This window comes from Pseudoalteromonas sp. 3D05 (genome assembly GCF_002723455.1).
In the GTDB taxonomy this organism is placed as follows: Bacteria; Pseudomonadota; Gammaproteobacteria; order Enterobacterales; family Alteromonadaceae; genus Pseudoalteromonas.
Window position 1 is genome coordinate 1 of the sequence record NZ_PDUS01000015.1, and the last position, 104798, is coordinate 104798.

The following is a 104798-nucleotide window of genomic DNA, read 5'->3' on the forward strand; positions in this document are numbered from 1 at the left end:
ACGTTTTCTTGCAGTAGCCACATTTCAACCTGTTCAATTTTCACACTAGTTAAACGTTAGTAAAAAATTGCCGAAATACAAACTTTATAATGGGTGTCTTTGTTTGTTATTTTATCTTTGTTTGTTATTTTCTGAATTTACAGCTCGTAGGTGAAGGTATTGAAGAACAAGCACATTTAGATATGCTGATTAAGTTTGGCTGCCAGGAAGGTCAAGGGTATTTATTTAGTAGACCTTTACCGGAGGCTGAATTTGAAGCGTTATATGTATTTACTCAATAATATAGTTATTTAAACACCGTTCACATTTACAGTGTTTAAATAACTACTAATAAATAATGAATTAAAAGGTGAATTTAATATCTTTTATTTCTCTTACTTGATAGGCGCTAATAAAACTTGAGTCTGCAAGTTCTTTTGATATTGTGCCTTCTCTGTATCTATTTACGACAACATCTACCTCACAGTTTTTGTAACTGTTTTGCGCATTCGCATCTAAAATGTCTTTTTCACTTAAATTAAAGTCAAAGCTGGCAATATTTGCAATTGTGGTACTTGCAGATCCTGTAAACGTGCCGCCATTTGAATCATCACACCCGTAGTTTAAAACAAGCTCTGTTTTACTGGCCGGATCTAAGCCATCTAATTGAACAGTTACACGTTGATTGTACTTAATTGATATACCATTACTCGGTGCTAGGATGATAAAATTAAGTGGCAACTCAACCTCAGACTCCGCATTTTTCTCATCTTTTCTAACCAAATCGATACTAAATTTTGTATTCCCTTGCGTTATATCAAACTTCCCTTCGTAATCAATATCTAATAAGTCGGTGTCTTCTGTAAGCGTAATGCGTTTACCTGCCGCTTCAGCATATAACTTATCACCATTTGACAAGCGGATATTAGACCCAAATGAGTTACCTGTATTTAGCTCCGCGTTTATTTTAGTGTGCTCACCATCAGAGCTAATTCGATACTCAGCCTGAATTGCCTTTGTTTTCAAAAGATCAGATTCAGTTTCGCTTGTACAACCACTTACTAACAACCCTAAAAAAATTAAACTTACATTAAATTTCATCATTATAAATATACCAACAGTTAACAATTTTGCAGAGTTTACATTTAAACTTACCTTTAACAAGAACAAAAAAGTAAAAAAGTGTAATAATTATGTTTAAGATCAATTTTCATAATTAAACCAATAAAAAAGATTAAAAAAACCGTGAGCTTTATCGTTTTTATTAATTTTATGAACAAAAATCACCACTTATTTAAGCGGTGACTTGCCATTTTAAATTATTAAGAATATTAAAAGTCAAACCTATAACCTATTAAAATTTTATCTTCAGCTTCATAGACCTTTTCAGCTTCATCTCCCCATATACTATATTCAATATAAAAACTCCCCGCTTTATGATTATATATCACATCAAAGATGGCTTGATTTGTATCGACTGTTAAACCACTAACAGAGTCCATTGCTACATCGGCATACGTTGCTTGAAGCTGAAAATCCCCTAATTTATAACCCGAATATACTTCTATCACTTTTTCGTTAACAATTTCACCCGTTGCTTTTAAACCAGCGTAAAAACGAACATCACTGGAGTCCTGATAGCGGGCAGCTAGGCTCAACGACCCACAGTTGTAAGCAACTTGAACTGCATCTACTTTATTATCTCCTACCATACCTGTTAGGTCATAACGCGATGCTGAAACAGTGAAATCGCCTATAATATATTTAGCTGCTAAATTGTAACCAACGATACTTTCATCTTTATCACCTGCAAGGTTTGCCTTTACGTCACCATTATTAGTAACCACCATGAGTGCTGCTTGAAAGCCATCCATATCAGGTGTCATGTACGTAACAGCACGATCAGGGCGCAAATATTCGATATAATGCCCATTTCCAGCGGCATCTACGGCCCACAAACCATAGCGATGAGTATGACAAATAACGCCTGTTGATTCGTTTGTGCATCCTGCTGATTCGTCAATATCTGCAAAAACATCAATGGCATTATCTGTAAAATTCCAATGCGGTGAATATTGCTTACCTATTAAAATAGAACCAAACTTACCTTCTAAACCCACGTTAGCAAGACGAGCACGTGTATCATTTCCAGCAAATGAACCATCATCTGTAAACAGCCTAAATTCAAAGTTGTACGTAGCCTTTATACCATCCATAATTTCAGCGCTACCAAACGCACCTAAACGAGAATAATTGTCTTTATATTCTACATTGCCTTTATTAGTGTCTTGTATTTGTACACGAATACTACCGTACCAATTGAATAGGTCACTATTTGCCTTTGCTACTGCGGGTGTTACAAGTGTTGCTACTAATAGAAGTTGTGTTACTAATTTCATAATATTTCCCCAGTGTTAAAATTATTTTCCAAACAAGACTTAGTCAAGCTGGTTTCAACCATTCATTTTTATTATTAATTACGTTGATTATAATAAGAACAACAAGACAAATAGTGAAATCAATAAATTTAATAAATTAATAAGTAATCCTTATTAATAAAACCAGAAATATAATATATTAGATTCAATTAAATAATTTACATTTAAATAAAAATAATTAGTTTTATTTTATTTTCCCCTCTACATGGCTAATCAGAAGATCAAAGTCAAAAATGGTTTAAATAGCAGCACATGTTTGGAATTTATACTGCGTTACCGCCTATTTATGGGGAGCAACCGCACACCATAGGCGCTGCCTTGGGTAAATACTGCAAATAAGAATACTCACAGCCCCTAATGCAACACATCCGGCAAACATACGAATGTGTCCCACACGGCGAATTAAATTAGTGCTTTAAATAGCGACCACTAACAACCCAACAAAATAAAGCGACAGCACCATACCAATTGTGTCTAAATCAACACCATCAAGCCCCATTCGAACAGGCAATAGCACATTGATCAAACCATTCCCTAATAACAAGATAAAGCAGCTAGTAAACAAAGCGAGAAAGATATAAACGTGGTTCGCATGCATTATCCTTTTAAAAAAGTTGCTGATTGAGCAAGTAAGACGGGGGAATACTGTACTTTGAAGTTCTGTAGGTATTAGGCCTGTATGGGCAGGCCTAATTATGCGTTTTAAGGAACAGCTGCGTAGGCAACAATTTCACATAACATTTCTTCACGCGCTAAACCTGCCACAATCATTGCGGCGCGGTTTGGGTATGGCGCTTGGAAATACTCAGTGTAAACCGCATTAAACGCTGGCAGTTGTGAACGGTCAGTAACATAAATAAGTACTTGCGTTACATCATTCATCGTCAACTCTGCGGCTTCAATTGTATGCTTAAAGTTCTCCATTGTTTGGCGGGCTTGAGCTGTAATACCGCCATCGACAACGTTGCCTTGTGAATCAATCGGGATTTGCGCCGTCGATAATGTGCCATTTGCAATAATAGCCCACTCTAACGGCGCCTTTGATGCAAATAAATTAGTTTTAACAGGTGTTTTCATTTTAATTTCTGCTCTGGTTATTTAAGTAAGTAATTAACATTACAGTTGGTTGTGGTTGGTTATTTGCCCATGCTGTTGGGACAACATAGGACTTTGTAATTATTTAATTAATAAAAGAGGCCGTTATATTTGCCTCTTTTATTTGAGTTTATAAGCCTTGTTCATCTGCCATTTTTTTAGCAATTTGTGGCGCTGTCCAAAGTGACGGTAATAGTACAAACGACACTGGCACCGCCGTGACCACAATAAAAGACTGCAATGCAGAAATACCGCCTGAGCCAATTGAAATTAATAAGGCTGCCATTACCCCCATCATAATTCCCCAAAATACGCGAATTGAGGTTTGCGGGTGATCTGTGCCTGTCATAACCATTGACACCGAATACGTCATCGAATCGCCCGTTGTGGCAACAAAGATAGTGGTGAGTATTAAAAATAATACCGAGATAACAAAGCCCATGGGTAGCTGCTCTGTGATTGCTAATAAGGCGGCAGGTAGATTAAAACCAGTAAACGGCACAGAAATAACACCAGGGTTAGTCAGCTCAAAAAACAAGCCTGAACCACCCACTATAGTAAACCAAAAACACGTGATCACAGGGGCTACAACAGAAATCAATAAGATCATTTCACGAATCGTTCGGCCACGAGAGATCCGTGCAACAAACATCGCCATTAAAGGGCCATACCCTAAAAACCAACCCCAAAAGAACACTGTCCACCAGTCTAACCAGCCTTTATCAGCACGAAAGGTCGCCATAGGGATAAATTCATTTAGATACAGACCAAAAGAATGCAAGTAACTATCAACAATAAAAGCGGTTGGTCCCATCACAAGAATAAACACCATTAGCGCCACAGCTAGAATCACATTAAAACGGCTCAATAATTGAATACCTTTAGTAACACCACTGACTGCCGATAAAGTGTAAATACCGATTAAGCTAAATAAAATAGCAACTTGCGTTGTATAAGTGTTAGGTATTCCAAATAACTTTTCTAAACCAAAGCTCACCTGTAGACCAAGAAAGCCAATCGGCCCAACAGTGCCCGCAACAACCGCTAACACACAGCACGAATCAACAATAGCGCCAAAAGGACCTGTCATTACGCGATCACCAAACACCGGGTATAATAAAGTGCGTGGCTTTAGCGGTAAGCCTTTCTCATAATGTAAATGCATATAAACTATACCAGTCAAACTCCCTAGAATTGCCCACGCTAAAAACCCCCAATGCATAAAGCTTTGCGCTAACGCATTATAAGCAGCTTCTTTGGTGCCTGTTTCACCGCCAAAATGTGGTGGCGGCGAAGTAAAATGTGCCATGGGTTCGGCGGCAGCCCAAAATACACCGCCACCAGCCAAAAGTGTGCACATAATGATGCAAATCCATTTAAAAGTAGAAATTTCAGGCGCTTTTAATCCCCCTAAAACAACTGATCCCGTTCGACCTACGGCTAAGAAAATACCAATCACAAAAGTTAAAAGTAAAAGTACTTGCCAAAAAGCACCAAAGGTCTGAGTAGAAAAAGTAAAAGCCGCGTTGATCCAACCCGACATAAGCTGAATATCGTAAAGTGCTAACGCTGCAAACAGCACCAACACCCCGCCGCTAATTAAAAACACGGGCATATCGACACCCGCCAAAAACTTAATTTTGGTTTTATCTTCCTCACTCTGTTCTATTGCTGTTTTAGAGGTATTCATTATCGTCTCCTGATGGATCTCTTTTAGTTATAATTTATCAAGATGTTACGTTGATACTATGCTATTGCTCCTTACACCAAATCCGTTTTATACCTTTTGTGCCTGTAGCCCTTGGTCAAGGAAATTCAACCAATTCAAGCCCATTATTTTTGCTACTTCTTCATCATGAAAGCCACGCGCCAGTAAACCTTGAGTGATATTAGGAAAGTCGCGACTATCTTTAAACCAAGACAAAGGTTTTGGCCAATCAGCATCTGATTTAGACCCTTCCCCATAATCCATTTCTTTTGACCAGCGACCGTTGCGCATCCACTGCAAAATCGAGATCGGTTGTTCTTGGCATAAATCGGTGCCAATTCCAATATGATCAATCCCCATTAGATCAGCGGTATTAGCCACCATGTCGCAAAACTCATCGAGAGTGCAATCTGGGCCATTTTTTAAATGAAACGGATACAAACTAAAGCCCAGTAACCCACCAGACTCTCCCAATGCTTTTAATACCTCGTCTGATTTATTACGCTTTGCAGCATGAAAACTACTGGGGTTTGCATGCGAAATAACAATTGGTCGCTGCGATATTTCAATCGCATCAAGCGTACTACGCTCACCGCTGTGGCTCATATCAACAATCATCCCTACGCGGTTCATCTCTTTAATAACCTGCCGGCCAAAGCGCGTAACACCACTATCAACGGCTTCGTAACAACCACAAGCTAATAAACTTTGATTGTTGTAAGTTAACTGCATAATCATCAAGTTTAGCTCACGCATGATCTCAATCATTGCAATATCGTCTTCAATCGCAGAGCAGTTTTGTGCACCAAACATAATGCCTACTTTGCCTAGCTTTTTTGCTAAGTAGATATCAGCCGTGCTTTTAACCGGCATAATTAAATCGTGGTGCAGCTCAAAAAGACGGTTCCACTGCCCTATTCGAAGCAATGTTTCGCGAATTTGCTCGTGGTAAACAATGGTCACGTGGACCATTGTTACACCGCCACTTTTTAACTGTTCAAAGATAGCCCTATTCCAATTAGAATATTGCAAGCCATCAATAACTATTAGGTTGTCATGCATAGCACTTTCCTTGGTTATGAACGGATATAAGTGGTTTTAACCACAGTGTAAAATTCTTTAGCGTACGTGCCTTGCTCGCGTGCCCCAAAGCTAGATTCTTTACGGCCACCAAAGGGCACATGGTAATCAGTACCCGCAGTGGGTAAATTGATCATTACACATCCTGTTTGTGCGCGACGCTTAAAATCGGTCGCATATTTAAGAGACTGAGTGCAAATTCCACCGGTTAAGCCGTAGTTTGTATCGTTTAAGGTCGCAAGCGCTTCTTCATAGTCTTTAACCTTGATCACACAAGCAATAGGCGCAAATGCTTCTTCACGGTTGATGGTCATATCATTTGTAGTATTAATAAATAATGCCGGTTTTAGGTAGTAACCTTCGGTATCCTCTGTCACAACTTCACCGCCAATAGCCAAGGTAGCACCTTCATTTTTAGCAATGTCTAAATAGCGAAGGTTCTGCTCCATTTGGCGGGCATCGGCTACCGCGCCAATATGCACGCCCTCTTTAAGTGGGTGGCCAACAACCAACTGTTCCATTCTTTTGATAACAGCCGCTACAAAGCGGTCATGGATCCCTTCAGTTACAATTAATCGTGAAGACGCGGTGCACTTTTGCCCTGTACCAAAGAAAGCGCCGCCAACTGCACATTCCACAGCATTGTCTAAATCTGCATCATCCAATATTACTAATGCATTTTTACTGCCCATTTCGAGCTGACACTTGACTAAGTTGACTGCGGTTGCCGCTGCTACTTTTCGGCCAGTTTCCAAAGAGCCGGTAAATGTTAAAGCATTAATTTTTTTGGAATGAATAAGTAAATCACCCACCTCAGCACCTGGGCCCATTACTAAATTAAATGTACCTGATGGTAAACCTTGGCGAGAAATAATCTCAGTTAGCGCCCAGGCACTTGCAGGCACTTGATTTGCAGGTTTAAATATAATCGCATTACCAAATGCTAATGCAGGCGCAATTTTCCATGCTCCGGTTGCCGTTGGAAAGTTCCATGGTGTAATAATACCCACAACGCCCACGGGTTCACGGTGCGTTTGAATTTCAACACCAGGGCGAACCGAGTCAGCAGTTTCGCCCATTTGACGCAACACTTCTGCTGCATAATAATGAAAAAACTGCCCTGAACGATAGGTTTCACCAACACCTTCAGCCAATGTTTTACCTTCTTCTCGTGCTAGTAACTTACCTAATTCATCTTTACGAGCGATTAACTCATCACCAATTGCCATTAATACGCGGTAGCGTTCTTCAAGGCCACTTTCTTGCCATTTAGGCTGAGCAGCGACTGCAGCATCAAGGGCAGCCTCGGTTTGGGCTTTATCGGCTTGGGCATAATGTCCAATCGTGTCGCTTAAATCTGCTGGGCTAACATTAGCAATAGAGCTTGCACCTTCAACCCATTGACCTGCGATGTAATTACAAAAAACTGAAACTGATGACATAAATACCTCCATTAATTAATTGGATTCAGTATAAGAAGCATGCTTTAATAACTAAAATTAATAATTAATATCTTTTGATAAGGAAAACTTATCGTGTTACCTGAATTTAAGATTGCTCAACTTCGTCACTTCGTCTGGGTTGCTGAATTAAAAGGGTTTCATTATGCTGCGCAAAAGGCGTGTCGTACGCAGCCTGCTATCTCCTTATCAATACGCGACCTTGAAAATAAATTAGGCGCCGACGTTTTTGAAAAGCGTAGCACTAAAAGTACGATGACGGAGTTAACCCCTTTTGGTAAACATTTTTTACCTAAAGCAAAGGAGCTAATTGCTCATCACGACAGCATTTCGCAAGACATGATGTTAATGCGAAACAATAAATCAGGGCATTTACGGCTCGCCTCTGTACCTTCTATTGCATGTCGGCTCTTGCCTAATTTATTGTCTAAATTTGTTGCTGATTCACCGGATCTTCATATCAGTTTTTACGATGACAACTCAGAAGCAGTACTAAGAAAAATTGAAAAGCAACAAGTGGATATTGGTATTGCCAGCCTCCCTCATGGTCACGAACATAATAATATTTTATTTACTCCAATTTGGCAGGACGAGATTGGCGTGGTATGCCACAACGAAAACCCACTTGCGAATAATAGCGAGCTGCACTGGCAGGATTTACATGATCAACGCTTAATTAGTAATGGCACATCGCGCTTGTTAGAAGAAACCGAAGCAGCTCCTTTACTTGACGGTTCACAATTTTATATTTCCAATATGCTCTCGTTAATCGCCATGATCGAAGCAGGTATTGGTATTACAACATTGCCACGCTTTGCGTTTCCAGAGCACAATAAAACACTGTGTTTTATTCCCTTAAAAACACCTCATGTGATACGTCAAATTGGTATCGTGCAACTTAAAAACTCATCACTTTCACCAGCAGCTCAAGCATTCGCTGATTTCATTTTAAAACAGGGGGCGGCGCAACAATAAAGCAGGCCTATCAAATTCCATTTTATAGGCTATATGCTAGGGCGTGTTGACCTTTGTGGATTGAAATTTGTTCAATCTAGGGGCGATTTAATCGCGGCGCGAGGTTTGTAACCTAGCGGGCTAAGTAAAAATCGAGCAAAGCTTCCGCGTCCTGCTCACGCCCCTTACCTACATCCGTGTAGGTAACAAAGAGTCAATCGCCCCTAGGAAGAACCCTTTGGGCAGCGCATGTTTGGCATTTATACTGCGTTATCGCCTATTTATGGGAACAACCACACTACATAAGCTATACCTTGCCTAAATACCAAACATACTGCTGCAAAATTAATCACGAAAGATCAACACGCCCTAATGTGTTTTAGCAAGACTTGAATTCAAGCAATAAGTTTTACTTATCAACAGATAGACTTTTTTGACTTGTAACAATGTAAATTTTGGTTCAAAAATGAAGAACCATTTATATAAAAACCAGTTTTGAACACACATTGCCTAAACATTTTAATAAATAAAAACGAAGGTGGTTAACAGCCATAACTGAGTTGCTATTATAAAAAGATTTTAGGTATTAAAACTGTATAAAAGAGATCATTAACATGACTAAACATGCAGATATCCGCGCCTCACTTTGGGGTGATAACGCACTACCACTTCGCCCCCCAAGCCAAGTAATGAACCTTGAACGATTAGGTTCTTTGCACCAAAGCCGGTTAAGTTTTATGCGTACTTTAGTACGTAGAATTTTTCGTGAACGGTGGAAGATTGAATTGGCCACTTTTGAGCTTAACAACGACGGGTTTGGTACTGTTGTTTATGAAGTGAACGCGTCTGATGGGCTGTTTAGTTTTGTATTATTCTCAGACTTATTATTACCTGAAGAGCGCAACGACCGCGTAATTGCAACGAAGTGGGATTTAACCATGGCGTTAGTTGAAGGCCGTGTTAATCCTGAGTACATTGCAAAGTTAAAAGAAAATGTACCAAAACAAGAGGCTGGACGCGTAGACTCCCGTGTATTTGTATTATCACGTGCAAACCGCAGCGCTCGCAATTTTGATTACGTAGTAAATCAATTGGCCACAGGACAACAACCCGATGTAAGTAAAATTGCCGAAGTGGGTTATCTCTATCGTACTACAGCCGTATACGGTAGTGGTAAGCTAGGTATGGCTGATTGGGAAAAAGTACAACAAAAACATCGCGATTTTGCACGTCCATTTGCCAGTGAAATGTTTGTTTGCTTTATGCTACGTAACTTTAGTTTGCTACAAGTGGAGCATATTGCACGTCACCGTAACGAACAAACATTCACACCAATGCGCGCCGATATTAAACGTTACTTTGGCATAGGTAACTCAACTGGCCTTGGCATGGCACCCTACTTAGTTAATCATCCTGTGTTAATTAACCAATGGATTGAAATGCGCGAATTAGCACTCGCCCGTATTCGCTCACTCGGTGCTATTACATCACAAATCAAAACAACACTGCTTGAACTACTAAAACGTTGTGCGCAACATACACATGAAACAATCACCGAAGATAAGCAGCAAACTCAACACAACATCATACTCGCCCAAGAAATGAATAAGCTAACTGAGCAGGTAGTCACTAATTTTACTAGCTGGAATGAATTAATTGCCTTTAGTGAGCAGCACTGCTCGCTGCAAAGCCAAGAAATCCTTGTCTCAGTTATGCTCGAACTTTACCCTGAACTGGTTGATGATCTAGAAGATTTTCACTGCGCTGATGAAAACCTTGATTTAGATCCACTGATGCCACTACACCAATTAAAAGCGGTAATTGAACGCCGTTATGACTGGGCGTTGGCGATTGACTTTGACGCAGAAGGCGCGCGCGAAACCTACTGGTATCGATCAGAAGAAAAAATGGAGCCGCGCCTAGGCAGTATTGCTGACGTAGAAGGTAAAAAGAAAGCCATGGCATTAGCCGTCGGTTACGCTGTACGAAAATGCTATAACATCTTGGTTGACTACATGACAGCAAACCCAAGTCAGATAACCGCCCGCTTCATGGTTGCTCACCCAAAATTACGCGGAATTGTTAGACGCATTCAAGGTATGGACCGTTGTGTGTATGGTGATATCCAGGCAAATTTACTTGATAAAAACGTACTGCCAATGCATTTACTGCGCTGCAAACTCGCTTTTTTTGGTGTAAGTAAGTTTGACCCTCGTTCACGATTATGGGTTAGAAACACTATGTTTCAAGGTGCACCATTACTTGAAGACATCGGTAAACCATTTAGTGATGATTGGTTTATGCCATTGATCCCAAAGCAATGAGGAAAATACTGTGAATATTTCAATGAATGAATTTAAAGCCTCTTTACGCAGGTGCTTTGAAGCAAGCGGCTATTTTGTTGGCAATTACGAAGACGCTGCAAACATGGTGCTATGGCTAGAAAAACATGGTTTAAATGGTTTAACTGAACTTAAACATGCGCTCCCCTACATTTGTAATGATTTTGACAAACCATTAAGCAATGTAATTTACGAAGATAGTACCTCAGCCATCATCGATGCTCATCACCGCAGTGCACTCAATTGCATTGCCGCCGCCGTTGATCTTGCTCATGCAAAAGCACTTGAGGTAGGAATTGCAACAGTCACAGTACATAACTGCCATAACCGGATGTTTGTTCTCAAAGCACTAACAGACCGAGGTCGTAGAGGGATCAGCGCAGCCGCTTATTGGAAAAATGGCAGCGATACCGTCACCGAGCACACCGCAGCTATTTGCTCAGGCAAACGCTACCCAAGTTATAGTCAAGCAGTTACTAATCTCATAACCAATGGTGAAGATAAGCAAGCACTCACCATTATATGCAGCTCACGTGTTGACCTAACCTCGTCGTTGCAAAGCAGTGATAGCTTGATTATTACACCTAAGCAAATTGAAAAAAACAAAGAAAAATCAGTCGATTTTGGTATTGAGATAGATGAAAGTACATGGCAAAAAATAAATAAACTAGGGGCTGGTGTTTTAGTAGAAAATACCGAACGCTCAAGGTTAGATGCCGGCGGGCGCTAATTTAATAATACAAACCTCTCAGCCTAATTTCAGGTTAAGAGGTTTGCTTACCTGTGGAGTAAAAATATAAAAACTCACCCAACTCCCCCCCCACACCTACTTAGGCCTTTTTTAAATCTAAATACTGCTTTTCTTTTAAATATAAATACAAAGGAAAGCCAAAAGACACGCCAATAGATAACGTTCCAAGAATTGCCAACCAGCAGTATTTAACTTTGTTTCTTTTACCATCTACAGCGATAAATATTAATAATGCCAAAGCAGCAACTAACACATCTAACCAAGCAAAAATGCTAATTGGGTTAATGACTGCAGCATAAAATAAAGCCGTAAAATCTAACCCATTATTTACCAACCAAGGAATAAATGCACCAAAAGGAATAGCAATGCCAAGCACCGTTAAAAATAAATATAATTTAGACAAAACTTGCTCCTACCTATGGAGTCTAATAATTACTATTGACTTAGACTACGCAGAGCCATTTTTTGTCGCTATAAAAAGTAGCATGAGATTTGGGCTTACGAACCCGAAAGCCCGAAGTACCAACTCCTTAAAAAACAAGGAGTATCATATACCCAAGCCGCCTCAAGATACAGACTTCAGCGTTTCACAGGTGTTTAATATCAAGGCGTTACTTTGCAACAATGGTCATCCCTTTTAAAAAGTAACAACGCTGAGAGTAAGCGCCTGTGAAACGCCCAACGGGTTGGTTTAAAAGCGATTTATACAGCGTTATTGATTTTAACAAGGGAACAACCATTATTTGCAATCAATGCCTTGCCTAAATCGCTTTTAACTCCAACTGAAACTGCATCTTGAGGTGGCTTGGGTATATTACTGAGTGACGACTAATCACCACCTCCCCCGCCGCCATCTGTACCGCCATCTCCGCCTCCAAAACTCCCCGAAGAACTTAACGCTGAATTTGATGATTCGGCTAAAAGTGTGGCGAATGAAAAATCAGATACTCCGTTAAATAAAGTATCAGATACATCACTACGCATAGCAATATAATCGCAAGACTCGCCAGCACTATCATAAATATTTTTAAATTCTGCTGGGGAACAATACATTGCATATGCATAGCAGTTATCGATCACATCCGTACTACTGTGATTACCAATTCTCTTTCGTTTGATAACACTATCTACCTGCGCTTGAGTATAATATTTTTTATATCCGTATTGTGCCTTCAAGACTAAAGGCAGGCTTCTAGCATATTTTTTGATTTTACGTCTTTTGAAAAAACCTTGAAACATAGTCAACCTTCCTTGAGTTATTTAACGAGCCTACAGAGTTACTCATTTAAAATTTATTTTTATTGATGTATCAACCATAACTGATCACCAATTTTGACTCAATCTCTTAATGACGCCATTAATTGGAAATCACTGTAATAAATTAATCATCAGATGTGACGTTGAGTTAATGCTTTTATTTACTCTAACAAGACGGTACTCCGCCATTTTGAATACTTGCCAAAGTAATCAAAATCCCCCTCGCTTGTGTAATAGTATTTGACTCACATTGAGTTAAGGCAACAACTATTTTATGCTATTTCTACACGGTTTCTTCCATATGCTTTGGCTAAATATAATGCTTTATCCGCACGCTCAATAAAAGCCGGTGTAGTATTACCCTCCTCGAACAATGCAATGCCAAAACTGACTGATATAGCTCGCTGTTTTTTATCACTTTTCTTACTTTTAACACAGAGCTTTGCAATTGATTTACGAAGTCTTTCCGCAAAGTTTAATGCATATGAAATACCTGAAAAATCACCTAAAATGCAAAATTCCTCACCACCATATCGATATCCTTTAAACGAATCACCGCATGCATTAAGTACTTTATTAGCAACGACTTTGAGTACATCGTCACCTTTTTGATGTCCAAAATCATCATTAAATTTTTTAAAGTGATCAATATCTATAAACATCAATGCATGGTTCATTCCTAATGGCGCTTCCTTATTACAAAAATGAGCGATATCAAGGTCAAATCGACCTCGGTTATACAACCCCGTTAACGAGTCAGTATTAGCAGCCTCTTGAGTACTTAAAAGTGTTTGTTTTAAATTTGATATCTCTGCGTAGGCACTTTCTAACTTTTTCTGAAATGAATACGCATTTTGTTGCATAAGCACTGATTCTTCCGTGAGTTGATCGACAATACCAAGCACTTCATCATATGACTCAACACTATTATTCTTAATGCTTTGATTTAATATTATACTTGAAAAGATCTATTCGACTACCAAGAACGCCTGCCTCTTGCCATTTATCAATAATGTTTTCCAGATCAAAAGGCCGCTCAGCTAAGGCCCACAAATTCAACCGTTCTATTTCTTCGAGAAGGGAGTCAATACTCTGTGCATCACGCGCTTCACAGTAACTTTTTATTCTGTCACTATCTAGCGGCTTTAACATCATCACGGTTAACGCACTAAGATCATTTTCCGTCTCTGCACCATCATGGACTGAACACTCTTTCGTTCCATGGCACTGAGGTAGATATAATTTATCATCTACAATGCTTCTATCTTCTTTTGGCCTCCATGCGTAGGGTCGACTCGAAATAAATATGTGCGCTCGGTGTTTAGCGTTTGAGATGGATGTGGCGAATCTATTAATAGCTTTTTTGAAAGCATTTGGATTTGCTAGTCGAGCTTCATCAACTGAGTCTAAAAAAAACCAAGCTTCGCCACTACCATCTAACCACTCGCTAAACTCCTGCTGGGAACCTATTTCAAACGCATCATCAAAGTCGCTATCAATATCTTCGATACGAATAAAAAACGATGTGATACCTCGCTTCATCAAATTGAAAGCCTGTTGCCTAAACTCTTCTGTTTTGCCTGCTCCAGCCTCTGCAAGTATGACGCAACGGTATTTTTTTAGTACATCGCTCCAACCTTTCTCCTTAGAGCTACCAAGAAAAGAGCCCCACTCATCTTGGTATTCCCTTTCCTGACTTTCAGGTATCAAAGCAAAAGCTCTGTTTAAGTTTATGTAGTTTTCCATAAGCTCCTTGCAGCTTTGATATATGAAATCCAAACTAACTCATGAGTTCAAAGCTATTGATTTTTAATGTTATCTTATTTAGGTAAGTTAAAGTCAAACATTTGCGTTTTGACGTCAGTACAATTCACTTCCTCAACAACTGACTAATAGGCATTCGGTCAGTAAACTTAGTCGCTATAAACGGGTCTTCATCTTGGGCGCTTTCAGGTTTATAAAGTGAATAGCGCTCGACTTCACTTGCTGTAATTTCTGCAACGGGCAAGGTAAATAGGTTTGATACATCAGGAAACAGTACTTCAAATGCTTTGACCAAATGCTTGGTTGTGAGGGTTTTCGCGTTATCCATTAATGCGTACAGTACGGCATCATCTAAAAAGTATTTGAGCGTTCTAAAGCAATCTTTTGATAATGAGAACAAAGCAAATACTGTAGCTTGATCACTTAAGTTTGGCTTTTCAGTAAATGGCATTCGGTTGGCTAGGCCAATTATTAACTGCACAAAGTGCTTTGGGTTTTCTGATAACTTAAAATAAGGCAGCTGCCGCCTCACTAATAAACGCGATGACCATTGCGGCTCGTCTGCTATTTTTCTGCCCACGGCATACCTACCAATACGATTGATACACCCGCTTCGTCGTTAATATATTTTAATCGATTAGCAATCTCGCGGCGATTTTTACCTTGGTTATGCTCAATTAACTCTTGAAACTCATCAATAATTATAAGCTCTGTGCCACACGTTTTGAGGCATTTTATTAATGATGTCGTTAATCGAGTACCATTTACTCGAAGTTTACGCTCTGTACTGCCTACTTGACCTAAGTCTTTAAGAAGCTCGGCTAAAGTAGATTCTAGTGTCGGGTTGCTGGGTATGCGGCTTACTAATACAGGGTGATTCGTCACTCCATTAATAAATTGCGGTAAATGTCGTTCTTTATATTGCTTGAGCAGTGCTGTTTTACCTGTGCCTGTATCGCCATTTAAAAGCATACAGGGCTTTTCCCCCGCTAACCCTTTTCCAAGTCTTAATCTGTCAAAGTCGTTAAATACAGTAGTTATTATTGGGTATTCAATAAATACATCGCGAAATTCATTAAGCTTTTCTTTTTGTTTGTCAGTCAGCATAATTAAAATCCATCTAGGTCTGAAATAAAGTCATCCCAGCTATCAGTTGGCTGCTCTTTAGGTGTAACCTTTTTGTGTTCTACTGGCTCGCTCTGAGCTATTGATTTCTGCGAGTCGCTACTAACATTTTGATGCTTAGCTAACGCTTTACCCCCTTTTACCTTTGAGTTTTTTGGCGCATTTTTTATCGCTTCAAACTCGCTCTGAATTTTGTTATGAATAAACATGCGCGCTTTTGCTAAGCCTACATTATCGATAGAGCTCGAAATAAAATCGCGATGAATGCGCATATTTATTTTATGCTGATTCAAACTCAAACCTTGGGTATAGTCTTGATCTTTACATGGCACTTTAATGTAGTGCTCTAGCTTATCGAGGTACACATATATATAAGAGATATCATCGGGGTTTAATTTAATTAAAACTTCTTGAGATACTTTGTGGCTAAATTGCTTTCTATAGTTTGCTAGTTCAGTACTGTCGTAGCTTGAATTTTCTAACTGTATACCACCTTTTCGAAGTACCCGATGATATGAAATACTGAGCACAACATCTAATTTTTGAAGATCGTCATTACTCAGCATTGTTGGTGGTAACGTATTAAAGCCTTGATCCCATAATTGGCTAGGTATGTACTTAAAGCGGCTGTCGGCATCCTGATGGTAAACGTCTACTACCCATTTATGAAATAACTGCATAAATGTCGTAAAACGCATAATTGCATCTTTTTTTGGATTGTATTCATGCTTTTGTAAAATGTTAGAAAAGGTTTTACCAGGAACAGGGTCTAATAATTCAGTATTTATTGTGCCGAACATACATTCTACAAATGGTTTTAACCACGGCTTTGCAACAGGATTATATTGAGTATTAATGCCTATTTCTTCACAAGCAAGTTCAAGGCTGTTACTCCAAAACTCTCTTCCATTATCAGTAACGAGTGTTTCAATTTTACCAGCACACTTCCACTCATTAATCGTATCGGGGTATAGTTTTGCTACTTCACTTTTAGGTTTCATTGCATTTAGCATTGCTCGTCTTACTGCATCGTAGCTGGGTTCGCTGAAGCTAAAGTAATAGCCAACAATACAATGGCTATACACATCTACTAACATGGTAAGTGTTGGCCGACCAAGCGGGATATGCAGCTCATCATCTAATAAAATAAGATCAAGTGGTGTATGGTCAATTTCAACTTTTTCGAGTATTCGGGTAGGCCGTTTATGCCCTTCTACTTTATTAAACGCAATATCAGCAAGGCGCTTGCCATAACGCGCAACCATCACCTCGTATTGTGGTAAGTTATCTACTCTGTTTTTAAATGCTTTATATGTTAAAGGTTTTAAATCACTGCCCACAACACTGTCGTTTTCAATAATAACTAAATCTGCATAATACTTATAAGCCGAAGCCACTGATGGTTTTTCTTTTACTAAGTAACGCTCAAGTGCTTTTTCAAAAAACTTATCGGTGGCTGTATCACGCTCTCTGTTACCTTTTTTTTGATGGCTTGGTATTAGCGCCATTATATTTTTATCGGCACTTATATAAGCGCTATACCATCGTGCTGCTGTTCTCCAACTGGGCTTTTTTTCTCCCTCAACTTCAGGCATTAATTTTAATAAAGGCTCAAGGTTTTTTGTGTCCAACCGCCTTGAATATTAGCCTCAAGCCATTGAATATATTTAAGCTTAGCAAATGTTGTAGTTTTAATTTTTTCAGGAAGGGCTTGTAAATCTTTGGCGTAATTTTGAGGTAGTTTGGTTTCTACTTTTGGTAATGGCTGGTTAAATTCATCTTCAAACAGCCCGTCATTAAACATTGTTAGACCAAATTGCTGTTTCTATTGATATTTCATTTGTAGTTAAGTCGGCAAATAACTGCCCTAGTGATAATAAGCGTAGCACCGTAGCAAGTAGCTCACCGGCAGTTACTTTTAGAAAGCTAACTAACTGGCCCACTATAATAGAGCCGTATTGCTTAACAAGTTCTAGCACCGATGCTTGCAGCTCTGTTAAAGACTGAAAACCAGAGTAGCGATGCAAAAGCTTTAAGTTATTGAGTGTTGGGTATACACGGATTTGTTTATCTGTAACCAGTATTAAATCACGTCCATCTTGTTTTGCTATGGTTTGCTTTTCAATAAAACGTGCACGAAAGTCTTCGTCGGCAATTTTGCTTTGTGGTTTTACCTCGATAAATTTTTGCGTGCCGTCTGTGTGGGTAAGTAAAAAGTCAGGTGTGTAACGGCAAGTACGGTTATCAAACTCATATTCGTAACCGAGTGGTTGTGCTTCAAATGCGGCTATTGATGGTGAAAATTCAAAATGGAAACAAGCATCAAACTCTAAAGAGGATTCAACTAAACAGGTAGATTTATTTTTTTGACTAGCAAATTTATGTAGGTTTTTTACACGGGAGTGTTTGAGTTTTCTTTTGTACATGTGAGTCAACCATCTAACCATTTGGTTAAATACTAGACTATGCCACCTTATACTTCCAATTTATGCCATCTTTTAGTACAAATATGTCAACTTATACTTCAAACAACACCAAATGAGGAATTTGGGTGGCAGTCTTACCAGCCACATCTCGGCACACACGTCACAAACTGTGGCTGCTCCCTTCCGGGCCTGACCAGGTTCGCCTGCTAGTGTTGCGAGAGGACCAATAAGACTACCATTGAGGGCCTTGTTTGGCGCGGGAAGGATTATCTCTACTTTTGAACTGTTATTCAAGGGGAAATCAAAAAAGAAAGTGCGATTGAATGTTAAACACACAATCACACTATTTTTTATACAAAATTACTTCGCTAGCTCTTTCTGAACATTACGTAATACGGCTTTTACCTTTTTCATATTTTCTGGGCCCATGCGTAATAGCTGTTTTTGCGCTGGAGGTAAACGCTCCCACTCTGAATATGCATATTGATAAGTAACCGAATCTCTAAGTAAGGGCATATCCCCTTTTGGCTCAGGTGTATCAAGTAATAGTTCAATCGCCTCATCGAGTGTTTGTGTAAACTCATCACCTTGATAGCCAATTTCACTATAAGCATCACTTATAAGTGGCTTATATTCGTCATAAAAACGTACAATTTGCGCAGCACTCATGCTTGTGAAAATTTTTACATAAGGGGTGTAGCGTTCATAGCTATTAGGGTCAATCGTAAGAATATCGCCTTCAATAACACTAAAGCTCTCTTGCGGGCGTTCAACAGGTGCATGTTTTACTGCCACTTTGCCTTTTGCTAAGTTATCGATAAATACCACACCACGGCGAATAACATCATCAGTGATCATTAAACCCATCACTTGATCGCTAAGATACTCGTCAATATTTGCAACCACAACTTCATCACTGTCATTAAGACTCGGTAATGGCTTTACTTCAGGTGTTGGCTCTACATCTCTACTTGGTGGGCGGTTAACAACCTCAGGCTCTGGTAAAGCTTCAGGCTCAGGCTCTGTCACTTTTGGCTCTGGGGCTTTATATTCTTGGATTGGTTGCTCTACAGGAGCTTGCTCAACCACAGGCTCTGGCTGCTCTTCTGAGCTAAGTAATACAAATGCAGCCGCACATGCAATAACAATAAGTATCACAATTGCAAACAGCAAATTGTTATTGGGTGGACGTTTTTCGACATCTGGTTGCGATGATTGATCTGACATACGAACTCCATAAAAATTAAAATGCATAATTCAAACACTTAGAGTCTCCTAAGTGCGTGAAATTCCAAACCAAGCGATAAAAAAGTTATCTTACTCAGGTATCCTTTGATTGTTCTAGCTTAAAGACTTACAGTTAATAAATAAAGTAAAGACGGTCAACAGTTTAATTGCAACTATGAGAATAAAACAAGTCGATAAAAATAAACCCAAAATAGCCTTACTTTTAACAGGGGGCGGAGCACGCGCAGCTTACCAAGTTGGTGTATTGAAAGCACTTGCTCATAGTATGCCGCGAACAGCCCCCCTGCCTTTTACTATTATTAATGGTACCTCTGCAGGCGCGATAAATTCAGCCGCCTTGGCATGTTACGCTTCGTGTGCGCACCTTGCTGTACGCAAATTAGAATATGTTTGGAAAAACTTTTCAACTTCAACAGTCTATAAGAGCGACTTTTTAAGTGTGTTTGGTCATATAACCCGTAACATGCTTACAAGTTTTCAATCTGAGCATATTAATCACCCACCAGCGAGCCTATTAAATAATCGACCTTTGCGAGACTTGCTGAGTGAGGTACTGGACCTCTCAAGTATCGAACGCAATTTGCATCGAAACTATTTGGATGCGCTATCAATTACGGCGTCAAGTTATACTACGGGTGATTCTGTTGCATTTTTTCAATCCAAGACTCAATCACCATGGCAACGTGCTAAGCGAGTGGGACAAGCTACACGCATAAACGTGGATCATTTAATGGCCTCAAGTGCGATCCCAATGGTTTTTCCAAGTGTGAATGTGCATAACCATTACTTTGGCGATGGCTCAATTCATCAACTATCTCCGTTGAGCCCATGTGTACACCTTGGCGCAAAGAAAATTTTTATAATTGGTGTAGATCAACCAAAAGAATCACACCCTCCTGGGTATTTACCTCATTTCCCAGGTTTATCATCTATTGCAGGGCATTTACTTGATAGCGTATTTACGGATACTTTGCAGTCAGATTTAGAACGCCTTGAGCGTATTAACAGAACACTTGGACTAATGCCTGGGCGAGAAAAACACCAAGAACTCAAGCAAATTGATACCTGTGTGATAAACCCATCTGAAAATTTTAACGCAATTGCTGCGCAATATTATGATGATATGCCGTTACCTATTAAAATACTGTTGCGTATGATTGGTGTTAAAAAGCGCTCTCAATCAAGCTTAACCAGCTACTTATTATTCGAAAAACGCTACACCCAACATTTAATCGGTATTGGCTATAAAGATGGCCTTGAAAAGTTACCTCAGATCCGCGAGTTTTTAGAGTTAGATTAGGGGCAAGTGTGGGCTCTCAGTAAATGTCATCACTATTCACTGCCATCAATTAAGTAACGTTCAACGCGCTCTACTCGCCTTGGTTTGCCTTGTAATACAAGAATATCGCCGCTGAGTAAGGTGGTTTGTTGTGAAGGCATTTCAATTTCTCGATCTTGACGACGCAACGCTCTGACTGATACTCGTCGTTTTTCGAGGTTTAACTCCCCGATACTTTTAGCTACAGCGTATGCCTCCTGTGGCAATGCAATTACATGCAAATACTCCAAACGCTCTGCGTTTATATCATCATTGGTAAATTTATCGCCGGCAAAAAAACCGTGTAAAAACTTGTATCTGTTACGCCTTTCTTTGCTCACACGCCGTACTATACGTGTCATAGGAACACCTGACATATATAAAACATGCGAAACCAACATCAGACTGGCCTCAAGTGTTTCTGGGACAACTTCTGTCACCCCTAAGTCTTGTAATAACTCGAGCTGGGAGTCATCCCGCATACGCACCAAGATTTTAACCTCTGGGGCTATTTGCTTAATTGCATCTACAACAATTTGCGTCTGCTCAAAATCAGTAAAGGTAATTATAACCAGTCGCGCACGCTCGACTCCCGCTGAACGTAAAATGTCTTTTTGCTTAACATGGCCAAAAATAACAGGCTCACCTACTGCTTTGGTTTCTTGAACCAATACAGGGTTACATTCAACCGCAACGTACTCGATGGCTTCTGGTTTTAAAAACCGCGCAATAGTTTGTCCCACACGAGAAAATCCACAAATGACCACATGATTACTGTATAACGTGCTGCTAGAAGGTTGGTTTGCTGCATAACTTTGAGCATTTTTTAAGTAGCCAAGCTTTGCCAACATCCAAGGTGTTCGCTCTATTAAATAAGGTGTTAATGCCATCGACATCACAGCCAATGCAATTAAAAAGGATGCTTGTTCAACCTGTAATAACTGGTGTTTGGTAGCCAAAGCAATGAGAACAAAACCAAATTCGCCCATTTGCCAAAGCATAACAGCTGCAGCAATGGAGTCCTGTTTTCGCTCTCCCATGAACTGTGCTAAAACAGCAATAACGCCAATTTTCAACACAAACATCAGCGTCAGCGCGGCTAAAATCCAAAACCATACATCTACAACAAAAAGAATATCTAACTGCATCCCTACAGTAACAAAGAACAAACCCATTAATATGTCACGAAACGGCCGTATATCTGCCTCTAGCTGATGACGGTACTGACTTTCCCCAAGCATCATACCAGCTAAAAATGCCCCTAATGCCATTGATAAACCAAATAAATAGGTAAGTCCTGCGGCAAATAATGCGACAAGTAAGGTAGTTAAAACAAACAGTTCTTCTGTGCGCATCAGCGCCACTTCGCTAAACACAGCGGGCAGCACCCACTTTCCTATCGCCCATAAAAGCACACAAACAAAAGCACCTTTTGTTAAGGCTAATGCCAAAGCCCATGCTATTCCTTCTGAGCCACTACTTTGAGCTAATAAAGGTAAAATGATGAGTAGTGGTACGACAGCTATATCTTGGAACAGCAAAATACCTATACCAAGCTGCCCACGCCGATGCTTTAAATCGCCAGACTCTTTGAGTAACTTAACCACAACGGCCGTCGACGATAGTGCCATTAGGGTCGCAATAGTAAAACTGGTCAACAAGGTAAATTCCAGTAGCTGTAGAATTAGCATAATGACAAGACTAGTCACCACTACTTGCAACGTGCCCAAGCCAAAAACAATGCTGCGCATTGCCATCAAACGACCAATTGAAAATTCTAACCCCAAACTAAATAGCAGAAAAACAATACCAAGCTCAGCAACAAAGTGCATTTCGTTACTTTGTGCTATCCAGCCAACACCGTGCCCACCTGCAAGCACACCCGTTGCTAAATAAGCCAATATCGGTGGCAAACCAACACGCTTGAACAGCCACACTAAAATGACGGCAGCAAATAGCAAACCAAATATTTGAGCTAGAACACTTTGCAAATAGACCTCCCGATAATCTGTGACCGAAAATACTGCGTCAAAGTTTTACCACTTAATAATTTTAACTATAGCAACTATCTGTTTTTCAGCCACTTTGAAATTGTGGCATAGAAATCGCTTTAACTAACCAACATCACACTCCGAGGGGGGAGATTTAGTGGAAAACGTCCATATTTTGACACAAAGGGTTTCTGCACGTGGCGAGTTTCTGCCGTTTTCGGCAGAGCATTACCGTAATAATGAGCCTGCAGCAATTCATAGTTTAGTTGCTAAGTTACAAACAACTTTAAATATCGATGAAATACTCAATATTTATGCCGACTACGCTAAGCAGATTATTAACTTTTCCGGTATACAGTTTCACTCCACTCAGGGTGTGACACAGGTTGCACAAAGTGATAATTCAACCCCACCGTACTCGTTTGATTTAGATATCAACAACGAGCACTTAGGGCAGCTAGTTTACTTTAGCCAGTACCCACTTACGGGAAATATTAGTAATAAGCTCACTGGGTTACACAATGCACTCGTGTACCCGCTTAGAAATGCAATTATGTACAGCCGAGTACTGAGATTAGCAACTAAAGACACTTTAACAGGGTTAAACAATCGCAGTCAGTTTAACGATATATTATTTGAAAAACTCGAACGCTGCCGCCGCCAACATCGTTCATTTAGTCTAATGTTGTTGGATTTAGACAACTTCAAGCAGGTGAATGATAACTTCGGTCACAAAGTAGGTGATGATGTATTAAAAGAATTTTCAGCTGTTTTACAATCAAGCATTCGTGGTACTGATTGTGTTTTCAGGTTTGGTGGTGATGAATTTGCAATTCTTATAGATGACCCTGAATTTATTACTAATAAAGTCATCGCACAGCGTATTATGCGTTTAGTGGAAGAGTCTAACATTATGTCTAAATATCAAGTAACTACGAGTATTGGTTACACATTGGTAAATAGCCATGATTGTGAAGACGAAGTTTTCTCTCGTGCAGATAAAGGGCTCTATAAAGCAAAAGCGTCAGGACGTAACTGCGCTAGAGCTTACTAAAGCAAGTGTTGCGCCTCCCCTTACGGCGCAACTTGCTTTTGCTTACTAAACAACTTATAAATCAGTAGCGATAAACAAAAACCAAAGAAAAAGCCACTAACCAAATAAAGTAAAGCGGCCATAGTAGCCAGTGGGGTGACCACAATTAAAACCAGCGGAATACTCACACCAACAATAAAAAAGGCTCCGCCCTTTCCTAACCAGTAAGCAATCAAAACAATTGCGCAGACCAAACCACCCACAAGTGAATAGAGTAAAGTCATTACATCTAGTTCAAATACTAAGTGCGCAACCACTGCTATTAATATCGTAATTAAAAGGCCAAGTGGTGCTTTATTAACAAGTGATAAGCCAACGTGGGGCTGATTGTTCATGCATGGTACTCCCAAATAATTCCTTCATCGCTCACATGATTCGCACTAATGAAGTATCCGACAACTTGGACTAACTCGTCGTTGTAAAAAATAAGTGGCGCACTGGCCCGTAACCAAGGAGCTACTTTTGCATCTTTAAACCAGTGCTTTAATGTATTACGGCCAGGTTTATTTAAGGGTTTTATTTTTGCCTGAAGATAATCAAATCTCATTGTTACGTGCTCATCAACTCGGGGGGGTCTTATCCCCTTTGCGTGTATTGGGCTAATACGAGCACCGTTATTAAGTATAAATGTGTTTCCAGATTGCGCAGTTACAACCAATGGCTCTTGTGTTTGGTGAATTACAAAATACAAAAAACCTTGATGACGGCGAATATGGCCATCTTTTAATTGTATTTTTAATTGCGCGTCAACCTGTGCATTAATACCTTGCTCTAAGATTTGCTCAGTTTGCTTTTGTGATGGCATGAGCGCGGTAAATTGCTCAAGCCAGCAACGCAAAACATTTGCTTGGCGTGCAGCACTGAACATCGCAAGTTCGGCGCAGCTTAAGCCTTGGGTGTCATTTTGACACTTGGCTAAATCTTGCTGGATATACTCATTAAGTAAATCTTGCTGCTGCTGTAGTAGCGTAATGCTGCGTGAAGCGCTTTTTTCAAAACCTATAAATTTATCCGATAAAACAGGCACCACTTTTTGCCGGATAAAGTTACGATCAAAACGTTCATCAGTATTCGAATCATCAGTAATATGTTCAAGCGAAAACGTTTTTGCGAATGACTCGATGGCTGAGCGTGTAATATTTAAAAGCGGCCTAAAGCAAGTACGACCACTTTTGAGTATGCGAGTTTGGCGCATAGACGCTAAACCTTTCAACCCTGAGCCGCGTTTAAGGCGCAATAAAAACGTTTCTAGCTGATCGTTCAAATGCTGACCCAATAAAATGACACTGCCCTCAGCACTGTATTTATCTAATGCCAAATAGCGCGCATCTCGGGCTTGCTCTTCTAGACTCGTGCGCGTTCGCTGCTCAATAGTTACTGACGCAGCTGTAAATACGACACTTAATTGTCGGCATAAATCAGCACAAAACCTTTGCCAGTCATCAGCATAGTTACTCAAGCCATGGTTAACGTAAACCGCACTGAGTTGCAGCGTTGGTATTTCACGTTTCAGTTCATTCATTACATGCAATAACACCACAGAGTCAACACCTCCTGAGAGCGCAATTGTAAATGACGTTTGATTATCATCGACAAACGGTGCAATGGCGTTTTTTACTTGTTGATACAATGGTGTTGAATGCATGAATTTAACCGAAAATAATAAATGATTAGCTCCTAGCTCCTAGCTCNNAGCCGCTAAAGCGGCTTTTTTCTGCATTCGAGTTATTTTTTAGCAATAACCAAATGACATTAATCGTTTGTAACGTTGATCTAGCATCTCATCAAGCGATAACGCTTGTAAGTCTGCAAGGTCACGCTTAAGCTGATTTTTAAGGTTTCTCGCCATTGCATCGTAGTTACGATGTGCGCCGCCTAAAGGCTCTTCAACTAGGTTGTTGATCAAATCAAGCTCTTTTACGCGTGCCGCGGTTACACCCATAGCTTCTGCAGCAAGTGGGGCTTTATCAGCGCTTTTCCAAAGAATTGAAGCACAACCCTCTGGCGAAATTACTGAGTAAGTGCTGTATTGCAACATGTTAACGCGATCGCCAACACCAATTGCCAAAGCACCACCTGAACCACCTTCACCAATAACCGTACAAATGGTTGGCACTTTTAGTGCAGCCATTACTTTTAAGTTACGTGCGATAGCTTCAGATTGACCACGCTCTTCTGCGCCAACACCTGGGTATGCACCCGGCGTGTCGATGAAAGTCATTATTGGCATTTTAAAACGTTCAGCCATTTCCATTAAGCGTAATGCTTTACGGTAACCTTCTGGCTTTGGCATACCAAAGTTGCGTTTAATTTTTTCAGCTGTATCACGTCCTTTTTGTTGACCGATCACCATTACTGGTTGACCTTCAAAACGTGCTACACCACCTAAAATAGCCGGATCATTTGCAAAAGTACGATCACCCGCTAACTCGTCAAACTCCGTAAAAATGCGCTCGATATAATCTCGAGTATAAGGACGCAACGGATGACGGGCTAACTGAGAAACCTGCCAAGCACCTAATTTAGAGAATATTTCCTCTTTTTGTTGGGCACTTTTTTCTTTTAATCGGCTGACTTCCTCTTCTAACTCAAGGTCTAATTCGCCAGCGCGGCTTATATTTTGTAACTCTTCAATTTTTGCTTCTAATTCTGCGATTGGAAGCTCAAAATCAAGATAATTGAGGCTCATGCTCTAAACTACCTAATTAGTTAAATTCTAGTTCTACATCTTGCGCCGCCATCAGTGAAAGCTTATGAATTAAGTCATCACTAGGCGTAACACACCATTCTGTACCTAAGGTTAACTCGGCCAACGCATCTGGACGTTGATAGAAAACCCTAATAGGACAAGTACCAAACTTATAAGGTTCAAGTACTTTTTGTAAATTATCGAAGAAGTTTGCCTCGATTTGTACCATGTTCAGCGTCATTTTAATCGCTTTTATACGTTTTTCGCGCGCTTGAGCAATGGTACATATGTCTCTGGCGGTCATTGTAATGCCACCGGAGAAGTTATCAAAGCTGACCTGTCCAGATATTACCAAGATATTGTTGATTTGCAGCATATCTTGGTACATTTCAAACTGTTCTGGGAATAAGCGTACATCAATACGGGCACTCTTGTCATCTAAAGTTATAAGCCCCCAGCGATTTCCCTTCTTATTTATGAGTGTTCGCGCTGCAATGACAAGCCCTGCAGCGGTAGATTGCACATCTCGATTAGTTGGCTGCAAGTCCACTAAACGGCCTGTGGTGTAATGTTTAAGCTCTTTACGGTATTGATTGATTGGGTGGCCGGTTAAATAAAGGCCGAGTGTTTCTTTTTCGCCATCTAACCATTGATTATCGGTCAACGGCGTCGCTTTTATAAAGGCTTGTTCAACTTCATCAGGCTCTGTGGCCAGTAAACCAAACAAATCGGTTTGACCAAGAGACTCTGCTTTGTTGTGTTGATCAGCGGCGCGCATAGCATCTTTAAGGCTCGCTAATAAGGTTGCTCGCCCAGGTTGAGTTTTATCTGGGCCAAGTTGATCAAGTGCACCGGCGTAAATCAATTTCTCCGTGACACGTTTATTTAACCGCTTCAAGTCAACTCGAGCGCAAAAATCAAACAAGTCTTTAAACGGGCCGCCTTCACTGCGCGCCTCTAAAATTGCTTCAACAGGTGCTTCACCTACCCCTTTAATGGCGCCGATACCGTATACAATTTCGCCTTGCTGATTTACAGTAAATTTAAACTCACCTGCGTTTACATCCGGCGGTAATAAGGTGAGTTTCATGTTTTCACACTCATCCACCAAAATTACAATTTTATCGGTATTATCCATATCAGCCGACATTACCGCAGCCATGAACTCGGCTGGGTAGTGCGTTTTCATCCACAACGTCTGGTACGAAACTAACGCGTAAGCTGCTGAGTGAGATTTGTTAAAACCATAACCCGCAAACTTCTCTACCAAGTCGAAGATTTTAATTGCAAGTTCGCCGTCAATGCCGTTATTTCTTGCACCATCTTCAAAGGTTGAACGTTGCTTTGCCATTTCTTCGGGCTTTTTCTTACCCATTGCACGGCGCAGCATATCTGCGCCACCGAGCGTATAACCCGCCAACACCTGCGCAATTTGCATTACTTGCTCTTGATACAGGATGATACCGTAAGTAGGCTCAAGAATAGGCTGTAAGCTTTCGTGCTGATATTGTGCGTCGGGGTAAGAGATGTCTTCTCGACCTAATTTACGGTCAATAAAGTTATCTACCATGCCCGATTGCAGTGGCCCTGGTCTAAACAAGGCCACTAAGGCTATCATATCTTCAAAGCAGTCAGGTTTAAGACGTCTGATCAGATCTTTCATGCCTCGTGATTCGAGCTGGAAGACCGCGGTCGTTTCGGCGCGTAATAATAGCTCTATACTCTTTTTATCATCCAGTGGGATTGCGTTGATATCAACAGGCTTCTTGCCTTCACGCTCAAGGCGCTCGTTGGTCATATCAATTGCCCACTGCAAGATTGTCAGCGTTCTTAGACCTAAGAAGTCAAATTTAACTAAGCCGGCTGTTTCTACATCATTTTTATCAAACTGAGTAACCGGAAACTTCCCTTCATCATCACAATAAAGCGCGGCAAAATCGGTGATGGTGGTGGGTGATATAACTACACCACCCGCATGCTTACCGGCATTACGTGTACACCCTTCGAGGATGCGGCACATATCAATTAAGTCTTTGACCTCAGAATCGCCATCGTAAGCCTCTTGCAAACGCGGCTCAACGTCAAACGCTTTTGCTAGGGTCATACCCGGATCGCCCGGTATCAATTTTGAGATACGGTCAACAAAACCATAAGGGTGCCCAAGCACACGACCAACGTCACGAATAACCGCTTTTGCTGCCATCGTACCAAAGGTGATGATCTGCGATACCGCATCCCGTCCATATAGCGCTGATACGTGATCGATTACTTCATCACGTCTATCCATACAGAAATCGACGTCGAAATCCGGCATGGAAATACGCTCAGGGTTTAAGAAGCGTTCGAAAAGTAAATCAAATTCTAATGGGTCAAGATCGGTTATCTTAAGTGCATAAGCCACCAACGAGCCCGCACCAGAACCACGCCCCGGCCCAACTGGAATATTATTATCCTTACTCCATTGGATGAATTCCATTACGATTAAGAAATAACCTGGAAAACCCATTTGGTTGATGACGTCGAGTTCTATTTTTAGTCGCTCATCATATTCGACTCGTTTTTCTTTACGGTCGTTTTCATCTGGGAATAAAAACTGTAAACGTTCTTCAAGGCCATCTTCTGAAACTTTAACTAAGAAGTCTTCAATATTTAATGAGCCAGTTGGGTAATCAGGTAGAAAGTAAGTACCCAGTTGCACCGTTACATTGCAGCGCTTAGCTATTTCGACACTGTTTTGTAGTGCTTCTGGAATATCACTGAACAGCTCAGCCATTTGCTCTGGCGTTTTAAGGTATTGCTCCTCAGAAAAACGTTTGGGGCGACGTTTGTCATCCAGAGTGTAACCATCAAAAATGGCGACGCGGATCTCATGCGCTTCAAAGTTTTCAGGCTTTAGAAAGACCACTTCATTTGTTGCGACCACTGGTAGTTGCTCAACGTCGGCAAGCTCTACCGCTAAGTGCAAGTATTCTTCTTCTTGAGTTCGTAGAGTACGAATAAGCTCGATGTAATAATGGTCGCTAAAATGCTGTTTATAAAAGCTGACCACTGATTCAATAATACCAGCGTTGCCTTTTAACAGTGCTTTACCTAAATCACCGTCTTTAGCGCCAGAGAGTAAAATAAGGCCCTCTTTGTGCTCCACCAGCCACTCTCGTTCAATAACAGGGCGATGAAATAAATGCCCGCGCTGATACGCTTTTGAGATCAATAATGTAATATTTTTATAGCCAATGTTATCTTTAGCCAAAATAACAAGTCTACATGGCCCTTCTGGAAACTCAGGACTGTGGAGCCAAAAATCAGCCCCTACAATTGGCTTTATACCTGCGTTGTGGGCTGTATCGTAAAAACGCACTAAACCACACAAGTTCATTTGATCGGTAATTGCTAAGGCTGGTAATTCTAGCTCTTGTGCTTTGGCAACAATCGGTTTGGTTTTAGCCAAACCATCGACCATCGAAAAGTCAGAGTGAACACGTAAATGTACAAAATCAGGAGCCGCCATTATTGCTCCTGCATTGCTAGTACGCGTTGCACTGGTTTAAAACTTTTACGGTGCTCATCAATTGCACCATATTGCTCAAGTGCTGCAAAATGCGCTTTCGTTGGGTAACCTTTGTGCCCTGCAAAACCGTATTGCGGGTAGCGTTTATCCAGTTCAATCATTTCATCATCACGAGCAACTTTCGCTAAAATAGAAGCTGCTGAAATTTCAGCCACTAAGCTATCGCCTTTTACCACTGCTTGTGCTGGCATTTCTAAAGATGGCAGTCGATTTCCGTCAACAAACACAAACTCTGGTGTAGTCGTTAATCCTTCTACCGCGCGAGTCATGGCAAGCATCGTGGCGTGTAAAATATTTAATTCATCTATTTCTATTGGGCTACAACGGCCAATTGACCAACAAAGTGCTTTTTCTTTGATTTCGAGGGCCAGTGCTTGACGTTTTTTATCAGTTAATTTTTTTGAATCAGCAAGGCCTGCAATCGGCTTTGTTGGGTCAAGTATCACCGCAGCAGTAACTACGTCACCAACAAGTGGGCCACGGCCTACTTCGTCAACACCGGCGATAAAAGTTAGATTTGGTCTTTCAATTTGCATTTAATAACTCCGCTACTGCCGCCGCGGCTTGCTCGCTAGCATTTAAGCGTATTTGTTGGTGAATCGCTAAAAAGCGTGATTTTAACGCACTATTATTACCCTCTAGCATAGGCTTTAGGGCATGTGTTAAGTTTTCAACATTGCAGTCTGCTTGTAAAAACTCAGGCACTAACTCTTCATCTGCTAATAAATTAGGTAATGAGAAATATTTAATATTAAAGGTAAACAAGGTTTTAAATATCCAGTAACTCATCGGTTTAATTTTATAACCCACCACCATAGGTTTTTTATATAACATGCCTTCTAATGTCGCCGTACCAGAGGCGATTAAAATGGCATCTGCTGCTTGCATTGCAATATCAGATTGCCCATCCAGCAATTGTATTTTTAACGACGGTGCTGTGGTGGCTAAAATTTCACTGAACTGAGCTTTTCGCTTGTCATTAACTAACGGCACCACAATTTTTAAATCTGGGTTTTTAGCTTGTAACTCAGCCGCTGTTTGAATGTAGGTCTCACTTAATAAACCGACTTCTGAACCACGACTACCGGGTAACAATGCCAATACTTTGTCATTGTCATTCAAACCCAGTTCTATACGGGCTGCACTGCTATCATGTTCCAAGGCAATATCATCAGCAAGCGTATGACCTACAAATGTGCAAGGTACGTTGTGCTTATCATAGAACGCTTTTTCAAATGGCAAAAGAGCAAGCACCATATTGGTTGCGGCACTAATTTTATGAATACGCTTTTCACGCCACGCCCACACAGACGGGCTAACATACTGTACCGTCTTAATACCCGCATCTTTTAATGGTTTTTCAATACGCAGGTTAAAGTCAGGCGCATCTATGCCAATATAGATGTCAGGAGGGTTATCAAGGAAGTGCTGAATGAGTTGCTTACGAATTTTTAATAACCGAGGTAAACGCCCTAACACTTCAACCAAGCCCATAACGGCAAGATCTTCCATATCAAATAAACTTTTACATCCCTGTGCCTGCATTTTAGGGCCTGCAATGCCTTCAAAAATGGCATTTGGGTAGCGTATTTTTAGTGCTTTTATAAGACCTTCGCCTAATATATCACCGGATAGTTCACCCACTACAATTGCTATGCGTAATGGTTTGCTCTGATTATTCATTGATTCTTTTCGCAATTAACTCTGCATTTAATAGCAGCAGTTTAACGTGTTTTCAATGCAGTATAAATGTTGGGAGGTAATATTAATTTATTCCTTAGCGCATAAACAACAAACTCAACTTTGTAAATAAGGTGCATTGAGGCGCCAAATTGCTGAAAAATCATTGGTTGCATTGGGTCTTAAGTGAAATAAGTCTAGATTTATCCAATATTTTATATTTCTGTCACATTGATTAATGCTCTATACATAAGCTATTTTTTACACTCTTGGGTTGACTAAAATCAATAAAGGCATAGAATTAGCGAAGTTTCAGTAATTTCTGAAAGATAATACAGCCGCGCCGTCAACTTTAAAGGAGCACACTATGATAGATGAAGCGTTTGTCGATCTATCGCGATTGCAATTTGCGATCACTGCACTGTTTCACTTCCTCTTTGTCCCGCTAACATTAGGCATGACATGGATTTTGGTTATTATAGAATCTGTTTATGTTATGACTGGTAGAGAAATCTACCGTGACATGACTAAATTTTGGGGTAAATTATTTGGGATTAACTTTGCGGTTGGTGTGGCTACTGGCTTAACCATGGAGTTCGAGTTTGGAACAAATTGGTCGTACTATTCACACTATGTAGGCGATGTGTTTGGAGCTCCACTGGCGATTGAAGGTTTAATGGCATTCTTTTTAGAGTCCACCTTTGTAGGCATGTTCTTTCTCGGCTGGCAAAGACTAACAAAGCGACAGCATTTAGGTGTTACTTTTTTGATGGCTATTGGCACGAACTTGTCTGCCCTTTGGATTTTGGTAGCCAATGGTTGGATGCAAAATCCAGTTGGTGCTGAGTTTAATTACCAGACAATGCGCATGGAAATGACCAGTTTTGCTGAATTAGTATTTAACCCCGTTGCACAAGTTAAATTTATTCACACCGTGTCGGCAGGTTATGTCGCTGCATCAATGTTCGTCCTTGGTATTAGTAGCTGGTATATCTTAAAAGGTCGCGATTTGGCTTTTGCTAAGCGCTCATTTTCAGTTGCCTCTGGTTTTGGTTTAGCATCAATTTTATGTGTCATCTTACTGGGTGATGAATCTGGCTACGAAGTTGGCGAAGTGCAAAAAGTAAAATTAGCCACTATTGAAGCAGAATGGCATACCGAAGAAGCTCCAGCTGCTTTCACAGCAATTGGTATTCCTGATTCAGATGAACAAGTGACGCATGCTGCCGTTAAAATCCCTTACGCATTAGGCTTAATTGCAACGCGTTCGCTTGATGAGCAAGTAACTGGTATTAGTGATTTAGAGAAAAAACACGAAGTACGTATTAGAAACGGCATGATAGCGTATGAGTACCTTGAAAAGCTCAGAAATGGCGAAGACACCCCTGCAAATATAGCCAAATTTGACACCTTAAAAGATGACCTTGGGTACGGTTTGTTACTTAAACGCTATACACCGAATGTAGTCGATGCAACAGAGGAACAGATACAAAAAGCAGTGAAAGACTCTTTCCCACGGGTTGGCCCTATGTTTTGGTCGTTCCGAATCATGGTCGGCTGCGGCATGATCATGCTTGTGGTATTCGCCCTGTCGTTTTACTACAACGCGCATCGTGTTATTGAACAAAAACGCTGGTTGTTAAAAGCGGCTGTATGGAGTATTCCCCTGCCTTGGATTGCTATAGAGTTTGGTTGGATTGTTGCTGAATATGGTCGCCAACCTTGGGCTATATCAGAAGTGTTACCTACATTTTTAGCCACATCGTCGTTAACTGTCAATGACTTACTTTTCACCATTACTGCGTTTGTTATTTTTTATATTTGCTTAGCCGTCATAGAAGGCTGGTTGATGCTCAAATTTGTAAAACTCGGACCAAGCTCATTGCACACAGGTAAGTATCACTTTGAACTTGAAAAAGCTGATAAACAACTAAACCAAGGAGCACAGTCATGATTTTTGATTACGAAACCTTAAAGTTCCTTTGGTGGCTGTTAATAGGCGTATTACTCATAGGCTTTGCTATTACTGATGGCATGGACATGGGGGTAGCAATTTTGTTACGCCTAGTGGGTAAAACAGATTTAGAGCGCCGTACTGTGATCAATACCATTGGTGCACATTGGGATGGCAATCAAGTGTGGTTTATAACCGCTGGCGGAGCATTATTTGCAGCTTGGCCAATGGTTTACGCCGCTGCGTTCTCTGGCTTCTACTTTGCGATGATGTTGGTGTTGTTTGCGCTGTTTTTACGACCACTTGCCTTTGACTATCGCTCAAAACTCGAATCGGCAAAATGGCGTAATAATTGGGATTGGGCGCTGCTCGTTGGGAGCTTTGTGCCCGCTTTGGTGTTTGGTGTCGCGTTTGGAAATATACTTCAAGGGGTGCCTTTTGATATTGATAATTTATTACGCACGACCTATCAAGGCTCCTTTTTTGCTTTGCTTAACCCATTTGCATTAATCGCTGGTTTGCTAAGCGTCACTATGCTGGTTGGTCATGCTGGCATGTGGTTACAATTGAGAACTGACGCTGAAGTATCAGTTCGATCAGCCCAATACGGTCGCTATGCTTTAATGCTATTTATCGCTCTTTTTGCTATTGCAGGATTCTGGGTGGCAAAAATGGACGGCTATCAAATTATCTCGATGCCAGATACTCAAAGCTATGCGAATCCACTTGGCAAGGTAGTTACAACAGCGCCCGGTGCGTGGCTTGATAATTATAGTAAAATGCCACTCACAATAGCGTTCCCTATATTGGCTTTTGTATCAGCAATCTTTGCCATTATATTATCTAAGCTAAACAAACCTGCATTAGCGTTAGCTACAACCAGCACCATGTTAATAGGGGTTATTATGACTGCAGGCAGTGCGATGTTTCCATTTATTATGCCTTCAAGTAATAATCCAAATATAAGCTTAACAATGTGGGACGCTGTTTCTAGTCATATGACATTAAATGTAATGTTTATTGCTGCTATCATTTTTGTTCCTTTAATTTTATGTTACACAACTTGGTGCTACGTAAAAATGTGGCGTAAAGTCACCCAAACTGAAATTACGAACAACACTCACGGCAGCTATTAAGGAGACTTATTATGTGGTATTTCGCATGGATACTGGGTGTTTTATTAGCTTGTACTTTAGGCGTGATTAATGTCATGTGGTACGAGTTTCAGCAAAATAAAGACAGCATTGCTGATGATGAATTAGAACTACACGAAAGGCTTAAACGCCAAGATGACAACTAAAAAACGGCCCGTTCGCGCGCAGCAAACCAAACTGCGTGCATTCTTAAAACACCACAGTCAAAGTGGTGCACGCTTATTAAAAATGAGCATTGTACTTGGTACACTCAACGCGTTGTTAATGATAGCGTCCTGTTACTTACTGGCAAATGCAGCACATCTTGTCATGTTTGAAAGCAAAAATATCAACGAAGTGAGCTATCTGCTTTGGCCTTTAGCTGGACTCATATTATTACGGGCTTTATTTTTAGCGCTAAGCGAAAGACTTAGCCATTATGCTGCGCAAAAGATTAAATCTTCCATGCGCAAAACATTACTCGCAAAGTTAAACCGCTTAGGGCCTACATACATTGAACAAAAAGGCCAAGGTGCAACGTTAAATACACTGCATGACGGTGTTGAAGCACTGCACCAATATTACGCTAATTATTTGCCCAGTATTGCATACAGCGCACTCATCCCTGTGGCGATTCTTGTAGTGATTTTTCCAACAGATTATAAAGCAGGGTTAATATTTTTGTTCACTGCTCCCTTAATCCCGTTTTTTATGATTTTAGTAGGTCATAAGGCAGAAGAGATAAATCAACAACGTTGGCAGCAACTCTCAATTTTAGGGAATTATTTTTTAGATCGGATCCAAGGGTTGACGCAATTAAAATTGTTCAACGCAACTCGCTCTGAGCTGACTCACATTGCAAGAATTTCTGATGACTTTAGATCCTCAACAATGAGTGTACTTAAAGTCGCATTTTTGTCTGCATTTACGTTAGAGTTTTTTGCCACTATTAGCGTCGCCTTAGTCGCTGTAATCATCGGCTTTAGGTTGTTTTTTGGCACCCTTGATTTTGCTACCGGCTTTGTTGTTTTACTCCTAGCCCCAGAATTTTATTTACCCTTACGCCAAATGGGCAGCCATTATCATGCACGATTAGAAGGCATTAGCGCCGCTGCAGATATGATTGATATCATCAATGCGCAAGAGCAGCTACCGCTACAACAAACTCAAACTGTACCATTACCCATAAAAAATATTAGCGCCAAGCAGTTAAGTTTTTTATACCCTGATAGTAAAGAAGGAATATCCGATATAAATATCAGCCTTCCTGAGCAGGGGTTGTTCGCATTTGTAGGCGACAGTGGCGCAGGTAAAAGTACCTTGTTTGATTGTTTACTTGGCTTTCATCATCAAGCAAATTCACACATTTTCATCAACGGCAATGCCCTTTCTCGCTATGAAAACCAGAGCTGGTTACAAAACATAGCGTGGATACCTCAAAACCCGACCTTATTTTATATGAGTGTTGCTGATAACTTACGTATAGCCAATGCTCAAGCTACACAAACACAACTAGAACGCGCTGCCGCTAAAGCAGGCGCTCTTGAGTTTATTCTCGCATTGCCTCATGGGTTTGATACACTGCTTGGTGAGCAAGGAGAAGGCCTCTCTGGCGGCCAAAAACAACGTATCGCTTTAGCACGTGCTTTTTTAAAAAATGCGCCAATCTTGATGCTAGATGAACCTAGCGCTCACCTTGATAGCCAAACAGAACAATTAATTAATACGGCGATTACTGACTACGCAAAACACCACCTAGTCCTTGTTATAGCTCACAGATTAAATACCGTTAGTAAAGCAGACAAAATTTATGTGATGCAACAAGGAAAAATTATCGAGCAAGGCAGCTATCTACAGCTAAATGAGAAAGAAGGCAGATTCTGGCAACTTGTTAACGCAGGTGTTCAACATGACTAACTTTATTCGTTTATTAAAACTATGTAGACCCCACGCAGGGATGTTACTGCTTGGTGCCCTTTTATCAACCTTGACCGTTTTAGCTAACATTGGTTTGCTTGCAATTTCAGGCTGGTTTTTGGCTGCAATGGCAGCTGCGGGTATTGCATCTGTGCATATGAATTACTTTACGCCTGCCGGTGTCATTCGATTTTTAGCGATTGTAAGAACAGCTTCTCGCTACGGCGAGCGGCTCATCACTCACAATGCGACGTTTTTGCTACTGAGTGAAATTCGAGTACGGGCATTTAAAACATTAAGCCAGTTGAACAACGTAGACTTAGCCATGAGCCGCAGTGCTGATTTAGTCAATCGAATGCAAAATGATGTTGACGCACTAGATGCTTTTTACTTAAATGTTTTATTGCCTCTTGTCGTTGCCGTGTTTGGTATACCTATTATCATGCTATTTATGAGTGCATATAACCCTAATGTAGCCTTGGTATGCTTTACTGCTCTTATGATCGTCGGCGTTATTGTACCTTCGTATTTAGGTGCTAAATTTAGTAAAACAGCCACACACGAGCGAGAACAATCTGCACTTTTAAGAGCACAGTTATCAGAGACCCTAAAAGGCTCGCGAGAATTAATGCTTTATCAAGCCTCAGCTAAATTGCTGGCAACATGCGATGCCTCAAGTGAGTTATATAATCAGCAGTTACATAAACGACACAGTGCAATAGCTAATAGTAATGGACTTACTTTATTAATCACACAGTTGACTATGCTAAGTAGTATTGTGATCTTGATCCCACTTATAAGCAGCAATCAAGTCGCGAATGTCGAATTAGCAATGATGAGCTTATTTGTTTTAGCAAGTTTTGAAACCGTGCTTAATCTTCCTAATGCGTTTATTCAACTTCCCAATACTTTAAGCGCTGCAGCACGTATCTTTGAATTGGAAGACAAATTGACATCACCTCCTTTAACCGCAGCGGTAACTGTTAATAAGCAACCTCTAGGTCTTTCTTTTTCTAATATTGATTATCGCTATAATGACCAAACTCACGCACTGAAAAAAGTTAATTTAACGATTTCAGCGAAGCAAAAAGTCGCATTAGTGGGTCCTAGTGGCAGTGGAAAGACTACACTAATCAATTTATTAACAGGGCTATGGCCAACGCAAAATGGGCAGGTCAAACTGCACACACTTGAAGACTCTATTGATATTGACACTCTATCAATAGATAACCGCTTTGATTTACTGACTATCCTTGCACAACATCACTATATATTTGATGGCTCTTTGGCTGAAAACTTACGCTACGCACAGCCAAATGCCACTGACGATATGCTTATGAAAGTGTGTGAACAAGCACAATTAGGTTCATGGCTATCACAACTGCCTTCTGGCTTAAATACACGCTTAGGGACAGCAGGACGAGCCGTATCACAAGGCCAAGCAAGGCGAATTGCTATTGCACAAGCCTTACTTCGCGATAGCCCTATCATGGTTTTAGATGAACCAACTGAAAGTTTAGATAACCATACTAAACACCAAGTGATCAATACGATAATGGATGTCATGGCAGATAAAACAATTATCACCATTACACATGACCCCGCATTGTTGGATTCAATGGATAAAGTGATATGGCTAGAGGAAGGAGCTATAAGAGCTATTGATAGTCACAGTGCTTTACTTGCAAATGAAGTGGATTACATGTCTTTGGTAACACGATTTTAAGCATAAAAAAACCACCGATTATTACTAAGCGGTGGTTTTTATTAAGCGATGTAATTAACGAATAATTCCACGTTCAGAATTTTTTACAAATTCAACCATTAGCTGAACTGCTGGATACTTAGCGGCATCTTCACTCAATGCGGCGATTGCCTCATCAACACCTAAGCTCTTTCGATAAAGTGTTTTATAAGCACGGCGTGTCGCCATTACTTCATCACTTTCAAAACCACGGCGTTTCATACCTTCGGTATTAATAGCAACGGGACTAGCGGGTGTACCAATCGTCGTTACAAAGGGTGGCACGTCTTTGTTTACACCAGAGTACATCCCCACAAAAGCATGTGCTCCGATTTTACAAAATTGGTGAATCCCCGAATTACCAGCAAGGATAACCCAATCACCAACATGAACATGGCCAGCAACTGAAGCATTGTTTGCAAAAATAACGTTATCCCCAATTACCGCATCATGTGCAACATGGGTATACGCCATAAATAAGTTATTACTACCAATTTTGGTAACACCTTGGTCTTGAATTGTACCACGATGAATTGTCGCACATTCACGAATAACATTATTATCACCGATAATAAGCGTTGTTGGCTCGTTGTTATATTTTTTGTCTTGGCAGGCTTCGCCTACTGACGCAAATTGAAAAATATGATTGCCAGAGCCAATAGTAGAAGGCCCTTTCACAACAACATGAGATTCAATAATACAATCATCACCTATCACCACATCGTTGCCAATGTAGCTATAAGGACCAACTGATACATTATTACCTAATTTCGCACCTGATTCGATTATCGCTGTAGGATGGATCACAATTAAAGCTCTCTTCTCGCACACATGATTTCAGCAGTACACACTACCTTACCATCAACTTTCGCTTCTGCTGCAAATTTCCATATATTGCGGCGCTCTTTTAAAAACTGTACATGCAAATGCATAGTATCGCCAGGAACAACCGGTTGTTTAAATCGCGCATTGTCGATTGCAGCAAATAAGTAAAGCTCATTTTCACTGCGATTTTCAACCGTTTTAAACCCAAGCAGGCCTGTGGCTTGTGCCATCGCCTCTAAAATAAGAACACCCGGGAAAATTGGCTGATTTGGAAAATGACCAGTAAAAATAGGTTCATTCACGCTAACGTTTTTAATGGCGTGAAGTGACTCGCCTGGCGTGTGGTCAAGCACTCTGTCCACTAATAACATAGGGTAACGGTGCGGCAGTAAGCTCAATATTTCTTGTATATCCAAGCTATTTAATTCGTTTGCCAAAATAGCATCCTTATTGATTATCAACATTTAATGACTGAGTCAAAGTCTCTAGTGCTTTAAGACGGTCTTTCATCTCTGGTAAATTACGCAAATGAGCGATATTACGACGCCACTCTTTATTTGTAGAGTGCGGCATACCAGAAGAGTAGATACCAGGCTCTTTAATTGACTTAGTTACCATACTCATGCCGGTAAGTATAACACCATCACATATATCAATGTGACCATTTATACCTACAAGCCCAGCAAATTGGCAATTTTTACCTACTGTAGTACTACCAGCGATTACTGTGCAACCTGCAATAGCAGTACCCGACCCAATCTCTACGTTGTGTGCTAAATGGACCTGATTGTCGATAATCACATTATTAGAGATTATTGTATTATCAATTGCACCGCGATCAATCGTTGCCCCTGCACCAATTTCAACGTTATCACCAATAATGACAGCACCGATTTGCGGTATTTTTATCCACTGGCCTTTATCATTAGCGTAACCAAAACCATCGCTACCTATGATTGAGTTTGCTTGAAATAGACAGTTTTCGCCAATTTCAACATCATGATAAATAGATACATTCGACCACAGTTTGGTGTTACTGCCTATTTTAGCCATCGCACCGATAAAACAATTAGCACCTATTTGCACATTGTCAGCAATCTGTGCTCCTGCTTCAATCACAACATTGGCGCCAATAGAAGCCGAACTAGCAACCTGTGCGTCCGGATGAACAACTGCACTGGAGTGAATGCCTTTTACTGCTGATGTAGGCGTTGTATCCATTATCTGAGCAAGCTGTGCATAGCTGTTATAAGGATTAGCAGCAATAAGCTTATTACCCTGAAAATAAGGAGCATCTGCTGCAGATAATATCACTGCACTGGCACGTGTATTGTCCAATTGTGGGCGATATTTCTTATTCGCTAAAAATGCAATATGCCCAGACTGGGCATTTGCAAGTGTCGCTATTTTTGAGATTTCTAAAGCGCCGTCCCCATCGAGTTCAGCGCCAAGAAGTTCCGCAATCTGCGAAAGCGTATAATTTTGCATATTTCTTCTATTGTTTACTTACTTTTTCAACAACTTTTTCTGATAAATCAGAAACTGTCTTTGGGTTAAAGTAAACAGTAGTGTCTTTTACTTTAACTTCATCATACTTGCCATCTTTAGCAACTGTTTGGATTGCATCAATAATAAGCTTTTGTACTTTAGCTAATTCTTGATTTTGACGCATTTTAATTTCTTGCTCTAAAGGACGACCTTTTTCTGCAAGATTTTTTTGCATACCTTCAACTTTTTCGCGTAGTGCATCTTTTTGCGCTTGGCTCATTGTTGTGCTTTCACGTTTAAATTTTTCAGCTTCAAAACGGATATCGCCTTGAAGTTTCTCAATTTCTTGGCGACGTTCAGCAAATTCAGCTTGTAAAGTTTGCTCTACTTTAGCCATTTGAGGAATTTGCTTGTAGATTTCTTGCATATCTACAATGCCTACTTTATGAGCAAATGCGCTCGCTGAAGTACCCATCATAAGTGTGGCTAATAAGGCAATTGCCGATGATTTAAATGATTTCTTCACAAAAAACTCCTTTAGAATGTATTACTAATATTAAAACTGATGGTCTTCGTATCGTCATCTTCTTCTTGTTGCAATGGATACGCAAAACTAATCAGCATTGGGCCCATAGGTGAAACCCACTGTAATGATAAACCTGTTGATACTCTAAAACGTGCTGGATCTGAGTAGTCCTCTAATTTAGCACGCTCATCCGGCCCTAAATTCTGATAACGATCAACGCTAAACTCTGTATCCCACACGTTCGCAGCATCAACAAAGAAACTAGTACGCACAGAACTCGTGTTCTCTTCATCTAAGAATGGCGTCGGTACAATTAACTCCATACCCGCAACCGCTTTCGCATTACCACCAATTCGACCTTGTGTATTTAGTACGTCAAACTCTGATGCGCCGCCTATACTGCCAGTCGGTGTACCATCTGGCAATGGGGTGCCCGGAATTAATTTTGGCGTTCTAGATACTGCACGCGGTAGAATTGTATTACGGTCAAAGCCACGTAATTCCATTTCTGTAATACGGAAGTACTCTTGGAATGGTAACGTTTGGTCGTAACCATTGGTTTCACCATAACCATTTCCGTAGCCAAGTGCTGCACGCGTTGAGAATACCCAACGATGATCATCACTGATCGGCCAATAAAAACGCGAATCATAATTTAGCTTAAAGTAAGTTAAATCAGAATTCGGCGTTGTGCCTGTTAGATTAAGTGTTTGACGTGAACCAGCAGTTGGAAATAAACCGCGGTTTACTGTTATACGAGACCACCCAACACTCAACTCATACTTGGTAAAGTCAAAGCCAGCATCTGGGTTCTCTGGGTCCAAGAAGGTCTCACGCAGTACACGTGTTTGCTCATACTCAGCAATTTCAGAAAGCTCTTCTTGAATCCATTTAATACCAAAGTTTACACGGTTAACCGCATCAATTGGAAAACCTATATTGGTACCAATACCGTAGCTCTTCGATTTATAATCGATAAGGCTAAACTTACTTGCATCATAATTACTGTAAAATATGCTGCTACCTTGTGATACACCATCCGGCGTAAAATAAGGGTCTGTGTAAGATAGGCTTACGCGCTCAGAACCACGTGACGTATTAATATTAAAACCAATTTGGTTACCCGTTCCTAAGAAGTTTGACTCAGTTACACCAATATTAAACTGTAAACCTAGGTATGAACCATACGCAAGACCCGCATTGAAACTACCTGCTGATTGCTCTTTGACATTAAAGTCAACATCAACTTGGTCATCAACACCAGGCACAGGCACGACGTTAAAATCAACAGTTTCCATATAAGGTAAACGTTGAATTTGTAATTTTGAACGCTCTAAGTTTTGGTTTGAAAGCCACGCGCCTTCTAACTGCGTCATTTCACGGCGAAGCACTTCATCTGAGGTATTTTGGTTACCACCAACAATGATACGACGCACATAAACTCGCTTACCTGGTTTGACCGATAATGTTAATTGTACTTCTTTGTTCTCATCATCAATTTCAGGAATGGTGCGTACTTCGGCATTCGCATAACCAAAGCGCGCTAAGTAGCTTTTAATAAACTCTTCAGATGATGTTACCACTGAGCCATTGTAAAGCTCGCCGGCACGCAGTGGAATAACGCTCTTAATTAATTCTTCACGCCCAAGTAAGTCACCGATGAAATCAAAGCCTTTAACTTTGTATTTCACGCCTTCTGTAATGTTAGCCGTAACATAAACAGATTCACGCTCTGGACTTACAGATACTTGAGTTGAATCGATATTAAAACGAAGATAGCCGCGGTCTAAGTAATAGCTGCGAATATTTTCAAGGTCGCCTTCGATGGTTTGCTTTTGGTAGCGATCGCTTCCCATAAACTCCCACCAAGCTAAATCTTGCTGTGATTCAGCGAGTGCTAATAGCTCTTCGTCAGGGAAAAGCTCATTACCCACAAGGTTAATTTGGCGGATTGAGGCAGCATCACCTTCGTCAAATTCTAATTTCAATTTAACGCGGTTTCGTGGCAACTTTGTGATACTAATATCGATTTTTGCATTGTACTTACCAATACTATGAAAAAACTCAATTAATCCTTTTTCAATATTATCAACCACTGTTTTATCTAGCGGTTCACCTTGACGAATATCTTGCTGCTCAAGAGACTGAGTTAACTGCTCGTCTTTAATATCTTTATTGCCATCAAATTCTATAAAACTGATCGTTGGGCGCTCTGTTACTTTAAAAATAACATTGTTGCCATCACGTAATGCTTTTATGTTGTCAAAGTGACCTGAGCTATACAATGACTTAATTGTTTTTGAAATTGTATAGTCATCTACACTGTCACCGACATTGATTGGAATATGCGTTAAGGCAGCACCGAGTGCTACACGCTGTAAACCTTCAACTTTTAAATCGTCAACAATAAAGGAGTTTTGGCCAAGGGCTGCAAAGCTTGCCCCTAATAAACTTGTTACTGCCAAATGTTTTTTTATAGCCATTTTATTATCTTTATCCTTTACAACTGTATTACCGCTCAACACCACATTAAAGCAATGTTTTACAATCGTGTTTTTTAATTCGAGACTGTCGCCATTCTATAATCGCGATACATCATTGAACAAAGCGAAACATGTTAGAAAAATTAGGAGCAAGGCTCCCACTTTAAAACCAAATTCTTGTGTCTTTTCAGAGACTGGCTTTTTACGGAAAAGTTCAATTATGTAATACATTAAGTGCCCACCATCAAGTACTGGTAAGGGTAATAAATTAAATACACCCAAGTTAACACTTATTAATGCTAAAAAGCTTAAAAAGGCAACAAAACCATAACTTACGCTGGTTCCTGCACCTACAGCTATCCCTACAGGACCACTTAAATTTTTAACGGATACTTGACCTGTAATTAAATTACCGATCATATCAAAACTTAAACTTATTAAACGCCACGTTTCCTTTACGCCGAGCACAATACTATCCAGTGGACCATAATGTCTAGTCTCGATGTAACCTTCTGGCCACTGTTCTACAACTGGCGCAACACCTAAAAACCCTTGTTGTACGCCATTGCCGACCGTTCTACCTTGCGGAGTAACCGTTAGCAACACCATACTATCTTGTCTTTTTACACTAAATTGTAATGATTTGTTAGCTGATTGCTGAATAAGATTAACTAATTGCTGCCAACTGGTTATTGTTTCGCCATCTACCATCACAATTTCATCGCCAACTCTTAAGTTACCCATAGAAGCAGCTGAGTTTTTGGTAATTGCTGCAACTTCTAACGTTGCATCAGGCCGAAACGGAACGATCCCTAGTGACGCTAATGGAGGCACATCTTGTTGGTCTAACTTCCAACCATCAATATTAATCGTTTTAACTTGCTCTTGGTAATCATTAGAGCGAACAGTCACATCAACACGTTCATCACCAAGACTTGCCATTAACGCAAATGTCGCATCTTGCCAGGTGGCAATATCATCATTACCAATTTTAATAATTTGTTGATTAGGCGCGATACCTGCAAGTTCGGCTCTGCTGCCCTCTTGTACCACACCAACAACCGGCTTTATTGACTGCACACCCACTAAATACATTACTGCTAAAGCGAATATGGCGAAAATAAAATTAGCCATTGGTCCCGCCGCAACAATCGCAATACGAGCCTGAACTGACTTGGCATTAAATGAAAGGTGACGTTCAGCTTCAGGCACATCATCAACACGCTCATCAAGCATTTTGACATAACCACCTAAAGGAATGGCTGCTATCACATACTCAGTACCCAATTTATCGTGCCACTTTAATAACGGTTTACCAAAACCGATTGAAAAGCGCAGGACTTTAACCCCCGCTTTACGTGCAACCCAAAAGTGGCCGTATTCGTGAACGGTAACTAAAATACCCAGTGCTAGAATAAATGAACCTAAATTCCAAAAGAAATCGAACATATCAACATTGTACCTTGCGTATTTGTTGTACTGCTTGCTCTCGGGCTAATTTATCACACGCTAAAATTTCATCTAGGGTATGAACGTTTACATCCGCAGTTGCATCTAATGTTTGCGCATTAACTCGATAAATATCCGTGAACTTAATTTTACCTTTTAAGAAAGCAGCCACGGCCACTTCATTGGCGGCATTAACTGTTGTGGTAGCACCTTGCCCAGCCTCACACGCAGTGATGGCTAGTTTTAAGTTTGGATAGCGAGCAAAATCAGGTTTAGTAAACGTAAAATCAGCTATGTCTGAAAAATCGAGCGGCTTTACACCTGCATCTATGCGTTGTGGGTAAGCAAGTGCGTGAGCAATAGGCGTGCGCATATCAGGATTCCCCATTTGCGCAAGCACAGAACCATCTTGGTACTGCACCATTGAATGAATAATACTTTGTGGGTGAATAACCACTTCAATATCATTAGCGGCGCAGTTAAATAACCATTTTGCTTCAATAAACTCTAAGCCTTTATTCATCATGGTGGCTGAATCTACTGATATTTTTTGTCCCATTGACCAATTTGGATGTGCGACTGCCTCAGCAACCGTTACCGCAGATAGTGTATTGATATCACGCGTTAAAAAAGGACCACCAGAACCTGTCAATAAAATTTTACTGACGCCATGCTCTGCAAGTTTTGCATTGGTTTTTGAACCTTGCAATGCTCCAGGTAAGCACTGAAAAATAGCATTATGCTCACTATCTATTGGTAAAAGTGTGGCTTTGTGCTGTTTTACTTTATCAATAAACAACTGCCCTGACATCACTAACGATTCTTTATTTGCCAGTAATACTTTTTTACCTGCCTCGACAGCGCTTAATGTGGGGATAAGCCCTGCGGCGCCTACAATAGCTGACATCACAGCATCAACACTAGGGTGAGCAGCCAGCTCACTCATTGACTCTGTACCGCTTCTAACGATTGTTTTACACGCAGTACCTGACAGATGCTGTTTTAATTGCTCAGCGGCATTGTCAGAAGCCATAACAGCAAAAAAAGGATGATGCTCAAGGCACAGCTGGGCCATAGATTTAGCATTCTCACCGGCAGTTAGAGCAAACACCTCAAACTGGCTGGGATTTCTAGCAATAACATCTAATGTGCTAGTACCAATTGAACCTGTCGCACCAAGAATAACTAGTTGTTGTTTACAACTCATAGACTGAGTGTCCATGCATAACATAAAACAAAAATAGGCGCTGCAGCGGTTAAACTATCTAGTCTGTCTAATATGCCACCATGCCCCGGTAAACATGAACCGCTGTCTTTTAGGCCCGCTTCACGTTTAAACATACTTTCTAACAGATCACCAATGGCAGAAAACAAAGCAATAAAAATAGTCATTACACCATAGATTGGCCAAACAGCCATATCAACATCACTAAAGTGGCAAAACGCTAAAACAAAGATCACAGCTGCAACAACACCACCGGCCAAACCTTCAATGGTTTTATTTGGGCTTACCTTGGGCATTAATTTGTGTTTACCAAAGTTTTTACCAGTAAAGTAAGCACCAATGTCGGCACTCCAAACTATACCAAGGACGACAAGGATCAACATTGAACCAAAATGGGTGGACTCTAAATAATTAGCACTGCGCAGAGTATTAAGCGCAAGCCATAGCGGCACTAACGTTAAAATACCTGCAATGGCACGCATCACAAGCCCTTCATTCCACGCTTTTGCCATTGATGGGTAACGCCAAACTAGGTAAGTTGCAACAATCCACCAAGAGAATGATAAGGTGAAAATATAGTTTGCATCCCCGACCAATTTCCCGTCAACCCACAGCGACTCAATCGGCCAATGCCAATTTAACAGCGCCAGTAAAATCGCAATAAAGATAACAAACGCAAAACGCTTCAATTTATCACATAAGCCCATAAAGGCAGACCATTCCCAAGCACCCATTAAAACAATGGCACCGGCAATGTAACTAAATAAAGTTAGTGGTGTATAAAAAACTAATAACAGCGCCAAAGGCGCTAACACTAAAGAGGTTAAAATTCGTTGTTTTAGCAAAGTGTTACCCTTTTAATTAGGTTTCGGCGAGTAATTGTTTTATTTGTTCGCCGGTACAACCAAATCGTCGCTCTCTGGCAACGTAGCAGGCGATAGCGTCAGCAAAAGCAGCTTCATTGAAGTCTGGCCAAAGCGTATCGGTAAAATAAAGCTCAGCATAAGCTGCTTGCCATAATAAAAAGTTACTAATGCGCAAGTCTCCTCCCGTTCGAATCAGCAAATCAGGTTCTGCCTGATCCTGCATACTCATTTGTGAGGCAATATCTTGCTCAGTGATATCATTGGGGTCTAATTCCCCAGCAGCTATTCGTTTACCAATTTGTTTAGCTGCATTTGTAATGTCCCAACGGCCACCATAATTAGCGGCGACGTTTAATTTCAGTCCTGTATTATCAGCAGTTAACGCATGTGCTGCATCCACTTTACTACGCAAAGTGTCAGAAAAGCGTGATAAGTCACCAATAATAGTTAATTTTACATTGTTTTTGTGAAGTTTTTTTACTTCCTTGCTCAGCACGAATAAGAATAACTCCATTAACGTGCTCACTTCATCTTCAGGACGTTGCCAGTTTTCACTACTAAAAGCGAACAAAGTCAATGACTCTACTCCCAATTTAGTACAAAACTGTACCGATTGACGAACAGCGTCCACCCCTTTTTTATGCCCGTAAACACGTGGCCTATTTTTAGCCTGTGCCCAACGACCATTGCCATCCATGATTATAGCGACATGCTTGGGTAAACATTGCTGGGAAATTTTATCAGCGTTAAGAACCATAAATATCGAGTATTCCATAAAAAAACGCCGCCTAGTATACCCCAGACGGCGTTTCAAAACTAATATATTTCTAAACCCTAGCTCAGCTTATTTAGCTGCTTAGATTTCCATCAACTCAGCTTCTTTCGCTGTTAATTGAGTATCCATCTCTTTGATGAATTTATCAGTTAGCTTTTGGATTGCATCTTCAGCTTGGTGCGCTTCATCTTCAGAGATGTCTTTATCTTTTAATAAGCTTTTAACATCACCGTTTGCATCACGACGAATATTACGCACTGCGACGCGACCACTTTCAACTTCACCACGTACGATTTTAATTAAATCTTTACGACGTTCTTCAGTAAGTGGAGGAAGTGGTACACGAATAACTGCACCCGCTGACATTGGGTTCAAGCCCAAATCAGAAGCCATAATCGCTTTTTCCACCGCTTGTGCAAGTGATTTATCAAATACACTCAGTGCTAGTGTACGTGAATCTTCAATTGTTACATTCGCTACTTGGTTCAACGGTGTTGGCGCACCGTAGTATGACACCATAATGCCATCTAAAAGTGCTGGATGAGCACGACCAGTACGAATTTTAGATAGTTGACTGCCAAGTGCCGTTACACTTTTCTGCATGCGTTCTGCAGCATCTTTTTGAATATCGTTAATCACGGTTCAATCCTAATCTAGTTAGTTACTTCATCTGAGGCTTGTGAAGAGATAAGTGTTCCTTCTTCTTCGCCCATAATAACACGCTTTAACGCGCCTGATTTGTTCATGTTAAATACGCTTAATGGCATATTGTGATCACGTGCTAATGTGAACGCAGCGAGATCCATCACTTTTAGTTCTTTATCAATGATTTCATTGTAGCTTAAGTGGCGGTAAAGTGTTGCGTCTGGGTTTTTCACCGGATCATCGCTAAATACACCGTCTACTTTAGTCGCTTTGATAACTGTGTCTGCTTCGATTTCGATACCGCGCAAACATGCAGCTGAATCAGTGGTGAAGAATGGGTTACCTGTACCTGCTGCAAAAATAACAACACGGCCCGTTTTTAATAAACTAATTGCTTCAGCCCAATTGTATGCATCACACACACCATTTAATGGAATTGCTGACATCAAACGACAGTTTACAAATGCGCGGTGCAAAGCGTCACGCATTGCAAGGCCATTCATTACCGTTGCTAGCATACCCATGTGATCGCCTACAACGCGGTTCATGCCAGCTTCTGCAAGAGAACCACCACGTAAGAAGTTACCACCACCGATAACTAAACCCACTTCTACGTCGAGTTCTACTAGCTCTTTAATTTCTTGCGCCATACGATCAAGCACTTTTGGATCGATGCCAAAGCCTTCATCTCCCATTAAAGCTTCACCACTTAATTTGAGAAGAACACGTCTAAAAATAGGTTTACGATTGATAGTCATAGTATTGGGGCCAACTTTTATTAAATTATGGATAAAAAATAACCGCGCTTATGATAAACATAAAAGCGCGGTTATTTTAAAGAATTTCTAAGCATGACGCAAAAGCAAATAGTACTTTAATTGCATGTATTTTCCTTTTGCATCACAAATAGTTAATCTTACTGACCTTTAGCAGCAGCAATTTGCGCAGCTACTTCAGCAGCAAAATCTTCTTCTTTCTTCTCGATACCTGCACCAACTTCCATACGAACGAAGCTAGTTACTGTCGCGTTTTTCTCTTTAAGAATTTCGCCAACAGACTTTTTAGGTTCCATGATGAAAGCTTGACCAGTAAGAGAAACCTCACCAGTAAACTTCTTCATGCGACCAACAACCATCTTTTCAGCGATTTCAGCAGGCTTGCCTTCATTCATCGCGATGTCGATTTGAACTTGCTTTTCTTTTTCTACAACGTCAGCAGGCACATCATCAGGCGTTAGGTATTCTGGGTTTGAAGCAGCAACGTGCATTGCAACGTGCTTAAGTGTTTCTTCATCAGCAACACCTGCAACAACAACACCAATACGCTCACCATGACGGTACTCAACTAATTGCTCACCAGCGATGTACTGAAGACGACGAACATTGATGTTTTCACCAATTTTAGTCACAAGCTCAACACGGTCTTCTTCAAACTTAGCTTGTAAGTCTTCGATAGTCGTTGTGTCAGCGATAGCAGAATCAGCAACTTTGTTAGCAAATGCTAGGAAGCTTTCGTCTTTAGCTACGAAGTCAGTTTGACAGTTAACTTCTACAAGTACTGCAGCACCCGCGCTTTGCTTGATGATGATAGTACCTTCAGCAGCAATGTTACCCGCTTTTTTAGCAGCCTTTGCAGCACCGCTCTTACGCATGTTCTCAATCGCTAACTCGATGTCACCATCAGTTTCAGTTAACGCTTTTTTACAATCCATCATGCCAGCGCCTGTACGCTCGCGTAATTCTTTAACTAGGGCAGTAGTTACAGCCATTAGTAAATCCTCAAATCTGAATTCAGGTTAGATAAGCGGGTTACCCGCTCTACAAGAATAGCAAGTCTTCATCTAAAATTAGATGAAGACTTGATGACAGCTAATTACTCAGCTTCAACGAAATCGTCTTTCTCAGCTTGAGCAACGATGTTGTTTTCACGACCTTCAGTGATTGCAGCAGCAACTGAACTAGTGTAAAGGTTGATAGCACGGATAGCATCATCGTTACCAGGAACAACGTAATCTACGCCATCTGGGTTAGAGTTAGTATCAACGATTGCAACAACTGGGATACCTAGGTTGTTTGCTTCACGGATTGCAATGTGCTCGTGGTCAGCATCGATAACGAAAAGCGCGTCAGGAAGACCGCCCATGTTTTTGATACCACCAAGGCTCTTTTCAAGCTTTTCCATTTCACGGTTAAGCATTAACGTTTCTTTCTTAGTTAACTTCTCGAAAGTACCGTCTTGGCTTTGGATTTCAAGGTCTTTAAGACGCTTGATTGATTGACGAACTGTTTTCCAGTTTGTCAACATACCACCTAACCAACGGTGGTTAACGAAGAATTGGTCACTTTCGATCGCCGCTTCTTTCACTGCTTCGCTTGCTGCGCGTTTTGTACCAACGAAAAGTACTTTACCTTTGTTTGCTGCAGCACCAGATAAAAACTTAAGTGCGTCGTTGAACATTGGTACAGTTTGCTCAAGGTTGATGATATGAACACGGTTACGTGCGCCGAAGATGAAAGGCTTCATCTTAGGGTTCCAGTAACGTGCTTGGTGACCAAAGTGAACACCAGCTTGAAGCATATCGCGCATTGAAACGTTTGCCATTTTGTAAATCCTCTAAGTTGTTTAGGGTTAGGCCTCCACATATCCCATAGCACCAACACCGAAGTTTATTAACTTCAAATGCACCCAAGTGTATGTGACGATACGTGTGTGTGTTAAAATAAAATTGTGTATGCCTTAAATACAAAAAATCATTTAAGAATTTATTTGTAAAAAGACGGCGCGCTTTATACCATATTAAAAACAAATATTCAACGTCGCGTGCAAAAATTGTGCGACGATAAATGTGTTAAAACTCGACTATGGAGCCTCTATGAGTGCTGTGATCAAGACCCCTGAAGAAATAGAGAAAATGCGTGTTGCTGGGCGCTTAGCAGCAGAAGTACTAGAAATGATTGAGCCACATGTTGTGCCAGGTGTGACCACTGATGAATTAAATACAATTTGTCATAATTATATTGTTGATGTGCAAAAAGCTATTCCTGCGCCGTTAAATTATCACGGCTTTCCAAAATCAATTTGCACGTCGGTAAACCATGTTATTTGTCACGGAATTCCAAATGACAAAGCATTAAAAGATGGCGACAGTGTAAATATTGACGTCACTGTCATCAAAGATGGTTATCACGGCGACACTTCAAAAATGTTTCATGTTGGCACACCCAACATCCAAGGCAAACGCCTTGCTCAAATTACCCAAGAGAGTCTTTACTTGGCTATAAAAATGGTCAAACCGGGTGTGCGTTTAGGTGATATTGGCGAAGCGATTCAAAAATATGCTGAAGGATTTAACTATTCAATCGTGCGTGAATATTGTGGCCATGGTATTGGCGCTGAGTTTCACGAAGAACCTCAAATCATGCACTATGGCCGAGCAGGTACTGGCGAAGCTTTAAAAGCAGGTATGTGCTTAACGATTGAGCCAATGGTTAATGCCGGTAAACGCCAATGCAAGCTGCTCAAAGATGACTGGACAGTGGTCACAAAAGACCGTTCTTTGTCAGCTCAGTGGGAACATACATTGTTAGTAACTGAAAATGGTGTTGAAATTTTAACGCTCCGATCAGATGATACCATAGACAGGATCATCGAACATTAGGAGCCAGCCCACGTGGCATTACCCAATAAAGTAAAAAAGTTGCTTGGCGATGCCGAGCAACTAAACGATTACCGTGATTGCTCCGCTTATTTTTATAAATGGCTGCATAACGAGTTTTCAAAACAACCCGTTGGTAATTTGATTAATGCCCGCGCTGAATTTATAGACCGCCTGCTGATCAAGCTATTTCATGTTTATGACTTAGCACACGAGCCTGATTTAGCGCTTATTGCCGTTGGCGGCTATGGACGAGGTGAATTACACCCCTACTCTGATATTGACTTTCTACTGTTAGTGACTGAGCAACCAAGTGACGCTATTTGTGAAAAAATTGGCCAATTTGTCACTATGTTATGGGACTTAGGTTTAGAGATAGGCCACAGTGTACGTACTATTGACCAAGCCATAGTTCAAAAGCGTGAAGACGTAACGTTCGCCACTAGCTTACTAGAAAGCCGCTTATTGTTTGGCAATCACATCGAGTATGAAAAACTAAAAAAACACATTCTTGATACCCCTATTTGGCGCTCTGATGAGTTCTTTTTGGCAAAAGTACAAGAACAACAGCTACGCCATAAAAAATGCCATGGCACTGCCTATAACCTAGAACCCAACATTAAGGAAAACCCAGGTGGTCTGCGTGACTTACAAACCATCATTTGGGTTGCAAAAAAGCATTTTAGAGCCGAAACTTTACAAGAACTGATTAGCCATGGTTACTTAACCCACGAAGAATACCAAGAACTTTCTGAGTGTTTAGAAAACCTGTGGAATATTCGCTTTGCCTTGCACCTTGCTGCTGAGCGCTCTGAAAACCGTTTATTGTTTGACCACCAGCCGCTTGCAGCAGAAATTCTTGGCTTTGGCAGTGATGGTAAAGCCTCTGTTGAGCGGATGATGAAACGCTTATTTCGGATCATGAGCCGCGTACGCGAACTCAATCAGATGCTATTGTCTTATTTTGAGCAAAGTATTTTACCTGAATCCAGTGAGCAACCAATTGTAGAACTCGACAACAGCTTCGAACGTGTTGGTCATCAAATAAAAGTTAAAAACCCATCCGTGTTTTTCCGCCGTGATCAGCTTTTTGTATTGTTTGAACATATTGCTGATAACCCTGCTATCACGCATATCTACCCAAGTACAATTCGCACTATACGCCAAGTACGTAGACGTTTGCTTGGTGATTTGCAAGATTACGCAGCGTGCCGTGAGGCGTTTTTACGTATCATTAAGCACCCTAATGGCATGGGTCGTGCCTTTACCTTAATGCATAAACACGGCATGCTTGCAGCCTATTTACCACAATGGCGCAATATATTCGGGCAAATGCAATTTGACTTATTTCATGCATACACAGTCGATGAGCATACCCATAAATTAATTAATAATATTTATCAATATTTTGATAAATCAAGTATCAATCAGTTCCCATTATGTTGTGAAATAGTCACTCGAATGGATAAACCTGAATTGCTGTACTTAGCAGGTATTTTCCATGATATTGCCAAAGGCCGTGGGGGCGATCACTCCGAGCTTGGCTCGGTAGATGCTATCGCTTTTGCCAAACTTCATCGATTTACAAACTCAGATGGTAAGCTAATCTCGTGGTTAGTGGCTAATCACTTACTGATGTCGGTGACAGCCCAGCGTAAAGACATTAATGACCCCGATGTGATTAAAGAATTTGCATCAAAAGTAAAAACAGAGCGCCAATTAGATTATCTGTATTGTTTGACTGTTGCGGATATACGCGCAACCAATGACAATTTATGGAATGACTGGAAAAACACTCTACTACGTGAATTATACTTACACGCACAACGCGCTCTTCGCTTGGGACTGGAAAACCCCATGGATCAGCGAGACCAAATTCGTGATAAAAAACGCCAAGCTAAGCAACGCTTGATTAATCTGGGATATGGCGAAGAAAAAGTTGATTTAATTTGGAGTCGGTTTAAAGCAAATTACTTCACCGCCTTTAGTGAACAACAAATTTCATGGCATAGCGAACACTTAATTAACGCTGACTTGTCGCAGCCAAGTGTTATCGTTTCAAATAAAGCGATGCATGGCGGAACACAAGTATTTGTGTATAGCCCCTATTCTGGAGCTATTTTTGCGCGCTTAGTGAATGTGATTGGCTCGAAAAAAGCACAAGTTCAACACGCTCAAGTACTGACAACACGAGACGGGTATGTCGTTTTTAGCTTTGTTGTACTAGAAGTCAGTGGTGAGCCTATTGCCAGTGGCCGAGCACAATCGATAAAACGTGGACTTGACCAAGCATTAGCAGATCCGCGTAAAAAAATACGCTTTAAAAAGAATCGTTCACAACGCTTTAAAGACTTCAATATTAAACCTAAAATCATTTTACGCCCTCACCCGCGTAAAGATCGCAGTCTAATAGAAATTCAAGCGGTGGATATTCCTGGCTTATTGACCAAAATAGCAGAAGTTTTTCAAGCACACTTATTACATATACATGCTGCACGCATTACTACCGTAGGAGAACGTGCAGAAGATTTCTTCGTGGTATCCAATAACGAGTACCAAGCCCTTACCGACGAAGAGCAAACAAAAATTTATCAAGCACTGCGTAAAAAACTCCACGCAGAAATCGAATAAGAGGACATTATGTCAGATTTAAAAACCATGATTGAAAACGCCTGGGATAACCGCGATAGCATAAGCCCAAGTTCAGTATCAAGCGATGTAAAACAAGCCATTATTGATGCGCTAGAGTTACTTGACAGTGGTGCAGCACGTGTTGCTGAAAAAATTAGCGGTGAATGGGTTGTACATCAGTGGTTAAAAAAAGCCGTTTTACTGTCGTTTCGTATTCGCGATAACGAACCAATGAACGATGGTGTAAACCAATTCTACGATAAAGTGCCACTTAAATTTAGTGATTACACACCTGAGCAGTTTCAACAAGGTGGTATGCGCGTAGTTCCAAACGCGGTTGCACGTAAGGGCAGCTTTGTGGGTAAAAACGTAGTATTGATGCCATCGTACGTAAACATTGGTGCTTACGTTGATGATGGCACCATGGTAGATACATGGGCCACTGTAGGCTCATGTGCACAAATTGGTAAGAACGTTCACCTATCAGGTGGTGTGGGCATAGGCGGCGTTTTAGAGCCACTACAAGCTAACCCTACCATCATTGAAGACAACTGCTTTATTGGTGCGCGTTCTGAAATTGTTGAAGGTGTGGTCGTTGAAGAAGGTGCAGTTATCTCAATGGGCGTTTACATCAGCCAAAGTACCCGTATTTACGACCGTGAAACTGGCGAAATCCATTATGGCCGAGTGCCAGCAGGCGCTGTTGTTGTACCAGGTGCATTACCATCAAAAGATGGCACTCACAGCTTATACGCTGCAATCATCGTGAAGAAAGTAGACCAGCAAACCCGCGAAAAAGTGGGTATTAACGCCCTACTTCGTTCAATAGATGAATAAGAGCTGTAAGCTTTCAGCCGTAAGCGATCAGCTGATTTGAGTTAGTAGCTGGGTTTGAGGGTATCACTCCCAGCTATTTTATTTTCACTTAATACAAATTAATGAATTAAAACCAAGTGCCTACTTTCCGCTGTCAGATCGCAGATCACTAAACTGACGGCTAAAAATACTCCTTTTTACCATTTCGCATAATGGTCTTCGGTAAAGCCCCACTCGCCATTGAGTGTAATCACTTCATTTTCAAGGGTGATTTGGCCATAAAAACGACCGAAGTGTTGAGTGAAGTTGCTAGCGATGATAAGTAAGTTAGTTTTATCGTGGCGGTTACCTACAGGCTCAAAGGTTAGGTTTATGATGCCGTCGTTTGAGCGCAACTGCCATTGTCTGCAATCGTTTTTATCACCATAACGCTGAAAATTAAAATCGACCATGTCTATTTTTATTAAAGAGTTATCAAGCCACAACGCATTTTCAGTAAAGCCTGTTTCTACAACGCCTGCTGCAAGGTTTAGACCTAAACGGCGCCCATCTGTTAAAGTACAAGCTAAACTCCCCCAGTTCCAAAATGTTTCTCGGCGCATAAAGCCTGCACTCCAATCAACACATGCCAACGCGTTTACTTGCTCAAGGTTGATATGTTTACCTCGCCAGTCGACCGTGCCTGAACAAGGTAGTGCTGCAACTTTCTGTGTAAAGTGAAAACCAGTAAAACCTGCTCTTGCACAAACCGTAAGCGGGTTGTAATTTACTGACTCATCAATGACAGCCTTTATTTTAAGTCCTGCGTTTAAGCATACTGTGACTTTACGCAAACCTGATTCAGCACTGAGCGTGACACTATTCCCTCCTTTATGAAAATGCGCCTTGCCTGAGTTTGGCGTAGTATCAATGTAAGTACTCATCGCGAATAAATTGGTAAAGCTAAACTCCTCAAATTCACCTGTGCTTGGGTGATACACATAGGCAAAGCAGTTGCTCGCAATTTTCAAGTCAACAATCGCCAAGCCAATAATAAGAGTTTCACACGTAAAACTTATAAACTGAAACTGATTAAATTTTAGCTTTTTCGCAAACGAGCTGGTTACCTTGCCCATGCTGTTGCGCAAGTCAAAATCCATATAGTTAATATGTTCAATCCCTTGCTCAAACACGCCAAACTGCGCATTACCACGGTGATCGATTAGTTTTTTCATGATCAGTAGAGCCCGTTTAGTATCAGCATTTAGCTAATTTGGGTAGAAAATACAAGCTACTTTATTAGCCAGTACCCAATATATGTAATAAGGTATGCAGGCATGCTTTAAAGTTAGCACTTAATATTAGGGATTAATATATGACGAAAAAGACATTCCGCTCAACTCTTTTGCTGCCTGTATTTTTACCTGCAGTTTTCATCATCTTATGTTTAGTACTTGGCACTATCAGTAACCCCGAACTGGCCGGTGAAGCATTCAGTGTGACCTTATCATGGATAACAGAAACCTTTGGTTGGTTTTACATGTTGTCTGTCGCTATTTTCTTGGTTTTTATTGTCTCAGTTGCCGCCTCTAGTTGGGGCAATATTAAGCTTGGACCTGACCATGCACAGCCCCAGTACAGTTTTCCTGAATGGTTTGCCATGCTTTTCTCTGCTGGCTACGGTGTGGCTTTACTTTATTTTGGCGTTGCTGAACCCGTTTTACACTATGCCTCACCGCCAAGTGGCGCAGCAGAAACTGTGGATGCAGCTAAACAAGCAATGCAAATTGCCTTTTTTCATTGGGGCTTTCATATCTGGGCTATATACGGCATTGTAGGGTTAGTACTTGCTTACTTTGCTTTTCGCCATGGCCTACCATTATCAATACGCTCTGCTTTATACCCTCTAATTGGTGATAAAATTCACGGCCCTATTGGTCATACAGTGGATGTCTTTGCAATCTTAGGCACTCTATTTGGTATTGCCACCACATTAGGCTTATCAGTAACGCAAATCAACGCGGGATTACATTACTTATGGCCTAGTATTCCTGTTAATACCACGGTACAAATTATAGCCATAGCTTTGATAACAGGAGCGGCGACCATCTCGGTTGTAGCAGGCATGGATAAAGGAGTTAAGCGCCTGTCTATGTTAAATATGGTGCTGGCAATCACATTGATGACTTTTGTCTTTTTTGTCGGTTCAAGTATTCATATTTTAGAATCGTTTTTGCAAAACACCGGAAGTTACTTAAGTGGTATTGTTGAACGAACATTTAACTTACAAGCCTATAGCCGCAGTGACTGGATAGGCAATTGGACCTTGTTTATATTTGGCTGGACTATCGCATGGGCTCCGTTTGTAGGAATGTTTATTGCAAAAATTAGCCGAGGACGAACAATTAGGCAGTTTGTTGTAGGCGTGATGCTAGTGCCAACGATATTCACCTTTTTATGGTTTTCTGTGTTTGGTGATACTGCACTTAACTTAATAATGAACGAGGGCTTTAATACGCTAATTGTCGATGTTCAAGCTAATCATGCCGTTGCATTATTCCAGCTATTTGAAGCGCTACCTTGGTCATTTTTTATCTCGTTAGTAACCGTAATTCTTATTATTACATTTTTCGTCACATCGTCCGATTCAGGCTCATTGGTTATTGATTCACTTGCTTCAGGCGGCAGTCTAGACACCCCAGCTTGGCAGCGCGTTTTTTGGGCTGTATTAGAGGGCACAGTTGCATCAGTACTATTGCTTGCCGGTGGTTTGAGTGCGCTACAAACAATGACCATAGCCAGTGCATTGCCATTTGCTGTGATCATGTTACTTGCAACTGCTGGATTATGGCGGGCTTTGCGAATCGAAGGACACAGAGACTCCAGCTTACAAGCACATACATTGACCAACAAAAGCCCAGAACTTACACATTGGAAGCGGCGCTTGGCTGCGATGGTCAGCTACCCTAATAAGAGCGACGTGCATACTTTTATCAGCCAAATTGTTATTGCCGCGATGGAATCTGTACAAGCCGAATTGAAAACCCGTCAATGGCAAGCCGTCGTTGAATTTGACGACGTAATGGGCCGTGCATTTCTAACTGTGTTAAGGCATGATCATGTAGATTTTGTGTATGATATTAGGCTAACAGAACACGCAACCCCAAGCTTTGCTTACGCTGAGTTAAAACCCACTGAGGATGACCCTCAGCTTTATTATCGTGCCGAAGTGTTTTTACGCCGAGGCGGTTTATCTTACGATATTTATGGCTTTAATGAAGATGATATTGTTAAAGATATACTCGATCAGTTTGAAAACTACCTACACTTTTTAGACAACAGTCCTGGAGAACTGCCGTGGGACATGACAAAACACGACGAGATGTTAGATTCCGATAAAGGCTAACTTAACCATCAAGCCTCTTATATATTAAGGGGCTTACTTTTAATTAAATTGTTACAGAGTATTACAAAAACACACTTTATCGCTGTTATTTTGCCGTCTAACGCTAACACTGACATATCCCCCATTTACACCACTGGTAATTTATTTACCTGCCACTACAATGCAGCAAACGCAATATTGGAACAGCCACTATGAATCTGACGCGTAGCTCGTTAAAAAATCCCGCGAGCGTTATAGTCATCTTGGTGTTAATTATTTTATTTGGCATTTTAAGTATTTTTAAATTGCCAATTCAATTAACCCCAGACATCGAACAACCCCAAATCACCATTTTTTCTGGTTGGCGCCAAGCAGCTCCTGAAGAAATAGAATCTGTAATTATAGAACCAATAGAGAACGCCGTTAAAAACACTCCCGGCGCACTCGAGGTGAATACGAATATTAACCGCGGCAATGGCTCTATTACGCTCACTTTTGCCGTAGGGCAAAATATGCAGCAAGCGATGCTCGATGTACTTACGAGTTTAAATCAAGCTCCTCCTCTACCACTGGATGCATTTGACCCTGTGGTTTTTGCTGGCGGAAACAACGGCGAGGCAGCTGCGACACTTCTGGTTACGCCAAAAGATTATCAATCCGATAATTTAGATTTCGATATGGCGCAATTTCAAAAACAAATTGATGAGTTTATTGAGCCTCGCTTAGCACGTATACCCGGAGTTGCCCGGGTAGATTTAGCCAGTGAGCGGCCAAAAGAGTTAAGAATTACATTCGATCCTCATAAAGCAGCAGCATTAGGCATTAGCTTAAATCAAATTAGTAATGTACTTGCCAGCTCCCGCGATACATCAGGTGGCTTAGCCAATGTGGGAAGACGCCAATACACAGTTAGGTTCACCGGCCAATACGACTTGGCGAGCATGGCACAAATGCGTGTGGGTTACTCAAATAATCGCCCCATCTATCTAGGCGATATTGCCAGCGTAGAACGTACCCATTCAGATAGATTAGGTATGAGTGGCCGCAATGGCAAACCCGCTTATTACATACGCATTTCGCGCTCTAATAGCGCCAACACAGTGGCACTATTAGATGATATTAATGTAGCAATTAAAGAGCTAAACCAAGGCCCACTTGCTGACAATGGCTTATCTATAGAACTGAGCTTTGATGCTTCTGTACACATACGTAATGCGCTCTCATTAGTGAAGGGTAACTTAGGACTGGGTGTTGTTTTATCATGCCTAATTTTATGGCTATTCTTTAGAGGACTAAAGGCCACCTTTGTTATTGCGGCGACAATCCCTATTTCCTTAATGGTCGCATTTTTAGCACTAAATATCTTTGGCCGCAGTTTAAACGTTATCTCACTAGCAGGTTTAGCTTTTGCCGTGGGGTTAGTGTTAGATGCCGCAATCATAGTGCAAGAAAACATAGCCAGACTGCGCTCACAAGGGCTGGATAATAAAAAAGCCGCTTTAAAAGGCGCAGCTCAAGTGACGGGAGCATTGTTTGCCTCAACCACGACAAGCGTTGCAATATTTTTGCCTATTTTGTTTATGGCCGGTATTGAAGGACAGCTGTTTTCAGACTTAGCATTAACCTTGTCTATTGCCGTAATCACTTCAATGCTATGCGCAATTACGCTTATCCCTTTAGCGAACCATCTATGGCCTGATACTAAACTTAAGCCGGATCCTTATCACCTTTATTGGCAAAAGTTGAGCTCATTCATTATGAAACTCACCAACAACCGCGTTAAACAACTAACCTGGATTGGAATACTGCTTGGAGGGTCAGTAGTGACTACGCTGACTATGCTACCTAAAACTGACTTTATGCCACGTGCGCCGACAGATGGCTTTTTCTTTAACTTAGCAACTCCACCAGGGGGCAACGTGCAATTTATGGAAGAAGAGTTATTAATGCGGGTCAAAAAACGCTTAATGCCTTACTACACAGGTGAGAAAGAGCCGGGGATCAAAGACTTTAACTTTTATGCATTTGGTTCAAACGCAGGGGGCTTTATTTATTCTGCTGATCCACAACGCGTCGAAGAACTGATGCAAGTTGCCAAAGAAGAGATATTTATTGATTTGCCAGACACTCAGGTATTCTTTTTCAGAGGCTCAATGATCCAAGTTGCTAATGGCGGTGATGGCCGTGCTATTAATATTGATTTAACGGGGCCAAACATGGACGATTTAGTTATGGGTGCAAATGTTGCCCTACAAGCCGTTAAAGAAGCGCTGCCTAATGCAACTGCTCAACCACAGCCTCGCCTCGACATGGCTGAGCCTGAGCTGAGACTAACACCCAATGACCGCCGTATTACACAAGCAGGGCTAACACGGCGCGATGTTTCGCAAGCTGTGCAGGCCTACACGGGTGGGTTATTTGTGAATGAGTACTTTGATGGTAATGAGCGGATGAATGTAATCTTGCGTGGTGTGCCATGGCAAACACCGGAGCAACTCAAAGCCTTGCCTATTGTAACCCCAAATTCAGGTATTCAAACATTGGGGGAGCTGGCGAATATTGAGCGTACTGTCGGACCAACCCAATTACGCCGTGTTAATGGTCGTCGTACTGTAAGTGTGGTGGTAACGCCCCCAGCCAATATGAGCTTGCAACAAGCACAAACGATTTTAACGGAACAAGTAATGCCAAAAGTTAGAGCTAACTTACCCAGCAATGCAGGGGCTATTTTGGCAGGTAATGCACAAAAAATGAATTCTGCTATGACTGAAATGTCACTCAATTTTGTGCTTGCGCTATTCATATTATTTTTACTGATGACCGCGCTATTTAAATCAGCAAAAGACAGCCTTTTAGTGCTGCTTGTAATGCCACTCGCTATCGCCGGCGGCGTGCTTGCATTGTTTATTCTTAACTTATTTACCTTTCAATCGCTCGATTTGCTCACCATGATAGGCTTTATTATTTTACTGGGCTTGGTGGTCAATAATGCAATTTTATTAGTTGATCAGACGCGTGTCGCAATGGCGGATGGCCACAACCGTGAAGCGGCAGTAAAACAAGCTGTATTGCTCAGGTCGCGCCCTGTTTACTTGAGCACCCTAACGAGTCTGTTTGGTATGTTGCCACTGATGCTTATGCCTGGTGTTGGCTCGGAGATTTATAGGGGGCTTGCAACCGTTATTGTCGGTGGAATGGCAATTAGTGCACTATTCACACTTATTTTAATGCCGAGTTTGCTGCAACTTGGCCGTAAGCCGCCTCCTTCAAAAGTGGAAGACTCAATTAAAAATGCTCCACAAAGTTTAAAGGCAAACCAATGAACAGCGAGATTAAATCAATGAATAATATAAAATCAGCCATCTTCATTTTCGGCCTGTGTTGTAGTTTTGTAGTGACCAATGCCAAAGCCGTTGTTCCGGTTAGTGTAGATAGCGTTACTAAAGCGCCCCTTACGAGTGAAATTGAGGTCAATGGTACACTTTATGGTAAAGACGATGTGACCCTCACCGCGGGAATTAGTGGTAGACTTTTATATGTCGCTGAACCTGGAACTCGTATCAACCAAGGTGATATTTTAGTACGGATGGATACACTTCCTCTAGAATTAGACAAAGCGCGCCAACAAGAGATGCTTAACCGTGCCAAAATTAACCTGCGTTTATATCAACAAGAACTAACGCGCCTCACTGAGTTAGCAAAATCGAGTAGCGCTGCAATTAGCCAAGTTGACCTAGTACAAAATAAGCACGATCTAGCTCACTCTGACATCGCACTTGCTGAGCTTGAGCTGAAGGTTATTGAAGATAAACTTAAACGAGCAACTATTCGAGCACCTTTCGCAGGGGTGATTAGCGAACGATTTAAACGCGCTGGCCGTGAGATAAACCGTGCAGAAGAGTTACTCACACTATTAGATATAAATCATTTAGAGGTCAGGCTTTACGTGCCTGTCAAATACCTAAAGTATCTTGAGCTCGGAATCGAGCTGCCAATAAATGCGGGTGATTTATCGCAACTTCAAAGCGCTGCAGCCATTGTTACTGCTGTGATCCCATCAACGGACCCACGTTCACAAACAATCGAGGTTCGCGCAATACTCAACCCTGAAAATAAGCATGCATGGGCGATTGGGCAGCTTGTCGACGTCGCCGTCCCTTTGAAAAGTAAAAATGCGATGCTGTTGGTTAACCGTGATGCATTGATTATTCGTAAGCAAGGTACGCATATCGTTAAAATTGATACACAAAGTAAAGCGATTCAAGTTCCAGTCACCGTAGGTGCAGGAAAAGGTCAACTGATTGCTGTGACCCCAATTGAAACTGGGAGTTTGGTAACAGGAGATAGGATCGCTATTCGCGGTGCAGAACGGCTCCAAACGGGCCAAGAAGTCGACGTACAATAAACTGTTTAGTCAGTAAATAAGCCGGATAGCATGGCATGTATGTCAAAAAATCCGGCTTGTTAAATTGTTATGTGTTACGCCACTTTAAATTGTTTAACTATCTGATCTAACTCATGTGCTGTTTGTGATAGTGAGTTTGCTATATCAGCCGCCTGCTCAGCGCCTGCCATTGTTTCATGGGCTTTCTCATTAACATGTTGCACACTTTCGGTAATTTGCTGGCTGACAACATTTTGCTCTTCAGATGCGCTGGCTATTTGCACATTCATGTCTTTAATAGTTCCAACTGATTGAGATATTAGGTCTAATGCCTCACCTGTTTGCTCTGTTTTTTCTGCGGTTTGCTCTACACTCGTCATGCTTGATTTCATAGACTCAACAGATTTTTTCGCCTCATTTTGGAGCTTTGATATCATCACTTGAATTTCTTCTGTACTTTGTTGAGTGCGACTCGCTAAAGAGCGCACTTCATCAGCAACAACCGCAAAACCACGCCCTTGCTCACCCGCTCGCGCAGCTTCAATTGCAGCATTTAAAGCGAGTAAATTGGTTTGATCTGCAATTCCCCTGATCACATCGAGTATTGAACCCACAGACTCAGTCTCTGCTTCTAAATTAGCAATAGTTTGGCTTACGTCCATCATTGTTTCAACGAGCTCTCCCATAGCAGCATGAGTTTGAGAGACTACTTGCGATCCATTCAGTACTTCATCATCAGCTGTTGATGCAGCATCAGCTGCCATTTGTGCGCTTTGCGTGATCTCATTGACTGTGGCAGACATTTCGTGCATTGCTGTCGCTGTTTGAGTTAATTGATCAGATTGTTGTTCGGCTCCAGTTTTTGACTGAGCTGTTATTGACGTTAGGCTAAATGATGTTTCAGATACTTGAGTAGTTGACTCTCTTATTTGCGACAACATTTGATTGAGCTTCAAGGTCATTTCTTTCATTGCCAAGTAAATACCCGACTCATTGCCGGTATTATCAAACTGGTGACGTAAATCACCTTCTGAAATTGCCTGCACTATTTTTGCAATCTCTAATGGCTCTCCACCAATCGGTTTTTTAATTAAACGAGTAATAAAAATACTCAAAACTATACCTAGAATAATCACAATGATTGAAAAGATGATGATGGTATTTATCGCATTTTGGTTACTGGATTGAATAGAAGGGCCTATTTGATCTTGGCGCTGTTGAGAGTTTAGCTTTATTTCTTCAATCTCTGACGCCACTTTTGGCCCAACTTTATCAAGCGTACCTGATATAATCGCATTGCGCTCATCAATTGTTTTATGAATTTGGTCAATACCATCAACGTATTTAGCAGTACGGTTTATAAAATCATTAACTAATGATGTTCCCAAAGTGCCATTAGTAAGTAACGATAACTCATTAACGCGTTTATTAACTACATCAAATTCTCCAATTGAACGTTCAAACTCAGCTTGCGTATTATTTATTAAATACTTGCTGACATAGAGGCGACCTAATAGTAAAGACTCTTGCAGTGCAGATGCTTGAGCTAGACTTTCAAAATCACCATTTTTTTTACTAATTTGAATTAATTGTGTCACTGCTTTTCGCATCACTGCGCCATTTTCGTCAAGCACAGATGAAACGATAGCATTTCGCTTGTTCACCAAATTAATAACCTTATCAAAACCCGATTTATATAAATCGATCTCATCTGATATTTTATTAATAGCAGTTAACTTTACAGGATCCGTAAATTGATTTTTTCCTGTATCAACTAAATCAGTAAGTAATGAGTGGCGATTATTAAACTCGTTAATGTTACTTATTTTTTTGTCTTTTAGGTATTTCAGAGCTTCTAGTCTGAGTGTAAGAACATTAGCTTGAATTCGAGCTGATAAATTACTATCACGAGCATTTTTTCTATACTCTACAAAGTTATTATAGCCAGAGTTTAGTGCAAATAATGCGACGATACTTACTACTCCAAGTAGGAAAATCATTGCACCAAAGGCAAGGTTAAGTTGAGTGTTCAGTTTTAATTTAGCAAGCATATGCAAGGGTCTCTCTTAAGCTTTTGAGCGCATCCATTGCATACAAAGTCCTTAGTTTAGATATCAGGTAAGTATAGAAAGATATGAGTTAATGGCTAGATTTAAAGGTAAATCATGATGGATTTATGAAATTTCCGATGATATTCAATCACTAGTATTTGTTGAAACTTTATAATAACCAGCTAATAAATGAATATAAACTCACTTTATCAGTCGCAACTAAACATGCTGATATCAATTTTCTTAAGTTGTTTGCCCTTTAATGAGTAATCATTGTGCTCTATAAGCAGTACATTATTTTTAGTAGTAAATGAGAAATCCCCAAGTCTGTTAAAAGTTGCTATAGGCATAAGTGAATAAAAACCTGATTTGTCAGTGCACTGAAACGAAAAGTAGTGCGTCGCTTCGCCTAATGTATCTGCATCAGCAGTGTATACACTGATCCTATTTTGTAGTTGATACTTTTCTACATTTGTCCCAACGACAGCATAAAGTACGCACACAGCGATGAGAACAATTGACTGTAGCCCCGCTAGGACAAAGAGGGTCATCTCAGCTATTTTTTTATAAAGTACTCGCGGCATTTGATACGAAGACCGTGCTTGCCTCACTAATAAAAAGCCACCTATTAGGACCATTAAAAGCTTGATTGGCATTAAATATACATTTACGAGGTACATCGTTTGCTCGCTTTTCCACTGAATACCAAAAGCAGGAGCAATAAAAAGGCTGTCAATTAAAGGGATGAGTATTAATAAACTGGCGAGGATAAATTTGATATTTTTTTGCATATAAAAGTAACAAAATTAGCGGTGTATTTAGTATACAAATAATAACCACCAATAAAAAGCCCGTTAAAAAATCAACGGGCTTGCATTCTAATTAAGGCTTATTAGTAATTAATCATCTTCAACGTTATCAAGCCCTTTAGTGCCTTTTTTAGCTTTTAACTTATGGTGTATTGCTGATTTTATTAACATATACCCACTAATTGGCGCTGTTATTAATAAGAAAATGGTGATCAATAGCTCTTTTACACTGATACCATTTTGCGTGCTACTAAAAAACACCATAGCAGCAATTAACACACCAGCCATACCCAGGGTCGTTGCTTTAGTTGGCCCGTGTAATCGCATAAAAAAATCTGGCATTTTAATTAAGCCAATTGAGCCAATTAAAATAAATGCGCCACCAATGAGCAATAAGATAGAAACTATCCATTCACTATACATATTATTACCTTATTCAATGATATCGCCACGCAGTAGATATTTACACACGGCTACTGTACTGACAAAGCCAAGCATCGCAATTAACAATGCCGCTTCAAAATAAAGACCTGTCCCCATACTCATACCGTAAAGAATAATAAGCGCAATCGTATTGATATACATAGTATCAAGCGCCAAAATCCTGTCAGGTATAGATGGACCGACTACAAGTCGCCACAAATTAAGTAAAAGCGATAAACCAATCATCGCGAAGACGATTAAAAAAACCGTTTCTAGCATTGAAATATCTCCTTAAGCGGTGCTTCATAGCGTGTTTTAATTGTGTTAATTAACGCCTCTTCATCTGCCAAATCAAGTACATGAATCAGTAAAAACCGCTGCGTTGGCTGCTCTCCTTCAGGAAGAGATTCAGGTATTGGATACACCTCAGCGCTTACTGTTCCAGGTGTTAATGACACGGTACTGGCCAAAATAGTTATTGGCATTTCATGACTTAAATCTAAAGGAACCTTAACAAACGCAGGCCGCAGTTTTTTAACTGGTCCCAAAATTAGTAATGCCACTTGTAAGTTGGCGGTGACAATGTCATACAACACAATAAACAACTGTTTAATTGCCAGCCCTGGTTTTAAAATTAGAGGCTGAGGATCACGAAATGGAAAGGTCGCGATAGGTATTAATATCGAGAAAATAGTCGCCAACACGATATGACCTGCCGATACACTGTTGTTCAATAATAACCAAACAACAAAGAGCAACAGGCTACGAAACGGTGTTGGTAGCCAACGGTAACGGGACTCTAAACGCATTATAAGTCTCCCTTAAGTACAGTATTTATACCACTGGTTATATCATGTAATTGAGTCGCTGCGGCAACCATATATTCAGTAATTGGTCCGGCAAAAATGACCATCAATGGCGAGCACGCAAGTAGCCCTATAACTGCAATTACCTGCAAAGGCTTGGCATTGTCTACTTCGAGGTGGTCGCGGTCTTGGTGCTTTCGTTCCCAAAACAAGCTGGTTCCTGCCCGTGATAACGCGACAAGTAAGGCAAAGCTAGCTATTAAATAGACAGGCCAAAAAACCAGCGCTCGTTCACTATCGAGGGTTGTTTTTAAGATCCATATCTTACCAATAAAACCTGACAATGGTGGCATTCCAACAACAGCAAGCGCGGCAATAATAAAACATGTACCAAGTAAAATTGGCTGTCCCACACCACGTCCTGGTGCAAGCCGGTCTGCTACTTTACCGCGTTGATGTGAAATAAGATCAGCAATTAAAAATAATGCTGCGCAAATGATAGTTGAATGGACAAGGTAATATAACAATGCCGCGGTTGCACTAACATGCTGAATAGCAACCAACGCCACAAGTGTGCCAACAGAAACAACAACCAGATTTGCTGTAAGTTTACGTAAGTCTTGAGCAGCTAATACGCCAATAGCACCAATAGCAATAGTTGCAATCGCTAACCCCCATAGGAATGGCTGGGCCATATGGTTTAATAACCCTGCATTTTCGCCAAATATTACAGTGTAAACACGTAACATGGCATAAACGCCTACCTTGGTCATTATAGCAAACAAAGCAGCAACCACTGGCATTGCGCTCGCATAGGTATTAGGTAACCATAAATGAAGCGGTAACAACGCCCCTTTCAATGCAAAAACAACGAGTAACAGCAAACCACCGATTTTAGCTAAAAATACATCATCGCCTTGAAGCATTGATACTTTTTGCGACATATCAGCAATATTGAGCGTACCAAGCACACCATATAAAATACCTAACGCAATCAAGAACACGCTTGACCCGATGAGGTTAAGAATAACGTATTGCAATGCTGCTCGTGTTTTATGTTTATCCCCTGCATGCATTAACAATGAATAAGAGGCGATAAGCAGCACTTCAAAAAATACAAATAAATTGAATAAGTCACCAGTAAGGAAAGCGCCGTTTACACCTAGCACCAAAAAGTGCAATAACGGATGAAAAAAGCTGCCCTTCTCGTCGTCGCCAACACTGCTGTATAGCGCAACGCTAAGTGCCAAAAACGAAGTCAGTGCGACTAATAATACTGAAAGTAAATCGGCAACTAATACAATACCAAATGGTGCTTGCCAACCACCAATAGCATAGACAATTGGCCCATTTTGATAGACGTACACCAACAATACAAGACTGATTATCGAAGTCAAAAGTGACATTGTCATTGATACTACACGACGTATTGGGATGCTCTTCCCACAAGGTGGCATCAATAACAATATTGCACTGAGCATAGGAATGAGCACAGGCCATGATGCGATATGCTGAATCATTTTTGCTCCTTGTTATTACTTTTTACAAGATGACCATCGACATGATCATTGCCTAAATCAGCGCGTCCTCTGATTGCTAAAATCACCACAAATGCGGTCATCGCAAATCCTATTACGATTGCTGTCAGTACTAGCGCTTGAGGCAGTGGATCGGCGTAATCAGCCCCAGTTCCAAGTACAACCGCTTTATTAATTGTTAAACGACCCGCAGAGAACAAAAATAAGTTTACTGCGTAAGAGAGCATAGTGAGCCCCAATACGACTGGAAAAGTACGTGCTCTTAGAAGTAAATAAATACCACAAGTCACTAATACACCAACGCATGATGCGTATAATAGTTCCATTAAATATTCACCTCTTCTTTCGCTGCATCTGCAGTCAGTTTACCAAGGCTTGCCAATATCATCAGTGTTGCCCCAACGACGGTTAAATACACACCTAAGTCAAATATAATGGCGCTTGCCAATTCAGTTTTACCAACGAATGGAATATCAAAATAATCAAACCAAGTAGTTAAAAATGGTCGACCAAACACCCAACTACCAAGGCCGGTGAACATGGCGATTGCAATGCCCGAGGCAATTATCTTTCGATAATTAACGTCAAAACGTGATGTTATCCATACAGAACCTCTTGCCATATATTGCAATATAAACGCAATAGACGTCACAAGCCCTGCAATAAAACCACCGCCGGGTAAGTTGTGCCCACGCAAGAAAATATATGCCGAAACTAATAAAGCAAGCGGTAACAAGCTTTGTGAGATACTCGAAAGTAAAATAGGGTAGCGTTCACGCGCCCAAGGACGCCCTTCACTATCACTAGCAGGCATGAATAAAGGTAAGTTAGCAAGTAATTTGTAAATACCCAGTGCAGCAATACCAAGTACAATAATTTCACCAAGCGTATCAAAGCCCCTGAAATCGACCAAAATGACGTTGACTACATTTGTACCGCCCCCGCCTGTTTTAGCGTTTGCCACAAAAAAGTCAGAGATAGATTCGAGTGGACGAGTTAGTAATGCATAACAAACACTAGCCACGACAACACCTACTGCTGATGCAATACCTAAATCACGTAGGATTCGTAATGAGCTCGACTCTTTAGGTGTTCGCTGTGGTAAGAAAAATAACGCCAACATAAGCAATATAACTGTTACTACTTCTACTGTAAGCTGAGTCAATGCCAAATCAGGCGCGGAGAAACGTGTAAATGCAACTGATACCATTAATCCCACTATTGATATCATTAATAGCGAAACCATTCTAGAGCGGTGCCAAAGCACTGTACTAATAGCGCCTATAATTAATAAACCAGCACCTATCGCATTATGAAAATCAATCGGTGTACTTGGCGCAGTACCAGCTAACGCCCCCATTTCAAATAACGGCCAGCCCGCACATAAAAGTACAACGCCAAGCATTACAACAATATAACGTTGTAATGAACCATTCTCTGTACTTTGGATTTTGTTTTGACTCCACTTTATTACGCTGTACATCACTCGTTCGAATGTCTTTTTAGCATTTAACGTTGGCAGGGATGCTTGAAATTGAAATAAATGCTTTCGCTGAATATAAATAAAAACACCGCATGTAGTTGCAATGAAACTCATTAATAGCGGTAAATTAAAACCATGCCAGATTGATAACTTAAACTCAGGGGTCGAATCACCTAGTACGGCAAGCGAGGCCGCAGACAAAATACCGTCGACAACAAAATTCGGGAACATACCTACAAGTAAGCATAACACCACGAGTATTTCGATTGGCACTCGCATATAGCGCGGTGGCTCATGGGGAGTTTTTGGTAGATCAATAGGATCACCATTGAAGAAAACATCATGAATAAAGCGCGCCGAGTAAGCCACTGAAAACGCTGCAGCTAAGGTTGCCAAAACCGGTATTAACCAAGACATAGAACCAAGTACTTGTTGGTGCAGAGTTTCAGCAAAAAACATTTCTTTAGATAAGAAACCATTTAATAAAGGCACGCCAGCCATCGCCGCAGCAGCCACCATGGCAAGTGTTGCGGTGTATGGCATAAATCGCCACATCCCATTAAGCTTGCGCATATCACGCGTGCCCGTTTCATGGTCAATAATACCTGTCGCCATAAATAACGACGCTTTAAAAGTCGCATGGTTAATGATATGAAATATTGCAGCAACTGTCGCAAGCTCAGTATCTAAGCCTAAAAGTAAAGTGATTAAACCTAAGTGGCTAATTGTAGAATAAGCTAGCAATCCCTTAAGGTCGTGCTTAAACAAGGCAATATAAGCGCCTACTAGCAATGTTGCTAAGCCTGTCATCGCCACTAAAATAAACCAAGTGTCGTTTCCTGCTAAGGCTGGATGAAAACGCGCAAGTAAGAAAATACCCGCTTTAACCATCGTTGCTGAATGTAAGTATGCACTTACAGGAGTTGGTGCAGCCATCGCATGAGGCAACCAAAAGTGGAATGGGAACTGGGCAGACTTTGTAAACGCCCCGAGTAAAACGAGTACTAGCGCGAGCTCAAATAACTCATGTGATTGAATAAGTGCTCGGCTAGCTAAAATAGTATCTAGGTTGTAACTACCGACTATGTCACCTATCAGCAGCAAACCACCTAATAACGCCAAACCACCTGCGCCGGTTACAGCCAGCGCCATTCGTGCACCTTTGCGAGCTTCTGACTTATGCCACCAATAGCTAATCAATAAGAATGAACTAATACTGGTTAGTTCCCAGAAAAGCCATAACTGAATCACATTATTAGACATCACAATGCCGAGCATTGCAGTCATAAATAACATCAAATAGCTGTATAATTTGGGCATAGAGTCATTACTGCTCAAGTAATAACGCGTATAGAAAATAACAAGAGACCCTATCCCTAGAATCATAAAGATAAATAACAGACTTAAACCGTCCAAGCGCAGAGAAATTTCCATGCCCAACGCGGGTATCCAAGCCAAGGAATAACGAATTGTTTCACCACTGAGTACGGCAGGAGCATGGTAAATTGCAATTGCCAGAGCACTCAACGGTGCAAGTAAAGTTAAACCCGTTGTTTGGTTACGAGATAATTTGCCGGTGCATGAAGAAATAACACTGCCAATTAAGGATAACAAGGGTATCCAGAGCAAAGTCATAATGAGGAACCTTTTAAAGTCATAAGAATATCAATACGCTGCTAGTTAATTTTAGTTGTGTACTGTTCATTGAAATGGTTTTTAATTCAGCTTAAATAAATATTATACAAAGGTATAGTTATACTGACTGAGTTACATTTTGTCTATAGGAAGCACGCCTATCTGCTGGAATTTTAAGCTGAATTAACAAGGATACTAATAATAACCATTGTTTAATCAGCCCCCCTCTTATCACGCATAACTAACGACTGGCTTAGCATAGTAAAGTAGTCATGATAGCGCACGGGTTTATAATGATTATTTTCTATTTGTTCTACCCATAACTCTCTATACTCTGCGGATAACGGGAGCTCCTGATAACGCATTATTGACCATTTTTTATCGGGCTTGTACGATTTTACAGTGCCTTCACACGTTTCACTTGGCTGCCACCCTGTGGGAGGTTTTATATTATTTGCAACGAATAGATTTGGTGCAACATAGCCTCTTTGCCTGCACAACCAGACCTGTTTATTTTTGGGTACTGGGTATTCATCTTCAAAACCACTAAAATGCATTAATTCATGTAAGAATAATTGATAACTGCTTTGCGAGTTTAATTGCATTATTCCTGCGCGAACATTACCACGCCCTTCTCGTGGCATCATCACTATAAAATCATAGTTTTTTGGCCATACATATTCTTTAATTAACGCTCGCCAATTACATGAGGCTGCTTTTAATGGGTCTGTTTGACAGGCTATGTTGTCACCAATGTAAACTGGTTCAGAAAAACAAAAACTCTTATCATTCGGCTCTGGTGATAAAGCATGTTTGTTTGAAAAACGATTGAGTTTGCTAATCCCAGCACGATGATCACTCATCATGAGTACATTATACTCGCAACGATTATCAGCGCTTAACCCATGAAGAGAAAGTAAAAAACCAGCTTGATGAGCATATGCACTAGATATAGACTCTGGTGGATAACTAAAATGAAGTTTTATTTGCTCTAAAATTGCAGACTTTGGTACTAAACCTTGCTCTGCTAAAGCACTAAGCTCCTCCCAACGATTGAGCTCAAGCAGTAACGTTGCCAAATCTAGCCTTTGTTGAGCACTTTGTTTCACGACCGTGTTTTGCCAAAAAAGCCTTGCTTTATCCGCATTACCTTCTTTGAGTAATATAATCGCCCAGCTAAATTTCGCATGCTCAGCGCCATTCAATGCAAGGTCTTCTATACTGGATTTAGGCAGTGTATTGAAGTTTTGTTCGAAAATATCGGGAAACTGATAGTAACCAGCAAGTGTGGCAGCACTATCTTGCAAAGCAAGCCAATAGCCTAGACGCGCATGGCGGTTTACTGAGCTTGTAAGAACCACTAAGCTCAGTATTATTAAACCATAGACTCTTATATTAGCTCGCGTTATCACCAGCCATGAGCTCTAATTCTAAACGGGCATATTTATACTCAATATATTCATGCACGTTAGTTGCTAAAGCAAGACGGAAATATTCCGCAGCATGATTTAGCTCGCCTTTAGCTTGGTAAACCTTAGCCAAGTAAAAATAGGCTTCGCATAAACGTCTAGTGTACTCTGGCTCTGATTGCACGCCTTGGGCAATGCTCGCTAAAAATTCAGTTTCGCCAATTTCACCTAAAAACAAAGCAATTATTTGGTAACCCCATACACCCTCATCTACTCCTTGAGCATTGGCTTTTAAATCAACAAGCGCCTGTGTTTTATCAACATTAGATTGCGCTAAGTATTGCCACAGTATTGGAAAAGGTTCTTTCGTTGAATTTGCAACAAATGTCTTAAAGTCTTGAGTGGCTAAATAAGGTCGCTCACCATAATAAAGAGCTATACCGCGATTTAAGTAGGCATACTGGTGTTGTTCGTTAAGCTCCAAAGCTGAGTCAAAGAGTTCATATGCTTTTTCATATTGCTGCATTAAAGTGTGGTGTATACCTAAAAAATTATACACTTCAGCTAGATCAGGCTTCATCTGTACTGCGTTATTAAAATCGATTCGTGCCAATGTCGACATACCTAAACTATCAAATAGTACGCCACGGTCATAATAAAGCATCGCTTGCTGTTCAACTGTTAAATCTGCACGATTAAGTAGCTTAGAGTAACGTGCAATAGCAATTTCACTTCTAAAGTCGGAAGCTAATGGCGAAGCAAAAGGCACATTGATAACGGGATCTAATTTAGGTTGCGTGGTTGTTTGGCACGCGCTTAGAGACATAATGGCCACGGTAGCAAACGCTAAATGTTTAAAAATCATTAAAATCCTTAATACCTTAAAAGTAAACAATATAGACACGATGCATCAGAAGAGGTTTCATTAAAGCATAAAAAAAGGGGCTAAACAGCCCCTTTTTATGCAATCCAGTAATTAACTGGACTAAATATCAACAATTAAGCGTCTGCTGGTGCATCAGCTGCAGGTGCTGCTGATTCCATTGCTTCTTTGATGCTTAAACGTACGCGACCTTGACGGTCTACTTCTAGTACTTTTACTTTTACTTCTTGGCCTTCGCTAAGGTGGTCTGAAACGTTATTTACGCGCTCAGTGCTAATTTGCGAAATATGCACAAGACCATCTTTACCTGGTAAGATATTTACAAATGCACCAAAGTCTACGATACGTACAACTTTACCTTGGTAGATAGTGCCTACTTCTAGTTCTGCTGTTAATTGCTCAATACGGCTAATTGCATTCGCTGCACTTTCACCATCTGTAGCGGCAATTTTGATTGTACCGTCATCTTCGATTTCAATCGTTGTACCCGTCTCTTCTGTAAGTTGACGAATTGTAGCGCCACCTTTACCGATAACTTCAGCGATTTTCTTCGCAGGGATTTTCATCGTATAGATACGTGGAGCAAACTGAGAAAGCTCTTCAGATGGTGCTGCAATTGCTTCATCCATCACACCTAGGATGTGTAAACGTGCCGCTTTTGCTTGCTTAAGTGCAATTTGCATGATCTCTTGCGTGATACCTTCGATCTTGATATCCATTTGCAATGCAGTAATACCGTTTGATGTACCGGCTACTTTAAAGTCCATGTCACCTAAGTGATCTTCATCACCTAAGATGTCAGAAAGAACAACGAATTTCTCGTCTTCTTTAACTAGACCCATCGCGATACCAGCAACAGATGCTTTAATTGGTACACCTGCATTCATAAGTGCTAATGACGTACCACATACTGATGCCATTGAAGATGAACCATTTGATTCAGTGATTTCAGATACAACACGGATTGAGTAAGGGAACTCAGTCAGTGTTGGCATTACAGCTTGGATACCACGCTTAGCTAAGTTACCGTGACCGATTTCACGACGCTTAGGAGAACCTACAAAACCAGTTTCACCAACACAGAACGGAGGGAAGTTGTAGTTAAGCATAAAGTGGTTTTTATGCGTGCCAGTTAAATCGTCGATTAACTGTGAATCACGTTCTGTACCAAGAGTAGCAGTTACAAGTGCTTGAGTTTCACCACGGGTAAAGATTGCAGAACCGTGAGTACGCGGTAATACGCCAGTCATTACGTCAAGTGCGCGGATCATATCTGGTTCACGACCATCGATACGTTTTTCACCCGCTGTGATGCGGCCACGTACGATTTTCTTCTCAAGAGAACCGAATACTTTACCTACTTCTTGCTTATCAAGCGTTTCATCTTCAGCAAGTTCGCTCGTAAGTGCTTCAACAACAGCGTCTTTTGCTGCAGTTAATGCTTCTTTACGCGCTACTTTATCAGTGATGCGGTAAGCTTCGCCTACTTTTTCAGCCGCTAAAGAGGCTACTTTCTCTTCAAGCGATACATTTTTCTCAGGTGCAGTCCAATCCCATGTAGGCTTGCCTGCTTCTGCTTTGAATTCGTTGATTGCGTTGATAATAGCTTGAGATTGCTCATGACCATACACAACCGCACCAAGCATTACGTCTTCTGCAAGAACGTCTGCCTCTGATTCAACCATAAGTACTGCGTTATCAGTACCTGCAACAACTAAGTCTAATTGGCTTTCTTCAAGCTCTTTTAGTGTTGGGTTAAGTACGTATTCGTTATTGATATAACCAACGCGCGCTGCACCGATTGGGCCGCTGAACGGAATACCAGAAATAGCAAGTGCTGCTGAAGTACCAATCATCGCAACCATATCAGGTTGGATTTCAGGGTTAACAGAAACAACTGTAGCAATAACCTGTACTTCGTTTACGAAACCATTTGGGAAAAGTGGACGAATTGGACGGTCAATAAGACGTGCAATAAGTGTTTCGCCATCGTTAGGGCGACCTTCACGCTTTAAGAAACCACCTGGGATACGACCTGCAGCGTACATACGCTCTTGGTAGTTAACTGTTAGTGGGAAGAAGTCTTGACCTGGTTGTGCTTCACGCTTACCAACAACAGTCACTAATACTGACGTGTCGCCGATGCTTGCTAGTACTGCGCCGTCTGCTTGACGTGCGATTGCACCTGTTTCTAGGGTAACTGTGTGTTGACCTAGTTGAAATTCTTTAATAATTGCTTGCACTTAAAATATCCTTTAAATCTAAATAAGTGTTCCATCAAAGTACCAATTACAGTACATAATTGTATTCAGTTGGAAATCAATTAAGTACTACAATTGGCAATGATGTAAATAACCGTAGATAAACCTTTTTATCTACGCGCATAGTATATACCAAAGCCACGTAAAAATGCGAGTCTAGCAACCAGATTATAGTACGCACTTTAGCTGAGTATATAGCTGTAACTATTGATGGAGGTTTTTATTGATTTTTCAAGCAGTTTAATTTTTGTTCTACGGATTTTCAGGCACAAAAAAAGGAGCCAGAAAGCTCCTTTTTAGGTAATCTAGATCTTAGCGACGTAGGCCAAGCTCTTGGATTAACGCAGTATAACGTGCAATGTCTTTACCTTTAAGGTAATCAAGCAGTTTACGACGAGTGCTTACTTTACGAAGCAGACCACGACGAGAGTGGAAGTCATGCTTGTGATCAGCAAAGTGACCTTGAAGCTTGTTGATATCAAAAGTTAAAAGTGCAACTTGTACTTCAGGTGAACCAGTGTCGCCTTCTGCACGTGCGAATTTTGCGATGATATCGATTTTTTCTTGATTGCTTAGTGACATAGTAACTCCAAAAATAAATGTAAAAGGTGCTTCAGCCGATCACTAATTCAGCCAAAACGATTAAGCGGGCGTATTCTACCAGTTTTGGTTATAACTACAAGATAAACTTAGTCTGTCGACTCTTGTTGATTAGATAAACCGCGTTTGGACTTCAAATGCCCATCTGGGTTACGCTCTCCGGTGCCAATAAACACGCCATCTGCCAGCACTTTTATTGGCCCTTCAGGTAAGATTTTACCCAACACAACAGCCTGACCATGACTAAATGACACGCCTTGCTCTTTAGTTATCTCAACAACTGGTAAATCAACCAATGCTGTATCCATAGGTAATAGCAGCTCATCAAGGTATTGCGAAGGTGCAAGCTCTTCAGCCTTGGCTTTTGCTAGCAATGCTTCAAGCTGTTCAAGCGAGACCATCTTATCCGCGGGGTAATGCCCAACAGCTGAGCGATGTAACATAATCACATGGGCGCCACAGCCCAGGTTTTCACCTAAGTCATCAACAATTGTGCGGATGTAGGTACCCTTTGATACATGGGCAGTCATTTGTACTTCGTTGTTCGCTTCATCAAACTCATCAAGCGTTAAACTAAATACATTGATTTTTCTACACTTGCGCGGTACTTCAATACCCTCGCGTGCGTATTTATATAAAGGTTTACCTTCATATTTTAACGCTGAGTACATTGATGGGTATTGATCTGACTCACCTAAGAATTTGGCAATTTCTTGCTCGAGCAGTTCTTTTGTCACGTTAACATCACGTGTTTCTACCACTTCACCATCAGAGTCTGACGTTGTGGTACGCTCACCTAGTTTTGCTCGAACCACATAGGTTTTATCTGTATCGAGTAAAAACTGGGTAAACTTAGTTGCTTCACCAAAGCAAATCGGCAACATACCTGTGGCTAAAGGGTCAAGTGCCCCGGTATGCCCAGCTTTTTGCGCAAAATAAATACCTTTTGCTTGCTGTAAGGCTCTGTTCGATGAAATACCTTGTGGTTTGTTTAACAACAAAATGCCATCAATCGGACGGCCCTTACTGCGTCTTGCCATTAGTCTTTAGTGCCTTCTTCGCTGTCGTTTTCATCATCTACGTGTTTAGCATTATCTTCACGGATCACAGAGTCAACTAAGTTAGAGATACGCATCCCTTCCATTAGCGAGTTATCAACCACAAACTTAAGCTCAGGCATAATACGAGCACGTATACGCTTACCCAATAGCGAACGGATATAACCCGTTGCTTCGTTAAGTACTTTGGCACTTTGCTTAGCTGCGTTCTCATCTTCAGTATTAAATACCGTGATAAATACTTTGGCGTAAGATAAGTCACGTGATACTTCAACGGCTGATACAGTCACCATGCCTAAACGTGGATCTTTAATTTCGCGTTGTAATATAACAGCAATTTCTTTTTGAATTTGCTGGGCAACACGATCAGTGCGAGAAAATTCTCTCATTGTTCTTTACTCTAATTTTATAACTTATTGAGAAATATAAATAAGTTAATTTAATAATGGATACACAAATGGGGGCTGAGCCCCCATTTATTATCTTAATATGCTAACAATTAAAGTGAACGTTGTACTTCAACTGTTTCGAATACTTCGATTTGGTCACCAACGCGAACGTCATTGTAGTTCTTAACGCCGATACCACATTCCATGCCATTACGAACATCTTGAACATCGTCTTTAAAGCGACGAAGTGACTCAAGTTCACCTTCGTAGATAACCACGTTTTCACGTAATACACGAATTGGTGCGCTGCGCTTAATAGTACCTTCAGTAACCATACAACCAGCAATTGCGCCAATTTTTGGAGACTTAAATACGTCACGTACTTCAGCAAGACCAATAATCTCTTGCTTAAACTCAGGAGCAAGCATACCAGACATGGCTTGCTTAACTTCTTCGATTAATGCATAGATTACGCTGTAATAACGAAGATCTAGGTTTTCAGTATCAATCACTTTACGCGCTGATGCATCAGCACGAACGTTAAAGCCAACGACGATTGCGTTTGAAGCTGCAGCAAGTGTAGCATCAGTTTCAGTGATACCACCTACGCCAGAACCCACAATCTTCACTTTTACTTCATCAGTAGAAAGCTTGGTTAGTGAATCTGAAATTGCTTCAATCGAACCTTGAACGTCTGCTTTAAGTACCACGTTAACTTCTGATACATCGCCTTCAGCCATGTTAGTAAACATGTTTTCAAGTTTCGCTTTTTGTTGACGAGCCAATTTAACGTCACGGAATTTACCTTGACGATAAAGAGCAACTTCACGCGCTTTACGCTCATCTTTAACAACAGTGGCTTCATCACCTGCTGCTGGGATACCAGAAAGACCTAAAATTTCTACAGGAATCGATGGACCAGCAGAACGAATGTCTTTACCGTTTTCGTCTTTCATTGCGCGAACACGGCCGTATTCAAGGCCACATAGTACGATATCACCTTGGTTAAGCGTACCTGACTGAACAAGGATAGATGCAACTGGACCACGGCCTTTATCAAGACGAGATTCAATTACAACACCTGCTGCCATGCCTTCGCTTGGTGCAGATAGCTCTAGAAGCTCTGATTGCATAAGAACCGCTTCTAATAGGTCATCAATACCTAAACCAGTTTTAGCTGAAATATGAACGTACTGCGTATCACCGCCCCAATCTTCTGGGATAACGTCTAGCTGTGCTAGCTCGTTCTTAACGCGATCTGGATCCGCGCCTTCTTTATCCATTTTGTTTACAGCGATAATTAAAGGAACGCCAGCTGCACGAGCATGCTGTACCGCTTCTTTAGTTTGTGGCATTACACCATCATCTGCTGCAACCACTAGGATTACGATATCAGTCGCTTTAGCACCACGTGCACGCATTGATGTAAACGCGGCATGTCCTGGAGTATCTAGGAAAGTAATCATGTTGCCGTTAGTTTCAACGTGGTAAGCACCAATGTGCTGCGTGATACCACCCGCTTCGCCTGATGCAACCTTCGCAGAGCGAATGTAATCAAGTGTTGATGTTTTACCATGGTCAACGTGACCCATTACAGTAACAACTGGCGCACGCGGCTCTGACTTGCCATCTTCATGACGGTCATTGAGTACTGTTTGCTCTAATTCGTTTTCTTTAACGATGATAACTTTATGGCCCATTTCTTCTGCTACAAGCTGCGCAGTTTCTTGGTCAATAACTTGGTTAATAGTAACCATGTCACCCATTTTCATCATGGTTTTAACAACTTCAGCGCCTTTAACTGCCATGCGTGATGCAAGCTCAGCTACTGTAATTGTTTCGCTAATACGCACTTCATTTTTAACGTCAGCGGTAGGTTTTTGGAAACCATGCTGTAATGACGTTGGTGCTTTTAGCTTGCCTTTGTTTCGGCCTTTGCCTGCAAACTTATCTTTTGCTGGGGCTTTTTTCTTTTTCTTCGCACGGCGTGAACCTTGCTCATCACGCGCATCAGCAACATCTTCTGCTTCACGTGCGTAAGTAGAAGTCGTAAGGTGGTGATCTGCGGTTTCTTCGCGTTTCTTACGTTCTTCTTCTTCTTTCTTCCAACGAGCTGAGTTCTCTTCAGCTAGCTTTCTTGCTTCTTCTGCTTGACGTTTCGCTTCTTCTTCAGCTTTCTTCAATGCGGCCTCTTCTGCTTCTTTTTGCAGACGCTCAGCTTCGATGCGATCTTTCTCAGACTTAGCACTTTGCTCAGGGGTCATCTGCTTCTGTTTTGCTACACGTTCAGCATCTGCTTTACGTTTAGCTTCCTCTTTTGCTTTACGATCAGCCTCTTCTTTGGCTTTACGCTCTGCATCTTGTTTCGCTTTAAGTTCAGCAGCCTCTTGAGCAGCTTTTTGCTCAGCTTCACGACGTGCAGCTTCTTCAGCGGCAATACGTGCTTGCTCTTGCTCTTGCTCAATAGCGCTTTTCTTAACATAAGTGCGTGTTTTGCGCACTTCTACTTGCACTGACTTTGCTTGACCCGTAGAGCCTGTCACACTTAGTGTGCTTTTGCTTTTACGTTGCAATGTCATGCGAGCTGGGCCTTCAGAGCCCGTGCCACCATGTGACTTGCTCAAGTGGTCAAGTAACTTTGCTTTTTCTGCTTCAGTTACATTCTCACCCGCTTTTTTATCTATACCGGCTTGTGAAAACTGCTGTAGCAATTTATCAACAGTTGTACCAATATCCCCGGCTAGTTTTTCAACATTTACTTCTGCCATAGTTTCTAATACCTCCGTTAATAAATTACTCGTCTGCGAACCAACAAATGTTACGCGCAGCCATTATCAGCTCACCTGCTTGTTCAGGTGACAGCTCAGTAATATCAACTAACTCGTCGATACCCTGTTCAGCCAAATCTTCAAGCGTTACTACACCTTTACTTGCCATTACAAATGCAAGGTGACGCTCTAACCCTTCTAATGCTAATAAGTCTTCAGCAGGCTCAGCACCTTCTAGGCTTTCTTCAGTTTTTAATGCTTTAGTTGTTAGTGCATCTTTTGCACGTGAACGTAACACGTCAACCGTATCTTCATCTAGGCCGTCAATTTCTAAAAACTCTGACGCTGGCACATAAGCCACTTCTTCAAGTGTTGAGAAGCCTTCGTTAATAAGCAACGTTGCAAAGTCATCATCAATATCTAAGTTTTCAGTGAATAAGTTAATTAACTTATCTGATTCAGCTTCGTTCTTTTGACGCATGTCTTCGACAGTCATTACGTTTAATTCCCAACCAGTTAACTGGCTAGCAAGACGTACATTTTGACCATTACGACCAATTGCTTGTGCAAGGTTATCTGCCTCAACAGCGATATCCATTGAGTGCGTGTCTTCATCCATTACGATAGACGCCACTTCTGCAGGAGACATAGCATTGATAACAAATTGCGCTGGGTTGTCATCGTAAAGAACGATATCAACACGCTCACCACCTAATTCAGTTGAAACCGCTTGCACACGTGCACCACGCATACCTACGCAGGCGCCGACTGGGTCAATACGCTTGTCGTTAGATTTAACTGCGATTTTAGCACGAGAACCTGGATCACGAGCTGCCGCACGTAATTCGATCATCTCTTCGCCAATCTCTGGCACCTCAATGCGGAACAGTTCCATTAGCATTTCTGGCTTAGAACGCGTTACAAATAACTGCGCGCCACGAGCTTCTGGTTTTACTTCGTAAAGTAGACCACGGATACGGTCGCCTGGACGGAAGTTTTCACGCGGTAGCATGTCGTCACGGTAAATAACCGCTTCAGCATTGTTACCTAAGTCAAGCACGATAGCATCACGTGTTGCTTTTTTAACAACACCTGTTACAAGCTCGCCTTGCTGATCTTTGTATGCATCGACAACTAAAGCACGCTCAGCTTCACGTACTTTTTGTACGATAACTTGCTTAGCCATTTGTGTTGTAATACGGTCAAATTTAATTGACTCGATTTGCTCTTCAACAAAATCACCAAGTTGTAGATTTTCATCTTCAACTTGTGCAGCTTCAAGTGTAATCTCGCTGTATGGGTTCTCTAATGAACCATCTTCAAGTACTTGTGCAATCTGCCAGCGACGGAATGTATCGTAGTCACCAGTTTTACGGTCAATTGCTACACGAACTTCAATTTCGCCTGTGTGTTTTTTCTTGGTCGCAGTCGCTAATGCGAACTCTAGCGCTTCGAAAATCTTTTCTTTTGGTACCGCTTTCTCATTGGAAACGGCTTCAGCAACCAATAATATCTCTTTTGCCATGGGTAATGCCTCGCTTGCCCTATTCCTTCGCACTCGAACTAAAACTTTGCGATTATGTTCGCACGTTCAATGTTGCTAAGCATGATCATATTTTCAGCACCATCAATAGATAGTGTGATCATATCACTGCTAACTGATACTAAGTCGCCTTTAAAGTTACGACGACCATCTTGTGGAAGCTTAGTACGCACGCGTACTTCCTCTCCTTGCGCCTTCTCGTAGTGATCTTGTTTGAATAATGGACGATCAACACCAGGAGACGATACTTCCAAATCATATTCATTTGTAATCGGGTCTTCGACATCTAAAATTGCGCTTATTTGACGACTAGCATCAGCACAGTTATCAACCGAAATCCCCGCTTCATGGTCAATATAAACCCTAAGCGTAGAATGGCGACCTGCTTGTACAAACTCAAGACCATGTAGTTCAAAGCCTAACATTTCAACAGACGGTGAAAGCATGGTTAGTAAATCTTGCTCAAGTTTTGTCACGAAAATCCTCCATACAAACAAAAAAAGGGCTTATAGCCCTAAAATACGTAGCTTATTTTTTGGTTAAAACCAAGTGGTGCAGATACAACAACGCCCCGAACCAAGCGGGGCGTCACACCTAAAGCATAAAACTGTGTGGCCATGGGCCAAGCTTGGTTGCGGGTAGCAATGCCACCTAAATAAGCTCAATAGCTTAAACGCAAAACGCGCATTACATAGAATGCGCGACTTCATATAAATAACAGACTTAACGGCCATCTATATATTGGCTTTAGAATATAAAACAATCGCTAATGCAAGTCGCTTCTTTTCTTAATCCAATTTAAATTGGTTGCGGGAGCCGGATTTGAACCGACGACCTTCGGGTTATGAGCCCGACGAGCTACCAGGCTGCTCCATCCCGCGCCAACTGTTACTTATCACTAAGCAACTATTTAGCTTTATCACTCTAAGCTAAACAATGCGGCTATTATAAAGGCTCTTGGCATAATTAGCAACCAAAAAACAGATAAAGAATTACACTGTAAATATGCGATATTTAAGGGTAGGCGTTAGAAACAAACACGGAGTTGTTAATGGCAAATTTAAGTGGTGGCACCACCACCTATGACTTGATTAATAGCAAAAGCGGCTAGACTCAATAAATATATTATTAGTTGCGTTTACATGGTGAGTAGATATAACCATCTTTAGAGCTCAATTTGACTGAGACACGCTATGAATAACCAAATATAAGTTACTATTTACTTACCTATAATGGTTTCTATTGCCTATACTTAAAAAATATATTGGGCATAATTCGGGGGGATTTATGGGAATTAGTACGCTTGAAAAACAACTATTACTGAATAGTCTTCACGTTGTTAAACCCAACTTCCACTGCTTTTCATATACGTTTCAAATGCATGTAAAAAGAGAACCTCTTGATATGCTTTGTTTATCAAACAGTAAAATAAATGAAAAAACCTATATCCTTTATTGTGTCCTTGAACGTATCGTTATGCACTTGGATAATCTAAGAACAGTTACTCCTTTTATAGAACATTATGCTAAAAACTTAAGTAATATGGGCATGAGCCACCAAGACACAGATATTCTATGCAACTCATTCTTAGCGACTTTAAAAATTCATCTAAAAGGCTGTTATCCACCTAAGTTAGAAAGCATTTGGCAGCACGCAATTAATATATTCAAAAGTATTGTCACAGGTTATTTATTTAATACTAGCAACGTATTAAAACTCAGTGATTTCATGAATAAACAACAAGTCAATATTGAGTCATAGCCTACAATACCGTCATAAAAAATCCGATCGCATGACTCTTTGTCTTCGTAAAGCAGCTATACACTATAAATCCATGAACAATAAATTAGTCTGGCATATTCTATGAAATACAAAACTCTTCGATTTATTTTTGGCGATCAACTTAACCCTAACCATAGCTGGTATAAAGAGCAGCAACAGGATGACATCCTTTATGTTATTGCCGAATTAAAGCAAGAAACAGGCTATGTTAAACATCATATTCAAAAAGTCGTTGCTTTTTTTAGTGCCATGGAAAATTTTGCCAATGCGTTGAAAAGCGCAAAATTAAACGTACTTCACCTAACTTTAGATGACACACAAAATGACAAAACGCTTTACGATCTTTTAGAGCGGTTAGCACAACGTTACCATTGCAATAAAATTGAATACCAATACCCGGATGAATACCGCTTGCAAAAGCAAATGGATAATCTTAAACAAAATAGCACAATAAAGGTGAAAGGCACCGACACAGAGCACTTTTTATTACCATTTAAAGATATACCTAAGCATTTTAAAAAAGACAAACATATCAAAATGGAGTTTTTTTATCGGATGATGCGAAAGCGTTTTGATATCTTAATGGAAGGTGACTCGCCTAAAGGCGGCCAATGGAATTACGACCAAGCTAACCGTAATAAGCTTAAAAAAGCTGATTTGGAGAAAATACCCCAAGCAAAGGTATTTCAAAACTCTATCCGAAATATTGTGACACGTATTGAAAGCCATGATGTGAAAACATTTGGCCACTGCTCTGATACTTTACTTTGGCCTACCAGTCGTAATCAGGCAAAACAATTACTTGATTACTTTTGCGCATATTTACTTCCTTTATTTGGCCAGTTCCAAGATTCAATGACCTGTAATAGCTCTGAACAATGGAGCCTATACCATAGCCGCATTTCTTTTGCGCTAAACACTAAAATGATCCACCCGATGCAAGTCATAAACCAAGTTCTTAAAGAGTTTGAATCGCGACCTAACGATATCAACCTAGCACAAGTTGAAGGATTTATTCGGCAAATTCTGGGATGGCGTGAGTATGTACGTGGCGTTTACTGGCAAAACATGCCCGACTACGCAGTTAAAAATGAATTAAACGCTAGTCGTTCTTTGCCTGATTATTTTTGGCATGGAAAAACTAATATGAACTGTATGAAACATGCAATTAGCCAAAGTTTAGACACGGCATACGCGCATCATATTCAACGCTTAATGATAACCGGTAATTTTTGTTTATTAACTGAGATGGACCCTGCCCAAGTAGATAGTTGGTATCTGGGTATTTATATCGATGCCATTGAATGGGTAGAAATGCCTAACACACGCGGTATGAGTCAGTTTGCCGATGGAGGGCTTATTGCAACTAAGCCGTATGCGGCAAGTGGAAATTACATAAATAAAATGAGCGATTACTGCAAAGATTGTCATTATAACGTAAAGGAAAAAACTGAAGATTCTGCATGTCCTTTCAATAGCTTGTATTGGCACTTTATGGATAAGCATGAAGAAAGATTATCTCGAAACCCGCGTATCGGTATGGTGTATAAAAATTGGCAGAAGCAAGCTCCAGAACAACGCCAAGCCACCCTAGACAGAGCTAAATGGTGTATAGATAATATTGAAAGCTTATAGACAATATTTATTACTGAACCAGTAACAAAAAAGCCGCCTCAAATGAGGCGGCTACTAAAAATAACAAGTTAATTAGGGGAAATAATGTTTAAGGGTTGGTTATTTCCCTTCTAGCAAGTTACCACTGCCAATTTCAATTTTGCGTGGCTTTAATGCTTCTGGTATTTCACGTTCTAAGTCAATACTCAGTAAGCCGTTAGCTAAATCTGCGCCAAGTACTTTAACATGGTCGCCTAGCTGAAATTTACGCTCAAAGTTACGTTCGGCGATACCCTGATGAATAAACTTACGCTCATCAGATTCACCTTTTTCGGCTTTTAAACCTGCAACTTTTAAGGTGTTGTTTTCTGACTCAATGGTCAGCTCATTGTCACTAAAACCGGCTACAGCCATAGTGATACGGTATTTGTCTTTATCGAGCGCTTCGATATTGTACGGAGGAAAACTTGGCTGCTTGTCTGTGCGAGCCGCGGCATCCATTAAAGATGCTAAGTGATCGAAGCCAATGAATGAACGATAAAGTGGTGATAAATCTACTGTACGCATAATAATATCCTCATATTTAAGCGATATTTTGCATGTGCTTTTCGTTTGAACAAGCGCAGGCAAAGTTTAATTAATAATATAAATTTCAATTACTTCTGTTTGATTTGGGACCCATCAGGCGTCCTCACTAAACTATATATGGACGGCAAAATTGTTTTCAAGTAAAAAAATAAAAAAGTTTAAAAAATAATGAGGGACATACTCTTTGTATGCCCCACTCCTCTAAATTATGGTGCAAATGTGCCACGAATTGGGTAATCGTTTTCACGAATAAACTTAATACCTGAGAGTAGCGCATTTAGATCAGGGCGCGAAAATGGCGCGTTAGATTTATCAGTGATCTGAATTTGATTATCTTCATTAAGTACAAATATCGCAGGCTCTGCAAATGGATGATCGGTCTCATTTTTATTACGCGGCTCACTAATATAAACGCCTAAATCAGTCATTTGCTCGAGTGTTAAGCCAGAATAAAGCGGGAAATTAACCTCTAAGTCCTTCAAATGTCCGTTCAACTGCTCTTGGCTATCAGCACTGACAGCGGCAACCTCGATACCAGCCTCAGTGTAGTCATCTTTTATCTTAGCCAGAGCGTTTAATTGCTTAGTGCATAGCGGGCAATGCTTACCACGGTAAATAACTATCATCTTCCAAGGTAACTCAGTTTGTCGCTCGGTTATATCAAGAGATTTGCCATCAACATCATTTGCCGTCAATGTAGGCATTATGTCTGCGGGTGCTGTAATCTTGTTCATAATCATGATCTCCTTTGTAAAGTGTAAACCTAAACATCTTCATGGTTTTCATTAAAATAACTTAGGGTTAAACTTAATAATTCAACCACAAGAATGTCACTCAGTTTGGAGATATGCTTGAAACTCATTCGCAGTACACTGATAAACATAGCTTTGGCAGCAATAATCTTTTTTCTGGTTAGCGCGTTTCAAGAGCGTAATCTACTAAAGACAAATAACAGCCCAGCTCCCTACTTTAGCTTGGCATTGCTTAATAATATCGATAAACGTTTGAGTATCGCTGAGCTTAAAGGAAAAACGACTGTTATTTACTTTTTCGCCCCCTGGTGCACGGTTTGCAAATACAGCATGCCAAATTTAGAAGCCGCCATAAAAGGCAGTGACATTAATGCGATTGGTATTGCACTGGATTATAAAAGTACAATGCAAGTAGAAGAGTTTGTCAGTGATTTAGCGCTGACAATGCCAATACTGCTTGGAAATGAGCAAACTCAAGCTAACTATAAAGTATCCGCTTTTCCTACCTATTACATTATCAATGAGCAACTTCAGATCAGTGCGCGTTCTATGGGTTATTCAAGCCAATTAGGTATTACATTAAGGGCTTTGTAACTGTGTAATAATTTGCAACACTTAGCCTACAAGTACTTACAGTTTACTAAGTATTTTTACGTTGTTTCTCTCTATGATACGTGGCAGTCACATTCGTTCACAACCATGGAAGAGACATGATAGCCAACCAACTGAACACACTTTTTTGTTTAACGCCGCTTGCCCTTTGCTTGCCACTATTAGCACAGGCAAATACTGATTCATCAACAAATAAAGACACAATGGAACATATAGACGTTGTCTATAAACGCAGCAGTATCACCAGTGAAATAACAGAAAACACTGAAAAATTAGTCACTATGCCCGGCGCAATGGGCGACCCGCTCCGTGCTGTTTTTGCATTACCAGGTGTCGTTGCTGCGGGTGGCTCAATGAGTGAGCCAGCTGTACGTGGTTCATCACCTGATGACAACCTATTTGAAGTTGACTTTATGCCTGCAGGCTATATCTTTCATGACTTTGGCAGCTCCATTTTTAATCGTTATTTAATTCAAGATTTTCAGTTTTACTCGGCAGGCTACGGTTCCAGCTATAGCAATGCCACTGGTGCCGTGTTTGACGTAACACTGCTTAACCCAAAGTACCAACCGATTACAACCACACTGGATTTTACAATGTTTAATGCCGGTGTTTTTATGGAAGGACAGTTAACAGAAAACACCGCATTTTATTTATCAGGGCGAAAAAGTACCTTACCCCTATTTTTCTCAAAGGGTGAAGAGCTTGAAGATGACGATGGAGAGCTCAGTGGTGTCACCATTAACGATGCGCCTGATGATCATGACTATCAAGGAAAGTGGATTTGGGACATCAATGATAAAAATGCACTTACGGTATCATTTACAGGCGCTAAAGATTCAGTTGCAGCAGGTTTTAATCAGCGTGCCGAATTATCACTAAAAAATCCAGAATATCAAGGCGATGCTGATTTCATTCGCGAATTTACCAGCCAAAGTATTTTGTGGGATCACTTTAATAAAGACTTTAGTTTACGGTTAGGTATTGGTGCACTCGATCATTCAGGGCGATTAGAATACGGTAAACGCGCCACCTTGAGTGATGGTTTTTTTGAAGAAGAACAGGAAAAACAAATCACCTATAAAGGCCGCTTAAATTGGCGCATCAATAAAGCGCAGCAACTTGTATTTGATGCTGCTTATTTTGATAACGACACAACTTACAGTTACGATGGTTTTCAGTATCTTTGTACTGAGCTGGACCCTGATTGTGATTTAAATAAAGGCGAACGCATCACGGGCAAAGACAGCCTCGCACTTGATAAATACTTTGTTGGTGCTAGTCATATTTGGGATATCAATGAGCAATGGCAAAGTGAAGTGGGTGTACAGTATCAGAGCAATGATTACACCGATGAAGATTTTGTTATGCCACGCCTTGCGCTTACCTACTTTATTAATGATCGTAACAGTATTAACGCCAAATATGGCCACTATAACCGTATGCAAGATGTTGACTACCTATTACCAGAGCATGGTAACCCTAATTTACGTTCGCAAACCTCAAAACATGGCAGTCTAGGTTTTGCACAAGAACTTGCGGGTGATTGGACATGGTCTGTTGAAGGGTATTATAAAACCATGGACGATTTACCATTAGCATTAAATAACTACCCTGACGCAGCAACACTTTACAGCAACGATGTCACAGGGCGCGCTTACGGTGTTGACTTATTAATTAATAAAAATAAAACGGATAAATGGTATGGCTGGCTCGCTGTGAGCTATGCAAAAAGTGAGCGTACTGATCAACGCCAAAACATAACCCGAGACTATTACGCAGACACCCCTTTAGTTGTCAATATGGTGTTTAATTATCAAATCAGTGAAAAGTGGCAAGGTGGCTTTAACTTCACAGCACGCAGTGGTCAAACTTACACCCCTATTATTGGTGTGAAAGAAAACCCCGAATTTGAGGGGCGGTTTTTACCTGAATACGGCGACCCGTTCTCCAAGCGATTTGATGTATATCATCGCCTTGATATTCGTTTCGAACGTGAAACAGACTTTTGGGGGTTAGATGGCGTTTTAATTTTAGAACTAATGAACGCATACGGCCAAGGTAATACAAGCAGTATAGATTTAGACTATCAAAAAGTGTCCTCAACGAATGATTTAATTATCAAAGAAAGTGATGACGATTTTGAGATGCGCCCTTCAATTGGCTTCAGCCTCACCTTCTAACTATTTGATGAGCTCGTAGTGTCATTAATCACTCGAGCTCATCATTTAAATAGAATTAACTAATCGTTTTTTTACACTGTATATTTTGCTTCAGTTAGATAAGATAGACAAAACCAAATCGAGGAGAGCGATATGTTAACTGTAATTTTTGGCCGTGAAGGCTGCCCATTTTGTGTTCGTGCAAAAGATGTTGCACAAAAATTAGCTGATGAACGTGATGACTTCAAATTTCGTTATATTGATATTATCAAAGAAGGCATTAGCAAAGAAGATCTAGAACAGTCTGCTGGTAAACCATGCCCGACTGTTCCGCAAATTTTTGTAGACCAAGCTCACATCGGTGGGTTCACTGAATTTGAAGCTTACGCAAAAGAAAACCTCGGCTTATACAAATAAGTATTGCGTTGTTATTATTAACCAGTTCAACTTGAGCGAATATTGAGCTGGTTAAATTTCAATCAACATCAAGCACATATAAATTAGTTGTAATTTATACAAGCAATTGCCTCGTATTTCCTATACAATGCGCGCCTCTTTAAATTCGTTGAGGCGTATTAATGTCAGAACCAGTCACGTTTGAATCTCTAAATCTTTCTCCTGCAATTTTAAAGGCAGTTGAAGAGTTGGGTTACAAGACACCATCTGAAATCCAAGCTCAATGTATACCGTTATTGCTAGAAAGAAAGGACGTACTGGGACTAGCACAAACGGGTACAGGTAAAACAGCAGCATTTGCACTGCCATTACTAAACAATATTGACCCGTCTGTGAAACAGCCACAGATCCTTGTACTCACACCAACCCGTGAGCTTGCGATCCAAGTTGCTGAGGCATTTGAACAATATGCAAAACACACTCGTGGTGTAGAAGTATTGGCACTTTATGGTGGCCAAAGCTACAGCATCCAATTAAGTGCACTTCGTCGTGGCGCGCAAATTATTGTCGCAACGCCTGGTCGCTTAATCGATCACATTAACCGTGGCACAATCAAGTTTGATGCTTTGCAAGCACTTGTACTTGATGAAGCCGATGAAATGTTACGCATGGGCTTTATCGATGATGTTGAAAACATCATGGAAAAAACGCCGCGTGAAAAGCAAACATGTCTTTTCTCTGCGACTATGCCTAAGCAAATCCAAAATATCAGCAGCAAATATATGAATAACCCTGAACAGGTTCATATTTCTGCACGTAACTCGACTGTATCTTCAGTTGAGCAAGTATTTTGGAATGCTCACGTACATAAAAACAAAGCCATCGTACGCTTCTTAGAAGCTGAACAATACGAAGGTGCAATTGTTTTCGTACGTACACGTAACGACACAGTTCAACTTGCTGAATTATTAGAGCGCGAAGGTTTCTCTGCTGCGCCTCTTAATGGTGATATGAACCAGCAAGCACGTGAACGTACTGTTGATCGCTTAAAAAGCGGCATGCTAAACGTTGTTATTGCAACAGACGTAGCTGCTCGTGGTCTTGATGTTGACCGTTTAAGCTTAGTTATCAACTACGATATTCCACAAGACTCTGAAGCCTACGTTCACCGTATCGGCCGTACAGGTCGTGCTGGTCGTACTGGTAAAGCAATTTTATTCGTTAAGCATAACGAGCGTTATTTACTTAAAAATATCATTCGTCATACTAAATCTGAAATTGCCCAAGTTGAACTACCAACAGCTAAAGTTGTTGAAGAAAAACGTATCAATGCATTACAAGAGAAGCTTACCCTTGCTCTTGAAAATAAAGATATCACTTTCTTCAATGAAGTTGCTGCTAACATGGCACAAAAACTTGACCTTGCTCCTGAAGACTTAGCCGGCGCATTACTGTGTTTAGCACAGCAACAATCGCCAATCAAAGTTGAAGAAGTTAAGATTCAACCACGTGAGCGCAATGAGCGTAATCCACGCAATGAACGTGGTGACCGTGGTCGTCGTAACGAACGTGGTGGTGAGCGCACTGAGCGTAAACCTCGTGAGCGTAATAGCCGTGATGCAGGTCCTATGGATACTTACCGTATCGAAGTAGGTCGTGAACATGGTGTTCAAGTTAAGAACATTGTGGGTGCAATCGCTAACGAAGCTGATATCTCAAGCAAGTTTATTGGTGACATTCGTCTTCACGACAGTCACAGTACGGTACAATTACCGCAAAACATGCCTAAAGATGTACTTGATCACTTCCAAAAGGTGTTTATTTGTAAACGCCCAATGGGTATGACATTGACTCAAGATCAAGGCCCAGCTGAGCCACGCGGCGAACGCTCTGAACGCCCTAGCGGAGACAGAAAGCGTAACTTTAACAAAGACAACCAACGCGGTGATAAGCGTAGCGGTCCTCGTAAAGAACGTCGTCCAGTGAGCTTTACATCTAACTAAGTTACTTAGTTCAGATAGTCGACTAAAAAGCCTTTTCATTAATTTGATAAGGCTTTTTTGTTTCCTCCTCCGAAGTATTTCCACATAAAAGACTTCATGCATAAAAGGTGTTCAAATGCGCTCTGGCGTATTATGACACTAGAGTTCACACCTGCTCATCACTAATCATAAAATACCTTGAGAGAAGCTTAGAGAGCCTTAACAACTCACTACTATGTACTTATCTGAACTTTGGGTAATAAAGCTATCTATAGCGGCTACTTTCAATGCTACCTGCGTTGAATTGACATGCAATAGGCCAGCTATTGACGCGTAAATTGGCCTGTTATCGCTAAAAGTGCCCGACTGAAGCCGGATAAATACCTTTGTTATTTGATATCAATTCATTACTTAAGAACATGGCTAAAGTCCCTTCAGAGCTAATATTTGACTTAAACACTTGCCCTTTTACATGCGCTAAATAAGGATTGTAGTTCGACGATAGATGTCCTCTTTATTAACACAACAAGAAAACCTTTAAAAATATCACTTCTCATAATGTAGCTCTTGTTTAGTGCGTCATACCCATTAAATTTTAGGCATAAAAAAAGCGCCTCGCGGCGCTTTTTAATAATTAACTAAACTTTTTTTACTCAGCAGTTGTTGCTTGTGCTGGCAGGTTTAACTCTGCTTTAGCTTTTAATGCATCAATGAAAACCATGTAGTTTTTATTTACTTGGCTCATAGTAATGTTTTGCTTTTGCTGTGCTTCAATTTCACCCTGAACAGTGCCATTCGTCACTGACTTAAGTGCAACAATTGCAGCGTCACCATTATTAAGCTCTACTTTATCAACAACAGGGTTCCCTTCAGGGCGAGCCATTTTAAATACTTGCTGAACAATCGCAGGTGAAACTGTGAATGCTTGACGAGTAAGTGCAGCTTCATTACGAACCTCTAAACCTTGTTCAGATGCAAGTGCTGTTAAGGTCTTGCCTGATGAGATTTCTGCAAATAGTTCAGACGCCTTTTCTTTTGCAAGCTCAGATGCTTTTTGACTAACTAAACGAGCTTTGATTTGTTCAGACACATCATTTAATGGCTTAGTCGCAGCTGGTACATACTCGCTAACACGAACAATAACAACACGCTCATCAGCAATTTCTATTACTTCTGAGTTCATACCGTCTTCAAGCACATCTGGTGAGAAAATAGCACTCATCACCGCTGGTGTATTTAATGGCTCTGGTAAAGCATTGCGTGCAAGTAAAGGGGTTGTTGTCACTTCAACATTAACAACTTCTGCTGCATCAACTAAGTTATCAGACATTTCAAATGCAACTTCACTCATTTGTGTTTGCTTCTCATAGAAAGCATTCACTTTTTCAGTGCGCTCAAGCTCTGCACGTAAATCCGCTTTCACATCATCGTACGCCTTAGTTTGTTGGCGCTGGATATCTGTTAACTGGATGATATGATAGCCAAATTCAGATTCAACCACATCAGTGAAATCACCCGTTGCATTGAGTGCAAAGGCAGCCTCTTCAAATGCAGGATCCATCATGTCGCGTTCAATCCAATCTAAATCACCGCCCATTTCAGCGCTGACAATATCATCGGATGACGACTCAGCTAGTGCTGAAAAATCAGCGCCTTGTTGTAATTGTACTAACAAGTCTTCTGCTTTACTTTTTGCCGCATCATCGTCTTCACTGTTATCGATTAATATATGTGATACACGACGTTTTTCTGGCTCTAAGTATTGTGCACTGTTTTGCTCATAATACGCTTTTACTTGCTCTTCAGTGACATTACTTTGTAAATTTAATTCAGCCGCATTTAAGTCAATATAGCTGACCGCTACTTGTTCTGGAGCCATAAATTGTGAAGTATTAAGGTCGTAGTAATCAGTAATTTCTTGCTCGGTAACTTCTACACCTTCTTGAAGCGACTCTTTACTGATTACAACGTAATCAATCGCACGTGTTTGCTGCTGAAGAGCAACAGTGCTCGCCAACTCGTTATCAAGCGCAAAGTCCGTTCCCGCTACAGCAGAAATAAGCTGGCTGCGCGTCATGTCTTCACGAAGAAATTCACGAAATGCATCCGGTTGGAAATTCATCTGACGAATAACTTGCAAGTAACGGTCGTTATTGAACTGACCACCAATTTGAAAGTATGGTAATTCTAAAATTGCTTTTTTAACACTGTCATCGCTTACTCGAAGGCCTAACTCGTGAGCAAGTTGTGTTTGCAACTCTTGCTGTACTAGACGATCAACAACACCTTGGCGAATTTGCGCCATGTAATTTGGATCAGCAGAAATTTGTGCGAAGTATTCGCCAAATTGCTGTTCTAATCGATTACGCTCATTCTGGTATGCACGGCTAAATTCTGTTTGGCTAATTTTAATACCATTTACTTCAGCAACTGGCTGCTCTGTGGTCTGACCTAAGTAACCACCGATCCCTGCTAAAGCAAAAGATAAAATCACTGCACCTAAAATAACTTTGGCTACCGGTCCTTGCGAACCTTCTCTGATTTTCTCAAGCATTTATTTATCTCTATTCTATTCTGAGGCAGAAATCGCCTAGCTCATGTAAAAAAAGCGTATCTTACCAGATACGCTTTTTTTCTTGAAGCTGTTGGCGATAAAGATAGCTGTTTGTGCTAAAAAGCGACGAGCTTCTTTAACTGCCAAAACTAACTCATTGAAAACAATAATTAGCTATTACATGCATCTTTAAGCGCTTTACCCGCTTTGAAAGCTGGGATAGTTGCTGCGGCGATTTGAATTGTCTCGCCAGTTTGTGGGTTGCGGCCTGAACGCGCTGCACGTTCACGTACAGAAAAAGTACCGAAACCTACAAGTGCTACTGAATCGCCATCTTTAAGAGCGCCAGATACAGACTCGATGAATGAATCTAGTGCACGACCTGCAGCCGCTTTAGAAATGTCAGCGTCAGCTGCGATTTGATCGATTAATTGAGATTTATTCACAATATCATCCTCTTTCATTGTTATTATCAAGAGCGATTGTTTTTTAAACTAACATCACTGTTTTGAAAATTTGGAGCAAACTATTTCATGCTCATACGATTATATTTTTTCTTAAGCCTAGGCTACATAAGGCCTAGGCTTGAAAACCAGTGCTTAACTTATCATACCATCTGGATTTGAAAAGCCCTTTAAAGCACTTTTTTTAGGTTTTTTACTGGTTTTTAGCCGTTTCGACTGAAAAACTTTCAACTGGGTGCACAAGTGCTAATTTTAAAACCTCATCAATCCATGTAACAGGGTGAATATCAAGGCCTGCCAACACATTGTCAGGGATCTCTTTTAAGTCACGTTCGTTAATTTTTGGGATGATAACGGTTTTAATTCCACCACGATGCGCCGCCAATAATTTTTCTTTAAGACCACCAATTGGTAATACTTCACCACGTAGTGTTATTTCACCAGTCATCGCTACATCTGCTTTTACTGGATTACCCGTTAAGCTGGACACTAAACCAGTGACCATCGCAGCACCTGCACTTGGCCCGTCTTTTGGCGTAGCACCTTCAGGTACGTGTACATGGATGTCACGCTTTTCATAAAAATCATCATTAATACGGAAGGTATCAGCACGGTTACGTACTACAGTCATCGCCGCTTGAATCGACTCTTGCATTACATCACCCAGTGAACCCGTATAACTTAACTTGCCTTTACCTGGTACAGCTGCGCATTCGATTGTTAATAAATCGCCGCCTACTTCTGTCCACGCTAGACCTGTTACTTGACCGATACGGTCACCATCTTCAGCTTTACCGTAATCAAAACGCTGCACACCTAAGAAATCTTCTAAGTTTTGCTCATCGATAGTGACTACTTTTGTTTCTTTCTCAAGCAAGATGTTCTTTACAGCTTTACGGCATAATTTAGACACTTCACGTTCTAAGTTACGTACACCGGCTTCGCGGGTGTAGTAGCGAATAATACCCACGATAGCACTGTCTTCTATTACAACTTCGTTGTTTTTAAGACCATTGCGTTTGATTTGCTTTGGAATTAAATGTTCTTTAGCAATGTTTAGTTTTTCATCTTCGGTGTAACCCGATAAACGAATTACTTCCATTCTGTCTAATAATGGACCGGGAATATTAAAGCTATTTGATGTAGCAACAAACATAACGTCTGATAAGTCGTAATCAACTTCTAAGTAATGATCCGCAAAATGGCTGTTTTGCTCAGGATCAAGAACTTCCAATAGTGCTGATGCTGGGTCGCCACGCATATCAGACGACATTTTGTCGATTTCATCTAATAAGAATAATGGGTTTTTAACGCCCACTTTACTCATATTTTGAATCAGTTTACCTGGCATTGAACCGATATAAGTACGACGATGGCCGCGTATTTCAGCTTCATCACGCACACCACCTAGCGCCATACGAATATACTTACGACCAGTTGAGCGAGCAATCGACTGCCCCAATGAGGTTTTACCAACACCAGGAGGACCCACTAAACACAAGATCGGACCTTTAAGTTTATTAGTACGCTGTTGAACTGCGAGGTATTCAATAATGCGTTCTTTAACTTTATCAAGACCATGATGATCGCTATCTAAAATCTTTTGCGCGCCGGCAAGGTCTTTTTTCACCTTAGAGCGTTTTTTCCATGGTACGTTAATTAGCGTATCAATATATGAGCGCACAACAGTGGCTTCAGCCGACATTGGCGACATCATTTTTAACTTAGCTAATTCTGAATTGGCTTTTTCTTGTGCATCGCTGCTCATACCTGACTCTTCAATACGCTTTTTCAGCGCTTCGAATTCATCGGGTACGTCATCAAGTTCACCTAGTTCTTTTTGAATAGCCTTCATTTGCTCATTGAGGTAATACTCACGTTGAGATTTTTCCATCTGCTTTTTAACGCGTGTACGAATTTTCTTCTCAACTTGCAATAAGTCTATTTCACCTTCCATCAACGCCATTAGGTATTCTAGGCGTTCAGTAACATCGGCGATTTCAAGCACTTTTTGTTTTTCAGGTACTTTCAATGGCATATGTGCAGCCATTGTATCAGCGAGACGTGGCGCTTCATCAATACCACTTACAGAGGTTAATACTTCTGGTGGAATTTTTTTATTGAGCTTGACATAGCCTTCAAATTGACTGATCGCACTGCTGATAAAAATATCTTGTTCTTGCTCTTCTATTTCTTCAGAGCTGATAAACTGCGCATTCGCTACAAAGAAATCTTCGTTATCAACGAAATCTTCAAGTTTTGCGCGCTGAATACCTTCTACCAGTACTTTTACAGTACCGTCAGGCAATTTTAGCAGCTGTAAAACAGTGGCAATTGTACCAACACGATAGATATCGTCTCGCTCTGGTTCATCTACTGTTGCGTCTTTTTGCGCAACAAGGAAAATTTGTTTGTCTTTATCCATTGCCGCTTCAAGGCATTTAATGGATTTTTCGCGGCCTACAAAAAGCGGGATCACCATGTGCGGGTATACCACAACATCGCGCAGTGCCAGCACCGGGATTTCGACTCGATCTGTTCTCTCAAGCGTCATTATATTCTCTTCGCTCTTCATTTATTTTAATGATTACTCAAGTATATGGGGATAACCTAAGTAAAGTTCAACAATTTATGTCATTTGTAAGAAAAAATTATAAAAAAAGGAGCCTTAGGCTCCTTTTTCAATTATTAGTGATTAAATTTCACTCTGATGCAGCTTTATCTTGGCTGGCACTTTGGTAAATCAAAATTGGGTCTGACTCACCTTTGATGACCGTTTCATCAATAACCACTTTGCTGACTTCTTCCATAGATGGAAGTTCATACATGGTATCGAGTAGTACGGCTTCAACAATTGAACGCAAGCCACGTGCACCCGTTTTACGTTCCATTGCTTTATGAGCAATAGCGCGTAAAGCATCTTCACGAAACTCAAGTTCCACGTCTTCCATACCAAATAGTGCGCTGTACTGCTTAGTCAGTGCATTTTTAGGCTCATCTAAGATTTGCACTAATGCAGCTTCGTCTAACTCGGTTAAAGTAGCAACAACAGGTAAACGGCCAATAAACTCAGGGATCAAACCGTACTTAACTAAATCCTCTGGTTCTACGTCTTTAAATGTTTCACTCAAAGAGCGACTCGCAGCCGACTCTTTAACGCTAACACCGAAGCCTATGCCAGTGTTTTTATGGCTACGTTGCTCAATTACTTTATCAAGCCCTGCAAATGCACCACCACATATAAATAAGATTTTAGAGGTATCAACCTGCAAAAATTCTTGTTGTGGATGTTTACGACCGCCTTGTGGCGGTACTGATGCAACAGTGCCTTCAATTAATTTAAGTAAGGCTTGCTGTACACCTTCACCTGATACATCGCGGGTAATTGATGGGTTATCAGATTTACGTGAAATTTTATCGATTTCATCAATATAAACGATACCACGCTGTGCTTTTTCTACGTCGTAGTCACACTTTTGCAATAGCTTTTGAATGATGTTTTCAACATCTTCACCCACATAACCGGCTTCGGTTAGTGTCGTTGCATCTGCCATTGTAAATGGTACATCAAGTAAGCGTGCTAATGTCTCTGCCAATAATGTTTTACCACTACCTGTTGGGCCGATAAGCAAGATGTTACTTTTACCAAGTTCAATATCAGATGTTGTATTTTGATTACGTAAGCGTTTGTAGTGGTTGTATACCGCTACCGACAATACTTTTTTAGCGTGCTCCTGACCAATAACGTAGTCATCTAAATGATTACGAATTTCTTTTGGTGCAGGCAGCTTATCAGACGTATTGTGCTTTGGCGCAATGTCTTTGATTTCTTCCCTGATAATATCGTTACACAGCTCAACACATTCATCACAAATGTATACTGAAGGGCCTGCAATTAGCTTACGAACTTCGTGCTGGCTTTTGCCACAAAAAGAGCAGTATAACAATTTATTACTTTTGTCGCCGTCTGTAGGAGTGTCAGACATTCAGCTACCTCATCTTATACGTTGGCTGCCAAAATTAGTGGCAGCTATTTTAATACGCTTAACTATACCAAAAAATAATGGTTTTCACAGTGTAATCAACCTAAGCTAGTACTTGAGATACTAGCTTAGTGACTTTTTACTTACTGTCGCGATTCGAGAACACTGAATCAACCAGGCCATATTCAACAGCTTGGCTAGCGCTCATAAAGTTATCACGATCTGTATCACGTGAAATAATGTCTAATGGCTGACCTGTATGCTCTGACATTAAACGGTTAAGCTTGTCTTTAATAGACAGGATTTCTTTGGCGTGTATTTCAAAGTCAGACGCTTGACCTTGGAAACCACCTAATGGTTGGTGAATCATCACACGTGAATTAGGCAGGCAGTAACGCTTACCTTTTGCACCAGCTGTTAGTAAGAATGCCCCCATGCTAGCCGCTTGGCCAACACAGATAGTGCTTACATCTGGCTTAATAAAATTCATTGTATCGTAAATAGCCATACCTGCAGTTACTGAACCGCCCGGTGAATTTATGTATAAAAAGATATCTTTATCAGGGTTTTCAGATTCTAAAAATAGCATTTGCGCTAAGATTAGATTTGCCATGTTATCTTCAACTTGACCCGTTAAAAAAATGATTCTCTCTTTTAATAGTCTCGAATAAATATCATACGAGCGCTCGCCTTTTGCTGTCTGTTCAACAACCATTGGAACTAATGCATTTAGAGGATCTGTAATACCAGTGTTATTCATACTTATTCTATTCCTTATGCGCTTATACTTGTCTTATTTTATGAAAAGCATAGTTATCTTTTTGGCAAAATTGAAGGCCACAAACTAAAATGGCTCGGGCACGCTGTATAATACAGAGTAACACGAGCCATTTAATCGTTAGCGAGGACTTAAGTCAATGACTTATTAAGCACCTTGCTGTGGATTCATGATGTCATCAAATGCTTTTTCAACGTCAGACACGGTTGCTTTAGCTAAAATAGCTTCAACTGCTTGCTCTTCCATTGCTACATTACGCATTTGCTGCATAAGTTGATCATTTGCTTTGTAGTATTCTACTACTTCAGTTGGATCTTCGTATGCTGATGCAACATTAGCGATTAACGCTTCAACTTTAGCGTCATCTACTTTGATCTCGTTCGCTTTAATTACTTCGCCTAGTAGAAGGCCAGTTTTAACGCGCGTTACAGCTTGCTCATGGAACAGTTCAGCTGGAAGCTCAGGCATGTTTTTAGCGTCGCCACCAAAACGTTGTGCTGCTTGCTGACGTAATGCATCAATTTCTTGATCTACTAACGCTTTAGGCACATCAATTTCATTGTTAGCTAAAAGACCTTTGATAGCTTGGTCTTTCACGTTAGCTTTAACCGCTTGGTCAAGTTCACGTGTCATGTTCTTTTTAACTTCTTCTTTAAGTGCGTCAACGCCACCTTCAGATACACCGAATTTAGTTGCGAATTCTTCGCTAAGTTCAGGAAGTTCTTGTGCTTCAACTTTCTTCACAGTGATAGTGAATTGAGCTGCTTTACCTTTAAGATTTTCAGCATGGTAATCTTCAGGGAACGTTACATCAGCAACAACTTCTTCGCCTGCTTTTTTACCCACGATGTTATCTTCAAAACCTGGGATCATACGACCTTGGCCAAGTTCTAGTGGGAAGTCTTCAGCCTTACCGCCTTCAAATACTTCACCATCGATTTTGCCTTCGAAGTCAACCGTTACACGGTCATTTTCGCCAGCAGCAGCATCAACATCAGCCCATTCAGCATGTTGCTTACGAAGTGTTTCTAGCATGTTAGCTAAATCTTCGTCAGTTACTGTAACAGCTGGTTTTTCTACAGCAATCTTGTCTAAACCTTGAACTTCAACTTCAGGGTAAACTTCAAATGTTGCAGAGAATTCTAAATCTTTGCCAGCTTCTAACGCTTTAGGAGCGAAAGTAGGTGTACCTGCTGGGTTGATTTTTTCAGCTACGATTGCTTCGTAGAAGTTACGCTGCATTAGTTCACCAGCAACTTCTTGACGCACTGCGCCACCATAACGTTTGTTGATTACAGACGTTGGTACTTTACCTGGACGGAAACCATCAATACGCTGGGTTTTAGACAGTTGTTGTAAGCGTTTTTTTACTTCGGTCTCAACGTTCTCTGCAGGAACGGTGATGGTCAGACGGCGCTCAAGGCCTTGAGTCGTCTCAACAGAAACTTGCATGATTTACCTCAATCTTCAATTTTGGCGACTGTTCGCCTTCCTTACAAACACGGTGATCACTATGCGTTTTGGCACGTTCAAAGTCATTTAATGACTTATCAACCCCATCTCCACTATAAGATACCAATGCTGCTCTGCCCTTCGGGCACTATGTTAAACAATAGACGCGGCATTATAACCTAATATTTATGATAGTCGAGTCTAGGGGGCAATTATTTGGTTAGATAGCGCATTATAGAAGGTGATAGGATAAAAAACAGGCGTTTTAGATAGCAATTTTTAAGCGCATTTGCTTTTTTGAATAAAAATAATGAAATGGTTTTATAAAATATAGTATGAAGAATTTTTATTATTTGTGTTTTGAAGAAATTATAAATTTAATATCACTTAACTTTAGAGGTAAAGAAAGTGGTCGGCGATGCAGGATTTGAACCTGCGACCCCTTGGACCCAAACCAAGTGCGCTACCAAACTGCGCTAATCGCCGATATATGAAGAATTAACTTCTATTTTTCTGTGAACACTTAAACTGAGAATTTAAGACCATTTCCTAAAGAAAGTGGTCGGCGATGCAGGATTTGAACCTGCGACCCCTTGGACCCAAACCAAGTGCGCTACCAAACTGCGCTAATCGCCGATATTCTTTTTTTGTAAATTGGGGTGACTGATGGGGCTCGAACCCACGACAACCGGAATCACAATCCGGGGCTCTACCAACTGAGCTACAATCACCACGGCATTTACTTGTTTTCGAAATGGCGCACCCAGAAGGATTCGAACCTTCGACCGACGCCTTAGAAGGGCGTTGCTCTATCCAGCTGAGCTATGGGCGCATCGAAAACTTCATAGCAAACCAATAAGCTTCTTTATTTAAAAAGTGGTCGGCGATGCAGGATTTGAACCTGCGACCCCTTGGACCCAAACCAAGTGCGCTACCAAACTGCGCTAATCGCCGATGCTTACTATTGTCTGCGAGTGACCTCGTTGACAACGGGGTGCATAATAGTGATTTGACTGGATTAGGTCAAACCTTTTTTTAAGAAAATAAATCAATCGGTCATTTTTAGTTCACAATGCCTAAATATTGTAAAAATAAGCTAAAATTTCAACTGTTTTATTTAATTGTGCTGCATATCTAAAAAAAGCAACTTGGCGCTTTGGTGCTTTTCTGCGAAAATAGACAGACTAAATAGCAAGACAAACAGCGCTGGTTAAAGCCAGTCTCGTTTACCCCTTAAAAAACGATTGTTTCTTGCTATGTATCGGTTTCAAGTTAACTAACCCTAATTAAAGGTCACCCATGACGGCAAACATCATCGATGGTAAGGCAATAGCTAAACAAGTACGAAGTGCAGTAGCAGAGAAAGTAAGTGAACGAGTAGCAAATGGATTACGTGCTCCGGGGCTTGCGGTTGTACTTGTAGGACAAGACCCTGCGAGTCAAGTCTATGTTGGTTCAAAGCGCAAAGCCTGTGAAGAAGTTGGTTTTGTATCAAAATCATTTGATTTACCTGCTGATACATCAGAGCAAGCACTGTTAGATCTAGTCGATGAGCTAAATAATGATAAAACAGTAGACGGTATTTTAGTTCAATTACCTTTACCCGAAGGCCTTGATGCAGAAAAAATTCTTGAGCGTATTACACCATTAAAAGATGTGGATGGTTTTCACCCTTACAATATCGGCCGTTTAGCACAGCGTATGCCTGCATTGCGCCCTTGTACACCTAAAGGAATTATCACATTACTTGATTCTACAGGCGTTAAATATAAAGGGATGCATGCTGTAGTTGTTGGTGCATCAAATATCGTTGGCCGCCCGATGGCATTAGAGTTATTACTTGCAGGTTGTACTACAACGGTGTGCCATAAATTTACTCAAGATTTAGAGACGCATGTGCGCCGTGCTGATTTGCTGGTAGTTGCGGTAGGTAAACCTGAGTTTATACCGGGTGACTGGGTTAAAGAAGGTGCGATGGTTATCGATGTCGGTATTAACCGCTTAGATACGGGCAAACTCGTGGGTGATGTACAGTATGATATAGCTGAACAAAAAGCACACTTCATTACGCCTGTACCTGGTGGTGTTGGGCCAATGACGGTTGCAAGCCTGATTGAAAACACGTTAGAGGCCTGTGAGAAATACCACAGTTAATAAATGTCCCGTCCTGAAATAGG

The 104798-nt window shown here is 40.8% G+C and carries 87 protein-coding genes, 6 tRNA genes and 1 other RNA gene; 24 read left to right on the forward strand and 70 right to left on the reverse strand.

Going from position 1 to position 104798, the window contains the following annotated elements; all coding sequences use genetic code 11:
• Positions 1-89: 89 nt before the first annotated feature.
• Positions 90-281 carry an EAL domain-containing protein gene (locus CSC79_RS14430; RefSeq protein ID WP_099296469.1) on the forward strand — a complete coding sequence of 64 codons (192 nt, stop codon included), beginning with the start codon at positions 90-92 and terminating at the stop codon, positions 279-281.
• A gap of 61 nt (positions 282-342) precedes the next feature.
• Here the strand turns inward: CSC79_RS14430 and CSC79_RS14435 are convergent, their stop codons facing one another.
• From CSC79_RS14435 to CSC79_RS14465, 7 genes are all read right to left on the reverse strand, one after another.
• Entirely contained in the window at positions 343-1083 is a 741-nt protein-coding gene (locus CSC79_RS14435; RefSeq protein WP_099296470.1) for a hypothetical protein, read from the reverse strand.
• Between the two features lie 227 nt (positions 1084-1310).
• Entirely contained in the window at positions 1311-2378 is a 1068-nt protein-coding gene (locus CSC79_RS14440; protein WP_099296471.1) for a porin, read from the reverse strand.
• A 454-nt stretch (positions 2379-2832) separates the two neighbouring features.
• Positions 2833-3015: an MFS transporter gene (locus CSC79_RS20005; RefSeq protein WP_143483834.1), complete on the reverse strand. Its 183-nt coding sequence runs from the start codon at positions 3013-3015 to the stop codon at positions 2833-2835.
• Between the two features lie 104 nt (positions 3016-3119).
• Entirely contained in the window at positions 3120-3494 is a 375-nt protein-coding gene (locus CSC79_RS14450) for a RidA family protein (RefSeq protein ID WP_099296472.1), read from the reverse strand.
• 148 nt (positions 3495-3642) lie between these two features.
• Positions 3643-5202: a BCCT family transporter gene (locus tag CSC79_RS14455; protein WP_054205516.1), complete on the reverse strand. Its 1560-nt coding sequence runs from the start codon at positions 5200-5202 to the stop codon at positions 3643-3645.
• 87 nt (positions 5203-5289) lie between these two features.
• Positions 5290-6282: a dipeptidase gene (locus CSC79_RS14460; RefSeq protein ID WP_099296473.1), complete on the reverse strand. Its 993-nt coding sequence runs from the start codon at positions 6280-6282 to the stop codon at positions 5290-5292.
• Between the two features lie 14 nt (positions 6283-6296).
• A complete protein-coding gene (locus tag CSC79_RS14465) occupies positions 6297-7742 on the reverse strand; it encodes an aldehyde dehydrogenase family protein (RefSeq protein ID WP_054454132.1) in 1446 nt (481 codons plus the stop codon).
• A gap of 93 nt (positions 7743-7835) precedes the next feature.
• Between CSC79_RS14465 and CSC79_RS14470 the strand changes: the two genes are divergently transcribed.
• The 3 genes from CSC79_RS14470 (at position 7836) to CSC79_RS14485 (ending at position 11786) form a co-directional block, all read left to right on the forward strand.
• On the forward strand, positions 7836-8735 hold the full coding sequence (locus CSC79_RS14470) for a LysR family transcriptional regulator (protein ID WP_064436013.1): 900 nt from the start codon (positions 7836-7838) through the stop codon (positions 8733-8735).
• A 593-nt stretch (positions 8736-9328) separates the two neighbouring features.
• Positions 9329-11038: a hypothetical protein gene (locus tag CSC79_RS14480; RefSeq protein WP_099296474.1), complete on the forward strand. Its 1710-nt coding sequence runs from the start codon at positions 9329-9331 to the stop codon at positions 11036-11038.
• 10 nt (positions 11039-11048) lie between these two features.
• A complete protein-coding gene (locus CSC79_RS14485) occupies positions 11049-11786 on the forward strand; it encodes a DUF3726 domain-containing protein (protein ID WP_054205521.1) in 738 nt (245 codons plus the stop codon).
• Between the two features lie 100 nt (positions 11787-11886).
• Here the strand turns inward: CSC79_RS14485 and CSC79_RS14490 are convergent, their stop codons facing one another.
• The 11 genes from CSC79_RS14490 to CSC79_RS14535 all read right to left on the reverse strand — a co-directional run bounded on the left by CSC79_RS14490 (position 11887) and on the right by CSC79_RS14535 (position 19606).
• Complete coding sequence (locus CSC79_RS14490; protein WP_099296475.1) at positions 11887-12210, reverse strand: DUF2834 domain-containing protein; 324 nt, start codon at positions 12208-12210, stop codon at positions 11887-11889.
• Positions 12211-12635: 425 nt separating this feature from the next.
• Positions 12636-13046: a DUF6559 family protein gene (locus CSC79_RS14500; RefSeq protein WP_099296477.1), complete on the reverse strand. Its 411-nt coding sequence runs from the start codon at positions 13044-13046 to the stop codon at positions 12636-12638.
• Positions 13047-13336: 290 nt separating this feature from the next.
• Positions 13337-13927, reverse strand: a complete 591-nt coding sequence (locus tag CSC79_RS14505; protein WP_099296538.1) for a GGDEF domain-containing protein — start codon at positions 13925-13927, stop codon at positions 13337-13339.
• 70 nt (positions 13928-13997) lie between these two features.
• On the reverse strand, positions 13998-14810 hold the full coding sequence (locus CSC79_RS14510; protein ID WP_099296478.1) for a hypothetical protein: 813 nt from the start codon (positions 14808-14810) through the stop codon (positions 13998-14000).
• 124 nt (positions 14811-14934) lie between these two features.
• Positions 14935-15408: a hypothetical protein gene (locus CSC79_RS20260; RefSeq protein WP_237114030.1), complete on the reverse strand. Its 474-nt coding sequence runs from the start codon at positions 15406-15408 to the stop codon at positions 14935-14937.
• Entirely contained in the window at positions 15393-15935 is a 543-nt protein-coding gene (locus CSC79_RS20265; RefSeq protein ID WP_237114031.1) for a TniB family NTP-binding protein, read from the reverse strand. The genes CSC79_RS20260 and CSC79_RS20265 overlap by 16 nt, the downstream gene beginning before the upstream one ends.
• 2 nt (positions 15936-15937) lie before the next feature.
• On the reverse strand, positions 15938-17584 hold the full coding sequence (locus tag CSC79_RS14520) for a transposase family protein (RefSeq protein WP_237114032.1): 1647 nt from the start codon (positions 17582-17584) through the stop codon (positions 15938-15940).
• The gene (locus CSC79_RS20270; protein ID WP_237114033.1) at positions 17554-17757 is read right to left on the reverse strand and encodes a hypothetical protein; all 204 of its coding nucleotides are present in this window, start codon (positions 17755-17757) and stop codon (positions 17554-17556) included. Before CSC79_RS20270 ends, CSC79_RS14520 begins: the two co-directional genes overlap by 31 nt.
• Positions 17750-18379: a TnsA endonuclease N-terminal domain-containing protein gene (locus tag CSC79_RS14525; protein ID WP_099296479.1), complete on the reverse strand. Its 630-nt coding sequence runs from the start codon at positions 18377-18379 to the stop codon at positions 17750-17752. The genes CSC79_RS20270 and CSC79_RS14525 overlap by 8 nt, the downstream gene beginning before the upstream one ends.
• Before the next feature lie 132 nt (positions 18380-18511).
• Positions 18512-18608: signal recognition particle sRNA small type (gene ffs, locus CSC79_RS14530), an RNA gene on the reverse strand.
• A 131-nt stretch (positions 18609-18739) separates the two neighbouring features.
• Positions 18740-19606, reverse strand: a complete 867-nt coding sequence (locus tag CSC79_RS14535; protein WP_099296480.1) for a DUF3014 domain-containing protein — start codon at positions 19604-19606, stop codon at positions 18740-18742.
• A 175-nt stretch (positions 19607-19781) separates the two neighbouring features.
• Here CSC79_RS14535 and CSC79_RS14540 point away from each other — a divergent pair, with 175 nt between their 5' ends.
• Positions 19782-20927, forward strand: coding sequence for a patatin-like phospholipase family protein (locus CSC79_RS14540; RefSeq protein WP_099296481.1), 1146 nt, complete (start codon positions 19782-19784; stop codon positions 20925-20927).
• Between the two features lie 32 nt (positions 20928-20959).
• Here CSC79_RS14540 and CSC79_RS14545 read toward each other — a convergent pair whose 3' ends face one another.
• Entirely contained in the window at positions 20960-22936 is a 1977-nt protein-coding gene (locus tag CSC79_RS14545; RefSeq protein WP_099296482.1) for a monovalent cation:proton antiporter-2 (CPA2) family protein, read from the reverse strand.
• Between the two features lie 157 nt (positions 22937-23093).
• Here CSC79_RS14545 and CSC79_RS14550 point away from each other — a divergent pair, with 157 nt between their 5' ends.
• Complete coding sequence (locus CSC79_RS14550; protein WP_099296483.1) at positions 23094-23990, forward strand: GGDEF domain-containing protein; 897 nt, start codon at positions 23094-23096, stop codon at positions 23988-23990.
• 20 nt (positions 23991-24010) lie between these two features.
• On the opposite strand, the gene CSC79_RS14555 is transcribed toward CSC79_RS14550, so the two are convergent.
• From CSC79_RS14555 to lpxB, 6 genes are all read right to left on the reverse strand, one after another.
• Positions 24011-24364, reverse strand: coding sequence for a hypothetical protein (locus tag CSC79_RS14555; RefSeq protein WP_099296484.1), 354 nt, complete (start codon positions 24362-24364; stop codon positions 24011-24013).
• Positions 24361-25674: a tRNA lysidine(34) synthetase TilS gene (gene tilS / locus CSC79_RS14560; protein WP_099296485.1), complete on the reverse strand. Its 1314-nt coding sequence runs from the start codon at positions 25672-25674 to the stop codon at positions 24361-24363. The genes CSC79_RS14555 and tilS overlap by 4 nt, the downstream gene beginning before the upstream one ends.
• Positions 25675-25761: 87 nt before the next feature.
• A complete protein-coding gene (accA, locus tag CSC79_RS14565) occupies positions 25762-26718 on the reverse strand; it encodes an acetyl-CoA carboxylase carboxyl transferase subunit alpha (protein WP_087530680.1) in 957 nt (318 codons plus the stop codon).
• A 16-nt stretch (positions 26719-26734) separates the two neighbouring features.
• Positions 26735-30226: a DNA polymerase III subunit alpha gene (gene dnaE / locus CSC79_RS14570; RefSeq protein WP_099296486.1), complete on the reverse strand. Its 3492-nt coding sequence runs from the start codon at positions 30224-30226 to the stop codon at positions 26735-26737.
• Entirely contained in the window at positions 30226-30822 is a 597-nt protein-coding gene (gene rnhB, locus CSC79_RS14575; protein ID WP_099296487.1) for a ribonuclease HII, read from the reverse strand. Before rnhB ends, dnaE begins: the two co-directional genes overlap by 1 nt.
• Positions 30812-31969: a lipid-A-disaccharide synthase gene (lpxB, locus tag CSC79_RS14580; RefSeq protein WP_099296488.1), complete on the reverse strand. Its 1158-nt coding sequence runs from the start codon at positions 31967-31969 to the stop codon at positions 30812-30814. The genes rnhB and lpxB overlap by 11 nt, the downstream gene beginning before the upstream one ends.
• Positions 31970-32333: 364 nt before the next feature.
• Here lpxB and CSC79_RS14585 point away from each other — a divergent pair, with 364 nt between their 5' ends.
• The 5 genes from CSC79_RS14585 to cydC are packed head-to-tail and all read left to right on the forward strand — an operon-like array spanning position 32334 to position 38696.
• A complete protein-coding gene (locus CSC79_RS14585) occupies positions 32334-33920 on the forward strand; it encodes a cytochrome ubiquinol oxidase subunit I (RefSeq protein ID WP_099296489.1) in 1587 nt (528 codons plus the stop codon).
• Positions 33917-35056, forward strand: coding sequence for a cytochrome d ubiquinol oxidase subunit II (gene cydB, locus CSC79_RS14590; RefSeq protein ID WP_099296490.1), 1140 nt, complete (start codon positions 33917-33919; stop codon positions 35054-35056). The genes CSC79_RS14585 and cydB overlap by 4 nt, the downstream gene beginning before the upstream one ends.
• An 11-nt stretch (positions 35057-35067) precedes the next feature.
• Entirely contained in the window at positions 35068-35220 is a 153-nt protein-coding gene (gene cydX / locus CSC79_RS14595; protein ID WP_099296491.1) for a cytochrome bd-I oxidase subunit CydX, read from the forward strand.
• On the forward strand, positions 35210-36970 hold the full coding sequence (gene cydD, locus CSC79_RS14600) for a thiol reductant ABC exporter subunit CydD (RefSeq protein ID WP_099296492.1): 1761 nt from the start codon (positions 35210-35212) through the stop codon (positions 36968-36970). The genes cydX and cydD overlap by 11 nt, the downstream gene beginning before the upstream one ends.
• Positions 36963-38696, forward strand: coding sequence for a thiol reductant ABC exporter subunit CydC (gene cydC, locus CSC79_RS14605; RefSeq protein WP_099296493.1), 1734 nt, complete (start codon positions 36963-36965; stop codon positions 38694-38696). Before cydD ends, cydC begins: the two co-directional genes overlap by 8 nt.
• Before the next feature lie 54 nt (positions 38697-38750).
• On the opposite strand, the gene lpxA is transcribed toward cydC, so the two are convergent.
• The 13 genes from lpxA to rpsB form a co-directional block, all read right to left on the reverse strand.
• On the reverse strand, positions 38751-39521 hold the full coding sequence (lpxA, locus tag CSC79_RS14610; protein WP_099296494.1) for an acyl-ACP--UDP-N-acetylglucosamine O-acyltransferase: 771 nt from the start codon (positions 39519-39521) through the stop codon (positions 38751-38753).
• 2 nt (positions 39522-39523) lie between these two features.
• A complete protein-coding gene (gene fabZ, locus CSC79_RS14615; protein WP_058561338.1) occupies positions 39524-39976 on the reverse strand; it encodes a 3-hydroxyacyl-ACP dehydratase FabZ in 453 nt (150 codons plus the stop codon).
• 10 nt (positions 39977-39986) lie between these two features.
• Positions 39987-41027, reverse strand: a complete 1041-nt coding sequence (gene lpxD / locus CSC79_RS14620; RefSeq protein WP_099296495.1) for a UDP-3-O-(3-hydroxymyristoyl)glucosamine N-acyltransferase — start codon at positions 41025-41027, stop codon at positions 39987-39989.
• Positions 41028-41034: 7 nt separating this feature from the next.
• A complete protein-coding gene (locus CSC79_RS14625) occupies positions 41035-41553 on the reverse strand; it encodes an OmpH family outer membrane protein (protein ID WP_058561304.1) in 519 nt (172 codons plus the stop codon).
• A gap of 11 nt (positions 41554-41564) precedes the next feature.
• Positions 41565-44036: an outer membrane protein assembly factor BamA gene (bamA, locus tag CSC79_RS14630; protein WP_099296496.1), complete on the reverse strand. Its 2472-nt coding sequence runs from the start codon at positions 44034-44036 to the stop codon at positions 41565-41567.
• Between the two features lie 96 nt (positions 44037-44132).
• Positions 44133-45485 (reverse strand): sigma E protease regulator RseP, encoded by a 1353-nt coding sequence (gene rseP, locus CSC79_RS14635; protein WP_099296497.1) that lies wholly within the window; start codon positions 45483-45485, stop codon positions 44133-44135.
• A 1-nt stretch (position 45486) separates the two neighbouring features.
• Positions 45487-46692 (reverse strand): 1-deoxy-D-xylulose-5-phosphate reductoisomerase, encoded by a 1206-nt coding sequence (gene ispC / locus CSC79_RS14640; RefSeq protein WP_099296498.1) that lies wholly within the window; start codon positions 46690-46692, stop codon positions 45487-45489.
• Positions 46689-47555 carry a phosphatidate cytidylyltransferase gene (locus tag CSC79_RS14645; RefSeq protein WP_099296499.1) on the reverse strand — a complete coding sequence of 289 codons (867 nt, stop codon included), beginning with the start codon at positions 47553-47555 and terminating at the stop codon, positions 46689-46691. The genes ispC and CSC79_RS14645 overlap by 4 nt, the downstream gene beginning before the upstream one ends.
• A gap of 16 nt (positions 47556-47571) precedes the next feature.
• Entirely contained in the window at positions 47572-48351 is a 780-nt protein-coding gene (locus CSC79_RS14650) for an isoprenyl transferase (RefSeq protein ID WP_099296500.1), read from the reverse strand.
• An 81-nt stretch (positions 48352-48432) separates the two neighbouring features.
• Entirely contained in the window at positions 48433-48990 is a 558-nt protein-coding gene (frr, locus tag CSC79_RS14655; RefSeq protein ID WP_087530698.1) for a ribosome recycling factor, read from the reverse strand.
• Between the two features lie 14 nt (positions 48991-49004).
• Positions 49005-49754, reverse strand: a complete 750-nt coding sequence (pyrH, locus tag CSC79_RS14660) for a UMP kinase (RefSeq protein ID WP_087530699.1) — start codon at positions 49752-49754, stop codon at positions 49005-49007.
• A 158-nt stretch (positions 49755-49912) separates the two neighbouring features.
• Positions 49913-50764, reverse strand: a complete 852-nt coding sequence (gene tsf, locus CSC79_RS14665) for a translation elongation factor Ts (RefSeq protein ID WP_099296501.1) — start codon at positions 50762-50764, stop codon at positions 49913-49915.
• Between the two features lie 104 nt (positions 50765-50868).
• On the reverse strand, positions 50869-51597 hold the full coding sequence (gene rpsB, locus CSC79_RS14670; RefSeq protein ID WP_099296502.1) for a 30S ribosomal protein S2: 729 nt from the start codon (positions 51595-51597) through the stop codon (positions 50869-50871).
• A 244-nt stretch (positions 51598-51841) separates the two neighbouring features.
• Between rpsB and map the strand changes: the two genes are divergently transcribed.
• Genes map through dapD form a run of 3 tightly spaced genes read left to right on the forward strand, consistent with a single transcriptional unit; the run spans position 51842 to position 56119 of the window.
• A complete protein-coding gene (map, locus tag CSC79_RS14675; RefSeq protein ID WP_272897226.1) occupies positions 51842-52654 on the forward strand; it encodes a type I methionyl aminopeptidase in 813 nt (270 codons plus the stop codon).
• A 12-nt stretch (positions 52655-52666) separates the two neighbouring features.
• Complete coding sequence (gene glnD / locus CSC79_RS14680; protein ID WP_099296504.1) at positions 52667-55282, forward strand: [protein-PII] uridylyltransferase; 2616 nt, start codon at positions 52667-52669, stop codon at positions 55280-55282.
• Between the two features lie 9 nt (positions 55283-55291).
• A complete protein-coding gene (dapD, locus tag CSC79_RS14685) occupies positions 55292-56119 on the forward strand; it encodes a 2,3,4,5-tetrahydropyridine-2,6-dicarboxylate N-succinyltransferase (RefSeq protein ID WP_099296505.1) in 828 nt (275 codons plus the stop codon).
• 176 nt (positions 56120-56295) lie between these two features.
• Here the strand turns inward: dapD and CSC79_RS14690 are convergent, their stop codons facing one another.
• Positions 56296-57312 carry a DUF2804 domain-containing protein gene (locus CSC79_RS14690; protein WP_099296506.1) on the reverse strand — a complete coding sequence of 339 codons (1017 nt, stop codon included), beginning with the start codon at positions 57310-57312 and terminating at the stop codon, positions 56296-56298.
• A 140-nt stretch (positions 57313-57452) separates the two neighbouring features.
• Here CSC79_RS14690 and CSC79_RS14695 point away from each other — a divergent pair, with 140 nt between their 5' ends.
• The 3 genes from CSC79_RS14695 (at position 57453) to CSC79_RS14705 (ending at position 63867) form a co-directional block, all read left to right on the forward strand.
• Positions 57453-59483 carry a BCCT family transporter gene (locus CSC79_RS14695; protein ID WP_099296507.1) on the forward strand — a complete coding sequence of 677 codons (2031 nt, stop codon included), beginning with the start codon at positions 57453-57455 and terminating at the stop codon, positions 59481-59483.
• A 191-nt stretch (positions 59484-59674) separates the two neighbouring features.
• The gene (locus CSC79_RS14700; RefSeq protein ID WP_099296508.1) at positions 59675-62785 is read left to right on the forward strand and encodes an efflux RND transporter permease subunit; all 3111 of its coding nucleotides are present in this window, start codon (positions 59675-59677) and stop codon (positions 62783-62785) included.
• Complete coding sequence (locus CSC79_RS14705) at positions 62782-63867, forward strand: efflux RND transporter periplasmic adaptor subunit (protein WP_237114034.1); 1086 nt, start codon at positions 62782-62784, stop codon at positions 63865-63867. Before CSC79_RS14700 ends, CSC79_RS14705 begins: the two co-directional genes overlap by 4 nt.
• 74 nt (positions 63868-63941) lie before the next feature.
• On the opposite strand, the gene CSC79_RS20110 is transcribed toward CSC79_RS14705, so the two are convergent.
• The 18 genes from CSC79_RS20110 to CSC79_RS14795 all read right to left on the reverse strand — a co-directional run bounded on the left by CSC79_RS20110 (position 63942) and on the right by CSC79_RS14795 (position 84383).
• On the reverse strand, positions 63942-65897 hold the full coding sequence (locus CSC79_RS20110; protein ID WP_099296509.1) for a methyl-accepting chemotaxis protein: 1956 nt from the start codon (positions 65895-65897) through the stop codon (positions 63942-63944).
• 209 nt (positions 65898-66106) lie between these two features.
• The gene (locus tag CSC79_RS14715; protein WP_099296510.1) at positions 66107-66688 is read right to left on the reverse strand and encodes a hypothetical protein; all 582 of its coding nucleotides are present in this window, start codon (positions 66686-66688) and stop codon (positions 66107-66109) included.
• A gap of 108 nt (positions 66689-66796) precedes the next feature.
• On the reverse strand, positions 66797-67129 hold the full coding sequence (locus CSC79_RS14720) for a Na+/H+ antiporter subunit G (protein WP_099296511.1): 333 nt from the start codon (positions 67127-67129) through the stop codon (positions 66797-66799).
• A 9-nt stretch (positions 67130-67138) separates the two neighbouring features.
• Complete coding sequence (locus tag CSC79_RS14725; RefSeq protein ID WP_099296512.1) at positions 67139-67408, reverse strand: K+/H+ antiporter subunit F; 270 nt, start codon at positions 67406-67408, stop codon at positions 67139-67141.
• The gene (locus CSC79_RS14730) at positions 67402-67938 is read right to left on the reverse strand and encodes a Na+/H+ antiporter subunit E (protein ID WP_099296513.1); all 537 of its coding nucleotides are present in this window, start codon (positions 67936-67938) and stop codon (positions 67402-67404) included. The genes CSC79_RS14725 and CSC79_RS14730 overlap by 7 nt, the downstream gene beginning before the upstream one ends.
• Positions 67938-69455 (reverse strand): monovalent cation/H+ antiporter subunit D, encoded by a 1518-nt coding sequence (locus CSC79_RS14735; RefSeq protein WP_099296514.1) that lies wholly within the window; start codon positions 69453-69455, stop codon positions 67938-67940. Before CSC79_RS14735 ends, CSC79_RS14730 begins: the two co-directional genes overlap by 1 nt.
• Positions 69452-69799, reverse strand: a complete 348-nt coding sequence (locus tag CSC79_RS14740) for a Na+/H+ antiporter subunit C (protein WP_099296515.1) — start codon at positions 69797-69799, stop codon at positions 69452-69454. The genes CSC79_RS14735 and CSC79_RS14740 overlap by 4 nt, the downstream gene beginning before the upstream one ends.
• Positions 69799-72591, reverse strand: coding sequence for a monovalent cation/H+ antiporter subunit A (locus CSC79_RS14745; RefSeq protein WP_099296516.1), 2793 nt, complete (start codon positions 72589-72591; stop codon positions 69799-69801). The genes CSC79_RS14740 and CSC79_RS14745 overlap by 1 nt, the downstream gene beginning before the upstream one ends.
• Before the next feature lie 212 nt (positions 72592-72803).
• A complete protein-coding gene (locus CSC79_RS14750) occupies positions 72804-73952 on the reverse strand; it encodes a hypothetical protein (RefSeq protein WP_099296517.1) in 1149 nt (382 codons plus the stop codon).
• A gap of 34 nt (positions 73953-73986) precedes the next feature.
• Positions 73987-74865: a lipoprotein NlpI gene (gene nlpI, locus CSC79_RS14755; protein ID WP_099296518.1), complete on the reverse strand. Its 879-nt coding sequence runs from the start codon at positions 74863-74865 to the stop codon at positions 73987-73989.
• 134 nt (positions 74866-74999) lie between these two features.
• On the reverse strand, positions 75000-77126 hold the full coding sequence (gene pnp / locus CSC79_RS14760) for a polyribonucleotide nucleotidyltransferase (RefSeq protein WP_099296519.1): 2127 nt from the start codon (positions 77124-77126) through the stop codon (positions 75000-75002).
• Between the two features lie 330 nt (positions 77127-77456).
• Positions 77457-77726, reverse strand: coding sequence for a 30S ribosomal protein S15 (gene rpsO / locus CSC79_RS14765; protein ID WP_016707659.1), 270 nt, complete (start codon positions 77724-77726; stop codon positions 77457-77459).
• A 107-nt stretch (positions 77727-77833) separates the two neighbouring features.
• On the reverse strand, positions 77834-78784 hold the full coding sequence (gene truB, locus CSC79_RS14770; RefSeq protein ID WP_099296520.1) for a tRNA pseudouridine(55) synthase TruB: 951 nt from the start codon (positions 78782-78784) through the stop codon (positions 77834-77836).
• The gene (rbfA, locus tag CSC79_RS14775) at positions 78784-79191 is read right to left on the reverse strand and encodes a 30S ribosome-binding factor RbfA (RefSeq protein WP_087530718.1); all 408 of its coding nucleotides are present in this window, start codon (positions 79189-79191) and stop codon (positions 78784-78786) included. The genes truB and rbfA overlap by 1 nt, the downstream gene beginning before the upstream one ends.
• Before the next feature lie 110 nt (positions 79192-79301).
• Entirely contained in the window at positions 79302-81959 is a 2658-nt protein-coding gene (infB, locus tag CSC79_RS14780) for a translation initiation factor IF-2 (protein ID WP_099296521.1), read from the reverse strand.
• Positions 81960-81984: 25 nt separating this feature from the next.
• The gene (nusA, locus tag CSC79_RS14785; RefSeq protein ID WP_099296522.1) at positions 81985-83484 is read right to left on the reverse strand and encodes a transcription termination factor NusA; all 1500 of its coding nucleotides are present in this window, start codon (positions 83482-83484) and stop codon (positions 81985-81987) included.
• 38 nt (positions 83485-83522) lie between these two features.
• Positions 83523-83978: a ribosome maturation factor RimP gene (rimP, locus tag CSC79_RS14790; protein ID WP_099296523.1), complete on the reverse strand. Its 456-nt coding sequence runs from the start codon at positions 83976-83978 to the stop codon at positions 83523-83525.
• Between the two features lie 328 nt (positions 83979-84306).
• A tRNA-Met gene (locus CSC79_RS14795) sits at positions 84307-84383 on the reverse strand.
• Between the two features lie 406 nt (positions 84384-84789).
• Here CSC79_RS14795 and CSC79_RS14800 point away from each other — a divergent pair.
• Positions 84790-85263, forward strand: a complete 474-nt coding sequence (locus tag CSC79_RS14800) for a globin (protein ID WP_099296524.1) — start codon at positions 84790-84792, stop codon at positions 85261-85263.
• Positions 85264-85365: 102 nt separating this feature from the next.
• The gene (locus CSC79_RS14805) at positions 85366-86919 is read left to right on the forward strand and encodes a cryptochrome/photolyase family protein (RefSeq protein ID WP_099296525.1); all 1554 of its coding nucleotides are present in this window, start codon (positions 85366-85368) and stop codon (positions 86917-86919) included.
• Positions 86920-87018: 99 nt separating this feature from the next.
• Here CSC79_RS14805 and CSC79_RS14810 read toward each other — a convergent pair whose 3' ends face one another.
• Together CSC79_RS14810 and CSC79_RS14815 are read right to left on the reverse strand one after the other, a co-directional pair.
• Entirely contained in the window at positions 87019-87465 is a 447-nt protein-coding gene (locus tag CSC79_RS14810) for an Hsp20 family protein (protein WP_099296526.1), read from the reverse strand.
• Positions 87466-87692: 227 nt separating this feature from the next.
• Positions 87693-88220, reverse strand: coding sequence for a peroxiredoxin-like family protein (locus tag CSC79_RS14815; RefSeq protein WP_099296527.1), 528 nt, complete (start codon positions 88218-88220; stop codon positions 87693-87695).
• 117 nt (positions 88221-88337) lie between these two features.
• Here CSC79_RS14815 and CSC79_RS14820 point away from each other — a divergent pair, with 117 nt between their 5' ends.
• The 4 genes from CSC79_RS14820 to CSC79_RS14835 all read left to right on the forward strand — a co-directional run bounded on the left by CSC79_RS14820 (position 88338) and on the right by CSC79_RS14835 (position 93411).
• Positions 88338-88832, forward strand: coding sequence for a TlpA disulfide reductase family protein (locus tag CSC79_RS14820; RefSeq protein ID WP_099296528.1), 495 nt, complete (start codon positions 88338-88340; stop codon positions 88830-88832).
• Positions 88833-88948: 116 nt separating this feature from the next.
• On the forward strand, positions 88949-91033 hold the full coding sequence (locus CSC79_RS14825; protein WP_099296529.1) for a TonB-dependent receptor: 2085 nt from the start codon (positions 88949-88951) through the stop codon (positions 91031-91033).
• Between the two features lie 132 nt (positions 91034-91165).
• A complete protein-coding gene (locus CSC79_RS14830; RefSeq protein ID WP_099296530.1) occupies positions 91166-91429 on the forward strand; it encodes a GrxA family glutaredoxin in 264 nt (87 codons plus the stop codon).
• A gap of 161 nt (positions 91430-91590) precedes the next feature.
• Positions 91591-93411 (forward strand): DEAD/DEAH box helicase, encoded by a 1821-nt coding sequence (locus CSC79_RS14835; RefSeq protein ID WP_099296531.1) that lies wholly within the window; start codon positions 91591-91593, stop codon positions 93409-93411.
• Positions 93412-94039: 628 nt separating this feature from the next.
• On the opposite strand, the gene ppiD is transcribed toward CSC79_RS14835, so the two are convergent.
• From ppiD to CSC79_RS14890, 11 genes are all read right to left on the reverse strand, one after another.
• Positions 94040-95944, reverse strand: a complete 1905-nt coding sequence (gene ppiD / locus CSC79_RS14840; protein WP_099296532.1) for a peptidylprolyl isomerase — start codon at positions 95942-95944, stop codon at positions 94040-94042.
• A 170-nt stretch (positions 95945-96114) separates the two neighbouring features.
• On the reverse strand, positions 96115-96417 hold the full coding sequence (locus CSC79_RS14845) for an HU family DNA-binding protein (protein ID WP_290209683.1): 303 nt from the start codon (positions 96415-96417) through the stop codon (positions 96115-96117).
• A 184-nt stretch (positions 96418-96601) separates the two neighbouring features.
• Positions 96602-98962 carry an endopeptidase La gene (lon, locus tag CSC79_RS14850; protein WP_099296533.1) on the reverse strand — a complete coding sequence of 787 codons (2361 nt, stop codon included), beginning with the start codon at positions 98960-98962 and terminating at the stop codon, positions 96602-96604.
• Between the two features lie 148 nt (positions 98963-99110).
• The gene (clpX, locus tag CSC79_RS14855) at positions 99111-100394 is read right to left on the reverse strand and encodes an ATP-dependent protease ATP-binding subunit ClpX (protein ID WP_099296534.1); all 1284 of its coding nucleotides are present in this window, start codon (positions 100392-100394) and stop codon (positions 99111-99113) included.
• A gap of 136 nt (positions 100395-100530) precedes the next feature.
• On the reverse strand, positions 100531-101151 hold the full coding sequence (gene clpP, locus CSC79_RS14860) for an ATP-dependent Clp endopeptidase proteolytic subunit ClpP (RefSeq protein ID WP_099296535.1): 621 nt from the start codon (positions 101149-101151) through the stop codon (positions 100531-100533).
• Between the two features lie 165 nt (positions 101152-101316).
• Complete coding sequence (tig, locus tag CSC79_RS14865; RefSeq protein WP_099296536.1) at positions 101317-102621, reverse strand: trigger factor; 1305 nt, start codon at positions 102619-102621, stop codon at positions 101317-101319.
• Between the two features lie 409 nt (positions 102622-103030).
• Positions 103031-103107, reverse strand: a tRNA-Pro gene (locus CSC79_RS14870).
• A 73-nt stretch (positions 103108-103180) separates the two neighbouring features.
• Positions 103181-103257: transfer RNA gene (locus tag CSC79_RS14875), tRNA-Pro, on the reverse strand.
• A 19-nt stretch (positions 103258-103276) separates the two neighbouring features.
• Positions 103277-103352 (reverse strand) — tRNA-His (locus CSC79_RS14880).
• Between the two features lie 24 nt (positions 103353-103376).
• Positions 103377-103453, reverse strand: a tRNA-Arg gene (locus CSC79_RS14885).
• 45 nt (positions 103454-103498) lie between these two features.
• Positions 103499-103575 (reverse strand) — tRNA-Pro (locus tag CSC79_RS14890).
• A gap of 345 nt (positions 103576-103920) precedes the next feature.
• On the opposite strand from CSC79_RS14890, the gene folD reads away from it, so the two are divergent.
• Positions 103921-104775 (forward strand): bifunctional methylenetetrahydrofolate dehydrogenase/methenyltetrahydrofolate cyclohydrolase FolD, encoded by an 855-nt coding sequence (folD, locus tag CSC79_RS14895; protein ID WP_099296537.1) that lies wholly within the window; start codon positions 103921-103923, stop codon positions 104773-104775.
• Positions 104776-104798: the final 23 nt, after the last annotated feature.

Bases quoted from the DNA above. Each gene is read 5' to 3' on its own strand.
- CSC79_RS14450 (WP_099296472.1), bottom strand. From the start codon at position 3,494: ATGAAAACACCTGTTAAAACTAATTTATTTGCATCAAAGGCGCCGTTA.
- CSC79_RS20265 (WP_237114031.1), bottom strand. From the start codon at position 15,935: ATGCTGACTGACAAACAAAAAGAAAAGCTTAATGAATTTCGCGATGTA.
- CSC79_RS14460 (WP_099296473.1), bottom strand. From the start codon at position 6,282: ATGCATGACAACCTAATAGTTATTGATGGCTTGCAATATTCTAATTGG.
- CSC79_RS14435 (WP_099296470.1), bottom strand. From the start codon at position 1,083: ATGATGAAATTTAATGTAAGTTTAATTTTTTTAGGGTTGTTAGTAAGT.
- CSC79_RS14705 (WP_237114034.1), top strand. From the start codon at position 62,782: ATGAACAGCGAGATTAAATCAATGAATAATATAAAATCAGCCATCTTC.
- CSC79_RS20110 (WP_099296509.1), bottom strand. From the start codon at position 65,897: ATGCTTGCTAAATTAAAACTGAACACTCAACTTAACCTTGCCTTTGGT.
- dapD (WP_099296505.1), top strand. From the start codon at position 55,292: ATGTCAGATTTAAAAACCATGATTGAAAACGCCTGGGATAACCGCGAT.
- CSC79_RS14700 (WP_099296508.1), top strand. From the start codon at position 59,675: ATGAATCTGACGCGTAGCTCGTTAAAAAATCCCGCGAGCGTTATAGTC.
- CSC79_RS14730 (WP_099296513.1), bottom strand. From the start codon at position 67,938: ATGCGTTTAGAGTCCCGTTACCGTTGGCTACCAACACCGTTTCGTAGC.
- CSC79_RS14835 (WP_099296531.1), top strand. From the start codon at position 91,591: ATGTCAGAACCAGTCACGTTTGAATCTCTAAATCTTTCTCCTGCAATT.
- CSC79_RS14720 (WP_099296511.1), bottom strand. From the start codon at position 67,129: ATGTATAGTGAATGGATAGTTTCTATCTTATTGCTCATTGGTGGCGCA.
- cydD (WP_099296492.1), top strand. From the start codon at position 35,210: ATGACAACTAAAAAACGGCCCGTTCGCGCGCAGCAAACCAAACTGCGT.
- CSC79_RS14695 (WP_099296507.1), top strand. From the start codon at position 57,453: ATGACGAAAAAGACATTCCGCTCAACTCTTTTGCTGCCTGTATTTTTA.
- CSC79_RS14430 (WP_099296469.1), top strand. From the start codon at position 90: ATGGGTGTCTTTGTTTGTTATTTTATCTTTGTTTGTTATTTTCTGAAT.
- truB (WP_099296520.1), bottom strand. From the start codon at position 78,784: ATGGCAAGACGCAGTAAGGGCCGTCCGATTGATGGCATTTTGTTGTTA.
- CSC79_RS14735 (WP_099296514.1), bottom strand. From the start codon at position 69,455: ATGATTCAGCATATCGCATCATGGCCTGTGCTCATTCCTATGCTCAGT.
- CSC79_RS14825 (WP_099296529.1), top strand. From the start codon at position 88,949: ATGATAGCCAACCAACTGAACACACTTTTTTGTTTAACGCCGCTTGCC.
- CSC79_RS14455 (WP_054205516.1), bottom strand. From the start codon at position 5,202: ATGAATACCTCTAAAACAGCAATAGAACAGAGTGAGGAAGATAAAACC.
- tsf (WP_099296501.1), bottom strand. From the start codon at position 50,764: ATGGCTGTAACTACTGCCCTAGTTAAAGAATTACGCGAGCGTACAGGC.
- CSC79_RS14555 (WP_099296484.1), bottom strand. From the start codon at position 24,364: ATGAACAATCAGCCCCACGTTGGCTTATCACTTGTTAATAAAGCACCA.
- rnhB (WP_099296487.1), bottom strand. From the start codon at position 30,822: ATGCAAATTGAAAGACCAAATCTAACTTTTATCGCCGGTGTTGACGAA.
- CSC79_RS14525 (WP_099296479.1), bottom strand. From the start codon at position 18,379: ATGTACAAAAGAAAACTCAAACACTCCCGTGTAAAAAACCTACATAAA.
- CSC79_RS14690 (WP_099296506.1), bottom strand. From the start codon at position 57,312: ATGAAAAAACTAATCGATCACCGTGGTAATGCGCAGTTTGGCGTGTTT.
- CSC79_RS14725 (WP_099296512.1), bottom strand. From the start codon at position 67,408: ATGCTAGAAACGGTTTTTTTAATCGTCTTCGCGATGATTGGTTTATCG.
- tig (WP_099296536.1), bottom strand. From the start codon at position 102,621: ATGCAAGTTTCTGTTGAGACGACTCAAGGCCTTGAGCGCCGTCTGACC.
- tilS (WP_099296485.1), bottom strand. From the start codon at position 25,674: ATGCATTCAACACCATTGTATCAACAAGTAAAAAACGCCATTGCACCG.
- CSC79_RS20005 (WP_143483834.1), bottom strand. From the start codon at position 3,015: ATGCATGCGAACCACGTTTATATCTTTCTCGCTTTGTTTACTAGCTGC.
- bamA (WP_099296496.1), bottom strand. From the start codon at position 44,036: ATGGCTATAAAAAAACATTTGGCAGTAACAAGTTTATTAGGGGCAAGC.
- cydX (WP_099296491.1), top strand. From the start codon at position 35,068: ATGTGGTATTTCGCATGGATACTGGGTGTTTTATTAGCTTGTACTTTA.
- CSC79_RS14535 (WP_099296480.1), bottom strand. From the start codon at position 19,606: ATGTCAGATCAATCATCGCAACCAGATGTCGAAAAACGTCCACCCAAT.
- nlpI (WP_099296518.1), bottom strand. From the start codon at position 74,865: ATGATTTTTAAACATTTAGCGTTTGCTACCGTGGCCATTATGTCTCTA.
- ispC (WP_099296498.1), bottom strand. From the start codon at position 46,692: ATGAGTTGTAAACAACAACTAGTTATTCTTGGTGCGACAGGTTCAATT.
- folD (WP_099296537.1), top strand. From the start codon at position 103,921: ATGACGGCAAACATCATCGATGGTAAGGCAATAGCTAAACAAGTACGA.
- rbfA (WP_087530718.1), bottom strand. From the start codon at position 79,191: ATGAGAGAATTTTCTCGCACTGATCGTGTTGCCCAGCAAATTCAAAAA.
- dnaE (WP_099296486.1), bottom strand. From the start codon at position 30,226: ATGGCGGCTCCTGATTTTGTACATTTACGTGTTCACTCTGACTTTTCG.
- ppiD (WP_099296532.1), bottom strand. From the start codon at position 95,944: ATGCTTGAGAAAATCAGAGAAGGTTCGCAAGGACCGGTAGCCAAAGTT.
- lpxB (WP_099296488.1), bottom strand. From the start codon at position 31,969: ATGAATAATCAGAGCAAACCATTACGCATAGCAATTGTAGTGGGTGAA.
- lpxD (WP_099296495.1), bottom strand. From the start codon at position 41,027: ATGCAAAATTATACGCTTTCGCAGATTGCGGAACTTCTTGGCGCTGAA.
- CSC79_RS14650 (WP_099296500.1), bottom strand. From the start codon at position 48,351: ATGGAATACTCGATATTTATGGTTCTTAACGCTGATAAAATTTCCCAG.
- pyrH (WP_087530699.1), bottom strand. From the start codon at position 49,754: ATGACTATCAATCGTAAACCTATTTTTAGACGTGTTCTTCTCAAATTA.
- clpX (WP_099296534.1), bottom strand. From the start codon at position 100,394: ATGTCTGACACTCCTACAGACGGCGACAAAAGTAATAAATTGTTATAC.
- CSC79_RS14815 (WP_099296527.1), bottom strand. From the start codon at position 88,220: ATGAACAAGATTACAGCACCCGCAGACATAATGCCTACATTGACGGCA.
- CSC79_RS14540 (WP_099296481.1), top strand. From the start codon at position 19,782: ATGAGAATAAAACAAGTCGATAAAAATAAACCCAAAATAGCCTTACTT.
- CSC79_RS14800 (WP_099296524.1), top strand. From the start codon at position 84,790: ATGGGAATTAGTACGCTTGAAAAACAACTATTACTGAATAGTCTTCAC.
- CSC79_RS14465 (WP_054454132.1), bottom strand. From the start codon at position 7,742: ATGTCATCAGTTTCAGTTTTTTGTAATTACATCGCAGGTCAATGGGTT.
- rseP (WP_099296497.1), bottom strand. From the start codon at position 45,485: ATGTTCGATTTCTTTTGGAATTTAGGTTCATTTATTCTAGCACTGGGT.
- CSC79_RS14740 (WP_099296515.1), bottom strand. From the start codon at position 69,799: ATGGAACTATTATACGCATCATGCGTTGGTGTATTAGTGACTTGTGGT.
- CSC79_RS14480 (WP_099296474.1), top strand. From the start codon at position 9,329: ATGACTAAACATGCAGATATCCGCGCCTCACTTTGGGGTGATAACGCA.
- nusA (WP_099296522.1), bottom strand. From the start codon at position 83,484: ATGGCAAAAGAGATATTATTGGTTGCTGAAGCCGTTTCCAATGAGAAA.
- CSC79_RS14440 (WP_099296471.1), bottom strand. From the start codon at position 2,378: ATGAAATTAGTAACACAACTTCTATTAGTAGCAACACTTGTAACACCC.
- CSC79_RS14745 (WP_099296516.1), bottom strand. From the start codon at position 72,591: ATGACTTTGCTCTGGATACCCTTGTTATCCTTAATTGGCAGTGTTATT.
- rpsO (WP_016707659.1), bottom strand. From the start codon at position 77,726: ATGTCACTAAGCAATCAAGAAAAAATCGATATCATCGCAAAATTCGCA.
- CSC79_RS20270 (WP_237114033.1), bottom strand. From the start codon at position 17,757: ATGTTTAATGACGGGCTGTTTGAAGATGAATTTAACCAGCCATTACCA.
- cydC (WP_099296493.1), top strand. From the start codon at position 36,963: ATGACTAACTTTATTCGTTTATTAAAACTATGTAGACCCCACGCAGGG.
- lon (WP_099296533.1), bottom strand. From the start codon at position 98,962: ATGACGCTTGAGAGAACAGATCGAGTCGAAATCCCGGTGCTGGCACTG.
- cydB (WP_099296490.1), top strand. From the start codon at position 33,917: ATGATTTTTGATTACGAAACCTTAAAGTTCCTTTGGTGGCTGTTAATA.
- accA (WP_087530680.1), bottom strand. From the start codon at position 26,718: ATGAGCCTCAATTATCTTGATTTTGAGCTTCCAATCGCAGAATTAGAA.
- CSC79_RS14830 (WP_099296530.1), top strand. From the start codon at position 91,166: ATGTTAACTGTAATTTTTGGCCGTGAAGGCTGCCCATTTTGTGTTCGT.
- CSC79_RS14500 (WP_099296477.1), bottom strand. From the start codon at position 13,046: ATGTTTCAAGGTTTTTTCAAAAGACGTAAAATCAAAAAATATGCTAGA.
- CSC79_RS14510 (WP_099296478.1), bottom strand. From the start codon at position 14,810: ATGGAAAACTACATAAACTTAAACAGAGCTTTTGCTTTGATACCTGAA.
- CSC79_RS14585 (WP_099296489.1), top strand. From the start codon at position 32,334: ATGATAGATGAAGCGTTTGTCGATCTATCGCGATTGCAATTTGCGATC.
- rpsB (WP_099296502.1), bottom strand. From the start codon at position 51,597: ATGGCAAACGTTTCAATGCGCGATATGCTTCAAGCTGGTGTTCACTTT.
- CSC79_RS14715 (WP_099296510.1), bottom strand. From the start codon at position 66,688: ATGCAAAAAAATATCAAATTTATCCTCGCCAGTTTATTAATACTCATC.
- clpP (WP_099296535.1), bottom strand. From the start codon at position 101,151: ATGAATAACACTGGTATTACAGATCCTCTAAATGCATTAGTTCCAATG.
- infB (WP_099296521.1), bottom strand. From the start codon at position 81,959: ATGGCAGAAGTAAATGTTGAAAAACTAGCCGGGGATATTGGTACAACT.
- CSC79_RS14505 (WP_099296538.1), bottom strand. From the start codon at position 13,927: ATGCAACAAAATGCGTATTCATTTCAGAAAAAGTTAGAAAGTGCCTAC.
- CSC79_RS14805 (WP_099296525.1), top strand. From the start codon at position 85,366: ATGAAATACAAAACTCTTCGATTTATTTTTGGCGATCAACTTAACCCT.
- CSC79_RS14810 (WP_099296526.1), bottom strand. From the start codon at position 87,465: ATGCGTACAGTAGATTTATCACCACTTTATCGTTCATTCATTGGCTTC.